Below are 109,827 nucleotides of genomic sequence, written 5' to 3'. Positions count from 1 at the left end.
CTTTTCATGACGTCGTCAGTCTAGATTCGGCCCACTGCCTCCGCATCAGCTCTGCCCCATACGGGGTCGAGCCGCGCCGACAGCGGGATAGTGGGGGTATGTGCCGTTCCATTAAGACTCTGCGCCCGCCCGCCATCCCCGAGAAGGCCACGGAGGAGGAGATCAGGGCCGCCGCCCTGCAGTACGTACGAAAGGTGTCCGGCTTCCGGGTGCCGGCCGCGCACAACCGCGAGGTGTTCGACGCAGCCGTGGACGCCGTCGCCGAGGCCACCGCGGCGCTGCTCGACGGCGTGCACGTACGGGGACAGGCCGCCGCCCCGGCCTGACGCGGCCGGGGCCCGCCCTGCCGGCCTGTGCCGCCTACGCCGCCCCGGTCCCCGCAGCGCGACGCCGCAGCACCCAGATCCCGGCGCCGAGCGCCCCCGCGGCGAGCGCGCCGCCCACGGCTACCTGCCCCAGGCTCATCGAGCCGAAGCTGCCGCCCGTACCGCCGCGGGCCGCGCCCGAGGCGACCTGCAGCGAGACGGTGACGCGCTCGCCGCCGGCGCCGCCGCACTCGAAGGTGACGCGGTGCGTGCCCGGGTTGGCGTCGCGGAAGACGGTCGCGCTGCCGAAGAGGTTCGTGGCCTCCGAATTGCCGGGGGTCAGCCGGACCTCGCTGAACGCGGTTGACGTGGCCCGGCCGGTCCTGGTCCCGCAGCCGTCGAGGGTGAGGGCCACGCGGCCGCCGGGGGCGACGGTCGTGGGGGAGACGCCGGCGGAGGGAGCGGCGTACGCGAACGTGGCGGGAGCAGCGGCGGCGATGAGGGCCGCGGCCGCGACGGCCATCAGGCGTCGGGACGTGACGGTTGACGTGGCAGGCGGCTTGGCGGGCATGGAGAGAACTCCTCGGCTCCTCGAAACGGCGCGGCCAGGGCACGGATGTGACGCGGATTCGGTTGCGCACCGTGCTGTGGACGCTAGGAGCCCGGGCCGGGGGCGGCGATCGGGGCCGGGTGAACGGGTGAGCCACTGCTCCGTCCGAGGGACCCGGCAGACGTCCGAGGGAGCCGGTAGACGTCCGAGGGAGCCGGCAGGCGTCTGATCGAGCCGGTAGACGTCCGAGGGACCCGGCAGGCGTCCGAGCGAGCCGGTAGCGTCCGGGAGCCGGTGGGCCTTCGGGGAGCCGGCGACCGTCGTGCCCGCGGACGGCCCGCTCGGGGGTGCCGCGGCCGGGGAACGCCGGTCTGCCGGGCGTGTTGCGCGCGGGCGTCGTGCCCCCGGAGGGCGTGCCTGCTGGTGTACTGCCCGTCGGCGTCCTGCCCGCGGGTGTTGCGTCGCGCGGACGTCGCCTCCGTCGGCGGGCCGCGCCCGAGGACCGCGCCTACGCCGCGGGAGCCGCCGTCGTGGGCGGGCGGCGGACGAGGAAGGCCGCCAAGGCTCCCGCGGCGAAGAGGGCGACGAGGGAGAGCGCGGTGCCGAGCCACTGGGTGCCCAGCCACTGGGTGCCGAAGTAGCCGAGGGCGACGCTGTAGCCGGCCCAGGCCATGCCCGCCAGGACCGACCAGGGCAGGAACTCCGCCACCTTGCGCTGCGTCTTGCCCGCGCCCAGCGACACCACGGAACGCCCGGCCGGTGCGAACCGTGCGATCACCACCAGGGCGCCACCGCCCCGTGCCAGGGCCGTGCCGAGGCGCTCGTGGGCCCGGGTCAGCCGGCGGGAGCGGGCGATGGCCCGGTCCAGGCGGGCTCCGCCGCGCCGGCCCAGCCGGTACGCGGCCATGTCACCCAGCACCGAGGCCGTCGTCGCGATGACCAGCAGCAGTAGGATGTCCGGCACCTGCGCGGGCACCGGCACCGGTCCCGCCGCACCGGCGGCCGCGGCGGCCGCCGCCGCGGTGATCACCAGCACCCCGCTCGGCAGCACCGGAAGGAAGACGTCGAGCACGACGGACACCGCCACCAGGGCGTAGATCCATGGGCTCGCGGTCAGCGACCCCAGCGTCTCAAGCAAAACGGGACTCCCCAGTCCGGTTGACGTGCTGCGGCATGAAGCGCCGCGACGTCGCGGGGGAGCGGCAGGAGCGGCTTGACAGCCATACAGCGTACGCCCGACCCCCGTCCCCCGGGAGCCCGGGGCGGTAGCCACACCGCCGCCGCGTCAACTCCGCCACCACCGCGCTCCGCTGCCCGAACAGCCCCCACTCCGGCTGCACCGGTACGCGGCTCCACCGGTACTCGCTCCACCGGTACTCGGCCACTTCGGTGTTCGGGCTACTCCGCCGCCGTGAGGTCCCGGTCCAGGACCGTCACCAGCCGGGCCCCTTCCCGTTTCTTCCGCGCCTGGTCCAGCCGCAGCCGCGCCGACCGCCCCGACAGCGCCAGCGTCATCAGCTGGTTCCCGAACCACGGCCCACCCGTACGCCGCCAGTTCAGCGGCGGCCGTCCCGTCCGCCCGTGCAGCGAGAAACCGCGCCCCAGCCACCGGCCCGTCCGCGACCAGCCCAGCCGGAAACCCCACTTCACCGCCGTATGGATGGAATTGTGAACCGGCGAGCACGTCAGCTGGAACACCCGCGCGGTACTCGGTATTCGAGGCTCGGCCACATACGCGTGATGCACGTCCCCCGAGAGCACGCACACCGTCGCCGGGGCCCGAGGCCCCGTGCCCACCTCCTCGATCAGATCGGTCAGCGCCGCGAACGAGGCCGGGAACGCCGCCCAGTGCTCCAGATCGCTGCGCCGACGCAGATCCTCCCCGATGCGCGCCCACCGCGGCCCCCGCTCCCCACGGCACAGCGCGGCGTTCCACGTCTCGGCATCGTGGATCAGCGGCGGCATCAGCCAGGGCAGCGAGGACCCGATCAGCAGATGGTCATAACCCCCGTGCCCGGCGAGGGCGTTCTCCCGGAGCCACTGCTGCTCGGCCGGATCGAGCATCGCCCGGCCGTCCTCGGCCAGCACCCGCGCGGCCCGGGTGTCCACCATCAGCAGCCTGGTCCGGCCGAAGTCGCGCCGGTAGCTCCAGCGCACCGTGCTCGGATCGGCGTCCGCCGCGGACGCGAAGGCCCGTAGCGCGTCCGTACCGTCGGGGGTGGCCCGGACCGCCCCGTACAGCTCGTCCGCCGCCAGCTCGGCCGGCGAGAGATTCCCCAGGTGCTGGTACACCCAGTACGACATCAGCCCGCTGAGCACGCGCTCCCGCCACCACGGGGTCGCCCGCATCTCCGCCAGCCACGCCGCACTCGTGTTCCAGTCGTCGATCACGTCGTGGTCGTCGAATATGTGCAGGCTCGGCACGGTCGACAGCAGCCAGCGGATCTCCGGATCGAGCCACGACTCGTAGTAGAGCCGCGTGTACTCCTCGTAGTCCGCGACCTGGGCGCCGGGCGCCTCCCGAAGATCGCGCCGGGCCGCGAGCCACTGCCGGGTCTCCTTGGACAGCGCATCGGCGTACACCTGGTCCCCGAGCAGCAGCAGGACGTCCGGACGCACCGCCTCCGGGTCCGCCGCCAGCCGGCCCGCGAGGGTGTCGAGGGCGTCCGCGCCATGCGGCCCGTGCCGGCCGGCGGGCGGCGCGGCCTGCCGGCAGGAACCGAAGGTGACGCGCAGCCCGGGGGACGCACGGCCGGGGCCGGCCACCGCGGGCGAGGTGATCGTGCTCGGCGGAAAGCCGCTGTCGGGCAGGGGCCAGACCGGCCGATCGTCGAGCAGCACCTCATACGCCGTGGTCGCGCCCGGGGTCAGACCGGTCACCGGCACCAGCGCGTAGTGGTGACCGGCTATCTGGAAGGTCCGCGCGCTGCCGCCCGCCCCGTCGGCGCACCGCACCTCGGCCGTGCACGGGCGGTCCGCCTCGACCCATATGGTGGCCGATCCGCCCGTCTCCCAGTCGACGTGGCGCAGCAGCGGTCCCAGACGCAGTCCGGCCATGCAACTCCCCCTCCTCCGTAGCCCCTTCGATCACGGTACGACGAGGAGGGGGAGCCACGCCTCCCCCTGACGGGGGAGAGATCGGCGAACTCGGGTCAGCAGCCGTTGAGGATGTTGACCAGGGCCGTCTTCTCACCCGAGTCCATGCTCAGGCCCCAGTACTGCTTCACCTGGACCCACATCCGCGCGTACGTACAGCGGTAGGCCGTCCGCGGGGGCAGCCACTTGCCGGGGTCGAGGTCGCCCTTGGCCTGGTTGACGTTGTCGGTGACCGCGATGAGCTGCGGGCGGGTGCGGTCGTTGGCGAACTGCTGGCGCGTGCTGGTGGTCCAGGAGTTGGCACCGGAACGCCAGGCCTCGGCGAGCGGGACGACGTGGTCGATGTCGAGGTCGGCGGCGGCGGTCCAGGTGGCTCCGTCGTACTCGGAGTACCAGCTTCCGCTCACCGCGGCGCACGCCGAGTCCTGGACGACGTTCACGCCGTCCCGCTTGAGGACGGTCTCGCGGGTGTTGCAGGTGCCGGAGACGGTGCTCCAGTGCGGGAAGAGGTCGCGGCTGTAGCCGCTGGTGGATCCCTCGGCCTTCGGCGTGACCGTGGCCAGGTACGCGCGGGCGGCCGAGGCGCTGATGGGGGTGGGCGGGGCGGCCGCGGCGGTCGGGGCGTTGAGGAGGGAGGTGAGCGCGGCGAGGGCCGCCGCTGACGCGAGCACGCCAATTCGACGCGCGTAGACGTTGGGTATGAGTGCCATGAGGGGCTCCCTGGGTGCGGGGGGTGTGGCCGTGCGGCCCCGGCGGGGCGTGGCCATGCTGGCGGCGCCGGGTTTCCGGGGGATGGGCGCCAGGTGACAGCGTGGCGACATGAGCACGTCACATCAAGTCGCGCAAGGCCCCTGATTTAAATGGAAGTTGAGATTCCGCCCTCGGCGGGCGGTGCACGCGGTGGGTGAGCCGGGCCGGGGGTGGGGCAGGCCAGGGCGAGGTGGGGTGAGACGGGGCAGGGCGGGACGAGATGGGGTGGGGCGGGGCGAGACCGGGTGGGGCGGGGCGAGACCGGGTAGGGCGGGGCGGGACCGGGTGGGGCGGGCTGGTGGGCAGGGTGGGGCAGGCTGGAGCGGGACCAAAGGCCCATTCCGGCCGGCTGCGGGCATCGCGTAGTCTGTTCGGAGCAGAAGGGGAGTAGCTCTTCGCCGGACCGTCGACATACTGCTGGGTCACTCCAGCCGGCGCCCGGAGGCAGGCCACGTACGACGGCCGGCCAGCGAGACCTTCGGCCGCAGTGTCCTGTCCATGCGTGGACGCGTTCCGTACGCGCATACGCACACCAGGGCGCCGCCGAGCCGAAGCGACCCCTGAAACACCCCAGGTCTCTCGGTCCCGATGGCGTCCTGCCCGACCGATTGAGGTTCCACCCCCGTGTTCAGCTTCAGCATCACGGCGATCGCCTTCGGCGTCGTCTTCCTTGCCGAACTCCCCGACAAGACGGCCCTCGCCGGCCTGATGCTCGGCACGCGCTACCGCGCCTCCTACGTCTTCGCGGGCGTCGCCGCCGCCTTCGCCGTACACGTCGCCCTCGCGATCGCCGCCGGCAGCGTGCTCACCCTGCTCCCGCACCGCCTCGTCCAAGCCGTCGTCGGCATCCTCTTCCTCCTGGGCGCGGCCATGCTGCTCCTGAAGAAGGACGACGGGGAGGACGAGGTCAAGCCGCCCGCCGACCAGTCCTTCTGGAAGGTCTCGGGGGCCGGCTTCATGCTGATCCTGGTCGCGGAATTCGGTGACCTGACCCAGATCATGACCGCCAACCTCGCCGCACGCTACGACGACCCCGTCTCCGTCGGCATCGGCGCCGTACTGGCGCTGTGGGCGGTCGCGGGCATCGGCATCCTGGGCGGGCGCACCCTGATGAAGTACGTGCCGCTGCGACTCATCACCAAGATCGCGGCCGCGGTGATGGCAGCGCTGGCCGTCTTCTCGCTGTACGAGGCGATCGCGGGCTGACGGGGGATGGCGGGCTGACGGGGGATGGCGGGGATGGCGGGCTGACGACGGCTTGGCGGGACGGGTCCTGCATGGGATATCCCGTTGCGGGGAGTGCGTGTACCGGTCACGCTCGTGCGCGTGACCGACACCACCGCCCCCACGGGCCCCTCCGTCCCCACGGTCCTCTCCGGCCCCGCGGCCCCCTCCGGCCCCACGGTCCCCTCCGGGCGACCTGCGCCCCAAGGGGTGCCCGCGTCCTCCGCGGAGCGTCGGTTCGGATGGTCGAACATGTTCGTCCACCCCGACGAGGACACCCGCACCGACGGAGGGTTCCAGGGTGAACGGGCCGTACTCGTCGGCTACCTGCGCGATCAGCGGCTGACGCTGGAGCTCAAGTGCGCGGGCCTCGACGCGGAAGCCCTCGCGCGCCGCTCGGTGGAACCGTCCGACCTGTCCCTGCTGGGTCTCGTACGCCACCTCGCGGGGGTCGAGCAGTACTGGTTCCGGCAGGTCATGGGGGGCCAGGACGTACGCCGCCACTACCGCTCGGAGGACGAACCCGCGGGCGAGTTCACCGGCGCGGTGGCCGACCCGGCGGTGGTCGCGGACGCGTGGGCGACCTGGCGAGCCGAAGTCGCCTTCGCGGAACAGCTCGTCGCGCAGGCCCCGAGCCTGGACGTCACAGGCGACGCGGGAGGCGCGGCGGGTACGGGCCACGAGCCGATGGAGCTCCGCGAGGTCCTGGTCCACATGATCGAGGAATACGCCCGCCACAACGGCCACGCGGACTTCCTGCGGGAACGCATCGACGGGCGAGTGGGGCAGTAGAGCGGGGGCTGGGCTCCGGGGGGCGGGCTTCGGGGGGCGGGCTTGGGCCGGCCAGGGTCAGAGAGGCGCGGGTGGGGTTTCCCGTCAGTCTCATCGTCCTTCCGTGTCGGGCCGGCCCCTCAAGGGCGCTCCTCCGTCGCGTCGCTTCGCGATGGCCTGCGGCCACCCTTGACCGACCGACCCGCCACGGAAACACGAAGACAGCCGAGAAACCCCAAAAGAACGAGCCGGGTCCTCCTTCCAGGAACGGCCCCATCACAGCTACGCGGGCAAGGGTCCCGATGCGCACCAAATCGCTACGCGCTCCCCACGCCTCAGCGTCTGCCGACCGTCCGGGGCTGGACATAAGCCGCCACCGATCGCTACGCGATCCCCACGTCTTAGCGCCTGCCGGCCGTCCTGGGCCGGACATAAGCCGCCACCGATCGCTACGCCCTCCCCACGTCCCAGCGTCTGCCGGCCGTCCCGGGCTGGGCATAGGCCGCCAACGTTCACTACTCGTTCGCTGGTCTCGGCGACTGCGGGCGGTCTCGGGTGACTAATTCAATTCCGACACGTCGTTGAACATGCTGTTTCGCCAAGAATTCACTACCTCCAGAAAGCTGAAGTCAGCGCTGTCATCGTGATCGCCAGGCCGGCTGGTCGGTTCCTTTTTGGATACGGCGATCGTGGGGGTGGTGGAGGTGCTGGAGGCTAGTGAGGCGCCGCCCACGGCCAGCGCGGTCACTGCAGTGAACAGGGTGAGACGCCGGGTGCGGGCCATGGGGATCCTCCTCGACGAGGAATGGCTGGGAAACTGGTGAATGATGAGGTGGGCGGGCTAGCCCGTGTCCCCATTGAGCCGGATCGGGCGGACCGCGTCACGTCGCTGAATGTCGTGGCTTGACAGCAGCCATGAGATGGCGGGCGGCGGTGGCACGTTGGAAGCACGACGGCCGGCCTGCGCGGGCTTTGGAAGCAGACGGACTCCGACGGCATCCCCCCACCGGCGAGCCCGACTCCAATGCCTACATGTACCCCGTCACTGACGACTGGATGATCCATCCCAAGGGGCGTCGGTCCTCACATAGAGTGCGGTCGAAGAGTGTCCAACTCCGTTCTCACAGAAGGGCGTTGGATGCACTCGCCTTATGGGTGCAGCCGATCCCTTGGAGCGCGATGATCCTCCCCAAAGTCCGCGACCCTCGCTTCATCACCATCCGCCGTGGGGGGACGCTTACGGACTCCGACCATCAGCTCCTGGCCTTGTGGGCTGCCGCGTGCGCGGAACACGTTCTGCACCTCTTCGAATCGGAGCAGCCCTCTGACCCGCGGCCCCGCGAGGCGATCGAGCAGATTCGCGCATGGGCGCGCGGCGAGATCAGGATGTCTGAGTCCCGAGCGGCGGGCGGCCATGCCATGGCTGCCGCCAGAGAACTGCGCGGAGCCGCTCGGCACGCCGCATTTGCGGCCGGTCAGGCGGCGGTCGTGGCGCATGTCGCCGCGCACGAGCTCGGCGCTGCGGCTTACGCGATCAAGGCCGCGCGCGCGACCGCCATCGGACAGGAGGGTGAGAGAGCCGGCAGGCTCGAGTGCCGTTGGCAGCGCGAACAGCTCCCAGACGTGATTCGTGAACTCGTCCTCGATGACCAACGGTTGCGAAACGACATCTGCTGGTCCGTCTTCGACTGTTGACTGGGCCTGCCGTGGTCCGGGCCCCTGGCCGGAGTGCGATGGCTGCCGTCCTCGCGTCTACGTCCGCCCTCAGGACGGCCGGCAGACGCTGAGTGGTGCGGTCCGCGTAGTGATCGTTGGCGGCTTATGTCCAGGCCGGGACGGCCGGCGGGCGCTGAGGCGTGGGGAGGGCGTAGTGATGGGTGGCGGCTTATGTCCAGGCCGGGACGGCCGGCGGGCGCTGAGGCGTGGGGAGGGCGTAGTGATCGGTGGCGGCTTATGCCCAGCCCGGGACGGCCGGCGGGCGCTGAGGCGTGGGGAGGGCGTAGCGATCGGTGGCGGCTTATGCCCAGCCCGGGACGGCCGGCAGGCGCTGAGGCGTGGGGAGCGCGTAGCGATTTGGTGCGCATCGGGACCCTTGCCCGCGTATCTGTGATGGGGCCGTGCCTGGAAGTAGGACCCGGCTCGTTCTTTTGGGGGTTTCTCGGCTGTCTTCGTGTTTCCGTGGCGGGTCGGTCGGTCAAGGGTGGCCGCAGGCCATCGCGTAGCGACGCGACGGAGGAGCGCCCTTGAGGGGCCGGCCCGACACGGAAGGACGATGAGACTGACGGGAAACCCCACCCGCGCTTCTCTGACCCCGCCCCGCCGGGACCCGGCTGCCCTCCCCGGAGCCTGGCTTCAGGTCGCCGCGCCCACCGTGAGCTGGATCGAGCCGTCCTTGGTGGTCGTCACCGTGAGGGCCGTCAGGTCCGGGACGTGGGTCGTCGGGGCGTGGGCGGCCGCGCGGGGGCCGACGCCGATCACGCGCATGCCCGCCGCGTGACCGGCGGCGATGCCTGCGGCCGAGTCCTCGAAGACGATGCAGTCGGCCGGGTCCACGCCCAGCGCGGCGGCGCCCTTGAGGAAGCCCTCGGGATCGGGCTTGCTGGCCTGGACGGACTCGGCCGTGACCCGTATCGCGGGCATCGGCAGGGCGGCGGCCGTCATGCGGGCCGTGGCCAGGGCGGCGTCCGCGGAAGTGACGAGGGCGTGCGGCAGGGCGGTGATCGCCGCCATGAACGCCGGGGCGCCCGCTACCGGGACCACACCGTCGGTGTCGGCGGTCTCGCGGGCCAGCATCACGGCGTTCTCGGCGTGGTTGACCTCCATCGGGCGGTCCGGCAGGAGGACGGCCATGGTGGCGTAGCCCTGGCGGCCGTGCACCACCTTCAGGGCCTCTTCTGGGTCCAGACCGTGGGACAGCGCCCAGTCGCGCCAGCACCGTTCGACCACCGCGTCGGAGTTGACGATCGTGCCGTCCATGTCCAGGAGCAGGGCCTTGGCGGTGAGGACGACGGGTGCGGTGGTGCTGGCCGGCATCGGCGGGGCTCCAGACGGGGCGGGAAAAGAGAACAAGTGGTTCCGTCCACCGGTCAGGGAATGAGGACGGAACCACTTTGTTCCTACACGATACAAAACAAAGGGCCGTCCGCGCCACCGGCGGGGTGTGACCCCCGTCCCTACGGTGTGTTTCCCACGGCTCCGATCCCGCGACTCATATCCCGCGGCTGCGATCCTGCGGCTCCGATCCGACGGCTCCGGTCCCGCGGCTCCGATCCGACGGCTCCGATGGGCAACCGGCTGCGCCTCTGAGCCGGCTGTCCCTCCAGCGGGCCGTCCCTCGCGCGCCTATCCCTCCAGCGCCTTGCGGGTCACCGGACCGTAGATGCCCCACTCCTGGTCGTCGATGCCGTGGGAGTACTGGAACTCCGACAGCGCGTCCTCCACCCGCCAGTCGAACTTCCCGTGGAACTTGCCCCGGTACAGGCCCTGCGCCGCCAGCAGCCGCTGCAGCTTCTCCACCTCCGGACCCGAGTCGCCGTACCGCAGGATCGGTGCCTGCGACGGCGGCGGGGTGGACGAGCGGCTCGCGCTGGGCGACGGGCTCGCGGACGGGGGCGCGGACGAACGGGACGCGCTCGGTGACGGGGACGGCGACGCCGACTTCGAGGCGGACGGCGACGGGGAGGCCGAGGCGGACGGGCTGCCCGAGGCCTTGGTGTGGGTCGGGGCCGTGGACGGCGCGCCCGGGACGGCGCTGACCGCGGGCGACGGTGCCTTCGCGTCGAGCAGGGTGACCTCGTTCCCCGAATCGCTCGGGAGCACCCAGACCGCCACGGCCGTCCCGCTGAGGGCTACCACTGCCGCGGCTCCGAGGAGCAGCGCCAGCGGGCGGCGCGGACCGGAGCCGTGCCGCTTCTCCGGGCCCCCGCCCCCGCCCCCACCCCCTCCCTCTCCGCCACTGTGGGCCCCTCTGCCGTCGTCTGCGCTGCCGGACGTGTGGTCCGGGTCCGGGACGGTCCGGAGCCGGGCCGTTTCGGCCAGGTGCGGGGCGTGCCCGGGCGGCCCGTCCTGCCACGGGCCGGACGGCGGTGCCACAGGTGCCCCGTACGGCCGTGCCACGGGCGCCCCGTACGCCGGTGCCGCAGGCGTCCCGGACGCCGGTGCCACGGGTGCCCTGGACGGCGGTGCCACAGGCGCCCCGTACGGCGGCGCCGCGGGCGTCCCGTACGCCGGTGCCGCGGGTATCCCGTACGCGGGGGTGTCGTCCTGCGCCGGTACCGGGCGCGGGTCCGGGTTCACCACGCCGGACATCGGCGGCGGGGGCGCCTCGGCGTCCGGCTCGCCCCGGTCGGACAGCGTCACGTACGGACGGATGCGCAAGGGGTTGAAACCCACACCCGGCGCACACCCGCAGCCGGCGCCGACAGCGCCGCAATCTGGACAGTGCTCACCGCTCACTGGACTCCCTCCCTGGCCATTGCCTGCGATTATGCAGACCCGCCGGGGTGCTCCCAACCGGTCCGAGAGGCCATAACCGGACACACCGCTCAGGATGGAGATGTTGATCCGGCCTGAGGAGGAATCGATGGCTCAGGATGTGACCACGGACGCCGTGGGCCCCGATCAGGGCCCGCCGAAGTCCGGCCCCGCCTCCGAACACACCTCCCGCGAGGTGCTCGTCTCCATCGGCGCCCTGCTGCTGGGCCTGCTGATCGCCGCCCTCGACCAGACCATCGTCTCCACCGCCCTGCCGACCATCGTCAGCGAACTCGGTGGCATGGCGCACCTCTCCTGGGTCGTCACCGCCTACATACTCGCCTCCACAGCGGCCACCCCCCTGTGGGGGAAGCTCGGTGACCAGTACGGACGCAAGAAGCTCTTCCAGTACGCCATCGTCATCTTCCTGATCGGGTCGGCGCTGTGCGGGCTCGCCCAGGACATGCCCCAGCTCATCGGCTTCCGCGCCTTGCAGGGCCTGGGCGGCGGCGGGCTGATCGTGTTGTCGATGGCGATCGTCGGGGACATCGTCCCGCCCCGCGAGCGCGGCAAGTACCAGGGCCTCTTCGGCGCCGTCTTCGGCGCGACCAGCGTGCTGGGCCCGCTGCTGGGCGGCCTCTTCGTGGACCACCTGTCCTGGCGCTGGGTCTTCTACATCAACCTCCCCATCGGTCTCGTCGCGCTCGTCGTCATCGCCGCCGTCCTGCACATCCCGGCACGCTCCGCCAAGCACACCATCGACTACGTCGGCACCTTCCTCATCGCCTGCGTCGCCACCTGCTTCGTCCTCGTCGCCTCCTTCGGCGGCACCTGGGGCTGGGGCTCGGCCCGGATCATCGGCCTCGCCGTCCTCGGCGCCGCGCTGCTCGCCGTCTTCGTCCTCGTGGAACGCAAGGCCGCCGAACCCGTGCTCCCGCTGGGCCTCTTCCGCATCCGCACCTTCACCCTCTGCTCGGCGATCAGCTTCGTCGTCGGCTTCGCGATGTTCGGCGCGATGGTCTACCTGCCGACCTTCCTCCAGGTCGTCCAGGGCGTCTCACCGACGATGTCGGGCGTCCACATGCTGCCGATGGTCCTCGGCATGCTGATCTCCTCCACCGCCTCCGGCCAGATCGTCAGCCGCACCGGCCGCTGGAAGGTGTTCCCGATCGCCGGCACCGGCGTCACCGCCATCGGCCTGCTCCTCCTGCACCAGCTGCACCGCACCAGTTCCACCTGGGAGATGAGCATCTACTTCTTCGTCTTCGGCGCCGGTCTCGGCCTGGTCATGCAGGTACTCGTCCTGGCGGTGCAGAACGCCGTCAGCTACGCCGACCTCGGCGTCGCCACCTCCGGTGCCACCTTCTTCCGCTCCATCGGCGCCTCCTTCGGTGTCGCGATCTTCGGCACGGTCTTCACCAACGGGCTCGAGAACAAGCTCGCCGCCTCCCTCGCGGGTGTCCGGCCGCCCGCCGGAGCGGGCGTCGCGCAGCTGGAGGCCGACCCGCGGGCCATCACCGCGCTTCCGGCCGGCATCCGCCCCCGCGTGCTCGACGCCTACGCCGAGGCCATCACCGACGTCTTCCTCTACGCCGTGCCGATCGTCCTGGTCGCCTTCGTGATCGCGTGCTTCCTGAAGGAGGACAAGCTCCGTACCTCGGTCACCGCCCCCGATGTGACCGAGACGCTGGCCTCCAACCCGGTCCATCGCTCCTCGCGTGACGAGGTCGCCCGCGCACTGACGGTCCTCGGCACCCGCGAGGGCCGCCGCCACGTCTACGAGAAGATCACCGCGAAGGCCGGCTACGACCTGCTGCCCGCCGCCAGCTGGCTGCTGCTGCGGATCAAGAAGTACGGCTCCACGGAGCCCTCGCTGCTTGCCGAGCGAACGAACGTGCCGCTGAAGGCCGTCACGGACGCCGCACGGCAGGTCGAGGAGCGCGGGCTCGCCGCTCGGGACGGGCTGGCGCTGATCCTGACCGACAAGGGGCGCGCGACCGCCGAGAAGCTCGCCGAGGCCCGGGAGGAGTCCCTCGCGGAGCTGCTCGGCGACTGGTGGGGCCCGGACCGCCCGACCGACCTGGTCAAGCTGGTCCAGGAGATCAACGCGGAGCTGTGCGGATCGGATGCCGAGGAGCCCTACGAGGGCGCGCCGCGACGGGACCACGCCGCGCACTAGAAGCGGACAGACCGGACCGGCGGCCGGCATGCGTCAGAGCAGGCGCTTCTCGAACCAGTGCTCCGCATACGGGCCGGATTTGTACGCGGGTATCTCCGCGTACCCGTGACGCGCGTACAACGCGCGGGCCTCGACGAGATCGGACCGGGTGTCCAGCCGGACCCGCTCCGCGCCCAGCGCACGGCCCTGGGCCTCCAGCGCCTCGAGCAGCGCCGCCCCGCCGCCGGTACCGCGGGCGCGCGGGGCGACGTACACCTTGGTGAGCTCGGCGGTGGCGGGGTCGAGCAGGCGCAGACCGCCGCAGGCGAGGGGTTCGCCGCCGCGCCGCCCCACGACGAACCCGCCCGTCGGCGGGAGCAGCCCGTCGTCCGGGAAGTCCAGCAGTCCCTGGTCGATCTCGGCCTCGGTGACCTGCCGTTTCCAGTACCGGCCGGCGACCTCGGCGTAGTACGCGCGGCGCAGGAGGGTGGCGTCGGGCGAGGTAACGGGTTCGGGGACGACGGTCCACGAGGGGCGAGCCTCGTCCCTGCCGTCCCTGCCGGGCCCTCCGTCTCTGCTGGGCCCGCCGTCCCTGCCGGGCTCGTCGTGCCTGCCGCGCTGGTCACTGTGTGTGGTGATCGTGTTCATGGAGTCATTGTGGAGTTCGCGGCGGAATTCCCGCGTGGAATATCCACAAGGCCGGGCCGATGATAGGAAAAAGACATTTCGCCCGTATCCGGAGGGTGTGAAACGCCATGTCAGAGCATCCCGACTGTGCCTTGGTCCGCCGCGGCTACGAGGCCTTCGGCAAGGGCGACCTGGAGACGCTGGGCACACTGCTGACGGCCGACGTCATCCACCACGTGCCCGGCAGCCATCCCCTGTCCGGGCACCACAAGGGCCGCGAGAGCGTGCTCGACTTCTACCGCCGGCTCGGCGAGGAGACGAAGGGCACCTTCCAGGTCCACCTGGAATCGGTGCTCGCGGACGGGCGGGGGCACGTGATGAGTTTCCACACGGCTCGCGGTGACCGCGGCGACCGCGGCATCGAGATCCGCGAAGGGCTCTTCTTCACCATCGTCGGCCACAAGATCACCGATATCGACCAGTGCACCGCGGACATCGACGAGGAAGACGCCTTCTGGAGCTGATGTCGCCGCCGAGCGTCCGCCAGGGGTGCGGGGTGCGGGGCCCGGACCCCGCACCCCTGACGTGACGGGTCAGGCCTTCTTCGGCGCCGCCTGCTGCACGACCTCGAACGACCACACCGTCGACGCCGAGGCCGCCGGCTTCGGCCGCTCGCCGCCGCCCTCGCCACCCTCGGATCCCGCACCGCCGGCGCCGCCGCCCGCGCCGCCACCCTGGTGAGCGGCCTTCATCGGCCCCTCCATCCACGCCTGGAAGTCCTCCTCCGAACGCCAGCGCGTGTAGACGAGGTACTGGTCGGTGCCCTCCACCGGGCGCAGCAGCTCGAACCATTCGAACCCGTCCGAACCCTCCACCGTCCCGGCCCGAGAGGCGAAGCGCCGCTCCAGAACTTCCCGCTGCTCGGCGGGGACCGTCAGTGCGTTGATCTTCACGATGCTCATGGGAGCCATCCTAGGTATCCCGCGGGAGATATCGTCGTGCGGGTAATGGAGCGCGGCAGCCAGGCGAAGTCAGGGTTGCGGTCAACAGGGCGGGAGGCCGGCGAGGCGTGGCTAACGCGGCAGAGCACAGCGGTGCGAACGGACATGCCGGGGTCATAGGCGATAGCGGCAGGCTCGGGGCGGCACGCCTCCTCCTGTGGGCGCTGGCGGGCGCCCTCGCCGTCAGACAGGCGGCCACGGTGCTGCGGGTGCCACCCGGTGAGTGGCTCAGCGGACTGCACCTTCCGGCGGCCCTCCCCGGCTCGCTCTACGACTCCGGCCAGTTCGCCGGCACCCCCTTCGCCGGGCTGGTCCTGAAGCCGCTCGTCGGCTTCGCCGCGCCCTCCCTGGAGGTGGCCTGGACCTGCGTGACGCTGCTGTTCGTCGCCGCGATCGGGCTCGTCGCCGCGCGCGGCCTGCCCGACCCCGTGCCGCGGCGCACCGCGCTGCTCGCCGCGCCCGTGCTGACGGCCCTGATGATGGTCTCGCTGCCCGTCCGCGAGGCCGCCTCACCGGGCCAGACCGCCGTCCTGCCGGTGCTGCTGGTGCTCCTGGCGGTCTTCCGCGTCCCCGCAGACCGGCCCGCGGGCTTCCTCGTCGGCCTCGCGGCCGCGCTCCAGCCGGCGCTGCTGCTGTTCGCCCCGCTGCTGTGGCTGACCGGACGCCGGCCCGCCGCCCGCACCGCCGCCGTGACCTTCGCCGGAGCCACCGCGCTGTCGTGGGCGGCCATGCCGCGCGACTCCTGGACGTACTGGGTCGAGCACCTGGCCGGCACCGGCCTCGGCGGCGCCCCGGACAGCCTCTCCAACCAGTCCCTGCACGGCGCGCTGCTGCGCCTCGGCCTGAGCGGCCCCGCCGAGATCCTGCTCTACGCGGCCCTCGCCGGCGCCGTCGTCTGGTTCGGCCTGCGCCGCGCGGTGCGCTACGCCCGCGACGGTCAGCTGCTGCTGGCCGTCGCCGTCACCGGCTGCGTGGCCGTCGCCGTGGCCCCGACCGGCTGGCGCCACCAGCTGCTGTGGGTGCTGCTCGCCGTCGCCGGCAAGGTGGGCCGGCGCGCCGCCGACCGCCGCGTGTGGCCGGTGGCCGTGGTCCTCGCCATGACCCTGCCGAGCTCGGTGCTGCTGCCGAACCTGGCCGCACTGGCCCCCGTACGCGACAACGTGCTGCTGCTCGCCGCGCTCGCCGCGGCCTGCGCGGTGCCGTTCCTGCCGCGCTCGTCGCCGTACTGGCGCGAGCCCGTACCGACCGCCTACGGGCAGCCGGCCGCCGCACGCTGGCAGCGGGTGCCGCTGCTGCCGTTCTGGCGGCGCGTGCTGTCCCGCCCGAACCTGCTGCTGGAACTCCTGCTGATACGGGTCGGGTACTCGCTGTACTCGCACATCCGGGCGGCCGCGCCCACCAGCCGGACCCTCGCCGAGGGCAACGGCAGCCAGATCCACGGCATCGAGCGGGCGCTCGGCATCGACATCGAGCACGCCGTGAACCACGCCGTCGTGAACACGCCCTGGCTGGAGGCGTTCTTCAACTTCTACTACACCTCCTTCCACTTCGTGGTCCCGCTGACGATCCTGGCGGTCCTGTACTGGCGGCGCCCCGGCGACTACCGGTGGGCCCGCGCCTCCCTGGGCCTGGCCACCGTCCTCGCGCTCGTCGGCTTCTGGCTGTACCCGCTCGCGCCGCCGCGCCTGATGCCCGGCCTCGACTTCATCGACACCGTCCACGGACCGCAGGACCTGGCCAACCCCTCGTATGGGGCCATGACCGCGATCTCCAACCAGTACGCGGCGATGCCCTCGCTGCACTTCGGCTGGTCGCTGTGGTGCGGGATCGTGATCGTCGTGCTGGCGCCGAAGGGCTGGCAGAAGCTGCTCGGGGCGCTGCACCCGCTGATCACGGTGTGCGCGATCGTCGCCACCGCCAACCACTGGGTGCTGGACGCGGTGGGCGGCGCGGTCGTCGTGACCGCCGGCTTCGGGCTCGTGTACGTCCTGTCCGGGCCGCGGAAACTGCAGGTGAGCCTCCCGGGGCAGCGCCGGAGCGACGAGGAACAGCCGGTGAGGGCGGGGGCAGGGAGCGCGTAGCGCGACGGTCAGGGCGCCGGTGGGATGTTCTGGTTGAGGCGGAAGAGGTTGCCGGGGTCGTAGCGCCGTTTCAGCTCGCGCAGCCGCCGGTACTTCTGAGCCCCGTACGCCTGCTCCACGCGCTCCTCGCCCTCGTCCATCAGGAAGTTCGAGTACACCCCGGTGTGGTGGGGGGCGAGGGCCGACCACAGGCCGCGCGCCCACGTCCGCTCCGCCTCGAAGCCGTCGGCGCCCTCCGTCGTCCCGTTGATGTTGAACGTGTGCCCGGCGCCGCGCCCGCCGAACGCCGTCTCGTCCTCCCCGACGCGGGCGATGGCCCCGCCGAGCTGGAAGATCGGGAAAGCGGTGAGCGGCGACACGATCCGCGCCGCGTGCTCTGCCGTACGGTCGATGACCTCGTCCGTGAGCCGGTCGACGTCGCAGGACTTGAAGTAGTACCACCGGCCGTGCGGGAACGACGGGTCGAACATCGCCTGGTGCTCGGTGAACGGCTTCGGCGCGCACAGGTCCAGAACGGGCGCGGCACCGTTGCCGGACTCGCGCAGCGGCCGCAGCACCTCCTGCCCCTCCTCGACGGGCCCGGCGTAGCAGCAGACCACCATGACGACGGGCTTCCCCCGCAGTTCGGGCGGCACGTAGTCGACGGAGGGCGCCTTGCGGTGGACGACCGCCGTGGTCAGCTCGTCCGGTACGTCGGTGATCCACTCGCGGTAGAAGCGCAGCAGCCGCGCCGACTCGGCCATCGGCCAGACGACGGGCCCGGCCAGCACCACCGGCCCCAGCGGATTGAGGCGGAACTCGAACTCCGTGACGATCCCGAAGTTCCCGCCACCACCGCGCACACCCCAGAAGAGATCGGGGTTCTCGTCCCCGCTCGCCTTCAGGAACGTTCCGTCGGCGGTCACCAGGTCCACCGACAGCAGCTGGTCGACGGTGAGGCCGTACTTGCGCATCAGCCAGCCGATCCCGCCGCCGAGCGTGAGCCCCGCCAGGCCGGTGTGCGTGACGATCCCGGCCGGGACGGCCAGGCCGAACGCCTGCGTCTCGCGGTCCAGCTCGCCGAGGAGCACCCCCGCCTGCGCCCTGACGGTACGGGCGTCGGGATCCACCCGGATCCCGCGCATCGGGGAGAGGTCGATGACGATGCCGTCGTCGCACACCGACTGGCCGGGGAAGCTGTGGCCGCCGGAGCGCACGGCGAGGGGGAGACCGGAGGCGGCCGCGAAGCGCACGGCGTCGATGACGTCGGCGACGCCCGTGCAGTAGGCGATGAGGGCGGGGGAGCGGTCGACGGAGCCGTTCCAGATCCGACGGTCCTCGTCGTAGGAAGGGTCTCCGGGCCGCACCTGCCGGCCCCGGAAGGACTGGCTGAGCATGGCCATGTGTTCAGTCTGGCACCGGGGGATCGGCAGCGCCCGTGCGTGTGGCTGCGCCGGGCCGGGCTTGGTGTGGTGTGGGCCGAAGGGGCGCCGGGGCACACGTGGCCCCGGCGCCCCTTCGGCTGGATCGCCGCTGTCTGTCAGGATCGCCCGGTTCGGGGCGCGTCGCCACTCGGGCTTGCGTGCCCGCGCCTCGAGCGTCGGCTCGGCTCGAAGATCGGGGCTCCGCCCCGGACCCCGCGCCTCAAACGCCGGCGGGGCTGGGTGTGGTGCGGCTGGGTTGGGGGGCGCGGCGCCGTTGCGGGGGCGCTGCCCCCGAGCCCCCGCGCCTCAAACGCCGGCGGGGCTCAAAGATCGGGGCTCCGCCCCGGGCCCCGCGCCTCAAACGCCGGCGGGGCTGGAGTGGGTGCGGCGGGGCTGGATTGGGTGCGGCCGGGAGGGGTGGGGTGCCGGCGGGGCAGGATTGGGTGCGGTCGGGAGGGGTTGGACGGGTGGATGGCCAGGGGGCGGCAGGGGCCGGGGCGTGGGTGGAGGGGGCCCCTGCCGTCCTGGGGCCGGGTCAGCCGTGGGTGACCCGGAGTTCCTTGATGCCGTTGAGCCAGGCCGCGCGCAGGCGGCGCGGGTCCTCGCCCGTCAGGCGGAGGTCCGGCAGGGCGTCGGCCAGCGCGTTGAAGATCAGGTCGATCTCCATGACCGCGAGGGACTTGCCGAGGCAGAAGTGCGGGCCGCCGCCGCCGAAGCCCAGGTGGGGGTTGGGGTCGCGGGTGATGTCGAAGGCGTCCGGGTTCTCGAAGACCTCGGGGTCGTGGTTGGCGGAGGAGTAGAACATCCCCACCCGGTCACCCGCCTTGATCTTCTGGCCGCCGAGTTCGGTGTCCTGCGTGGCCGTGCGCTGGAAGGACACCACCGGGGTGGCCCAGCGCACGATCTCCTCCGCGGCGGTGGACGGCCGGGTCGCCTTGTAGAGCTCCCACTGGTCGGGATGGGTGAGGAAGGCGTGCATGCCGTGGCTGATGGCGTTGCGCGTGGTCTCGTTGCCCGCGACCGCCAGGAGGAGGACGAAGAAGCCGAACTCGTCCGAGCCGAGGTTGCCCTGGCCCTCCGCCGCGACGAGCTGGGTCACGATGTCCTTGGCCGGGCACTCCTTGCGCTGGGCGGAGAGGTTCATCGCGTAGCCGATGAGCTCCATCGCCGCGTTCCCGCCGACCTCCGCGGTGATCGCGTACTCCGGGTCGTCGTAGGCGATCATCTTGTTCGACCAGTCGAAGATCTTGGCGCGGTCCTTCTGCGGTACGCCGATCAGTTCGGCGATGGCCTGCAGCGGGAGCTCGCACGCCACCTGGGTGACGAAGTCGAAGCTGCCGTCGGCGGAGACGGCCAGGGCCTCCTCGACGATCTTCCGGGCGCGGTCCCGGAGCGCGTCCTCCAGGCCGCGGATGGCCCGCGGGGTGAAGCCGCGCTGAACGATCTGGCGTACGCGGGTGTGTTCCGGCGGATCCATGTTCAGCATGATCAGTCGCTGGGCATCTATCGCATCACGCTGGATGTGCTCGTTGAAGCGGATGATCGCCGTGTTGGTGGTGGAGGAGAAGAGTTCCGGGTGCGTGGAGACGTACTTGACGTCCGCGTGCCGGGTCACGACCCAGTAGCCCTCGTCGTCGAAGCCGGTGACGCCCCGCCGCTGCGGGCACCACCACACGGGTGCGGTCTGCCGCAGCTGCGCGAACTCCGGGAGGGGGACCCGGCTTTGCAGCAGGTCGGGGTCGGTGGCGTCGAAGCCTTCGGGCAGCGCGGGACAGGACATCGGGGCAACTCCAAAGTCTGACGGCCCATCAGAAGTTGGCTTGAAGGTAGTAACGAGTTCTAGAAGTGACAAGGGTCGCGGCGCCAACTGTTGCGTGTGGAATCCGTGCAGGGCGCGTGCAAGACCCTTGCGTGCCGGGGCTCCAGGTCATAAGACTGCGGGGAGAACTAGAACGCGTACTAGTTCGGGCGGGGCGCCGGGACGGCCCGCCGCGCTGGCGCTGTGCAGGAGAGGACGAGCTCATGGCCGCGGAACCCGTCATCGTCGAAGCCGTACGCACCCCCATCGGCAAGCGCGGGGGCGCGCTCGCCAACCTCCATCCCGCCTACCTGCTCGGCGAGACCTACCGGGAGCTGCTGGCCCGTACCGGAATCCAGCCCGACTGCGTCGAACAGATCGTCGGCGGCACCGTCACCCACGCCGGCGAGCAGTCGATGAACCCCGCCCGCAACGCCTGGCTCGCCATGGGCCTGCCCTACGAGACCGCCGCGACGACGGTGGACTGTCAGTGCGGCAGCTCGCAGCAGGCCAACCACATGGTCGCCAACATGATCTCCGGCGGCGTGATGGACATCGGCATCGCCTGCGGCGTCGAGGCCATGAGCCGCGTGCCCCTGGGCTCCGGCTCCAAGCACGGCCCGGGCAAGCCCTTCCCGGACGAGTGGAACGTCGACCTCCCGAACCAGTTCGAGGCCGCCGAACGCATCGCCCGCCACCGGGGCCTCGGCCGCGAGGACGTGGACCGGCTCGGCGTGCTCTCCCAGGAGCGGGCCGGCGTCGCGTGGGCCGAGGAGCGGTTCAAGCGCGAGACCTTCGCCGTGCAGGTGCCGACGACCGAGGAGGAGCAGGCCGCGGGGCAGGGCATGTGGCGGCTGGTCGACCGGGACGAGGGCCTGCGGGACACCAGCATGGAGGCGCTGGCCCGGCTCAAGCCGGTCATGCCCACCGCCGTGCACACCGCCGGGAACTCCTCGCAGATATCCGACGGGGCGGCCGCCGTGATGTGGGCCTCCCGCAAGATGGCCCGCGCGCTCAAGCTCAGGCCGCGCGCCCGGATCGTCGCCCAGACCCTCGTCGGCGCCGACCCGCACTACCACCTCGACGGACCGATCGACGCGACCCGGGCCGTGCTCGGCAAGGCTGGCATGTCCCTCAAGGACATCGACCTCGTCGAGATCAACGAGGCCTTCGCCTCCGTCGTCCTCAGCTGGGCCCGCGTCTTCGACCAGGACCTGGAGAAGGTCAACGTCAACGGCGGGTCCATCGCCCTCGGCCACCCCGTCGGCGCCACCGGCGCCCGGCTCATCACCACCGCCCTGCACGAGCTGGAGCGCCGGGACAAGGAGTTCGCGCTGATCACCATGTGCGCGGGCGGCGCGCTCGCCACCGGCACGATCATCCAGCGCCTGTGACCGCTCGCGAAGCCTGAACGCAGGCGCCTCTGAACCCTGTGGGATGGGATGCAGAAGGCCCCGGAGGCCGGACCTGGGGAGGCCGGCCACCGGGGCCTTCGTATGTCTGCCGGGTGCTGCTGCCGTGTACGGCCGTGCTGCTGCCGTGCTGCTGTCGGCTTAGTACCAGTGGTTGGCGGACCAGAAGTTCCAGGCGCCCACGGGGCTGCCGTAACGCTCGTTCATGTAGTCCAGGCCCCACTTGATCTGGGTGGCCGGGTTGGTCTTCCAGTCCGCGCCCGCGGAGGCCATCTTCGACGCGGGCAGCGCCTGCGCCAGCCCGTACGCACCCGAGGAGGCGTTGGTGGCGGTGTAGTCCCAGCCGCTCTCATGCGAAATGATCTTGTCGAAGGCGGCGAACTGGGCCGGGTCCTTGATCATCTGCCGGGCGATCGCCTTGGCGCTCATCGGGGCGGCCTGCGCGGGAACCGCGGCCAGCATGGAACCGGCGACGCCCAGGGCGAGGACGGAACCCGCGAGGGTCTTCTTCGAAGCGGCGATGCGGCGGATGACAGCGTGGGACACGGAGGAAACCTTCCGACGGGAACAAGGACGGTCGCCGCACACCCGGAGGCATGCGTGAGCCACTCACACGGAGGAGAGAGGTTCGTCGGCGGCGGGTGAACCACCCGTACCGCCCGGCGACTCACCCAGTTCTACCGACCGCCCGGCGGGCTGGCAAAGACCTCGCTTACTAGCCGGCCTCGCAGCCGGGGTCCGACGGCCCGTCGTCGTCGGGATCAAGGTCCGGGCAGGTGGGGACGGGTGTGAGGCCGGCCGGTGCGGACCTCCGGGGTCCACTACCGTCGTTCGTATGTGACGTGGGTCCTGTGGGGCGCCTCACCGCCGGGCGCCCCGAATGTCACCCTCCGATACCGTTCGTACCCCTTTCGAGGGCAGGTTCGGGGTGCGTGACGGCCGCCGATTCGAAGGACACGGGCGCGTCGAAGGCGGCTTTGCGAGTCGCGCGCCGCAACGCCCTCAGCAGCGTGGCCCCCAGCGTCAGTGTCAGTACGACCGTCAGGGCCGCCCGGCCCAGGTCCCAGCCCACCGAGGTCGCCAGGCAGTACGCGACGAACCGCGCCAGATTCGCGGACACGGGATCACCCGGGTGGAACGAGATGCCCTGGCCCATGCCCTGCAGCATCACCCACCCCTGCAGGTTCATGACCGTGCCGTACGCGAACGAACCCACGAAGCCGTACGCCGCCAACATCAGCAGCTCCGCCCGGCCGCGTAGCCTCCCCGGCCCCGGCAGCAGCCCCGCCCCCAGCGAGAACCAGCCCATCGCCAGCATCTGGAACGGCATCCACGGCCCCACCCCGCCCGTCAGCAGGGCGGAGGCGAACATCGTCACCGAGCCCAGGACGAAACCGAAACCGGGACCGAGGACGCGGCCGCTGAGCACCATCAGGAAGAACATCGGCTCCAGTCCGGCCGTACCCGCGCCCAGCGGTCGCAGTGCCGCCCCGACCGCGGCGAGCACACCGAGCATCGCGACCGCCTTGGCGTCCATGCCGTTGTCGGCGATCGTCGCGACGACCACGGCCACCAGCAGCGGGAGGAGCGCGGCGAACAGCCAGGGGGCGTCCTGGGAGTGGGCGAGCCCCGACTGCCGGTCCGCGAGGAGCGGCCAGCCGAAGGCCGCGACGCCGATGAGGGAGACGAGGACCAGGGCGGCGGCGGCCCGGGGGCCGATGCGGACGGGGCGGGCGGGGCGGTTCACGGGGCTTCCGTCGTGTCGAGGGCGGTGTCGAGGGCCGCGGCGACCTGGCTCACCGTGAGCCAGTGGCCCGGGGCCAGGACCTTCGCCACCTGCGGGGCGAACGCCGGCGAGGACACGACGACCTCGGCGGTCGGGCCGTCCGCGACGATCTCCCCGCCCGCCAGGATCACCACGCGGTGGGCCAGCTCGGCGGCGAGCTCCACGTCGTGGGTGGCCAGGACGATGGCGTGGCCGTCGGCGGCCAGGCCGCGCAGGATCTCGATCAGGCGGACCTTCGCGGCGTAGTCCAGGCCGCGGGTCGGCTCGTCGAGGAGCAGCAGGGCCGGGCGGCCGGTGAGGACCAGCGCCAGCGCGAGGGCCAGGCGCTGGCCCTCGGAGAGATCACGGGGATGGGTGTCGTCGGGGACGTCCGGGAGCAGCGCGGAGACCAGAGCGCGGCAGGTGCCGGGGGCCGCGCCGGCGTCGGAGTCGGCGGCGGCGCACTCTGCGGCGACGGTGTCGGCGTAGAGGAGGTCGCGGGGCTCCTGCGGGACGAGGCCGACGCGGCGGACCATCTCGCGCGGGGGCGTGCGGTGGGGGGTGCGGCCGCCGACGGTCACCTCGCCGGTGGTGGGGGCGAGCGTGCCGACGAGGGTGGCGAGGAGGGTGGACTTGCCGGCGCCGTTGCGGCCCATCAGGGCGATGGTCTCGCCGGGGGCCACGGTGAGGTTGATGTCGCGGAGCACGTCCGTGCGGGTGCGGCGGAGGCCCAGGCCGCGGGTGCGGGCCGGGGCCCCTGCCGGGGCGGGGGTGCGAGGGTGCGGGCTCGGCGCGCCCCGACGCAGCAGCCGCGCGAGCAGCCCGGCCGCGCCACCGCCGGGGCTCCGCCCCGCGCCCCGCGCCTCAAACGCCGGCGGGGCTGAAAGATCGGGGCTCCGCCCCGGACCCCGCTCCTCAAACGCCGGCGGGGCTGGAGGGTGGGGCCGGGCCGAAAGATCGGGGCTCTGCCCTGGACCCCGCTCCTCAAGCGCCGGAGGGGCTGGATGGTGCGGCGGGGCCGCGAGATCGGGGCTCCGCTCCGGAGCCCGCTCCTCGAACGCCGGAGGGGCTGGAGGGTGCGGCGGGGCTGGGTTGTGCGTTTGAGGCGCGGGGTTCGGGGCGGAGCCCTGGGGGACGGCGGGGGCAGTGGGGTTGGCTGCGGCCCCGGCGGGAGCCGAGAGGCGGGTCAGGAGCGGCGCGGCCAGGCGGCGGGCGTCGCGGATCGAGAGGGGGAGCGGGGTCCAGCCCGCGAGGCGGCCCAGGGAGACCACCGGGGGGTGGACCGGGGAGACGGCCATGATCTCCGCCGGGGGGCCCAGGACGGGGGCAGCGCCCGGCGAGGGCAGGAGCAGCACCTGGTCGGCGTACTGGACCACCCGCTCCAGCCGGTGCTCCGCCATCAGGACGGTGGTGCCGAGGTCGTGGACCAGGCGCTGGAGGACCGCCAGGACCTCCTCCGCCGCCGCCGGGTCCAGCGCCGACGTGGGCTCGTCCAGGACCAGGACCCGCGGGTGCGGGGTCAGGACCGAGCCGATCGCGACCCGCTGCTGCTGGCCGCCGGAGAGCGTGGCGATGGGCCGGTCACGGAGTTCGCCCAGACCGAGGAGGTCCAGGGTCTCCTCCACCCGGCGGCGCATCACCGCAGGTGGCAGGCCCAGGGACTCCATGCCGTACGCGAGCTCGTCCTCCACCGTGTCCGTCACGAAGTGGGCCAGTGGGTCCTGCCCGACCGTGCCGACCACGTCCGCCAGCTCCCGCGGCATGTGGGTACGGGTGTCCCGCCCGGCCACGGTCACGCGTCCGCTCAGCCTGCCGCCCGTGAAATGCGGCACCAGCCCGGACACGGCCCCCAGCAGGGTGGACTTGCCGACCCCCGACGGGCCGACCAGGAGGGTCAGCTCGCCTTCCGGGATCACCAGGTCGACGCCCTGGAGGGAAGGCCCGGCCGCGCCCTCGTAGGTGACCGACACCTGCTCGAAGCGGATCACTGCGACGCCTCCTTGGGCGGTACGGGTGCCACGAACGCGGGCAGCAGGCCGATCAGGATCGCCGCCGCCGGCCACAGCGGCAGCGCCGGCGCCACCAGCGGGACCACGCCCGGGTGCAGCGCGGCCGGGTCGACGGTGCCCGCGCGGATGAGGAGCGCGGCGACGGCCGCGCCCGACCCGGCCACCAGCCAGGCGCGCGGCCCCCAGCGGTCCGGCCGGTAGCGGGTGCGCACCGACCGGCGTCCGCCGAGGCGCAGGCCCGCTAGGGCCAGGGCGGCGCCGATGCCGAGCACGGGGAGCCCGTACACGGCGCCCTGCGCGGCGAGCAGCCCGTACGTGCCCGCGCACACGCCGAGCAGACCGCCGAGGGTGAGGACGTTGGTGGTGTGCCGGACGGCCGGCGGGACCTGCGCCGTGCGGCCGTAGCCGCGCGCGTCCATCGACGCGGCAATGGCGACGGAACGCTCCAGGGCGCCCTCCAGGACCGGCAGGCCGATCTGGAGGATCGCCTTCACCCCGCCGGTGGGGCGGCCGCGCAGCCGGCGGGCCGTCCGCAACCGGACCACGTCGGCGACCATGTTCGGCGCGAAGGTCATGGCGACGACGACGGCCACCCCCGCCTCGTACAGGGCGGCCGGCAGGGACTTCAGCAGTCGCGCCGGGTTCGCGAGGGCGTTCGCGGCGCCCACGCAGACGAGGAGGGCGGCCAGCTTCGCGCCGTCGTAGAAGGCGAAGACCAGCTGTTCGGCGGTGACCTTCCCGCCGAACCGGATGCCCTGCGCCCAGGCCGGCAGCGGGATCTCCGGGAGCGTGAACAGGGTGTGCGCGCCGGGCACGGGCGAACCGAGCAGCGCGGAGAACAGCAGGCGCAGGCCGATGACGACGAGACCGAGCTTGAGGAACGCCCCGTAGGACCGCGCCCAGGGCGCGTCCGTGCGGCGGGCCGCCACCACGTACCCGGCGACGCCGACGATCAGCCCGAGGAGCAGGGGGTTGGTGGTGCGGGAGGCGGCGGTGGCGAGCCCGAGGGCCCAGAGCCACCAGGCCCCGGCGTGCAGGGCGGTGGCCCGGCCGGCGAGCGGGGCCCGCCACTTCTTCTCGTACGTCGACCAGCGCGGCGAGTTTCGCGCCGCGGGGTGGCTCCGGCGGGCCGGGGTCACGTCGCCGGGTGCGGCGCCGTTCCTGGGGGCGGAGCCCTGGGAAGCGGCGGCGCGGACGGGCTCGGACAGCGGGTGCCCGGCCGCCGCGCCGCCGCCCGGCGCCGGGTCCCGTGGCGTCGGGGGCGTCATCGGGTGCGGCGGCGGGACTGCCAGACGCCGGCCGCGGCCAGGGCGGCCACGGCCGCTATGCCCGCCAGCAGGCCCGCCGACGGGCCGCCGTCGTCCTTCGTCGGCTGCGCCGACGGCTGGGCCGGGGCGTCCGCCATCGGTTCGCCGCAGCCCTGCGCCGGGTAGCCCGAGATCGCGCACAGCAGGGCCGCGCTGTTGTAGCGCAGCGGCTTCGCGACCGACGCCAGCGCCTCGGCGGTCGTGGCCTCCGGGGCCACCTGCGCGCAGACGGTGCGCGGGTCGTCCTGCGGCGGGGCCTCGCCCGACGGGGCGTCCGCGGGCACGCCGAAGTCGACGACGAGCGCGACCCGCTTGCGGCCCTGCGCCGGGGCGGTGGCACCGCAGACGGCCTCGAAGTCGGCTGCGGCGCGCGGTTTCGCCGCCCGGTCCGCCGCGTCCTTGCTCACGGAGAAGCGGAAGCCCTGCACGGAGCCGTCCTTCGGGCGGGCCGTCGAGGGGCCCTGCGTGGCGTACGACCACGTGCCGCCGCCCGAGCCGTCCCAGAACGACCAGTAGCGGTAGCCGGCCGCCAGCGCCGGAGCGGCGGCCAGCACGGCCAGGACGCTCCCGAGGGCCAGCGCCAGAGCGAGGGCCACGGCGGGCCGGCGGCGGCGCATCAGAGCTGGTTCTTCTTCCGGCGGCCGCTCAGCAGGATGCCGATGCCCACGCCGGCCGCGCCGCCCGCGCCGATGATCCACCAGAGGTTCCGCCTGTCGGACGACTCGTCCTTCACCGTCGTCGCGTCCGTGTCCGGGCCCTGCGGGGCCGGGCCGGTCGCGTTCAGTGCCGCGACGAGGTCGGTGCCGCCGAAGGACTTCGGGTCGGTGCCCGTGGCGTGCGCGGCGAGGATCAGGGTGCCGAGGGCGGCCGGCTTGTCCTTGGACCACTCGGCGGAGTTGGCCTTGAGCCACTCCAGGGCGCCCGCCGCCGACTGCTTGTGCCCGGCCGCGGCCAGGGCGATCACCGCGTCGACGGTGTTGCCGGTGTCCGGGGTCGGCTGGTCGGAGCCAGGGGTCACGGCCGTCAGGTGGCCGTCCTTCTTGAGGGCCTCGGCGAGGTAGCCCGCCCCGCCCTGGGCCGCTGCCGCCGGGTCCGCGGCGCCCGCCGCCGGGCAGGTCGGCGCCGCCGCGGGGGTGTCCGTACCGGAGGGGACGACGGCCGAGCCCGCACCGAGGCCGGCGAGCACGGCCGCGGCCGTGGCGTCGCCGTTCGCGAGCAGCTTGCCGTCGACCGGCTGGAACGCGAAGGCGCCCCGGTCGGCGGCCGGCTCGGCGGCGCAGCCCAGCTGGAAGGAGAGCAGCGCCTCGTAGGGCGTCTTGCCCGCCTTCGACCGGAACTCGGCCGGCTTCTCGCCGGCCGCGGCCAGGGCGCTGATGACGATGGCGGTCGAGTTGGCGTCGGTGCCGCCGTCCATGGCGCCGCCGGGGTTGGAGCTCCAGCCGCCGTCCTCGTTCTGTACGGACTTCAGCCAGGCGACGGCCTTCTTGACGCTGTCCCCGTGGCCGCCGAGCGCGGTCAGTGCCTGCACGGCGGCGGCGGTCGCGTTGGAGTCGATGTACGCGCTCGCGTCGCAGTCCTTGCCGGTGTCCGCGCGGAAGGCGGGGAAGGAGCCGTTCGCGCACTGCTGGCCGACCAGCCAGTCCACGGCCTGCGCGGCGGGCTTGACGCCGACGGTGTCCTGGGCGAGCAGCGCGAAGGACTGCCGCCACACGCCGTCGTACATGGGGTCGCTCTTGCCGTAGAGCCCGGAGGGGATGACCGGGGGTGCGGACGGGGAGGCGGGCGGCGCGGTGTCGGCGAGGGCTGCGGGGGCGACACCCACGCAGAGCACGGCGGAGGCGGCGAGCGCGGCTGCGCTGCGACGGACGTTCATGGGGGAGGGTGCCTCTCCTGCCGGGGAACCGGAGGCGGGCACGCACTGGCACCGGGCTCCGGCTCCGTTTACCTCGACGGTGCCGGCCGCCGGAGGATCCGGCGGCGCGAGCCGCGCACTTCCGGTACGGGGCATTCCGGCTCCCCGTCCGGGCGGTGCCGGGATGGGTCACGGTTGCGGGTCAGCGCCGGATTCGCACCGGCTTCCCCCCGTACGGAAAGGTGGACGACGGCTTCACTCTACCGGCCCGTAGCCTGCGGGCTCGGGGGGCGTCGGGGGCCCGGGCCCCTTACAGGCCGCGGCCGGGTCCTTGCCGGGCCGCGGCCGGGTCCTTGCCGGGCCGAGCCCGGGGCGTTCGCCGGGCCGAGCCCGGGGCGTTCGCCGGGCCGCGCCCGGGCCCGTACGGCACCGCGTCGCAGCCCTCACACGGCCCGGTACGTCACCGGGTCGGTGCCCGGGACGGCCTCCGCGCGGCCCTGCTTCACCAGCCGCCGCAGGTGCGCTTCCGCCTCGGAGACGGCGATGTTGCGCGAGCCGTACGGGATCTGTTCCCAGGGCCGGTTCCACTCCATGCGCTCCGCCAGCGCCCACGGGGTCAGCGGCTCGGCCAGCAGGTCCCACAGCCCGGACAGCCGCTCCTCGTGGTGGTCCAGCAGTTCCCGTACGCGGGCGGGTGCGTCGGTGAAGGCGTGCTGGTGGGCCGGGAGCACCTCGGCGGGCGCGAGCCGGCCGACGCGTTCGAGGGAGTCGAGGTAGTCGCCGAGGGGGTCGGTGACGCGGGTGTCCTCGGGGGCCTCGTACAGGCCGATGTGCGGGGAGATCCCGGGCAGCAGGTGGTCGCCGGAGAAGAGGCGGCCGTTGCCGGGCAGGTTCGCGGGGTGCGCCTCCTCCAGGTGCAGGCAGACGTGGCCGGGGGTGTGGCCGGGGGTCCAGATCGCGCGCAGCCGGCGTCCGGCGAGGGGGAGCAGCTCGGCGGGGACGATCTCCCGGTCGGGCACGGCGGCGCGCAGCCCGGGCAGGGTCCGCGTGCGGCCGCTCGCGCGGGCGGCGCGCAGCGGGGCGACGTGCTCCTCGGGGGCTCCGGCGGCGGCGAGCTTGGCGCTCATGTAGTCGAACCAGACGCCGGGCTCGGAGGAGCGGGTGCGCACGACGACCTCGGTGTCGGCGGCGTGCATGGCGATCCAGGCGCCGGACGCCTCGCGGACCCGGCCGGAGAGGCCGTGGTGGTCGGGGTGGTGGTGGGTGATGACCACGCCGTGGACGTCGGCGACGGCGGTGCCGAGCGCGGCGAGTCCGGCGACGAGGGTGTCCCAGGACTCCGGGTCGTCCCAGCCGGTGTCGACGAGGACCGGGCCGCGGTCGGTGTCGAGGACGTGGACGAGGGTGTGCCCCAGCGGGTTGTCGGGGATGGGCACCTTGATTCCCCACACGCCTCCGCCGTGATCGGTGACCTGTGACGTGTCCTCCGGCATGAGCCCTCCGCCCGTTGCCGCCCTCTGACGAGAACGTGTTTCAGTAGGAGCCCAAGTCGACCACTTTCGGGCCCTTCTGACTAGTCGTTGGATCTTCTCCGCTGTTCCATCCTGGCCGTGGACTCCTCGAACTAGAACTGGTATCAGTTCTGGAACGCCAAGCCGCAGGAGGCCTCAGCCATGACCGAGCTCGTGGAACACGGACAACTGTTCATCGGCGGGGAGTGGACGGATCCGCTGGGCACCGACACGATCCGGATCGTCTCCCCCCACACCGAGCAGGTCATCGGCTCCGTCCCGCACGCCTCGAAGGCGGACGTGGACCGCGCCGTCGCCGCCGCGCGCAAGGCGTTCGACCAGGGGCCCTGGCCGCGGATGACGCTGGACGAGCGCATCGCCGTCGTCACCCGGATCAAGGACGCCATCGCGGTCCGGCACGAGGAGATCGCCCGCTCGATCAGCTCCCAGAACGGGTCCCCGTACTCCTGGAGCGTCCTCGCCCAGGCGCTGGGCCCGATGATGGTCTACGACGCCGCGATCACCGTCGCGCGCGCCTACCCCTACGAGGAGCACCGCCAGGGCGTGCTCGGCCCGATCCTGGTGCGCCGGGAGCCGGTGGGCGTGGTCGCCGCCGTCATCCCGTGGAACGTCCCGCAGTTCGTGGCGGCGGCCAAGCTGGCGCCGGCGCTGCTCACGGGGTCGACGGTGATCCTGAAGCCGTCCCCCGAGTCGCCGCTGGACTCGTACATCCTCGCCGACATCGCGCGGGAAGCCGGGCTGCCGGAGGGCGTGCTGTCGATCCTGCCCGCCGACCGCGAGGTCAGCGAGTACCTCGTCGGCCATCCCGGCGTCGACAAGGTCGCCTTCACCGGCTCGGTCGCGGCCGGCAGGCGCGTGATGGAGGTCGCCGCCCGCAACCTCACCCGGGTCACCCTCGAACTCGGCGGCAAGTCCGCCGCGGTGATCCTGCCGGACGCCGATCTGGACTCCACCATCGCCGGGATCGTCCCGGCGGCCTGGATGAACAACGGCCAGGCGTGCGTGGCCCAGACCCGCGTCCTCGCCCCGCGCAGCCGGTACGAGGAGGTGGCCGAAGCTCTCGCGGCGGCGGCCGGCGCGCTGGTGGTCGGCGACCCGCTCGACCCGGCGACGCAGCTCGGGCCGCTCGTGGCCCGGCGGCAGCAGCAGCGCTCCCTGGACTACATCCGGATCGGCCAGGAGGAAGGCGCGAAGGTCCTGTCGGGCGGCGGCCGCCCGGCGGGCCTGGACCGCGGCTGGTACGTGGAGCCCACCCTCTTCGGTGACGTGGACAACTCCATGCGGATCGCCCGCGAGGAGATCTTCGGCCCGGTCGTCTGCCTGATCCCGTACGGGGACGAGGCGGAGGCGGTACGGGTCGCCAACGACTCGGAGTTCGGGCTCAGCGGCAGCGTGTGGACCGGCGACGTCGAGCACGGCATCGACTTCGGGCGGCAGGTGCGGACGGGCACCTTCAACGTCAACACCTTCAGCCTGGACATGCTCGGGCCGTTCGGCGGCTACAAGAACAGCGGTGTGGGACGGGAGTTCGGGCCGGAGGGGCTGAGCGAGTACCTGGAGCACAAGATGATCCACCTGCCGGCGGGCTACGAGGCGGGTGCGTGATGGGTGACCGCTGGCAGGTCGAGGTGGACCGGGGGGTCTGCATCGGCTCGGGCATGTGCGTCAACCACGCCCCGGACGGCTTCGTCCTGGACTCGGCACGCCAGTCCCACCCGCGCGCGGCCGAGTCGGACGCGAACGAGCCGATCCTGACGGCGGCGGAGGGCTGCCCGGTGGAGGCCATCCTCATCACCCTGGCCGCCACGGGCGAACCGGTCTTTCCGCCGGAGGAGTAGAGGCGCAGGAGAGCGGCCACGGCTGGGGGGCGGGGCCGTCGGCCGCGCCCCCCAGCCGCGCCGGTCACTTCCGCTCGGCGGCGCTCCGCTCGACGCAGAACTCGTTGCCCTCGGGGTCGGCGAGGGTCACCCACCCGGTGCCGTCGGGCCGACGGTGGTCGCCGACGACGGTGGCGCCCAGGGCGAGGATGCGCCGCACCTCCTCGTCGCGGGTGCGGTCCTGCGGCTGCAGGTCCACGTGCACGCGGTTCTTGACGCTTTTGGCGTCGGGAACGGTCACGAAGAGCAGCGTCGAACCGGGCGCCGTGACCAGCGCCTCGGGGTCCCCGGGGAAGTCGTCGTCGGCGAGCGAGCCGTCCAGGACGGCGGCCCAGAACTGGCCGAGCAGATAGGCGTCGGAACAGTCAACTGTGATGTGTCGTACGAGAGAAGCCATGGGGCGCACTATCGGACGCGGCGGTGACCCCTGTCCATCGAAAATGGGGTCCGGCCCCCGGGGCCGGCAAGGAATGCGGTCCGGGTCCGGCCGGCCGGGGAACGGCCTGCGTCAGGCCGCCGCCGCCAGCCCGCGGGCGGGCCGCCGCGCGGTGATCGCGTTGTGGCTGCGGCCCTCGCCGAGGTCGTCGAGGACCGGGCGCAGGTCGGCCAGGGCGAAGGAGCGGCGCAGCCAGCGGTCCGCACCGTCGTAGCGCGGGGTGAAGTCCGTCCGGCCGTGCACCGTTCGGCGGTTGTCAAGGATGATCAGCTCACCGGGCCGCAGCACGATGCCGCGCAGGGACCCGAGCACGGACTCCTCCAGCTCGGCGAGCGCGGCCCGGGCCGCCGGGGTGGTGCCGATCGTGCCGTGGAAGTCCACCCGCAGGTCGGGGTTGGCCTGCGGGCCGGAGAGCACCGGCACCGGCGGCGTCAGGACCTCCTCGTCCGTGTCGTGCACGAAGGAGGTACTGAACCTGGTCCTGAACTCCGGCCGACGCAGGGCGGCGACGGTCTCCTCGGCCAAGTGCGGCAGGACGTCCCCGATTCCGCCGGTCACGGTGGCGGCGCGACCGTCGCGGTCGCCGCGTAGGCAGATCAGGCTCAGGAAGTGCGGGGCGGCGGGGTGGAAGCCGTCCTCCGTGTGGAGTTCCAGCAGGATGGATCCGCTGTTCTCCTGGCGGTTCTCGGCGCCGCGCTTGGGGCTGACGTCCTGCACCAGGTTGCCGTTCTTCTCGTCGCTGTACGAGATCGAGCGGCCCAGGACCGACATCACCATCAGCTGGCCGAGCGTCGCCACCGAGACCTCGGTCCAGTCCGGCTCGTCCTCCACCCGGTCCGGGGTGGCCGGCAGGCTGCCGAGGGGGAGCCCCCGCAGCAGGAGGGTGCCGCCGGCGTTGCTCTCGTCGCGGAAGGAGATGAGCGCGCGCCGGACCCGGCTCGGCAGGGCGGCCGCGGCGAGTTCCACTGCGTGGAGGAGGTCGGTGCTGTGCAGTGAGTAGTCCGCGTACTGGGCGGCCACCTTCAGCGCGGCGGCCTCGATGATGTCGGACTCGGTCTCGCCCAGCACGATCCCGGACGGGCGCGCGTCGGCGTACGAGAATTCTTTTCTCATGAGGGGCTTTCCTTTCTGCGGGTCGGCTCGGCTCGGCTCGGCTAGGCGGCCGGTGCGGAACGGCGGCCGAGGCGATAGACGGCGGCGGGGCTGAAACCGCGCCAGGCCTGCTCGCGCGGGAGGTGGCCCAGGAAGCGGGCCCTCTCCCAGTGCCGGGCGACCCGGTCTACGACCCGGCGCCCCGGCTTCAGTGCGATGTGGTGGACGTCGACGGCGACGGTGCGCGGCACGTCCTCACCCGCCACCAGCTGGTTGACCATGTGCACGGCGAGCGAGCCGAACTGGGTCGCCGCCTCGGTGAGTTGCGGGACGCTGTAGTCGGGACGGCCGAGACCCCTGCGCAGCTCGCGGTACATCTCGCCCGGGATGTGCGACCTGGGGGCGATCCGGAAGATCACTTCCCAGGTGCTCAGCACGTCGGCGTCCTCGGCCAGCAGCTGGCCGTCGAAGATCCTGCGGACCAGCCGGTAGTCGAAGCACTGGGCGGCCAGCATGCCGGCCATGTCCCAGCCGGTGACCAGGGGCTTGCGCTGGCGGCACGCCTCCTGGTGCAGGGCGATCTTCGCGCGCAGCCCCGACGGGGTGGTCACGTCGACCCCGTCGATGACGACCTCGGCCCGGCGGACCAGTTCCCGGACGTTGTCCCGGGTGATGCCGACGGGCACCACCTCGGCCCGGACGTGCGGGTTGATGGCGCGCAGGGCGTCGGCGCCCACCTCGGCCTTGTTGCGGCCGAGGTCGTCGACGGTGGCGTTCTGCCGGTTGAGGTTGTTCAGCTCGTAGGTGCCGACGTCCGCGAGGACGAAGTCCCGGTACCCCATGCGGCCCAGGGGCTGCACGGTGGCGCCGCCGATGGAACCGCACCCCGCGATGAGCAGGGGTGTGTGCCGGATCTGTTCCTGGAGCGCCGCGGGGATCAGACCGCGGTTGCGCTGGGTGAGGGAGGCGTAGTACACCTCTTCGTCCAGCTCCCGCGCCTCCGAGGGGGTGCCCACGTCCGGCGGGCCGCTCATGTCCGTGCTCGTGCTCATGTCCGTGTCTCCTGCCGTGCCTCCTGGAACGCGGTCAGCCGGGCCGCGACCGATCCGGTCTCCCCGGAGGCGAGGATCGCGTCGAGGTGGTTCAGGGTGGGGCGCAGCGCGTCCCCGTGGGTGAGGACGAAGGGGTACGAGCGCTGCTGCTGGTCCCACATGGGTGCGAACAGGTCGGTGGGGTCGGTCGGCAGTGCGGGTACGTCGAGGGTCCGTGTGCGGAAGCCGAGCATCGCCAGCTGGAGGACGGCCCCGTTCGGCTTGCCGTCGCCGACGATCGCGGCGCCGTCAACGGCCAGCGCCTGCAGACAGCCCTCGGCCCAGCCCCGGTAGACCCACCAGGGGACGGACACGGCGGCCTGCGAACGGTCCATGGCGTAGTCGCGCATGAGCCGCTTGCCCTCCCAGACCCGGTCCGCCGGGGTGGCCGGGCCGAGTTCGTCGGCGAGCCGCAGGCCGTAGTCGCGCTCCACGACGAACGGCCGGTGGGCGTCGTCACCGAGGAGGGTGTGCTCGGGGCTGCGGGTGCAGGCCAGGGTGCCGTAGCCGCGCAGCCGCCAGGTGTCCTCCTCCACCACCAGGGTGTGCTGGTCCTGGAGGGCGTGGGCGTCGTACGGCTCGCCGGTGAGGTCCGCGGCGGCGGCGAGGCCTTCGTTGAGCCAGCCCCGCTTGAGGTACTGGGCCAGCCGGAACCGGTAGATGTCGTCGAGGTACGCGGGGGGCAGCTGCGCCCCGCGCACGGTGAGGGTCAGCAGGCCCTCGGGGCTGGCGGAGCGGAACAGCGGTTCGCCGTCCACGCGGCTGTCGAGGTCGGGCAGCCGGATCGCGGCGGTGTCCCGCAGGACTCGCTCCCGGTAGGAGGCGGTGGCGTACCCCGCGGGGGTGGCGGTGGTCACCGGACCTCCGGAACGCCGAACAGCTCGCCGGTGATGACCAGCGCGAGCGCTTCCGGGCTGCCTTCGTAGATGCGGGGGCCGTAGGCGTCGCGCAGGACGCGGTCCATCCCGTCCTCCCGCTGGAAGGCCGCGGCGCCGATGAGGCTCATGGCGGCGTCTGCGTTGTCGATCGCGGCGCGGTCGGCCACCAGCTTCGCGACGGCGGGTTCGTAGGCAGGGGTCGGGATGACGGTGTCGGCCTTCAGCACCGCGTCCAGGTACAGGGCGCGCGCGGCGGACACCCGCGCGGACATGTCCGCGAGCTTGCGGGCGGACATCTGGTGCTCGAAGAGCAGCCGGCCGCCCTGCCGGCGGGTGCCGGCCCACGCGACGGCGCGGTCGAGGGCGTGGCGCGCGATGCCGGTGGCGACCGCAGCGCAGGTGACGCGGGTGAGGTTGCCGATGGCGACGTTGAGGTCCCAGCCGCCGTTCTCGTCACCGATGACGTTCTCCTCGGGCACGCGGGCGTTGTCGAGGATCAGTTCGCCGGCGGGGGCGGTGCGGTAGCCCACCTTGTCGTGGATCTCGCCGCGGGTGACGCCGTCCTGTTCGAGTTCGGTGACGAAGCAGGTCAGTCCGGTCGAACCGGGGGCGCCGTCCAGGTTCGCCATGACGGTGGCGTACGTGGCGACGGGGGCGTTGGTGATGTAGCGCTTGGTGCCGGTCAGCAGGTATTCGCCGCCGGACCGGCGGGCGACCGTCATGTCCTGCGCGTGGGCCGCCTGCTGCGGCAGGACCAGGTCGGTGCCGTTGCGCTCCTCGGCGACCGCGTTGCAGGCGAGGACCGGCTCCGGGCCGAGGAAGGCGGGGAGGTACTTCTCCTGGAGGCGCGGGTTCTCGCAGATCAGCAGCGGGGTCTGGAACAGGCCGGTGGCACCGAAGACCAGGGCCATGCCCGGGTCGGCGGAGGCCAGCTCCTCCAGGGTCAGTGCGATGGCGAGCTGGCTCAGCCCGAGGCCGCCGAAGTCGCGCGGGATGGCCATCCGCAGCAGGCCGAGCGCGTGGCCCTTGCGGACGGTGTCCCAGTCGACGTGGCCCTTCTCGATGCGGTCGCGCTCGGCGGCGCCGGGGGCGATCTCCTCGCGGGCGAAGGCGACGACCTGTTCCAGGAAGGCGGCCTCGACGGAGTCGAGCAGCGGGTGGGCGGCGGGGTTGTGCGCGTACGTCATGGTGGTTCCTTGTCCGGTGGGGTCAGTGCTGGATGGCGAAGGTCGTCAGGGCCTGCCCGACGGCGAACGTCTGCATGACCGGGCCATGGGCGGCGACGCGGCGGCCGGTGACGGTCCGCAGGAAGGTGCGGCGTCCCGTGGTCAGGGCCTCAAGGTCCGCGGAGGCGATCCGGAACACATGGGTGGGATCCGCGTCGGTGAGCGCGCCCCGGGGGTCCAGCGTGAATTCGGCGGCGGGCTCGGTGACCACGAAGCGGACGGTGGCGCCGGCGGCCTGCCAGGCGGGGGCGGCCTGCGCGGCGGCGGCCAGCGCGTTCGGGATTTCTTCGGACGAGAGGGCCATGCGGAATTTCCTTCGCGTCGGGTCAAAATGACGTCGGAGTGCCGGCCGGCGGGCCGGCGGGCGCAATGCGCCGTGCATCCGTGGTTACCGCTGGAAACCTGGCCCATGGGAGAGGAAGGCGTTTCCGAATGGGATCCGGTCGGGTTCGGCTCGCGCTTTCTTCGTTCGCGGCGCCTGCCGTGCGGTGATCATCAAGCTACAGATAGGCCCGACGCCTGTCCAAGAATTCAATTGCCTCTCCATGCGAATGGAACGGCCCGTCCAGCGGGCGGTAATCGGTCGTCCATTGCAGGCTTGAAACGGCTGATGGAACGCAATTTTCCGCCCCCCGCAGGGCGCCGTGCGCACGGCTTCCGCCCAACGCGAAGTGGGCTTGCAGTCGGGGGAGGCTGCAAGCCCACGTTCGGGGGTGTGTGTGGTTGTTCGCGGCGGGGGCCGGGGTGCGTACGCCGGTTCCCGCGGGGGTGGTCAGCCCTCGGCGCTCTCGGGGGCACGGGTCAGCGACCGCAGTGCGAGTGCGATCACGATGGCGACGCCCGAGCAGACTGCGAGGGCCAGGAAGCCGTTGCCGACACCCGAGGTGGTTGCGTCCGCGAGCGAACCGCCGTCATCGAGACGGTTGTCGACAGAGGTCGCGAGGATGGTGCCGATGACGGCGATGCCGAGGGCGGCACCCGTCTCGTTGAAGGTGTTGAGCAGGCCGGAGCCCACGCCCGACTCCTCCACCTTGACGTGCGAGGTGCCGATGCCGAAGAGCGGGACGAAGCAGGCGGGCAGGCCGGCGCCGATCACGGCCAGCGCGACGATCGTGAGTGCGACGCTGTCGGTGCCGGTCGCCAGGATGCCCGTGCCGACCAGCTGGAGGGCGGCTCCGGCCGCGTACATTCCGCCCAGGCCCAGGGCGTTCGCCAGCGACGGTGCGACCAGTGCGACGACGAGGGCGGCCAGGCCCATGGGGAGCAGGGAGAGGCCGGTGGTGAAGGCGCTCATCTCGTGGACCCGCTGGAAGTACATGCTGGCCAGGAAGGAGCTGCTGATCATCACGCTGGCCACCAGGAGCAGGCCGACGCTGGACAGCCAGTAGGTGGGCTTGCGCAGCAGGTGCAGCGGGAGCAGCGGATCGGCCTGGCCGATCTCCATGAACGTGACCGCGACGAGCAGGACGGCGGCGGCGGCGATGCTGATCCAGGCCGTCGTGTCGCCGAACCCCTCGTGCAGCCGGATGAGGCCGAAGGACAGGGAGGCGAGGCCGGCGGTGGACACGATCGCGGACGGCAGCCGCAGCTTGCGGCCGCTCCTCGTGTTGAGGGCGGGCATGCTGCGCAGGGCGCCGAAGCCGGCGGCGATGCTGACCGGGATGTTGATCAGGAAGGCCCAGCGCCAGCTGATCGCCGTGACGATCAGGCCGCCGAGCACCACGCCGATGGTCGCGCCGATCACACCGAGACCGCTCCAGGCGGTCAGCGCGATCTTGCGCTGCTCCTCGTCCTGGTAGACCTCCAGGATGATCGAGAGGGCGGCCGCGGAGAGCAGTGCGGCGCCGGCGCCCTGTACGGCGCGGCCCGCGACGAGCAGTTCCTGGTTGCCGGCGATGCCGCAGAGCACGGAGGCCACGGCGAAGACGGTCAGGCCGGTGAGGAAGGTGCGACGGCGTCCGAAGACGTCGGAGACACGGCCGCCGAAGAGCAGCAGGCTGCCGAGCATCAGGACGTAGCCGCTGATCGTCCACTGGAGGGCGGTCTGGTCGGCGGGCAGCTGGGCGCCGATCGAGGGGAGGGCCACGTTCACGACCGTCGAGTCCAGCATGACCATCAGCTGGGCGACGCCGACCACCACGAGAGTGGTCCAGGGGGCCTTGCCGGGGGCCTGTGCGGGCGCTTCCGCCACGTCCCGCTCGACTGTCTGGGGTGCCAGCGTCTGCTCGGTCACCACATCTCCTTCGTGTGTGCTAACGATTTATGTGAATGCATCGATCTTGATGCCGCACGGTACATGCATGCGTATGCATCGACAAGAGGAGGTAGTGAACCTACGATGAGCAGCGTGACTGAAACAGCTCTCACCGACCGCTGGGTGGCCGTGACCCGGGCGTGTGCGCAGATCAACCAGGCCGCCGAGCGCGTCCTGTCCGAGCGCCACGGCCTGTGCGCCAGCGCCTTCGAGATCATGGACGTGATGGCGCACGCGGATGGCTGGATCCGGGCGGGGGAGCTCAGCTCCCGCGCGTCCCGCAGTCAGCCGCAGGTCTCGCGCCTGCTGGCCCAGATGGTCGGCGCGGGATATGCCGAGCGCAAGCCGTGCTCCAGTGACCGCAGGGGGTTCGACGTCCGGCTCACGCCGTCCGGCCGCGAGCTCTTCTCCCGGTCCGTCGACACCATGGAGACGGTGCTGCGAGAGGTGGCCGAAAACAGTGCAGAAGTGAGGGACGTTATGGGGCTGAGCGTTACCCGCGAGTAGGGTAATCGTCGACGTCATGGACCTGTCTGCTAACGTCCCAGGTCAATCGCAGTTCTGAGTCGTCCTTCACATTCGTTTCACGGGCGGCGCAGAAGGCTTACCGGGGGGAAGCCACGCGATCGCGTCAAACGGGCCCTGCATGTCGCCATGCTGGGCCCGTTTCGAAACTCCCCCACGCAAGGCGGAGGCGTTAGCCGTAAACGGCTGGCGATACCTGCGCCGACGGCAGCTGAATTCGGGGGAGACATGCTCAATCAGACGATGTCGCGAACACTCGGCCGCGTTCCGGCGGCCCGCGGTCCCGTGGCGCTGCAGTCCGGTTCCCGGGGCGCGCCACCGACACGTGGGAGAGCGAATGTGGCCGCCGGGGGCGGGGCCCGGCCCGCCGCCCCCGCGGACCCGGGGGTGTCCTTCCGGCTCCTCGGGCCGCTGGAGATCGCCACCGAGGCCGGACCGCTCCCGCTGCGGGGGATGAACCAGCGCGCCGTCCTGGCCTTCCTGCTGCTCCACGCCAACCAGGTGGTCGCCACCGGGGACCTCATGCAGGTCCTCTGGCCGAACGGGGACGCCCCGGCCACCGCCCGCAAGGTCCTGCAGAACACCGTCTCGGCGCTGCGCGGCGTACTCGCCCGCGCAGCCGTGCCGACCCACGTCGCCTCACTCGTCAGCCAGGCTCCCGGCTACATGCTGCGGATGGCACCCGGAACCCTCGACCTCGAACGCTTCCGGGTCCTCGCGGACCAGGGCCGCGAGGCGCTGGCCGCAGGGCAGCCGGAGAGCGCAGCCCGCCTCCTGCGTGCCGCGCTGGGACTGTGGCGGGGCCGGGCCGCGCAGGAACTCGCCGAATCCGGCGTCGAGTGGCCGCAGCTCGCCGTGGTGGACAGCGCCCGCACCGCGGCGTTCGAGGACTACTGCGACGCGGAACTGCGCAACGGGCGCCACCACGAGGTGATCGGCGGCCTGGAGGCCGGGGCGGCCGCCGAGCCCTCCCGGGAACGCTCCTGCCACCTCCTCATGCTCGCCCTCTACCGGGCCGGCCACCAGGCCGAGGCCCTGCGGGCGTACGAGCGGCTCCACCAGCAGCTGAGCAAGGACTTCGGCGTCCAGCCCAGTCGCGAGGTGCGGGACCTGCACCAGGCGATCATCAACCAGGACCCCGCCCTGCTCCCGTCCGACGGCCCGGACATCGACTTCAGCTCTCCGTCCGACCCCGAACTGGACCTGCTGTTCGCCCTGCTGGCACTGGTGCAGCGCCAACGGCGCCCGCACGTGGTCACCCTCGCCGGCGGGCCGGGGGGAGGCCAGGGCCGGCTCCTCTCCGAGCTGGCGAGCACGCTGCGCCAGGACGGCCAGGTCACCGTCTGGCACGTGCGCACCGGTCCGGACGGCGCCGCGCTCGGCGACGACCTGCGCGCCGCCCTGCGCCGCGCCACCCCCTACCGCCCGCTGGTGGTGGTCGCCGAGAACCTGCACGACGTCGGCGGCGGCGTGCCGGAATGCGTCGGCGAGGTGATCCGTACGGCGGGCCGCACGCCGCTGCTCGTGGTGCTGACCGCCCGAGCCGAACCCGAGAGCCTGTGGCCCGGCTGGAACGCGGCCGTCCCCTGGTCGACCACCATCATGGTGTGACGCCCAGCGGCTGCTTCAGGCCTTTTCCGGGGCCGTCAGGTCGATCAGACGGCACACCGTCTCGATGTCGATCTTGACTTGGGCGATCGACGCGCGGCCGGAAAGCCACGTGATCAGCGCCGAGTGCCAGGTGTGCTCGATGACCCGGACCGCCGAGAGCTGTTCCGCCGTCGGCGGGCCCTCCAGGCCCATCGCGTCCAGGATGATCGCCGTGGTCAGCCGGGACACCGTGTCGACCTCGGGGCTCACACTGCGGTCGGCGAAGGTCAGGGCCCGCACCATCGCGTCGGCCAGCTGCGGTTCCCGCTGGAGGGCGCGGAAGGCCCGCATCAGCGTCTCCGCGACCCGGGCCGCCGGATCGTCCCCGGCCGGCGGGCGCTTGCGCAGCGTGGTGTGCATGTGCTGGAGCTGGTCCTGCATGGTGGCGACCAGCAGGTGCACCTTGGACGGGAAGTAGCGGTAGAGCGTGCCCAGCGCCACCCCGGCCGCCTCGGCGACCTCGCGCATCTGGACGGCGTCGAACCCGCCCCGGCTGGCCAGCTGCGCGCTGGCGTGCAGGATGCGGCGCCGGCGCGCCTCCTGGCGCTCCGTCAGGGGAGGCGACGCCGGTGTGGTGACGGCCTTCACTTCCGCTGTCATGTGTCCCGTTCCGTGTCGTTGCGCGGGCTGATTCCGGGCTGGTCCGCAGTCAGCATGGCAGGCGCCGCGGTCGTGGCGCGAATCACCTGCTCCGCCTCTTACGGTGTAGTTTCCGGCCGGTAGATTCAATGCTCTTCGACGGATCAAGTCTGAAACTTGTTCTACATTATCCGAGCGGTTACGCTCCGGCGAAAGTTGCAGGGAGAAGGGGGCCGAGAGTGACCGCTGAGGCCATGGTGACGAGCCCTTTCGCGGGTTCCGCCGCCGACGGCGACCGCCCGCTGCGCATCGCACTCCTCACTTATAAGGGGAACCCGTTCTGCGGCGGCCAGGGCGTCTACGTCCGCCACCTCTCGCGCGAGCTCGTACAGCTGGGGCACTCCGTTGAAGTGATCGGCGCGCAGCCCTACCCGGTGCTCGACACGGGCGCCTCGCTCACCGAGCTCCCGAGCCTGGACCTGTACCGCAGTCCCGACCCCTTCCGCACGCCGAAGCGCGAGGAGTACCGGGACTGGATCGACGCCCTCGAGGTCGCCACCATGTGGACCGGCGGCTTCCCCGAGCCGCTGACCTTCTCGCTGCGCGCCCGCCGCCATCTGGCCGCGCGCGCGGGGGACTTCGACGTCATCCACGACAACCAGACCCTCGGGTACGGCCTCCTCGGCGACCTCGGCGCCCCGCTGGTCACCACGATCCACCACCCCATCACGGTGGACCGCAAGCTCGACCTGGACGCGGCGAAGGGCCGCCTGAAGCGGGCATCCGTACGCCGCTGGTACGCCTTCACGCGCATGCAGGGCCGCGTGGCCCGCAGGCTCCCGTCCGTCCTCACCGTCTCCGGCTCCTCCCAGCAGGAGATCGCCCAGCACCTGGGCGTCCGGGACGAGCGCATCCACGTCGTGCACATCGGCGCCGACACCGACCTGTGGTCGCCGGACGCCTCCGTCGCCGAGGTCCCCGGCCGCATCGTCACCACCTCCAGCGCCGACGTCCCGCTCAAGGGGCTCGTCTACCTCGTCGAGGCCCTGGCGAAGCTGCGCACCGAGCAGCCCGAGGCGCACCTCGTCGTCGTCGGCAAGCGCGCCGAAGAGGGTCCGGTCGCCCGCGCCATCGAGACGTACGGCCTCCAGGACGCCGTCCGCTTCGTCAAGGGCATCACCGACGCCGAACTCGTCGACCTCGTCCGCAGCGCCCAGATCGCCTGCGTGCCCTCCCTCTACGAGGGCTTCTCGCTCCCGGCGGCCGAGGCCATGGCCACCGGCACCCCGCTCGTCGCCACCACCGGCGGCGCGATCCCCGAGGTCGCCGGACCGGACGGCGAGACCTGCCTCGCGGTGCCCCCGGGCGACGCGGGCGCGCTGGCCGCCGCCCTGGGCCGGATGCTGGGCGACCCGCAGCTGCGGGCCCGCCTCGGCGCCGCCGGGCGCGAACGGGTCCTGACCCGCTTCACCTGGGCCAAGGCCGCCGAAGGCACCGTCGCGCACTACCGCGCCGCCATCGAGCAGGCCGCCCGTACCTGCCGCGCGCGGTGACCTGCCGCGCACGGTGACCCCCCGCCTCACCCAGACCCCCGCCCCACACCCCCGCGACCGCGAAGGCAGGACCCCGTGCTGACCGTCGATTTCTCCCGGTTCCCGCTCGCCGCAGGCGACCGCGTACTCGATCTGGGCTGCGGCGCAGGCCGGCACGCCTTCGAGTGCTACCGGAGAGGCGCCCAGGTGGTCGCCGTCGACCGCAACGGCGAGGAGATCCGCGAGGTCGCCAAGTGGTTCGCCGCCATGAAGGAGGCCGGCGAGGCCCCGGCCGGTGCCACCGCCACCGCGATGGAGGGCGACGCACTCGCCCTGCCCTTCCCCGACGACTCCTTCGACGTCGTGATCATCTCCGAGGTCATGGAGCACATCCCCGACGACAAGGGCGTGCTCGCCGAGATGGTGCGCGTGCTCAAGCCCGGCGGGCGCATCGCCATCACCGTCCCGCGCTACGGCCCCGAGAAGATCTGCTGGGCGCTCTCCGACGCCTACCACGAGGTCGAGGGCGGCCACATCCGCATCTACAAGGCGGACGAGCTCCTCGGCAAGATGCGGGCCGCCGGCCTCAAGCCCTACGGCACGCACCACGCGCACGGACTGCACTCCCCGTACTGGTGGCTCAAGTGCGCCTTCGGCGTCGACAACGACAAGGCGCTGCCCGTCAAGGCGTACCACAAGCTCCTGGTCTGGGACATCATGAAGAAGCCGCTGGCCACGCGCCTGGCCGAGCAGGCCCTGAACCCGCTCATCGGCAAGAGCTTCGTGGCGTACGCGACCAAGCCCCACCTCCCCGTCGGGGCGACGCAGTGAGCTCGCCCGGGCGCACCGAACACCTCGTCCTGGACGGCGTGCTGACCGCCGAGCAGGCCGCCGAGACGGTGGCGGGCATCCTCGCCGCCCAGCGCGCCGACGGGGCCATCCCGTGGTTCCGCGGGCACCACCTCGACCCGTGGGACCACACCGAGGCCGCGATGGCCCTGGACGCGGCCGGTGAGCACGAGGCCGCCGAGCGGGCGTACGCCTGGCTGGCGCGGCACCAGAACCAGGACGGCTCCTGGTACGCGGCCTACGCCGACCGGCCCGACGGCGTGGACACCGCCGAGCCGCAGGACGCGAGCCGCGAGAGCAACTTCACCGCCTACATAACCGTCGGCGTCTGGCACCACTACCTGTCCACCGGCGACGACACCTTCCTGGACCGCATGTGGCCGGCCGTCTACGCGGCCGTCGAGTGCGTCCTGACGCTCCAGCAGCCGGGCGGCGAGATCGGCTGGAAGCGCGAGGCCGACGGCACCGCCGTCACCGACGCCCTCCTGACCGGCTCCTCCTCCATCCACCAGGCACTGCGCTGCGCCCTGGCCATCGCCGAGCACCGCGAGGAGCCGCAGCCCGACTGGGAGCTCGCCGCGGGCGCGCTGCGGCACGCGATCCGGCGCCACCCCGAGCGGTTCCTCGACAAGAACCACTACTCGATGGACTGGTACTACCCGGTCCTCGGCGGCGCCCTGACCGGCGCCGAGGCCACGGCGCGCATCGCGGAGCGCTGGGACGAGTTCGTGGTCCCGGACCTCGGCGTGCGGTGCGTCCTGCCCAACCCGTGGGTGACGGGCGGCGAGTCCTGTGAGCTGGCGCTCGCGCTGTGGGCGACGGGCGAGTCGGACCGGGCGCTGGAGATCCTGCGGTCGATCGGCCACCTGCGCGCCGACAACGGCATGTACTGGACGGGCTACGTCTTCCAGGACGAGGCGGTCTGGCCCGTCGAGCAGACCACCTGGACCGCCGGGTCCCTGCTGCTCGCCGTGGCGGCGCTGGGCGGGGACGAGGCCACCACCGAGGTGTTCGGCGGGGCCTCGCTCCCGGCCGGGCTGGAGCCGGACTGCTGCGGGTGACGCCGCCGCCGGCCGGTCAGCGGCGGTAGAGCCAGCCGGCTATGGCGTGGCCGACGAGGAGGTAGGTCACGGCGGCTATGCCGTAGCCGATGACGACCTGGACCCATTCACGGCTGAAGGTGAACAGGTCGTAGGACCAGGTCGCGAGCCAGGATGCGACGTCGTGGATGAGGTCGACCAGGGAGTTGCCCTGGTTGGCGTCCAGGAAGTAGAGCAGGATCCAGAGTGCGATCACGAAGGCGAGCACGTCCGCCACAAGTGCGACGGCACGTCCTGCCTGACTGCTCCCTCGGGTGCGTGCTCGTGTGTGAGTGCTCATACGGCCCGTGTTGCCGTGTCGGCGTGTCGTAAACCCGAACGGGTTCCCCGGGTGGCGGGGCCGGGGGGCCGGGGTGAGGCTGCGGGGGACGCCTCAGCCCCCGGAGGAAACCGTGCCCGTACCCACGACCGTCCGATTCCGCCGTGCCGTCGCGGCGGTGGTCCTCTCCACCGCGCTGATCGCCGGCGCGACCGCATGCGGCAGCGGCGGGAGCGGCCCGCGCGAGGAACTGTCCGCCGCTTCGATGGGCGAGCTGGCCGCCCTCGCGGCGGCGGAGCCCGCCGCGGCCGAGGCCGACGAGCTGGCCGCGGTGACACCGTCGCCCAGCACGTCCGCCGAGAGGCAGAAGTTCGCCAAGACGCGGTTCGTGGCCAACGCGGGCCTCGCGGCGGGTGCGACCTACCAGTGGATCGTCAAGCCGTACCGCGCGGGCAAGTTCAAGAAGGGCGCCAAGGGCCGGACCTTCGCGCTGATCAAGGCGGGCCTCGCGGGCGCGTTCGCGTACAACCGGCTGAAGGCGGCGGCCGACAACGCCAAGGGCGACCCGCTGCTGTCGAAGGCGATGGCCCCGCTGACGGCGGGCATCGAGTCCCTCAAGGGCCTCGGCGGCAAACTCCGCAAGGGCCAGGCCGGCGACGCCGACATCAACTCCTTCGACGACGTCATCAGCAGCGTCAAGGAGGCCGGCAAGAGCGCGGGCGCCGACGTCGTCGACAAGGTCCCGAGCACGTCCCAGCTGAGCGGCGGCTGAGCCCGCCCGCCCGGCCCGGCGGCCGGCCGCGGCCTGTTTCAATGGGCGGATGATCGAGTACGTGTTCCTCGCCGCCGGGGCCGCCGGAGCCGCGTGGCTGGTGCGCCGCAAGCACCTCGCGCGGACGGCCGCCGGCCCCGTGCCCGGGATCCCCGGGATGGCGCGCCGGCCCGCCGGCGAGGGGCGCTGGCGGGCCGGGCGGCTGTACGCCGACGGGGGCGCGGCCCGCTGGGTCCCCGAGCGCGGTGAACCCCTACCGCTGCCCGGCGGCCGGGCCACCGGGGTGCGGGTGCCCTCCGTGAAGGAGGGCATCGTCATCAACCCCGGCTCGCGGATCGTGACGTGCACCTACGAGGGCGGCGGCAGCATCGAGATCGCGGTCATGCCGCTGGACGTCCGCGAACTGCTGGAGGCCGTCCCCCAGACGGACGCCCCGGACGGCACCTAGCCTTCACCCCTCTTCGTCCCTCACCTCGAGCGCTCGTTGCGCCAGGCCGACGAAGGTGAGGTAGGTGCCGCGGAAGTCCTGGTAGGCGGCGTCGTAGGCGTGGCGCCGCGCGGGGGTGTCGTCGCCGATGAGCGCCTTCAGCAGCGGCTGCAGGTGTCGTGCCATCTGGCGCACCTGCTCCGCGGCGGCGGACACCTCGGCGGGACCGTCGAGCCGGACCTCGTGGGTGGCCTTGTTCATGTTCCCGATGACCGGGCCGATGCGCTCGTACATCCGCGTCAGGAGCCGGTCCCTGCTCTCGCGGTCACGTGCCGCGTCGACGTCGTTGATCTGCCAGGTGACCTCGTTGAACGCGTGGGCGCAGTTCATCATCTCCCGGTAGGTGGACCGGCGCCGGTCGCGCTGTTCGCGGAGGGCCTGCGCCTTCGCGGTGGTCCGGGCCTGGGCCAGCGCCGCGCGGGAGGTCGCCCGGGCGGTTATCCAGCTGGCGCCGAGCGCGGTCAGCGCGGTGAGGACGCCGACCCACAGTCCGCTGTTCGCCATGACCGAGGAGTCTGCCACCGGGAGTGCCGTCGCGACAGCACGCGCCCGGCAAGATCCGAAAGAGCCGGCCTAGCCGTTGAGTTCCGCCAGGACGCGGAGGGTGTGGGGGTCCGGGGCCGTCACGAGGAGGTCGGTGACCGGGCCCTTGCGCCACAGCTCCAGGCGTTCGGCGATCCGGTCGCGGGGGCCGACCAGGGAGATCTCGTCGGCGAACGCGTCCGGGACGGCCAGGACCGCCTCCTCCTTGCGGCCGGCGAGGAACAGCTCCTGGATGCGGCGGGCCTCCTCCTCGTAGCCCATCCGGGCCATCAGGTCGGCGTGGAAGTTGCGGGCCGCGTGGCCCATGCCGCCGATGTAGAAGCCGAGCATCGCCTTGACCGGGAGCAGTCCCTCGGCGACGTCGTCGCAGACCTTGGCGCGGGCCATCGGCGCGATCATGAAGCCCTCGGGGAGGTCCGTCAGCGCGGCCTGGTAGACGTCGGTGCGGGTGGGCGACCAGTACAGGGGCAGCCAGCCGTCCGCGATCCGCGTGGTCTGGGCGATGTTCTTCGGCCCCTCGGCGCCCAGCAGGAGCGGCAGGTCGGCGCGGAGCGGGTGGGTGATGGGCTTGAGGGGCTTGCCGATGCCGGTGCCGTCCTCGCCGCGGTACGGGTGGCTGTGGAAGCGGCCGTCCAGCGCGACCGGGCCCTCGCGGCGCAGCACCTGGCGGATCACGTCGACGTACTCGCGGGTCGCGGTGAGCGGACTCGCGGGGAAGGGGCGGCCGTACCAGCCCTCGACCACCTGCGGGCCGGACAGGCCGAGGCCCAGCATCATCCGGCCGCCGGAGAGGTGGTCCAGGGTGAGGGCGTGCATGGCGGTGGCGGTCGGGGTGCGGGCGGCCATCTGCGCGATGGCCGTGCCGAGGCGGATCCGCGAGGTGTGCGCGGCGATCCAGGTCAGCGGGGTGAAGGCGTCCGAGCCCCACGCCTCGGCGGTCCACACCGAGTCGTAGCCGAGGCGCTCGGCCTCGGTGGCGAGGTCGAGGTGGGCGGGCTGGGGGCCGCGGCCCCAGTAGCCGAGTGCGAGTCCCAGGCGCATGAACGTCCCTCCGCGGTGCCGACAGCCATACCTGACGGTACGTCAGGCGCCTGGTGACTGTAAGGCAACGGCCCCCCGCCCGGAAGGGCGGGGGGCCGTCGTGTGCGCGGGAGCGGGGCTCAGCCGCGCTGGATGCCCGAGGTGTCGTTCAGGATGCCGCGACGGCCGTCCTGGGTCTGCGCGACCAGCGTGGCCGGGCCGCGCTGCTCGACGGCCAGGTACCAGGTGCCCGGGGCGAGTTCGGCGATCGGGGTGGGGGTGCCGTCCTCGGCGAAGAGGGGGCGGGCCACCGGGACCGCGAACCAGAACGGGGTGAAGTCCGCCGCCGGAGCGGGCGCCGGAGCCGCCTGGTGGGCGTCCTGCGGGCCCGGCGTCGGGGTGCCGCCGTACGGCGGGACCGGCTGCGGGGTGGAACCGTAGGGCTGCTGACCGCCCGGGTAGCCGTACCCGGCGCCCGGCTGGGGCTGACCCCCGTACGGCGCCGCGGCGGCCGGCTTCGGCTCCGGCACCAGCTGACCCGCGAGGGCCGGGATCTTCGCCCCGGCCACGGCCACGCCGGCCAGCGCCAGGGTGGCGAGGAAGGCGAGGACGGCGCCGGCGCCCAGGTCGAGCTGGCTCGGGCAGGTGATCAGGGCCCACAGCGCGGACCAGGCGGCCGAGACGGCGAGCACGGTGCCCCACGCCGTCAGCGGGAAGCCCAGCACCTTGCGGGAATCCGGCTGGAAACGGGCCGCGATGAGCAGGCCGGCGGCGATGAAGCCGAGGAGGAAGACACTGGGAAGCGCCAGACGGTAGGCGTCGGTGTCCCACGCACTCGGGAGGTCACCACCCGTCGCGGAGTAGAAATCGAGGAACGAGGCGATGAACAGCAGCACCGCTGCTCCGATCACCACGCCGTCGCCTCGAGTGAGGGAGCGGATGTTCACGTCTTAGGTGTCCTTCTCGGTCTCGGTCGTCTCGTGGTGCCGCGGTCGCAGGCCGTGTTCCTGCAGCAGGTCGGGCGGCACCATGGTACGGACGTTCCCCGCGGCCGAGAGGATCGGGGCGGCGAGCAGCCCCGGCGGGGCTGCCGAGGGGGCCTACCCGCCGAGGAAGCCGACGATGCCGTCCGCGATGCCCTGCGCCGCCTTCTGCCGCCACTCCGGACTCGTCAGCTGCGCCGCGTCCTTGGCATCACGCATGTTGCCGCATTCGATGAACACCTTGGGCCGAGTTGACAGGTTCAGTCCGCCGAGGTCGTCCCGGACGACCAAACCGGTACCGCCGCCGAGGTAGTTGGCGGGGGCCGAGCCGGTGGTGCGGGCGAAGTTCCCGGCGATCCGTTCGCCGAGCTCACGGGAGGGTCCGACGATCTTCGAGGTGTCCGCGGCGCCGCCCTTGACCTTGGCCGGGAGGATGACGTGGAAACCGCGGCTGCCCGCGGACACCCCGTCGGCGTGGACGGAGACGACGGCGTCGGCGTTCGCCTCGTTGCCGATGCGGGCCCGCTCGGTGATGCAGGGGCCCCAGGGCCGGTCCTGCTGGTGGGTGAGGACCACCTTCGCGCCCTGGGCCTCCAGGGCCGCACGCAGGCGCAGGGACACGTCGTAGGTGAACTCCGCCTCCATGTAGCCGGAGTTGGTGGTGGTGCCGGTGGTGTCGCACTCCTTGTGACCCGTGCCGATGTCGACCTGCTGGTCGATCTCGTCGGTGTGCTTGAAGTTGCCCGTGTTGTGGCCGGGGTCGACGACCACCGTCTTGCCGGAGAGGGCGCCCTTGGCGGGCGCGGGGGTGGGTACGGGGGCCGCCGCGGGCGTACTCGCGCCCGCGGTGGGGCTGCCACTCGGGGTGGACCCCGGCTTCGCGTCCCGCTGACCCGGGGACAGCGACGAGTGCGAGGCGGGCAGCGGCCGGGGCTGCTGCCCGTCGGACCCGGAGCCGGCCAGCACCTGGGTCAGCACCCAGCCCGCCAGGGCGGCCGGGGCGAGCGCGGCGACCCCGACGACGAGCGTGGAGCGTCGGGTGAACCAGGGCCGGTCCGGGCTGACCGAGAAGCCGGACTCGGGGGGCGGGGCACTGTCGTCTTTGCGCACGCGGCGATGCTAGACCGCCGCGCGGCGGCCCGGCCGGACCCTGGGCCATCCGGGGGCGTGGTGCGATTGTCGGCCCGCCGTTCGTAGGCTCAGATGCCCGGTCCCGTGCGGCGCAGCACGCGCAGCGAGTCGGTGACCGAGATCTCCTCGAAGGCGCCGGAGGCCAGGGCGCGCAGGTAGATCCGGTACGGTGCCTGCCCGCCGTCGGCCGGGTCCGGGAACACGTCGTGGATGACCAGCGTGCCGCCCTCCGCGACGTGCGGGGCCCAGCCCTCGTAGTCGCCGGTGGCGTGCTCGTCGGTGTGGCCGCCGTCGATGAAGACGAAACCGAGCCCGCCGCCCCAGGCCGCCGCGACCTGCGGGGACCGGCCCACGATCGCGATCACGTGGTCCTCCAGACCGGCCTTGTGCAGGGTCCGGCGGAAGGTGGGCAGCGTGTCCATCAGACCGATCTCCGGGTCCACGACGCTCGGGTCGTGGTACTCCCAGCCAGGCTGCTGCTCCTCGCTGCCCCGGTGGTGGTCGACGGTGATCGCCGCCACGCCGGCCTCGCGGGCGGCGTCGGCCAGCAGGATCGTGGACCGGCCGCAGTACGTCCCGACCTCCAGCAGCGGCAGCCCGAGCGACGCCGCGGCGGCGGCCGCCTCGTACAGCGCCAGCCCCTCCCGTACGGGCATGAACCCCTTGGCGGCCTCGAAGGCGGCGAGGGTCTCCGGCTTGGGGTGGGCGGCCATGGGTTCCTCCTGAGCTGCGACTGGTCGGCCCATGCTGCCCTACCGCCGGGTAGGGGTCCATGCCGGGGCCGAGGGTGGCGGGTTGCGGGAATCCGGCCACCTGTCCGCAGCCGGACGATTACGCTCGGCTACGGAACCACAACTGGCTTGGGGGTGACCGTCCATGGTCGGCGTGCGCGATCTCGATCCCAGCGCCTCACCGCTGGATTACTACGGCTACGAACTGCGTCGGCTGCGCGAGGGCGCCGGGCTGAAGCAGTCGCAGCTGGGCGACATCATCTACTGCACCGGCTCGCTGATCGGCCAGGTGGAGAACACGAAGCGGGTGCCGACGCGGGACTTCTCCGAACGGGTCGACGCTGCGCTGGGCACGGACGGGCACTTCTCCCGGCTGGTGGGCCTGGTCCTGCGGAGCGTGCTGCCTACGTGGTTCCAGGCGTACGCGGAGATGGAGGCGCGGGCGGCGTACATCTCCTCGTTCCAGGCGCAGCTCGTGGATGGGCTGTTGCAGACCGAGGCATACGCGCGGGCCGTACTGGGGGCGTGGAGCGAGGAGAACCTCGACGCGAAAGTGGCAGCCCGGATTGAGCGGCAGCGGATCCTGGACCGCGAGAACCCGCCACTGAGTTGGGCGGTCCTGAGCGAGGCAGTGCTGCATCAGGAGGTCGGTGGTCGGGAGGTCATGAGGGAGCAGCTTCTCCACTTGCTGGCCATGCAGAGGCGGCAATGGGTGCAGGTTCAGATCCTGCCGTTCGGATCGGGAGCCCATGCGGGGCAGATGGGGTCGTTCACCCTCCTGCGGCTCGAAGACGAGCACGACCTCGTCTATACCGAGGACTTCGTCCAGGGCCATATGACGGCCAATCCGCAGGCTCTCAAGGAAGGTTCGCTCCGATACGATCATTTGCAGGCCGCCGCCCTCCCCCTGGAGGACTCGGCGGCCTTGATCGCCCGCGTATTGGAGGAGCGCTATGGAGACCATCCAGAACCTGACGGGCGCGCGGTGGCGTAAGTCCTCGTACAGCGGTGACACCGGCGGGCAATGCGTCGAGTGCGCCCCGCTCAACGGCGCCGCCTGGCGGAAGGCTTCGTACAGCTCCGACACCGGCGGGCAGTGCGTCGAAGTCGCCGCTCAGCCCTGTCTCGTCGCCGTGCGGGATTCCAAGAACCCCGACGGGCCCGTCTTCACCGTTCACCCTGCGGCTTTCGCCACCTTCGTGAGGGCCCTCTCTGTATGATCCGCTCCCGACTGGGGGCAGGGGATCCGGGGGAGCAGAGGCTATGGAGCACGTAGGGCCGGGCGGCCCGACGCACGTGGGGCCGTTCGAGGTCGTCGGCGTGCTCGGGCAGGGCGGGATGGGCCGGGTGCTGTTGGGCGCCGGGCCGGACGGGCGGCTCGTCGCCGTCAAGCAGGTGCTCGCGCACTTCGCGGACGACGAGGGCTTCCGGGCCCGGTTCCGGCGTGAGGTCGCCGCTTCGCGCAAGGTGTCCGGGGCCTACACGGCCGCGGTGATCGACGCCGACCCGGACGCGCCGACGCCCTGGCTCGCCTCGGTGTTCGTGGCCGGGCCCTCGCTCGGGGCCGTGGTCAAGGCGGTCGGGGTGCTGCCGGAGGACGTCGTACGCCGCCTCGCGGCCGGACTGACCTCCGCCCTGGCGGAGATCCACCGGGCCGGGCTCGTCCACCGGGACCTCAAGCCCGACAACGTGCTCCTCGCCGAGGACGGCGTGCGCGTCATCGACCTCGGCATCGCACGGATCACCGAGGGCGAGGCCGAGGGAGACACCGGGCTGACGCGTACGGGGTGGGTGGTCGGTTCGCCCGCGTACATGTCGCCCGAGCAGGCCGAGGGCAAACCGCTCACGCCGGCCAGCGACGTCTTCTCGCTCGGTTCCGTCCTGGTCATGGCGGTGACCGGCCGCAGCCCCTTCGCCGGTACGTCCACCCTCCGGACGCTGTACGACGTGGTGCACGGCGAGCCGGACCTGAGCGGGGTCCCCGCCGGCCTGCGCGACCTCGTCGCGCGCTGCCTGGCCAAGGATCCGGAGGCCAGGCCGTCCCCGGCGCAACTGCGCGAGCTGATCGGGCCGGTGACCCCGGCGGGGCGGCAGTGGCCCTCCGCCGTGTACGGGATGCTCGCCGCGCAGCGGGCGCGGATCGACGGGCTGCTCGGAGGCGGCCCGGCGGCCGAGCCGGAGCCGTCGCCGCCCGCCCCGGAACCCACGCCCGTGCCCGTGCCGGTCCCCGTACCGGACGCGGAGGCCTCGGCGTTGACGCGGGACGCGCCGGCGCCCGTCCCGAAGGGCCCGCCCGTTCCGCCCCGTCCGACGGAACCGCCCACCGGGCCGAGCCCGGTGCGGCGGAGTCCGTGGCGCGGCCGGCGCCGGATCACGGCGCTGGCGGCGGCCGCCGTGCTGCTGGTGGCCGGCACCGGGGTGGTGGTGTACGTACGGGACCGGATGAACGCCCCCGTCGCGTATTCGGGACTGCCCACCTGCGCGAAGGCCGCCAACACCGTGCCGTTGGCGCTCCGGGACTCCTCGCTTGACACGCGATCCAAGGAGGCCTGGGGCGTGCGTACGGGCTGCACCTGGAACGGGCTCGGCCAGGCCGCCTCGCCCGGCGGCCTCGTCCGCTGGGAACTCAGCCTCGGCGGGGACGCCACGCGCAACGCGGACGCCCAGCGGGCCCGCTTCCAGGTGGACGCGGCCGACAAGATCGCCGCTCCGAATCTGACCTTCGGGACGGAGGCCTACTGGGGGAGCCCCAGCCTCGACTGGACGTGCGCCCTCGCCGTGCGCGAGGGCAACCTCTCCGTCTGGGTGGGCCTGTACGCGAGCCCGTACAAGACGGCGGAGTGCCAGGACAAGGCGAAGGCGGTCGCCCGCGCCGCGCTGAAGGCGGCCTCGCGCTGACGCGCGGGGCCGCGGCCGCGGCTCAGGAGAACAGCTCGCCCAGCAGCTCGGGGCCGAGGGCGATGGGGGCGGGGCGGTAGGCGGGCGGCTGCGAGCCCATCAGCTCGCGCACCAGGAAGTCCCAGGAGCGCTTGCGGACGTAGGCCAGGCAGTCGAGCAGCGTGTGCTCGGCGCCGGGCACGATGAGCAGTTCGAAGTCCTTGTCGGCGGCGATGAGCCGGTCGGCGAACCGCAGGGTCTGCTCCGGGTGGACCTGGTCGTCCATGGCGCCGTGGACGAGCAGCAGTTTGCCCGCGAGCCGGTCCGCGAGGTCCAGGTTGGAGGTACGGGACCAGGCCTCGGGACTGTCCGCGCCGTCGTAGGTCTCCACGAAGCCCAGGTTGAAGGTGGGGGCGTCGTGCGAGCCGGACAGGGCGACCCCGGCCTTGTACACCTCGGGGAAGTCCAGCATCGCGCGGGCCGCGGCGAACCCGCCGCCGGAGTGGCCGAACACGCCCACCCGGCCCAGGTCCATCCACGGCCGGGTCCCGGCCAGCTGCCGCAGCGCCGCCGCGTGGTCGGCGAGGCAGCCGGCGTCGGCCAGGCGGCCGTAGGAGGCGTCGTGGAAGGCCTTGTCGCGGCCGGGCGTGCCCCGCCCGTCCAGGGCCACCACCACGAAGCCCAGCGCGGCGAGGGGTTCCGCGTCGAGGCCCATGCCGCCGGGGTCGAAGCACGGGGCGACCCGGTTGACCTGCGGGCCCGGGTAGAGGTTGTCCACCACCGGGTACTGCCGGTAGGGGTCGAAGCCGTGGGGCCGGTACAGCACCCCGTAGATGTCCGTCACGCCGTCGGCGGCCTTGACGCGGAAGCGTTCCGGCGGCGTCCAGCCGGTGGCGGTGAGCCCGGTGATGTCGGCGCGCTCCAGCTCGACCAGCACCCGTCCCGTCTTCCAGTCGCGGACGGAGGTCACCGGCGGGGTGTCGACGGTCGACGCCGAGTCGATGAAGTACTCCCGGCCGTCGGCGGGCAGGGTGACGACGTGGTCCAACCCGTCGTCGGTGACCTTGGTAAAGCCCGAGCCGTCGAGGGCGGCCCGGCACACCGTGCGCCGGTACGGGTCCTCCTCGACCAGCCCGGAGGCGGTGAAGTACACCACCCGCTCGGCCTCGTCGACGCGCAGGATCTGCCGCACCGCCCACGGTCCGGAGGTGACCCGGCCGAGCAGGGCGCCGGTGCGCAGGTCGTACCGGTACAGGTGGCCCCAGCCGTCGCGCTGCGAGTACCACAGGACCTCGTCGGCGAGCACGCGCACGATCGGCGGCTCGAACGCCCACTGGTTGGGCTCGACCCGGGTGTCCCCGCTCTCGCTGAGGACGGTGGTGACCTCGCCGGTGGCCGGGTCCAGCCGGTGCAGGGTGAGCGTGCGCAGGTCACGGGGCCGGTCGAGGTAGTAGACGGCCGAGCCGTCCGGAGCCCACCACGCCCACTTGGCGGTGACCGGTGACAGCTGCGGCATGAGCAGCGGCTCGGCCTGGGCGCGGACCGCCGTGCCCGCGGCGACGTCCAGGACGACCAGCTCGGCCAGCGGCAGGTGCTCGTCGCCGGCGTAGGCGTACCGCTGGGTGTGGACGACGGGCGCGCCGCCGTCGGCGGGTCGGGCCTCCACGAGCTGGGTCCGGCGGACGGCGCGCTCGTCGGTGCGGTGCGTCAGGACCTTCGTCGAGTCGGGGGACCAGGCCACCGCGGGCGGCAGGTGCGGCAGGCCGATCTTGCGCAGCAGGGTGGCGTTGGCCGTGCAGTCCGGGCCGGTGCCGTACTGGTGGCCGGCCTCGCCGTCGGTGGTGAGCGCCCACTCGCGGCCGTCGGTCAGCGAGCGCGCCCACAGGTCGTGCCCGCGCCGGGACACGGCGAACTTGCCGTCGGGGGAGGGCACTTCCAGCGGGCTGCCGGGGGGCGTGAACTCGGCCGGCTCGCAGACGTAGCCGTCCAGGTCGCAGCGCCAGTACGCGCCGAGCGCGTAGAACTCCACGGCGTTCCCGGTCAGTGCTATCCCCATGAAGGGCAGGGCCTCGGGGTCGACCTGCTGCCCGGAGGCGACGGTCAGGGCGGCGGCGAGCCGGGCGTGGTCGAAGGCCGGCTCGCGGGTGCCGGCCGCCGGGTCGGCCAGCACGAACCGCTTGCCGTCGCCGTGGCTCACCGCGTACCAGAAGCGGGCGCCTCCGTCGATCCACTGCGGCCTGACCTTGTCACCGACGACGAGCTCGCCGGGGCGGGCGGGGCGGCGGAGGAGCTGTTCGGCGGCCTGGTAGTTCTGCGTGGTGCTCAACTGTCTTCGTGCCCTTCGTCGGTGGCGATGCTGATCACGCGATGTTGATCATGAGCGGTACTGGTCAGAGGCTGCGGGCGGTGATGTCGCCGTAGGCGGTGGTGGCGTGGATGGTGAGGCCGGCGGCGGCGCCGTCGGTGTTGTTGAGGGCGTTGTGGACGCGGCCGTAGGAGGTGCCGGCGTCGAGGGTGGCGCTGACTCCGCGGGCGGCGCCGACGGTGACGTCGCCGGCCTGGGTGCTCAGCTCGACGGCGCCGTGGACGGCTTCGGCGACGCGGATGTCGCCCTTCTGGGTGCTGATCCGGGCGGGGCCGCCGAGGCGGCCGACGCTCACGTCGCCGGCCATCAGGGTCAGCTGGGCGGCGGCGGTCTCGTCGAGCTTGACGGTGCCCTCGGCGCCCTCGAAGGCGACGTCGCCGAGGCGTCCGACGCCGCGGAGTTCGGCGCTGGCCGCCTTCGCCTGGACGCGGGAGCCGGCCGGCAGCTGGACGGTGACCTCGACGGATCCGGACGCGCCGAGGATCTGGTGCCTGGCGTCGGGGGTCTCGATCCGCAGGACCCCGTCGGCGTACTCGACGGTGGTCTGCTGCGCGGCCTTCACGTCACGGCTCTTGGCGGCGTTCGCGGGAAGGACCTCGACGGTGGTGTCGGCGCGGTCGGCGGCGATGAGGCGGATGCGGCCGGCGGGGATGTCCAGGACGGCCGAGACGGGGGTGGCGGTGGCGAACTTCTGCATCGTTCTTCTCTTTCTCCAGTGGCGGGCACTCGGCCGGCCCGCCGTTTCTGATGAACGAAAAGCTACGTTGCATTCACAGATCTAGCAACGAGTTCGTTGCGTAGTGACGGCATTAATAAAGGTCAGAGCAGGTATTTCATTGCAATGATTGTCTTTTCAATGCAACATTCCCCCTCTGTGGCGTTGCAATGAATGGGAGTGAACGCCACGTGGGGAGGTGCAGTGTGTCATCTGACCTTCCGTCAGATTGCAACGTGTTCTAGTCTGCCGCGCATGGGCATCGGAATCACGCAAGAGCAGCGCGAGCTGGCCGGGGCGGTGCGCGGATGGGTCGCGCGCGCCGTGCCTCCCGAAGAGGTGCGCAAGCTGCTCGACACCCCGCCGCAGACCGGGGCGCGGCCCGCCTACTGGGACGCGATGGCCGCCCAGGGCCTGCTGGAACCGCACCTGGACGGCGGGACCCTGCTCGACCTGGCCGTCGTCGTCGAGGAGGCGGCCCGGGCCGCGCTGCCCGGGGCGTACCTGCCGAGCGCGCTGGCCTCCGTACTGCTGGCGCGGGCCGGGGCCGAGCCCCTTGCCGGGCGGGTCGGGGCGGTCGCGCTGGGGCCCGGGACCCTGACCGCCGTGGCCGTCGAGGGCGGCGCGTACCTGCTCGACGGACTCGCGCCGCCCGTGCTCGGCGCCGGCGAGGCCGACCTCGTCCTGCTCGCGGCCGAAGCCGCGCACGGTACCCGCTGGTTCGCCGTCGACGCCGCCGCGCTGGACATCCGTACGCACGAGAGCGCCGACCCGACCCGCCCCACCGCCGAGGTCCGGGCGCGCGCAGTCACCACCGCCCCCGACCGGCTGCTGGAGCTGGACGCGGCCCTGGTGCGCGACCTGGCCTGCACTCTCTTCGCCGCCGACGCCTGCGGCACCGCCGCCTGGGCCCTGCACACCGCCGCCGAACACGCCAAGGTGCGCGAGCAGTTCGGCCGGCCCATCGGACGGTTCCAGGGCGTCAAGCACCTGTGCGCCGACATGCTGGTCCGGCTGGAACAGGCCCGGGCGCTGGCCTGGGACGCCGCGCAGGCCATGGACGAACCCGACGACGTCCGCTCGCTCGTGGCCGCCCTCGCCGCCGGGAGCGCCCTGGACACCGCGTACTCCTGCGCCAAGGACTGCATCCAGATCCTCGGCGGGATCGGCTTCACCTGGGAGCACGACGCCCACATCCACCTCCGGCGCTCGCTCGTCGCCCGCCAGCTGCTGGGAGCCGGCGACGGACACCGCCTGCGGGCCGTACGGCTCGCCGCGGGCGGGGCGCGGCGCGAACTGCGCCTGCAACTCCCGGCGGAGGCCGAGGTGTACCGGGCGAAGGCCCGGACCGCCATCGAGGACGCGCGCGGGCTCGACCCGGCCACCGCCCGGCGGATCCTCGCCCCCACCGGCTACGCGGCCCCCTACCTCCCGCCGCCCTACGGGCTCGGCGCCGGCCCCGTCGAACAGCTCGTCGTCCAGCAGGAACTGGCCGCGGCCGGGGTCAAGGTCGCCGACCTCGGGATCGCCACCTGGGTCGTGCCCTCCCTGCTCGCCTACGGCACGCAGGCGCAGCGGGACGCCTACGTCCTGCCGACCCTGCGCGGGGACGTCACCTGGTGCCAGCTCTTCTCGGAGCCGGAGGCGGGCTCCGACCTGGCCTCCCTGCGGACGAAGGCCGAGCGGGCCGCGGACGGCACCTGGAGGGTCAACGGACAGAAGGTGTGGACGAGTTCCGCGCACAGCGCCGACTTCGGGATCCTGCTGGCCCGCACCGACCCGGACGCACCCAAGCACAAGGGGCTCGGCTACTTCGTCGTCGACATGAAGAACACCCCGGGCATCGACATCCGGCCGCTGAAGGAGATCACCGGCGAGGCCCTCTTCAACGAGGTCTGGTTCGACGACGTGCAGCTCCCGGCGGACGCCCTGGTCGGCGCCGCCGACGGCGGCTGGAAAGTCGCCCGCAACACCCTCGGCAACGAACGGGTCCACATGGCCGACCAGATGACCTTCGACACCGGGATCGAAGCGCTCCTTGCACGCGCCGCCGACCTCGACGGCGCCCACCGGGCCCGGATCGGCGCCCTCGCCGCCGAGGCGCACGCCCTGGCCTGCATCGGCCTGCGCACCACCCTCCAGCAGGTCTCCGGACTGGAGCCGGGCGCGGGCGCGTCCGTACGCAAACTCGTCCAGACCCCGCACCAGCAGCGCATCGCCGAGCTCGCGCTCGAACTGCTGGGCCCGGCGGGCGCCGTACGGGAGGGCGCGGGGGAGTGGGCGGTGCACAGCATGCTCATGTCCCGCTGCCTGACCATCGCCGGGGGCACCACGCAGGTCCAGCTCAACGTCGTCGCCGAGCGGATCCTCGGCCTCCCCAGGGACTAAGGGACTAGGAGTCATCGGGCATGAAGTCGCGGAAGTCGTACATCGTGGGCGTCGGCATGACGAAGTTCGAGAAGCCGGAGTCGCGGGACTGGCAGTACTGGGACATGGCGAAGGAGGCCGGGACCGCGGCGCTCGCCGACGCGGGCGTGGACTACGGGCTGGTCGAACAGGTCCCGGTGGGCTATTGCTTCCAGGCCTCCACGGCCGGCCAGCGGGCCGCGTACGAGCTGGGGCTGAGCGGTGTCCCGGTTTACAACGTCAACAACAACTGCGCCACGGGCTCGACGGCGCTGATGATGGCGCGGCAGTTCGTGGAGGGCGGACTCAACGACTGCGTACTCGCGCTCGGCTTCGAGAAGATGAAGCGCGGAGCGCTGGGCGGCGGGGCGGACGGCGGAGGCGCTGATGAATCCTTCAAGACCTCGCCGGTGGCCCGCCACTACGGGATCATGGCGGCCGGCCACGGCTTCGAGATGTCCCCGCCGACCGCGCAGATCTTCGGGAACGCGGCGCGGGAACACATGGAGCGGTACGGGACCACGGCCGCGCAGCTCGCGGCGGTCGGCGCGAAGAACCACCAGCACTCGGCGAACAACCCGAACGCACAGTTCCAGGACGTGTACTCGGTGGAGGAGATCCTCGCGGCGAAGGAGATCCACGCACCGCTGACGAAGCTCCAGTGCTCGCCGACCTCGGACGGGGCCGCGGCGGCGCTGGTGGTGTCGGAACGGTTCGTGGTGGCGCACGGGCTGCACGACAAGGCGGTCGAGATCGTCGCCCAGGCGATGACCACGGACACGGAGGAGTCCTTCGCGTCGGGCTCGTGCATCGACGTGGTCGGCAAGCCGATGACCGCGGCGGCGGCGCGACGGGTCTACGAGGACTCGGGGCTCGGCATCGAGGACGTGGACGTGGTGGAACTGCACGACTGCTTCTCGATCAACGAACTGCTGACGTACGAGGCGCTGGGCATGTGCGGGGACGGCGCCGCCGGGAAGCTGGTGGAGTCGGGTGCGACCACGTACGGGGGGCGGTGGGTGGTGAACCCCTCCGGCGGGCTGATCTCCAAGGGGCATCCGCTCGGCGCGACGGGCCTGGCGCAGGCGGCGGAGCTGGTGTGGCAGCTGCGCGCCGAAGCGGGTTCGCGGCAGGTTCCCGGTGCGCGGGTCGGCCTCGCGCACAACATCGGCCTGGGCGGCGCGGCGGTGGTGACGTTGCTCCGCAGGTGACGGGCCGCGCCACTGCTGGGGCTCCGCCCCAGACCCCGCGCCTCAAACGCCGGCAAAAATCAGCTCCGCCGGCGTTTGAGGCGCTGGGGCTCGGGGGCGGAGCCCCCGCAACGGCGCCGCACCCGCGCAGCCGGGCGAGGTTCACAGCCGGAAGACGCCCCGCCAGGTCCACCCCGCCGCGAGAACCGCTGCGCGGAGGGGGCCTTCACCGCCGCCGAGCTGAAGCCGGACTCCGGGACCAGGCGGCGGCGGCCGTCCGGGCCCCTTTCGAACGTCCACTGCCTGGAGAAGGAGTCGACCGGGCCGCGGACGCGCTTCAGGTTGCCGCCGTCGAACGACCGCTCGCCCGGCTCCAGGCGTTCCCACCGCTCGTCGAGCGTGCGCACCTCGCGGGCCGGTGCGTCCAGGCGCAGCAGGGTGTGGCCCCGTACGGGGTGCGGGCCGCCCCGCGGGAGCCGCCACACCGCCACCAGCTGGGCGCCCTCCTTCGCGGTGCCCTCGCGCAGGAGGAACGGCGCGTCCGGGCCGTCGAGCGCCAGCAGCGCGGCCCGGACCTCCGCGGCGGAGCGGGGCAGCGTGCCGGGGGCGGGGCGCCGGGTGCCGGTCAACTTGTCGAAGAGGCCCATCGGGCCAGCCTACGAAGTGCCGGCTCCCGGCGGCGCGGCGCACCTCCCCGCCCGCCGTTCGGCCCCCTACCGGGCCGGCTTCAGCTCGCACCGGCCGTCCGTGCACTCCCGGCGGAGCCGGCCCCGCGAGACGGTCTCGGCCAGGCCGATCGCCCAGCACATCGGGCAGCCGCGCAGGGCGACCAGGCCGACCGGGGCGAGCAGCAGGGTGGCCGGGCCGAAGACCGGGAGCAGGGCGAAGGCTCCGATCAGCGCGCCGAAGCCCACCCCGCCGCGCGCCAGGTGCCGCGGCACGGACGCGCTCGCGAAACCGGAGCCGGAGCCGGACAGGGACGAAGGGGCGTCAGTGGAGGGCACGGGTGTCTCCCAAAGAGTGCTGAACGGCCGCGCGGGCCCGGTGGAGCCGCGACTTCATCGCGGCGGTGCTCAGACCGAGGGACTCCGCGGCCATCCGCCCGCTGTAGCCCTGGACGTCCCGCATGATCAGGACGCGCCGCTGGTCCGCGGGCAGCGCGGCGATGGCCTCCGCCACCCGCCCCGCCTCCAGCCGCTGCAGCACCTCGTCCTCCGCCGACATCACGGCCGTCTCCGGCAGCGGCGCCCGCTCCCGCGGCACCAGCCGGGCCCGGCGCAGGCACTCGTTGCGGACGATGCGGAACATCCACGAGGCCAGGGCGCCGGAAGCGCGCAGCATGCCGATCCTCCGGTAGAGGATGATCAGCGCCTCCTGGGCCGCGTCCTCGGCGTCCTCGCGCGACGCGCACAGCGAGTGCGCGAAGCGCCGTACGTTCGGGTGCGATCCGGTGACCAGGGCGGTGAGCGAGTCGAGGTCGCCGCCCTGCGCGGCGACGATCAGCGCCTCACCGGGCCAGTCGGTGCGGTCAGCCACGGGCCCGGCCCCGTCCGCGGCGACGCAGTACGAGGACGCACGTGCAGAGCAGGACGAGCGCGCCGGCACCCACGAGAACAGTGATCACGACAACCTCCGGGTCATGTGCCGACCTTGGCATCGGCACGTACACACAAGAGGCGCGACCCCCGGGAAAGGATTCACCCCAGGGCGGGGTCGACCACCGTCTCGCCCATCGAGGCGCGGCGGATCGAGTCCGCCAGGTCCTCGATCGGGCCGTCGCGCAGGATCAGGCCCGCCGCCCCGGCGGCGAGCACGGAGTCGGCCAGGCCGGGGTGCGCCGAGCCCGTCAGGACGAGGACCCGGCACTCCGGGTCCTCCGCCAGCAGGGCCGTCACGGCCGTGACCTCCTCGACCAGCGCCACCGCCGGGCGGGCCGTCAGGTCCCGCACGACCTCGATGTCCGGCACGAGGCCGAGCCGGAGCGCGAGGGCCGGGTTCTGCGGATCGAGCAGTACCCGCAGGGCGCGGGCCTGACGGTGTTCCACGGGCATTTCGTCCACCGGGAAAGCATATCTGACGCGAAGTCAGGAGTCTTTCCGGCTGGTCTTCCCAACTGTCGGGGCGTGCGTTATACATTCCCTCACCGGCCGGTCCTAGAACGCGTTCTAGAACCGGCCCCCGTATACGACCTCGGTGCGGCCGACGGTGCGGACGTGCCGCACCGAGGTCTTCCAGGGCAGCGACATTCCAACGACAGGGAGCCGCATCCTCATGCCGATCGATGCCGCCAGGGCCCTCGCCGCCGACCCCCGCCAGGGGACCATCGGCTGGGACCACAAGGACATCCAGCTCTACCATCTCGGACTCGGCGCGGGCCGGCCGGCCAACGACCCGGACGAACTGCGCTACACCCTCGAATCCAAGCTCCACGTCCTCCCCAGCTTCGCGACCGTCGCCGGCGCCGGCATGGCCATGATGGGCGGCCTCGCCGCCCCCGGGATCGACGTCAACCTCGCCCACGTCCTGCACGGCGGCCAGTCCATCGAGCTGCACCGGCCCATCCCCGTCAAGGGCGACGCCACCTCCCGCGCCAAGGTCGCCGCCCTCTACGACAAGGGCAAGGCGGCCGTGATCGTGCTGCGCACCGAGGTCGCGGACGCCGACGGACCGCTGTGGACCAGCGACGCGCAGATCTTCGTACGCGGCGAGGGCGGCTTCGGCGGCGAGCGCGGGCCCTCCGTCAAGGAGGAACTGCCGGGCCGCGCCCCCGACCGGACCGAGGAACGGCACATCCGCGAGGACCAGGCGCTCCTCTACCGCCTCTCCGGCGACTGGAACCCCCTGCACGCCGACCCAGAGTTCGCCAAGCTGGCCGGCTTCGACCAGCCCATCCTGCACGGCCTCTGCTCGTACGGGATGACCCTCAAGGCCGTCGTCGACACGGCGCTCGGCGGGGACGTCTCCCGCGTCCGCGCCTACCGCACGCGCTTCGCCGGGATCGTCTTCCCGGGCGAGACGCTCCGCATCCGGATGTGGCAGGAGCCCGGCCGCGTCCTGGTGTCGGTGACCGCCGTCGAACGGGACGACGCGCCGGTCCTCGCCGACACCGTCGTCGAACACTCGTAGTCGTACGCCCCTTAAGGAGCCGCACCGTGCGCGCAGCACTGCAGAGCGAGATCGGCCAGGACAAGCTCGAGGTCGTCGACGACATGGAAGCCGTGGGCTTCGGCCCCGGCAAGGTCAGGATCCGCGTCAAGGCCACTGGCCTCTGCCACTCCGACCTCTCCGCGATGAGCGGCGTACTGCCCCAGCCCGCCCCCTTCATCCCCGGCCACGAGGGCTCCGGCGTGATCACGGACGTCGGCGACGGGGTCACCAGCCACCAGATCGGCGACCGCGTCCTCGTCTGCTGGCTGCCGCCGTGCGGGCACTGTCCCTCCTGCAAGCGCGGCCAGGGCCACCTGTGCCTGGAGGCCTTCGGGAACGTCGCCACCCCCAACTTCAAGCGGGCGGCCAGCGACATCTTCGGCTTCGCCGGCACCGGCACCTTCTCCGAGGAGATGGTCGTACCGGCCGCCTGCGCCATCCCGATCCCCGACGACCTGCCCTTCGACATCGCGGCGCTGATCGGCTGCGGCGTCACCACCGGACTCGGCGCGGCCATCAACACCGCCAAGGTGGAGGCCGGCTCCTCGGTCGCCGTCATCGGCTGCGGCGGCGTCGGCATATCCGTCATCCAGGGCGCCAAGGTCCAGGGCGCCGCCCAGATCATCGCCGTGGACCCGGTCGCCTCGCGGCGCGAGGCGGCGCTGCGCTTCGGCGCCACCGAGGCGGTCTCCCCCGAGGAGTTCGCCGACGCCAAGAACCGGATCACGGCCGGCGAGGGCTTCGACTACGTCTTCGAGGTCGTCGGCAAGTCCGCGACCGCGCAGAAGGCGTACGAGATGACGCGCCGCGGCGGCTCCGTCGTCATCGTCGGCGCGGGCGCCCTCGACGACAACTTCCAGATCAACATGTTCTCGCTGTTCTTCGACGAGAAGAAGATCCTCCCGTCGATGTACGGCGGCGGCGACGTGCTGCGCTCCTACGAGCGCACCATCGCGCTCTGGCGGGCCGGCCGCATCGACCTGGCGAACCTGATCACCCACCGGGTGAGCCTCGCCGAGATCAACGAGGCCCTCGACCAGATGCGCACGGGCGTCGCCCTGCGCACCTGCATCGAACTCTGACCCGTTCTGCCGACTCCGAGGGGAACCGTACGGATGTCACTGCCACTTGAGGGACTCTCCGCCATCGTCACGGGCGCGGGCCGCGGGCTCGGCCGGGCCGAGGCGATCGAACTCGCCCGGCTCGGCGCGAGCGTGGTCGTCAACGACTTCGGCCAGCCCGGCCGCGACGGCTCCGGGGAGGCCTCGGCCGCCCCGGCGCAGGAGGTGGCCGAGGAGATCCGCGCGGCGGGCGGCCGGGCGGTGGCGCACCTGGGTGACGTGGCCGACTTCGAGCAGGCGCGCGAGCTGGTCGAGCTGGCCGTGAGCAGCTTCGGGAAGCTCGACATCCTGGTCAACAACGCGGGCATCCTGCGCGACCGGATGGTCTTCTCGATGTCGGAGGAGGAGTGGGACTCGGTGATCCGGGTCCACCTCAAGGGCCACTTCAACACCACCCACTTCGCCTCCGTGCACTGGCGCGAGCGCTCGAAGGCGGCGGGCGGCCCGGTCTACGGCCGGATCGTCAACACCTCCTCCGAGGCCTTCCTCGGCGGCTCGGCCGGCCAGCCCAACTACGCGGCGGCCAAGGGCGGCATCGTGGGCCTGACCACCTCGACCGCCCTGGCCCTCGCCAAGTACGGGGTGACGGCCAACGCCATCTGCCCGCGCGCCCGCACCCGGATGACCGAGGACGTCTTCGCCGGCTTCGAGGTCCCGGAGGAGGGCAAGCTGGACGCCCTCGCCCCCGAGCACGTCTCCCCGCTCGTCGGCTACCTCGCCTCGCCCGCCTCCGCCAAGGCCAACGGCCAGCTGTTCGTCGTACACGGCGGCATCGTCGTCGTCATGGAACGACCGAAGGTGGCCGCCAAGTTCGACACGGGCAAGGAGGCCTTCTCCTACGAGGAGCTCGACGAGGTCCTGACCCCGTACTACGACTCCCGCCCGGCCAACGAGACCTTCGCCGCGACGGAGGTCCTGGGCCTCAAGCACGCCTGACCGGCCTGCCGGAACCGCCGCCGCGCCCCCGCCCTACCGCCCCGACAGCGGAGCCTGCTGGAGCGGCACCGGGCGGGGCGGGGCCGGCGGCGGATCCAGCCGGACCGGCGGGGGAGGGGACACGGGCAGGCTCAGGCCGAGGATCCCGCACGGCACGTCCTGCGTCGCGTATGGCAGGTGGAGGCGACCCTGCGGGCTCCACAGCCCCGCACCGCCGAGCCAGCCGGCCGGGGCGGCCAGCCGGAACACGTGACGGTCGGCGGGACGCCACAGGGCGATGTCCCCCTCGGGCAGCCGCAACGCCACCCCGCAGGTCTCCGGCATCAGGGCCTGGCCCGGCTGCACGGCGAAGGGGAGCGCCTCCCCGAGCCGCAGGCACTCCGGGAAGCGCACCGGACGCGAACTGCCCAGTACTCCCCAGCCCAGGCGCGGTTCGCCCGGGGCGTCGGAGCGGATCAGCAGCAGCCCGCTGTCCGGATCCGCCAGCAGCAGCCGGTCGTCGCTGTCCTCGGCGATCTGCAGCAGTGGGGAGACCTCGCCCCGCCCCAGGTCCACGACGACGGCCTTGGTCGTGCCCTCCAGCTCACGGTCCAGGGCCAGCAGCCGGCCCACCCGGTCCAGCCACACCCCGCCGGAGCACCGCCCCGGGATCCGGGCGACCGGCTGCGGCCCGAAGGAGCACCCGGCCACCTGCCACACCGTGGTCACCCCGTCCGCCGAGGCCAGCGCGAAGGCGTCGGAGCCCTCCGGGCACGGCGGGAGCAGCCGCACCCGTACGCCTTCCTGCGCGTCCACCGCGCCCAGCTGGAGCTCCCCGGTGCGCGGCCCGGTGGCCGCCCCCGTCGGGTACAGCAGCGCGAAGGCGTGCCGCTCCGCGACCCGCCGGTGGATCAACACCCGCCCGTCGGTCAGCGGCAGCACCTCGCTGTCGGCCTCCTCGGGCTGCGAGAGCGGCAGCGGAACCGCGTACGGCTCGGGCCCGGCCAGGGTCCAGCGCTCCACGAAGCGCGCCTCCCCCTCCCCGGCAAGCCGGGCGGCGTACGACCCGTCCACCGCGATCGTGAACGGGGCCATGGTCGTCATCTCGATGGCACAGACAGACATCCGTGCGTCACCTCCGGAGGGGAAGCTAGTTTTCGGGCTTCCCGCCGAACAACACGTCCACGGCGGCTTCACACATACGGGTGTCCGGGTGGCGATTCGTTTGTGGTGGACGAGGCGATTGTGCTGTGCGATATCGGGGTGTTTGGGGTGGGGTCGAGTTCAGTGCCGCACCAGAGGTGTGATCAGCCCCCCGCCCCCACCTCCCGGGAGCGAGCGCCGCCGCAGGTCCTCGACGCCCTGCGCGGCTTCCCGGTCAAGCAGTACGGGCAGGTCGCGGTGACGGGGACGGTAGCCTTGGCCCGTGCCCCGTCTCTCTGAAGTCATCGCCGCGCTGGACGCTCTCTGGCCCCCCTCGCGGGCCGAGCAGTGGGATGCCGTGGGAACCGTCTGCGGCGACCCCGAAGCCGAGGTCGGCCGGGTCCTGTTCGCCGTGGACCCCGTCCAGGAGATCGCCGACGAGGCGGTGAAGCTGGGCGCCGACCTGATCGTCACCCACCACCCCCTCTACCTGCGGGGCACCACCACCGTCGAGGCCGGCACCTTCAAGGGCCGCGTCGTGCACACGCTGATCAAGAACGACATCGCGCTGCACGTCGCCCACACCAACGCCGACACCGCCGACCCGGGCGTCTCCGACGCCCTCGCCGGCGCACTCGACCTGCGGATCACCGGCCCGCTGGTGCCCGACCCGACCGACCCCGAGGGCCGCCGCGGCCTCGGCCGGCTCTGCGAACTGGACCACCCCGAGACCCTGCGCGAGTTCGCGGCCCGCGCCGCCGCCTGGCTTCCGCAGACCGCTCAGGGCATCCGCTTCGCGGGCGACCCGGACGCCCTCATCCGTACCGTCGCCGTCAGCGGAGGCTCCGGCGACAGCCTCTTCGAGCAGGTCAGAGCCGCGGGCGTGGACGCCTTCCTGACCGCCGACCTGCGCCACCACCCGGTGTCCGAGGCCCGCGAGCAGAGCCCGCTCGCCCTCGTCGACGCCGCCCACTGGGCCACCGAGTGGCCCTGGTGCGAGCAGGCCGCCGCGCAGCTCGACGCGATCTCCGAGCGCAAGGGCTGGGGTCTGCGCACCCATGTCTCGCGCACGGTCACCGACCCCTGGACGGCGCACGCGCCGTCCGTCACACACCCTTCTATCCCTGGAGCCCCCAACTGAACGCCGAGCCCGCCGACCAGATCCGACTTCTCGACGTCCAGGCGCTGGACGTCCGGCTGTCTCAGCTCACCCACAAGCGCAAGTCGCTGCCCGAGCACGCCGAGCTCGACGCGCTCACCAAGGACCTGACGCAGCAGCGCGACCTGCTCGTCGCCGCCCAGACCCAGGCGAGCGACACCGCGCGCGAGCAGACCAAGGCCGAGCAGGACGTCGACCAGGTGCGCCAGCGCGCCGCCCGCGACCAGCAGCGGCTGGACTCCGGCGTCGGCATCTCGGCCCGGGACCTGGCGAACCTGCAGAGCGAGGTCGTCTCCCTCGCCAAGCGCCAGGGCGACCTGGAGGACGTGGTCCTCGAGGTCATGGAGCGCCTGGAGGCGGCGACGGAGCGCGTCACCGAGCTCACCGAGCGCGTGTCCGCCCTGGAGGCCAAGGTGGCGGACGCCACCGCGCGCCGGGACGCGGCCACCGCCGAGATCGACGCCGAGGCCGCGAAGGTCACCAAGGACCGCGAGGTCATCGTCGCGTCCATGCCGACGGACCTGATGGCCCTGTACGAGAAGATCCGCGTCAAGCAGGGCGGGGTCGGCGCCGCGCGCCTGTACCAGCGCCGCTGCGAGGGCTGCCGGCTGGAGCTCGACATGGCCGAGGTGAACGAGATCAAGGCCGCGGCCCGCGACCAGGTCGTACGTCACGAGAACTGCGGCCGCATCCTGGTCCGTACGGCGGACTCGGGCATCTGATGCCGAGGCCTGGCGGGTTCGTCGTGGAGGCGGACGGCGGATCCCGGGGCAACCCGGGACCCGCCGGCTACGGCGCGGTCGTCCTCGACCCGGCGACCGGCGAGACGCTGGCCGAGCGCGCGGAGTACATCGGCGTCGCGACGAACAACGTGGCGGAGTACAAGGGCCTGATCGCCGGGCTCAAGGCCGCCCGCGAGCTCGCGCCGGACGCGCAGGTCCTGGTGCGGATGGACTCCAAGCTCGTCGTCGAGCAGATGTCGGGCCGCTGGAAGATCAAGCACCCGGACATGAAGCCCCTGGCGGCGGAGGCGGCGAAGATCCTTCCGCGCGCCCAGGTCACGTACGAGTGGATCCCGCGCGAGAGGAACAAGCACGCGGACCGGCTCGCCAACGAGGCGATGGACGCGGGCAAGCGCGGCAGGCCGTGGGAGCCGTCCGACTCCACGGCCGCGCTGGACGCCTCGGCGGCGCGGGCCCTTTCGGCGGTACCGCCGTCCGGGCCGCCCGGGGACGCCGCGGCGGGCGCCGCAGCCGTCCGGGCCGCGCTGGCCGCCGGAGGCGGTACGCCCGCCCGCGGTGCGGCTTCCCGCGGAGCGGGCTTCAGCGGGGGAGCGGGCTTCAGCGGTGAGGCCTCTGGCGGGGCGGCTTCTCGCGGTGCGGTCTCCGGCGTTGCGGCCTCCGGCGTTGCGGCCGAGCCGGCTCCGGCTGCCGCCGCTCCTGCGGCTGCGGCCGCGGCCGACGCGCCCGCCCGGGGGCAGGGCTGGGGTCCGGACATGGGGGCTCCGGCCACCTTCGTGCTGCTGCGGCACGGAGAGACCGCGCTCACCCCGCAGAAGCGCTTCTCCGGCAGCGGGGGGTCCGACCCCGAGCTGTCCCCGGCCGGCCGCCGTCAGGCCGCCGCCGTGGCCGAGGCACTCGCCGCCCGCGGCACCGTGCAGACGGTCATCAGCTCCCCGCTGCGCCGCTGCCGCGAGACCGCGCAGGCGGTCGCCGACCGACTGGGTCTGACCGTGACGGTCGAGGACGGTCTGCGCGAGGTGGACTTCGGTGCCTGGGAGGGCCTGACCTTCGCCGAGGTGCAGGAGCGTTTCCCGGACGACCTCCAGGCCTGGCTGGACTCCCCGAGGGCGGCCCCCACGGGCGGCGGCGAAAGCTTCGCGGCCGCCACCCGCCGGATCTCGGCCACCCGTGACCGACTGCTGGCCGCGCACGCGGGCCGCACGGTCCTCCTCGTCACCCACGTGACCCCGGTCAAGATCCTCGTCCGCCTCGCGCTGGGCGCCCCGCCGGAAGCGCTGTTCCGCATGGAACTCTCGGCTGCCTCGCTGTCGGCCGTCGCCTACTACGCCGACGGCAACGCCTCGGTCCGGCTGCTGAACGAGACGTCGCACTTGCGGTGACCCTGCGGGTTGGTTGCGCCGCTTGGGCGGGGTCGGGGTGGGGGTCGGTTGGGGTGGGGGCGGGCGCGCGCCGGGGCGTCTCCTCGGGCGCCAAACGTGTCGGGGTGTCGGAAAGCTGGGCGGCAGTGCGTTTGGCACCCTGCGGGGATCACCCCGACACACACCCACCCCCACCCCAACCGACCCGGCCCGCCGCACCATCCGGCCTGGCGGCCGCGCAAATTCAGCCTCCGCCGCGCCAATTCAGCCCCTCCGGCGTTTGAGGAGCGGGTCCGGGCGGAGCCCGGCGGGGTGTGGGGCGGAGCCCCGGGCTTTGGGCCGCACTACGGCGGCGCCCCGGACCGGCGAGCGGCGCGGGGCGAAGGGGCAGACGAGCCGGCCTGTACGCCGGGTTCTGTCGCCCGGCGACCTCGCGGTCGCCGGGGAGACGGCCATCCATCTAGGACCGGTGTTGCCACCGGCCTCGTGCGGTCTACCCGCGAACTCGGGCGGGCAGCCCTCGATCGTTCGCGCAGACCCGTCCGGAGACGGATCCTCTTGACCTTGCTCCGGGTGGGGTTTACCTAGCCGCCTGAGTCACCTCAGGCGCTGGTGGTCTCTTACACCACCGTTTCACCCTTACCGAGGACCGAGGTCCCCGGCGGTCTGTTTTCTGTGGCACTGTCCCGCGGGTCACCCCGGGTGGGCGTTACCCACCACCCTGCCCTGTGGAGCCCGGACGTTCCTCGGCGGGATCCGAGGATCCCGACGCGGCCGCCCGGCCGACTCGTCTGCCGTGGTGGACATGTTACCCGGGGCGGTGGCCAGGCTTGACCTTGACGCAACGGCAGGGTCTCTACTGGGCTCATGCGCATCGGAGAGATCGCCGCGGTCGTCGGGGTCACCACCCGGGCGATCCGGCACTACCACCATGTCGGACTGCTCCCGGAGCCGGAGCGGCGCCCCAACGGGTATCGGGCCTACAGCGTCCGCGACGCCGTCCTGCTGGCCCGCGTACGCCGCCTCACCGAGCTCGGGCTGAGCCTCGACGAGGTGCGTGACGTGCTCGCGGACGACGCCGGGCGCGAACTGGCCGACGTACTCGAAGAGCTCGACGCCGACCTGGCCCGGCAGGAGGCCGCGATCGCGGAGCGCCGCCGGCGGCTCGCGGTGCTGCTCGCCGCCGGGCCGGGGGAGGGCGAGCCCCTGTCGCCCGCGCTCGCCGAACTGCTGGCGAAGGCGCCCGCGACCGACTCCCCGACCGCGGCCAAGGACCGCGAGCACCTGATCCTCCTCGACGCGGCCGGCGCGGGCGGCCAGGAGGTCTACGCCGCCCTCGGGCCGCTCGCCGCCGACCCCGCCGTGCTCGCCCTGTACGAGCGCCTCGACGATCTCGCCGACGCGCCCGTGGACGATCCGCGGATCCCGGCGCTGGCGGCGGACCTCGTGGCGTCCGTCCCCGACGAGGTGTTCGCGGCGATCCCCGCCGACGGGGCGGTCGTGGCCGGGTTCAAGGAGGCGCTGCTCGCCGAGTACGCGCCCGCGCAGGCGGAGGTCGTCCGCCGCGTCATGGAGGCGTTCGTCGAGAGGGGGCGGGGATGACCCGCATACGGGCGGCGCGGATCGCCGTCACCGCCGTGGTCCCGGCGGAGCTGGCGCTCGTGGTGTGCCTGGCGGCCGGGATGCGGCTGCCCGGCTGGGCGCTCGCCGCCACCGAGGTGCTGCTCGTCGCCGTGCTGCTGCTGGAGGCGTGGGTGCTGCACGGCCTGTACGCCGCCGGGCGGGCCCGGGGCATGGGGCGCCGGGCGGCCGTGCGCGCGGCCGTCCGCGCCGTGGTTCCGGTGCAGGTGCGGCGGCTGCTGCGGCACGAGCTGCACGCCCTCGCCGCCCTCGGGAGGTGGACGGTTCGGGGGCGGCACGGGGTGCGCCCGGGCGATCTCGCCGTCGCGTACACGGGACCGCAGACGGCCATGATGTACGGGATGCTCTTCGTGTCGGTGGTCGAGACGGTGGCCCTGGCCCTCCTCATTCCCTGGCCGGCGGTCCACCGGGTGGTCCTCGTGCTCGACGTGTACGGGATCCTGCTCGTGCTCGCCCTGCACGCCGCCTGCGTCACCCGGCCGCACGTGGTCCGCCCGGACGGGTCCCTGCTGATCCGCTACGGCGCCCTCTTCGACCTGGCCGTCCCGGCGGACGCGGTGGCCTCGGTCCGGGTCGACCGCCGCTACCCCGAGGGCCGGCTGGTCGGCCTGTCCGAGGACGGGGTGCTCGACCTGATCGTCGGCAGCCAGACCACGGTGACCGTGGAGCTGGCCCGCCCGCTCCCTTTCACCCGCCCGCTCGGGGCCCGGGGCGAGGCGCGGACCGTCCGCTTCCACGCCGACGACCCGGCCGCGCTGGTCGCCGCGGTGCGGGCAGCCGCTACGGCAGGCTGAAGAGGATCTTGTCCTTGTCGAGGCCCGCCTCCGGGTTGGCCAGGGTGAGCTCGGCCCGGACACTCGCGCCGAGTTCGAGCGGCCCGCTCTTCCTCGTGATCCGGCCCATCACGGGGGGTTCCGCCAGATACACCAGGCCCTCTTTGGGCCGTCCCTGCTCCGCGTCGGTGTCGATGACGGCGGCGTCGAAGATCTCGTGCTCCCGGTTCTTGAGCAGTGCCGCCTCCACGACGTCCACGGACTCCCTGTCCGCGGCGTTCCCCTGGCTCCTCTTCATCGTGGCCGGCAGGCCGGTCAGCTTCGCGAGCACCCAGTCCGGCGGGTCCTGCTCCGCGCAGGCGGCCACGCACAGCGCACCGGTGTACCGGTCGACCAGACGCCGCATCGGAGCCGTGCAGTGCGCGTACGGGGCCGCGATGGAGGCGTGTTGGGGATGCGCGGGGAGGACGCCGCCGAGGAAGGCCGTGTAGTCCGCCCCCCTGAACAGGCGGGTGGCCTCGTGGAGGAAAGCAGCCTCTTTCCGCTTCTTCGGGTCGAGGGAGCGGATCAGCTCGGCGTACGACATGTGGTGCTTCCAGTCGATGCCGAGCTTCTTGGCGATCTTCCGCAGGGCCGGGACCGGGTCGGGGGTCCGCAGCTGCTGGGTCCGCAGGATGCCCGTACCGCTTTCCAGCATGATCGCGGCCGCCCGCATGCCGGTCAGGAGGGAGATCTGCTCGTTCCAGCCCTCCACGGCCAGCGGTGTCCGGTAGCTCAGCCGGAACTCCCCGTCCTGGAGGGTGACCTCCTGGTCCGGCAGCATGAGCGAGACGGCGTTGCGTTCGGCCTCGATGGTCTCGCGGAGCAGGCCGATCTCGCGGAGCAGCATGAGGGAGGGCCCGGCCGTCCCCGCGTCGATGTCCCGCTGGGCACCCGCGTAGTCGAGCTTGGTCCGGCTGCGGACCAGGGCGCGGAACACGGTGGTGGCGGTCACCTCGCCGTCGGCGTCCAGGTCGTGCTGCCACAGGAGGGCCGGGACGCTCTTGTTCGTGGGGAGCAGGCTGGCCGCGCCCTCGGAGAGCACGGCGGGGTGCAGGGGCACCTTGAGGTCGGGGAAGTACAGCGTCTCGACGCGTTTGTGCGCCTCGGTGTCGATCACGCCGCCGGGCTCGACGAAGGCGCCCATGTCGGCGATGGCGTAGTGGACGCGGTACCCGCCGCCCGCCCGCCGCTCCAGGTGCATGGCCTGGTCGAGGTCCTTCGAGTCCGGCGGGTCGATCGTGAAGAAGGGCAGGTCGGTGGCGTCCTTGTGGGACAGCACGGGCGCGGCGGCGGCCGCAGTGGCCGCCTCGACCACGGGCTCGGGGAAGTCCGGGGTGACGTGCATTTCCGTACGGAGCTTCTTCAGGGCGTTGTGCAGCGCGGCCTCGGCCGCGTCGGAGAGGTGGATCGGGCGACGGGGCATGACCCGAGCGTAGGTCGGCGGGCACGGAGCGGCACGGTGAGCGGGGCCGGGCGGGGACCGGCCGGAAGAGGGGGGAAGGGGGCCGCGCGGGAGGGCCTACGCTGGCATGTCGGGGCCGCACCCCCGCGCTCGTACGCGAAGAAGGAGAACCACCGTGCTCGTGCTGCTGCCGCCGTCCGAAGGAAAGGCCGCCGGCGGCTCCGGCGCACCGCTGAAGCCGCAGTCGCTGTCGCTGCCCGGCCTGGCCCCGGCCCGTGCGGCGGTCCTGGAGGAACTGGTCGAGCTGTGCGCGGGCGACGAGCTCAAGGCGCGCGAGGTGCTGGGGCTGAGCGAGGGCCTGCGGGGCGAGGTCGCGAAGAACGCGGAGCTGCGCTCGGCGGTGGCCCGGCCGGCGGGGGAGGTCTACACGGGCGTGCTGTACGACGCGCTGGGCCTGGCCGGCCTGCCCGCGGCGGCGCGGGCGCGTGCGGAGGACGCGCTGCTGGTGTTCTCGGGGCTGTGGGGCGCGGTGCGGATCACCGACCGCATCCCCTCGTACCGCTGCTCGATGGGCGTGAAGCTGCCGGGGCTGGGCGCGCTCGGCGCGTACTGGCGGGAGCCGATGGCCACCGTCTTGCCCGAGGCGGCGGGCGAGGGGCTGGTCCTGGACCTGCGGTCCTCGGCGTACGCGGCCGCGTGGAAGCCGAAGGGCGAGGTGGCGGGGCGGACGGCGACCGTGCGGGTACTGCACTCGCAGATGGTGGACGGGGTGGAGAAGCGGTCGGTGGTGAGCCACTTCAACAAGGCGACGAAGGGTCGCCTGGTGCGTGACCTGCTGGTCGCGGGCGCCGCCCCCGCGTCCCCGGCCGAGCTGGTCACGGCCCTGCGGGACCTGGACTACGTGGTCGAGGCCGAGGCCCCCGCGAAGCCGGGCAAGGCCTGGTCCCTCGACGTGGTGGTCACCCAGATCCACCACTGACGCGCCGTTGCCCGGGGGCTCCGCCCCCGGCCTTGCCGGCGGGCGTCAGTCGTATCCGGCCTCGCCGGCGTTTGAGGCGCGGGGTCTGGGGCGGAGCCCGGGTCAGCGGCCCAGAGGCCAGGCGACCGCGGCCGGGGTCAGGTTCGCGGTACCCGCGTAAGCCGCGCAGGCGTCCGTCAGCGTTTCCAGGAGCGTCAGCGGATCCGGCAGGGGGTGCTCCATGCCGCGCAGCCAGGTCACCGACAGGTCACCGGGGAGGGCCGCCGGCGGGAGCAGGACGTAGCTGCCGCGGCAGTGCCAGCGCAGGCCGGGGTGCTCGTCCATCGTCTCGGGGTGACAGTCCAGTTCGCACGGCCACCACTCGTCCTCGTCCTCGGGGGTGCCGCGGGTGGCGGTGAAGAAGAGCATGCGGGCCTGCTCGCCGGTGCCGCCGGACTCGGCGACGGGGCCGACCTCGATCCCGGCCTCCAGCAGACGGGCCAGGGCGGCGGCGCCGGCTTCCAGCGGGACGTCGAGCACGTCGTGGACCATGCCGGTCGCGGTGATGAAGTTGGCCTGGGGCTGGTTGCGCGCCCAGCGTTCGACCTGGGCGCGGTCGGTGGTGGACTGGGTCTGCCAGGCGAAGGAGATGGGGTGCCGCGCGGGCGTGGGACAGCCGACGCGGTCGCACGAACACCGGTAACCGACGGGATGGGCGGCGGGGGCGAGCGGCAGACCGGCGGCGGCGACGGCCAGGAGGAGCGCCTCGCGCTCGCGTGCGGGGTCCTCGGCGGTGGGTTTCTGGCGCCGGCGCAGCCACTGGGAAATCCTGCTCTGCTCGCCGCGTTTGACGCGGCCGGACTCAGACCCCATCTATCCCCTCACCTCACCGTATCCCCGGCGGACCTTCACATCGTCCCACCATCCTGCGCCCCGGGTGACCGCTCTTGACGACCGGGGGCCGGGGATGAGTGACCGACAAATCGCCGTATATCAATAGGATCAGGGCTAATCTCCTCGGGTGGCGGCCGGCCACCGGCCGCCTAGCGGGCGGTGACGTTGGCCACCCCGCCCAGCACCCGGTCCACGAGCGCGTCCGTGTAAGCGTGCGTCAGGGGCGCGGTGCGCAGCAGCCAGCGGTACGTCAGCGGCCCGAGCAGCATCTCCACGGTCAGCCGCAGGTCGGTGTCCGGTGCGAGCTGGCCGGCCTCCCGGGCCGTGTGCAACCGGGCCTCGTACAGGGCGAGCTGCGGCTCCAGCAGCTGCTCGGTGAAGCGGGCGCCGAGTTCCGGGTCGGTGGCCCCGGCCGCCGTCAGGGCGCGCGCGGGGGCCTCGTACTTCTCGTCGTTGAACTCGTCCACCGTGGCGCGCAGTACGTACTTCAGGTCGGCGGCGAGGTCCCCGGTGTCGGGGAAGCCGGTCCACTCGCCGTCCGTCTCCGCGTCGCCGGCCAGGGCCAGCGAGGCGTCGAGGAGGACGGCGGCCTTCGACGGCCACCAGCGGTAGATGGTCTGCTTGCCGACGCCCGCACGGGCGGCGATGGCCTCGATGGTCAGCTTGTTGTAGCCGACCTCCCCGACCAGGGCGAGAGCGGCGTCGAGGATGGCGCGCCGGGAGCGGTCGCTGCGGCGGGTGGCGTCAGGGGTCTTGGTCATGGCCGGAACCTATCAATGCGAGACGTCTCGTCTTCCTATGGTTGCGTAAACCACCCGGTCAGTTCACTGTGTCGTCCAGCGGGAGGAGAGACGATTCCCTTCCGTACTCGTCCCGAGTCGTGAAAGTCGTGAGGAGCCTTCTTTGCGCAGAGACGCCACACCCCGGCGCTACCTGATGTGCCCACCCGCACACTTCAAGGTCACGTACTCCATCAATCCGTGGATGGACCCCACGAAACCGGTGGACCTGCCCCTCGCACACGCCCAGTGGGAAGACCTGAGGGACCGCTACCGCGCCCTCGGCCACACCGTCGAGACCCTCGTACCCGATCCGGGGCTGCCCGACATGGTGTTCGCGGCGAACGGGGCCCTGGTCGTCGACGGCCGGGTGCTCGGCGCCCGGTTCGCGTACCCGGAACGGGCCGCCGAGGCCGAGATCCACCTCGACTGGTTCCGCGGCCACGGCTTCCAGGACGTCCACGAGCCGTCCCACGTCAACGAGGGCGAGGGCGACTTCGCGGTCACGGCCACCTACATCCTGGCCGGCCGGGGCTTCCGCTCCAGCCCGCTCTCGCACGACGAGGCCCAGGAGTTCTTCGGCCGGCCCGTCATCGGCCTCGACCTGGTGGACCCGCGCTACTACCACCTGGACACGGCGCTCAGCGTCCTCGACGGCGACGAGATCATGTACTACCCGGACGCCTTCTCGCCCGGCAGCCAGGGCGTGCTCAGGCGCCTCTTCCCGGACGCCCTGATCGCGGACGGCCGGGACGCGGCCGCCCTCGGCCTGAACGCCGTGTCCGACGGCCGGCACGTCCTGCTCCCCCAGGCGGCCACCGGCCTGCTGGCACCGCTACGGGACCGGGGGTTCGAGCCGATCCCGATGGACCTGGGCGAACTGCTCAAGGGCGGCGGCAGCGTGAAGTGCTGCACGCAGGAGCTGCGGCCCTAGGTCACTCGTCCTCATCGGAGGGGGGCGGCCAGGCCTGGCCCCAGTCGACGTCCCGCGCCGCCTTGTAGAGGTCGCCGTGGCGCTTGGTCACGTTGACCCGGGTCAGGCCCGCCCCCTCGCCGTCCTGCGGGCCGCACAGCTCCAGCTGGACCAGACCCTTGCGGATCTGCGGCTTGCGGGTGATCCGGAAGGCGGCCGGCTCCACCGGGAAGCGGGTCGCCGCGACGTAGCTGAACTTCTCGTCCTCGTACGGGAGCGAGCCGCCCTTGACCTGCCGGTGCAGGGAGGACCGGCTGACCCGCGCCGAGAAGTGGCACCAGTCCTGCCCGACCCGGATCGGGCAGGTCCCGTCGTGCGGGCACGGGGCGGCGACCCGCAGCCCGGCCGCGATCAGCTGGTCGCGGGCCTCGCGGACGCGGAGGTAGCCCTCCGGCGTGCCCGGCTCGATCAGCACCACCGCCTGCCCGGCCCGCGCCGCCTCGGCGACCACCGCCGTACGGTTCTGCGGGGTCAGCTCGCCCAGCACGTACGAGACCGTGACCAGGTCGACGTCGGGCAGGGACAGGCCGGATCCGATGACGGCCCGTCGCCAGTCCGCGGCGCGGAGCACCGGCGAGGCCGAGGCCCGCGCCAGCTCCTGGCCGAGCTTCAGCGCCGGATCCGCCCAGTCCAGCACCGTGGTCTGCCGCGGGCCGTCCCAGGTGGCGTCCACCGCCCAGGTCGCGGCGCCCGTGCCGCCGCCCACGTCCACGTGCGAGGCCGGCGCCCAGCTCGGTGCCGCCTCGGCCAGCCCGTCCAGGGCCGCCCGTACCGCCTCGAAGGTGGCGGGCATCCGGTACGCCGCGTACGCCGCCACGTCGGAGCGGTCGCGCAGGACCGGGGCGTCGGTCGGGGTCTGCCCCCGGTAGCTGGCGATGAGCCGCTCGACGGCGGCCGCGGCCTGCTTGGGCGGGAGGCCGTCGAGCAGTCCGCCGAGCGTGCGGCGGAGGGTTTCGGCGGTGGTGGGGGCGGAGGCGTTCACCTGCGAAGTTTATGTCGCAGGCCGCGGTGGCCCCGCCGGCCGGGGTGGCCCCGGCCCCGCGCCTCACACGCCGGCGGAGCCGGACTGCGCGGCGGGGCCGGAACTCCACGGGCGGCACAGGCCCAGGAAGGCGGTCAGGGAGAGGAGGGCGCACACCAGTTGGACCAGGGCCATCGGTACGGCCGTGTCCTCGCCCGCGATGCCCACCAGCGGTGAGGCGATCGCGCCGATCAGGAACGACGAGGTGCCCAGCAGCGCGGAGGCCGAGCCGGCCGCGTGCGGGGTGCGCATCAGGGCCTGGGCGTTGGTGTTCGGCAGGACCACGCCCATCGCCGACATCAGGACGAACAACGCGGCGGCGACCGGCGTCAGCCCGACCTCCCCGAACACCCCCGTCGACATGAGCAGCAGGGCCACCGCGGCGGCCGTGATGGTCGCGAGGCCGGCGGCCAGGACCTTGTCCAGGCTGACCCGGCCGACCAGCAGCTTGCCGTTGACCTGGCCGACGAGGATCAGACCGACCGAATTCAGGCCGAAGAGCAGGGCGAAGGCCTGGGGCGAGGCCCCGTAGATCTCCTGCACCACGAAGGGGGAGGCGGAGATGTAGGAGAAGAGCACGGCGAAGGCGAAGCCGCCGGTCAGGGTGTAGCCGGCGAAGACGCGGTCGCCGAGGAGCCCCCGCATGGTCCGCAGGGCGGAGCCGACGCCGCCGGTGTGCCGCCGTTCCGGCGGCAGGGTCTCGCCGAGGCCGCGCCAGACCATCAGGGTGAGGACCGTGCCGACGCCGGTGAGGACGACGAAGACGCCCCGCCAGTCGGCGAAGCGCAGCACCTGCCCCCCGATGAGTGGGGCGATGATCGGGGCGGCCCCGGATATGAGCATCAGGGTGGAGAAGAAGCGGGCCATCTCGTCCCCGTCGTACAGGTCGCGTACGACGGCCCGTGCGATGACGATCGCGGCGGCGCCCGCCAGGCCCTGGAGCAGCCGGAAGGAGATCAGCAGCTCGGCGGTCGGCGCGAGGGCGCAGATCGCGGTGGCCAGGACGTAGACGGCCATGCCGGCGAGCAGGGGCCGGCGCCGGCCCCACTTGTCGCTCATCGGGCCGATCACGAGCTGGCCCAGGGCCATGCCGGCGAGGCAGGCCGTGAGGGTGAGCTGGATGGTCGCCGCGGGGCTGTTCAGGTCATCGGTGACCTGAGGCAGGGCCGGCAGGTACATGTCCATGGACAGCGGGGGGAGGGCGGTGAGCCCCCCGAGTACGAAGGTGACGAGCAGGCTTGTGCGGCGTGCTGCCGTCAGGGGCTTGGTGGTGACGGGGGCGGAGGGCGATTCGGGCGACGAGTCGTGCGAGGGTGCCGTCGCGGGGCCTCTCTCCGACATGCGGAACTCCAGTCTTCTCATCTGCTTTACGCACCCCTGACCGACCCATGCTCTCAGCAATCGGAACGTCCCGGGACCGGGCGGCCGTGTGACGTACCCTGCGGGCCCATGGACGAAAGTACGAAGAAGATCGCCGTGGTGACCGGCGCCGGCTCCGGAATCGGCCGCTCCGTGGCGCTGACCCTGGCAGCGGCGGGCTGGTCCGTGGCCGTCGCGGGCCGTCGGACCGAGCCGCTCGAACAGACCGCCGCCGCGGCCGGCCCCGACGCCGACGTGCTGTGCGTACGGGCGGACGTGAGCGACCCGGACGACGTGACTGCGCTGTTCGAGTCAGTGCGGGCCCGCTACGGCCGCCTCGACCTGCTGTTCAACAACGCCGGCACCTACGGGCCGGGCGGGGTCCCGCTGGAGGACATCACCTACGAGGCCTGGCGCTCGGTCGTGGACGTCAACCTGACCGGCGCCTTCCTGTGCGCGCAGGCCGCCTTCCGGCAGATGATGCGGCAGGACCCGCAGGGCGGCCGCATCATCAACAACGGCTCCATCTCGGCGCACGTGCCCCGCCCGCACTCCATCGCCTACACCGCGACGAAGCACGCGATGACGGGCCTGACGAGGTCCCTGTCGCTCGACGGACGTCCGTACCGGATCGCCTGCGGCCAGATCGACATCGGCAACGCGGCGACCGAGATGACCGAACGCATGCAGACCGGCATCCTCCAGGCCAACGGGCAGCTGGCCGTCGAGCCGGTGATGGACGCCGCCGACGTGGCGCGCACGGTCCTGCACATGGCGCAGCTCCCGCTGGAGGCCAACGTGCAGTTCGCCACGGTGATGGCGACGTCGATGCCCTACATCGGGCGGGGTTAGCGCCGGCCCGCAGGAACCGAGTTCGCAGGACCCGAGTCCGTGCCCGAGTCCGAGTCCGTGCCCGTGCCCGAGTCCGAGTCCGAGTCCGAGTCCGTGCCCGGGCCCCGGTCCGGCTCCGGCGGGTCGATGCCGTGCTGTGCGCGAGCCGTGAGCCGGCCCTGCAGGAACGGGTCGGCGTCCGGGGCGTACGGGCCCCGGTGCGCGGCCAGGTGTTCCTCGATGCGCTCCCACTCGGCGACCACGGCCGGGTCGGCGGCCTCCGCGCGCGCCGCCTCCAGCGCGGCCTCCACCCGGTGGTGCCCCATCCCGACGGCTTCGGCGCGCACCCGGTCGACGGCGGCGCGTTCTCCCGGGGCCGGGTCGTGCGGTTCGTGGGCGGCCTCCACTGCGGCCTCGTCGGGATGTTCGGTCATCGTCGTACCCGTTCTCGCGGTGTGTGCCGGTCGGCCCGCTCGTACCCCGCCGGGAGCCGTCCACTCCGCCCGGCACGAAAGGCCTGGACCCCGCACGGTGCTCCGGACGATCATGGCCACATGACGGACACCGAGGTACTGCGCTACACGGCCTTCTCCCACGACCCCGCCGGCGGCAACCCCGCCGGGGTCGTGCTCGACGCTGCCGGGCTCGACGACGGGGCGATGCTGGCGATCGCCGCCCGCCTGGGGTACAGCGAGACCGCCTTCCTGACCGCACCGCCCGAGGGGTTCGGCGGCCCGGCGGGCCGGTCCTTCACCGTGCGCTACTTCAGCCCGAAGGCGGAGGTCCCCTTCTGCGGGCACGCCACCGTGGCGACGGCCGTGGCACTGGCCGAGCGGATCGGGCCGGGCGAACTGCTCTTCGCGACCCCGGCCGGTACCGTGCCGGTGTCCGTCACCGCCGAGGACGGCGGTCGCCTGCGGGCCACGCTGACCAGCGTCGAGCCGCACACCGAGGAGATCGACGCGGCCGACCTCGCCGAGGCGCTGGCCGCGCTGGACTGGCCGGCGGGCGACCTGGACCCGGCGTTCTCGCCCCGGATCGCCTACGCCGGAGCCCGCCACCTGGTGCTCGGCGCCGCCACCCGGGCCCGGCTCGCGGACCTCGCGTACGACTTCGCCCGCCTGGAGGTTCTGATGCGGCGCCTGGACCTCACCACGGTCCAGCTGGTGCACCGGGCGGGCCCCACGGAGTTCCACGTACGGGACCCCTTCCCGGTCGGCGGCGTCGTCGAGGACCCCGCCACGGGAGCCGCCGCGGCCGCCTTCGGCGCGTACGCGCGGGAGCTCGGCCTGGTCCCGGCGGACGCCGTGCTCACCCTCCACCAGGGCGAGGACATGGGTCGGCCGGGGGTCCTCACGGTGGAACTGCGCACCGGCGACCCCCGGGTCAGGGTGGGCGGCGAGGGCGTCCGCCTCCCGTGAATCCGGCCACGCCGGCGGCGGCGCCGCAGTCGAACAAGGAGGCCCGCTCATGAGGGTGGTCGGATGCGCCGAGGCGGAGCTGCCGGCAGAGCTGGCCCGGCAGGTGGCCGCGCTGGAGGACGCGGCCTGGCCGGGGGCCGAGCCGGGGCACGATCCGGCCCTGGCTCCGCGGGCCCTGCTCCTGCTGGCGGGGGACGGCACCGTGGCCGCCTCGCTGGCGCTGCTGTTCAAGGAGGTCCGGCTCGCGGGGCGGACCTACCGGGCGGCCGGGCTGAGCGCGGTCGTGACCCGGCCCGCGCTGCGCGGCCGGGGGTGCGGGGCGCGGCTGGTGGCGGCGGCCCGCGCCGAGCTCGCGGCGGACCCGGCCGTCGACCTGGCGCTGTTCAGCTGCGACCGGCCGCTGGCCCCGTTCTACGAGGCGGCCGGCTTCGCGCAGCTGCCCGGCACGGTGCTGGTGGGCGGCGCCCCCGACGACCCGGAGCCGCTGGCCACCGACGCCCCCGGCTTCGACAAGGTGGTGCTGGCGGACTTCTTCACGGACGACCCGGGCCGGGACCGCGCGGCCTTCACCGGCGTCCGCGTCCCGCTCCACCCCGGGCACACAGACCGGCTGTGGTGAGCGGTCAGCCCGCCGGCGCGGCGTCCACGGGCTGCGGCTTCGGGCTCGCCGGGCGGCTGCGGTCGAGGAAGAACAGCGTCAGCACGGGGACCAGGTACAGCACCCACACCGTGAGCTGCAGGACGGTGGGGTCCGGCTGGAAGTTGAAGACGCCCTTGAGCAGCGTCCCGTACCAGCTGTCCGGCGGGATCGCCGCAGAGATGTCGAAGGCCTTGGTGCCCAGGCCGCCCAGGAAGCGGGCCTCCTGGAGGTCGTGGACCCCGTACGCGAGCACGCCCGCGGCCACGACCACCAGCATGGCGCCGGTCCACTTGAAGAACTTCGCCAGATTGATCTTCAGGGCGCCGCGGTAGAACAGCCAGCCCAGCACGATCGCCGTGGCGATGCCCAGCAGCACGCCGATCAGCGGGGCCGAGGAGCCCTCGCCGCTGGCCCGTACCGACGCCCACACGAACAGCGCGGTCTCCAGGCCCTCGCGGCCGACGGCCAGGAATGCGGTGGCGACCAGCGCGCCGGTGCCCATGGCGAGCGCGGTGTCGAGCTTGCCCTGCAGCTCGCCCTTCAGATGCCGCGCGGTGCGCTTCATCCAGAAGACCATCCACGTCACCAGGCCCACCGAGATGATGGACAAGGTGCCGCCGAGGAGCTCCTGCGCCTCGAAGGTCAGCGCCTGGCTGCCGAAGGTGAGCAGGGCGCCGAAGGCGAGCGAGAGCGCGCAGGCGATCGCGATGCCGAGCCAGACCGGGCGCAGGGCGTCCCGGCGCTCGGTCTTGACCAGGTACGCGACGAGGATGCAGACGACCAGGCTGGCCTCCAGCCCCTCGCGCAGGCCGATCAGGTAGTTGCCGAACACGGCGGTTGTTCCTCTCCGGCGGGGACTACGCGAACAGCGTCCGGCCCCACCAGTCGTCCTTGTCGCGGACGCCCGGCGGGACGGCGAAGACGGCCGAACCCACGTGCTGGATGTATTCGTTGAGTACGTCGGACTTCGCGAGGTTCCGCTGGATCGGCACGAAGCCCTTGCGCACGTCCCGCTGGTAGGCGAGGAAGAACAGGCCCGCGTCGAGGCGGCCCAGTCCGTCCGTGCCGTCGGTGAAGGAGTAGCCGCGGCGCAGGATCGTCGCACCGTTGTTGCTGTCCGGGTGGGCCAGGCGGACGTGCGCCTCCGGCTTCATCGCCTTCAGGAACGGCTCGTCGCGCTCCTTGGACTTGCCGACGGGGGCGCCCTCGCCCTTGTCGCGGCCGAAGATGTCCTCCTGCTCCTGCAGGGGGGTGCGGTCCCAGATCTCGATGTTCATCCGGATCCGCCGGGCCACCAGGTAGGAGCCGCCGGTCAGCCAGTCGCTGCCGTCGCCCGCGCCGACCCACACGTGCTTGTCCAGGGCCGCGTTGTCGGTGCCCGAGATGTTCCGGGTGCCGTCCTTGAAGCCCATCATGTTGCGCGGGGTCTGCTCGTCCGGGGTGGTCGAGGAGGTCTTGCCGAAGCCCAGCTGGGACCAGCGCACCGCGGTCTTGCCGAAGCCGATGCGGGCGAGCTGGCGGATGGCGTGCACGGCGACCTGCGGGTCGTCGGCGCACGCCTGGACGCACAGGTCGCCGCCGGAGCGGGCCGGGTCCAGGTTGTCGCCGGGGAACAGCTCCAGGTCGATCAGCGCCTCGGGGCGCTTGCCCTCCAGGCCGAAGCGGTCCTTGGCGAACAGGCCCGGACCGAAGCCGATGGTCAGGGTGAGGCGGGAGGGCTTCAGGCCCAGCGCCTCGCCCGTGTCGTCCGGCGGGGCCTCCGGGAGACCGCCGAAGCCGCCCTCGCCGACCGGCTGACCGGCCGTCATGCGGCGGGCCGCCTCGGTCCACTCCTTGAGGAGCCGCACCAGCTCCTCGCGGCTCTTCGTCTTCACGTCGAAGGCCGCGAAGTGCAGGCGGTCCTGCACGGCGGTCGCGATACCGGCCTGGTGCTCGCCGTGGAACGGCACGGCACCCCCGGCCGCCGCGGCCGAGACCATGTCCGACCCGCCGCCGAAGGCAGCCACCGCACCGCCGGCCGCCGCGGCGCCGAGCGCGAGCCCGGCCCCGCCCCAGCCCAGGACGGCACGCCGCGAGGGCGCCGCCGCGGACCCGTCGACCGCCTGCTGCGGCTGCGCCGCGGACGCCGACTCCGACTGCGCCGCCGACTCCGACTGCGTCATGCTGCTCTCCCGCCTGCTTCGTTCTCTGCCGTTACTTCGTGACCGCGGCGGCGAGCTTGGAGAGCGGCTCACCGAGGGCGCTGACCGCGTCCGAGAGCTCCTTCTTCTCCGCGTCGCCGAGCTTGTCGTACGAGGTGAACTCGTAGGACGCCTTGTCCGTGCGGTACTTGTCCAGCAGCGTCGTCATCGCCGCGAACTGGGTGTCCAGCTGCTTGGCGAGCTCCGGGTCGTTCTTGGCGGCGAGCGGCTTCAGCAGCTCGTACGCCTTCTCCGCGCCCTCGATGTTGGCCTTGAAGTCGACCAGGTCGGTGCGGGAGTAACGCTCCTCCTCGCCGGTGACCTTGCCGGTGGCGACCTCGTCGAGGAGCTCCTTGGCGCCGTTGGCCATCGAGCTGGTGGTGATCTCCGCGGTGCCGACCTTCTTCTGCCAGTCGGCCAGGTCCGCCATCAGGGTGTCGGCGAGCTTCTTCTCGTCGTCGCCGATCTTGTTGTCGGCCCACAGCGACTTCTCCAGGCGGTGCCAGCCCGTCCAGTCCTTCGCCGGGTCCTGGCCGGCCTCCAGGCCGTCCTCGCGGACGTCGACCTTCGGGTCGATGTCGCCGAAGGACTCGGCGACCGGCTCGGTGCGCTCCCAGCCGATGCGGGAGGCGGCGTACAGCTTCTTGGCGCCCTCGATGTCGCCGGCCTTGACCGCGTCGGCGAAGGCCTGGGCCTTGGGGATGGTCTCCTCGGCCTGCGCGACCACGTAGGCGCGGTAGGCGGAGACCGCGGCGTCCGCCTCGGGGCTGCGCTTCTCCTCGGCGGCGCCCTTGCCGGTGGCCTTGACCTTCTTGGCGATGCCATCGCCCTTCATGCCGGGCTTGCAGACGATCTCGTAGTCGCCCGCCTTGATCTCGGCGGTGATGGAGGCCTTGGTGCCGGGGCCGATGTTCTCGCGCTCGGTCACGATGCGGGCGTCCGGGAAGAGGACGTAGACCTCGGTGACCTTCGAGCCCTTGTTCTCGACGTCGATCTGCACCTTGCCCGACGGGAACTCCGTCTTCGACACGTCGCAGGCGCTGTCGGAGGCCGCGACCTTGATCACGTCGTCGCCGCCCGCGTCGCTCTTCTGGGAGCAGCCGGTGACGGCGGTCAGGGCCGCCGCGACGGAGGCGGCGGCGATGACGGTGAGGCGGGCGGGGCGCATAGGGGGCTCCTGGGCGTCGGACGAGTGGGCCGTCCCAAGGGGGAGAGGCCGGTGAGGCGGACCTAACTTAACCGAGGCTTACCTGAGCCATACCCACCCGTCCAGTGATTCAGCTCTCACCTGTCCGTGTGATGCGGCGACCGGACACGGACCCGTCACGGACCTTTCACGGCAACCCCATGGCCGGGTCAAGGCAAGGTCAAGGCGGGCTGGGGCGCCGAACGGACGGGGACCACCAGCGGGGCCCCGGTGCGCGGGTGGGGCAGCACCTCCACCGGCTGCCGGTAGACCCGGCTGAGCAAGGCGTCCTCGAACACCTCGGCGGGCGGTCCGGCCGCGGCGATGCGGCCGTCGTGGAGGACGGCGGCCCGGTCCGCGTAGGCGGCGGCCAGGCCCAGGTCGTGCAGGACGACGACCACCGCGTCCCCGGCCGCGGCGCGCTCGCGGCAGATGCGCAGCACGAGCTCCTGGTGGCGCAGGTCGAGGGCGGCGGTGGGCTCGTCGAGCAGCAGCAGCGGGGCCCGCTGGGCCAGTACGCGGGCCAGCGCGACCCGGGCCCGCTCGCCGCCGGAGAGGGCGGAGAAGGGGCGCGCGGCGAAGTCCGTCACCTCGGTGGCAGCCATGGCGGTGGCCACGGCCTCCTCGTCGGCGTCCGCGAGAGGGGTGCCGGCCCAGGGGGCGCGGCCCATCCGGACGACGTCCTGCACCGGGAAGGGGAAGGACAGCGCGGCCGACTGGGGGAGGACGGAGCGGCGCAGCGCGAGATCCGGGGCGCTCCAGTCGCCCACCGGGCGGCCGTCGATCCGGACCTGGCCGGATGCGGCCGGCAGGTCGGCGGCGAGAGCGGCCAGCAGGGTGGACTTGCCGGCGCCGTTGGGGCCGACCAGCGCCAGTACCTCGCCGGAGCGGGCGGTCAGGTCGATTCCCGAGAGGATCTCGCGCGCGCCGTGGCGGACGTGCAGGTCCTCGGTCTCGGCGAGGGGCGTGCCGGGGGTGGGGCGGGACGGGAGGGTGCGCTTGTTCCGGGCGAGCAGCCCGGCCACTCTGCCGGCCACTCTGCCGGCCACTTTGCCGGCCAGGTTGGCGGGCCGGCTGCCGGTGCCGGTGCTCCTGCCGCTGATCACGCCCAGCCTCCTTGCTTGCGGCGGGTGCGGCGCAGCAGCCAGAAGAAGAAGGGGCTGCCGATCAGGGCGGTCAGCACACCGAGCGGCAGCTCTGCGGGCTGGGCGAGGGTCCGGGCGGCGAGGTCGCCCGCGACGAGGACCACGGCTCCGGCGAGCGCGCTGCCGGGGACCAGGAAGCGGTGGCCGGGCCCGTTGGCCATGCGCAGCAGGTGCGGGACGAGCAGGCCGACGAAGGTGATGACCCCCGCGACGGCCACGGCGGCGGCGGTCAGCAGGGCCACGACCAGGATGAGGGACAGGCGCAGCCGCTCGACGTCGATGCCGAGGTGGCGGGCCGGGCGTTCGCCGAGGGAGAGCAGGTCGAGGCGGCGGGCGTAGCAGGGGGCGATCAGCAGACCGGCGAGGGCACAGGGCAGGACGGCGAGCACCTTGGGCCAGGTGGCCTGGGCGAGCGAGCCGAGCTGCCAGAAGGTGATCTGGTTGACCTGGCCGCTGTCCGCGAAGAAGACGAACAGGCCGATGAGTGCGCCGGCGAAGGCGTTGACGGCGATGCCGGTCAGGATGAGCGTGACGACCTCGGTCTTCCCGCCGTTGCGGGAGAGGAGGTAGACGGAGCTGACGGTGACCAGGCCCGCGACGAACGCGCAGGCGGGGATCGTCCAGTTGCCGAGGAAGCCGAGCCCGAGGCCGATGGCGGCGACCGCGCCGACGGCGGCGCCGGCCGAGATCCCGATCACGCCGGGCTCGGCGAGGGGGTTGCCGAAGACGCCCTGCATGAGCGCGCCCGCGCAGCCGAGGCCGGCGCCGACGAGCAGCGCGAGGACGACGCGGGGGAGGCGTACGTTCCACAGCACGCTCTCCCCGACCCGGTCGAGGGGGGCCCCGCCGAGGGCCAGGCGGTGCTGGACGGAGGCGAGTACGTCGGGGGTGGGGATGCGGTAGGCGCCGGTGCCGGCGGAGACGAGGGCGAGGAGGAGCAGGGCGGCGACGAGCGCGGCGGTGAGCCAAAGGCTCCTGCGGTCACGCGGCTTGGCGGGGGCCGCCGCGTGCGGGGTGGTTCGGCCGCGGCCGGGCGCGGGTTGGCTGCGCCGCTTGGCGGGGTCTGGTTGGGCGGGGGCCGCCGCGTGCGGGGTGGTTCCGCCGGGGCCGGGCGCGCGCCGGGACGTCTCCTCGGACGCCGAACGTGACGAGGGGTCGGAGAGCTCGGCGGCAGTGCGTTCGGCGCCCTGCGGGGATCGTCCCGGCACACGCCCGGCCCCGGCGGAACCGGTGCCCGGGCTGGGTGCCGTGTTCTGGCCGGCCAGGCCAGTGGCGCCCTGCGGGGATCGTCCCGGCATACACCCGGCCCCGGCGGAACCGGTGTGGGGTGCCGTGTTCTGGCCGGCCAGGCCACTGGTGGGGTCGGGGAGGGGCACTTCAGGTGGCCTTGCCGTAGAGCTGGGTGACCAGGGAGGTCAGTACCTGGTCGGTGCGGGGGCCGTAGTTGAGGAGGACGCCGTCGTCGACGGTGACCACGCGGCGGTCCATGCCGGCCGGGGTCTGGGCGACGCCCGGGATCTTGACCAGGCCGTCGATGCCGCCGACCGATGCGAGGCCCTTGGACATGACGAGGATCGCGTCGGGGGCGGCGGCCGCGAGGGCCTCGCTCGTGATCGGGGTGAAGTCCTTGCCGAGCCCCGACTCCTTGCCGGTGTCGACCGCGCCGGCCGCCTCCAGCAGGGAGGCCGCGCCGGAGTCCGAGCCGCCCAGCAGGTAGACGGAGGCGGTGCCGCGCAGGTAGAGGAAGGCGACGCGGGGCTTCTTGCCGTAGGTGGCCGGAATCTCCTTGCGGGCCGCGGTGATCCGGTCCGCGGTGCGCTGGTTCAGCCGGGTGCCGGCGTCCTTGACGCCCAGGGCGGTGGCGACCGTGTCGATGCGCTTCGGTACGTCGTCCAGGGACTTGGCCGGGGCCACGACGAGGACGGGGATCCCCGCGTCGCGGATCTGCTGGATCGCCTCCGCGGGGCCGCTGGTGGTCTCCGCCATGACGAGGGTCGGGCGCAGCGACAGGACGCTCTCGGCGGAGACGTCGTGGCCACGTGTCACCACCGGTAGGGCGGCGGCCTGTTCGAAGGTGGCGGTGATGTCCCGGGCGACGACCAGCCGGCCGAGACTCAGGGTGTGGACGATCTCGTTGAGGCTGCCGGTCAGCGGGACGACGCGGTCTGCGGAGGTGATGGTGACCGGGGCGCCGTCGGCCGAGGCCACCGTGACCGGCAGTGCGGGCTGCGGCGCCGGGGCGAGTGGTTCCACCCGGTCCGGGACCGCGGCCGCCGAGGGGGCGGGTGAGCCCGAAGAGGTGGCCGTACCTCCGCAGCCCGTCAGCGCGAGTGCCAGTACTGCCACGGCAACGGCGAGACGGGGGAAGCGGTGTGACGCGGCGGGCGTAGGCACGAAAGCACCGTCCTGGTCGTCCGACTGGGTGCTGAGACCGGGGGGTTACGAACCCGGCCGCACTTAGCTTAGGTTAGCCTAACCTTGCTTAGCCAGTCTCAGGAGGGGACGTTCATGTCCGCTGGACCCGTCCGCGCGCTCGCCGTCACGCTGTTGGCGGCCCTGCTGGGAGTCCTGCTCCCGGCCACCGCCGCCCGGGCGGGCACCGTGCAGGGGGGTCGCCTCGACTGGGGCATCAAGTCGTCGTTCCAGAGTTATGTCACCGGCCCGGTCGCGAAAGGCGGTTTCAAGCTGAAGGGCGGGGCGGCCACGGTCGGCGGCAGTCTGTTCCGTTTCCACTCGGCGGCCGGCTCCTACGATCCGGCGACCGGCACCTTCGAGGCCTCCTACTCGGGCGGGGTCACCTTCCAGGGACACCAGAAGTCCGACGGAACCTACGAGTTGGACATGACCGTCAGCCGCCCCACCGTCAAGATCATCGGCGGTGCCGGCACCCTGTACGTGGACGTCTCCAGCAAGGCCAAGGACACCGGCGCGGTCAGCAGCCAGTCCCAGGTGCCCTTCGCCACCCTCGGCCTCGGCGGCATCGACATGAAGGGCGGCGCCGGCCCGCTGACCCTCACGAACGTCCCGGCCACCCTCACCGCGCAGGGCGCCCAGGCCTTCGCCGGCTACTACGCGGCCGGCACGCGGCTCGACCCCGTCTCGCTCTCCGCCGACGTCAAGGCCGCCCCGGCCGCGGAGCCCTCCCCGCCGGCGACCCCGCAGCCGGGCGCCACGGAGCAGACCCCGCAGGCGAAGGGCGCCTTCGCGGACGCCGCCGTCGACTGGGGGGTGCGCCGCACCTTCCGCGAGTACGTCACCGGTTCGGTCGGCCAGGGCAAGTGGACCCTCGCCGAGGGCGCCCAGGACGGCGGCGCGCTGTTCCGCTTCCCGCAGGGCAAGGGCGCGTACGACGGGGGGAAAGGCACTCTTGACGCGGCCTTCGCCGGCACCGTCCGGTTCACCGGTGCCCATCTGGACCTCACGCTCGGCAAGGTGGGCGTCAAGGTGCAGAACGGCAAGGGCGTGCTGTCCGCTGACGTGACCACCGGCAGCGAGACGAAGAACGCCGTCCCGCTGGTGGAGTTCGACGCCAGGGGGATGAAGACCGAGGGCGGGCTGGCCACGCTGACCGAAGCCCCGGCCGTCCTCACCGAGGGCGGGTCGCAGGCCTTCGGTTCCCTGTACAAGGCCGGCACCGAGATGGACCCCGTCTCGCTCGCCGTCGCCCTCGACGCCACCGCGAAGCTGCCTGCCCTGCCCGACCTGGGCTCCACGGTCCCGCCCGCGCCCGCCCCGGCGGCCGCCGAACCCGCTCCCGCCGCGCAGGCCGCGCAGTCCTCCGGCACCGGGCTGTTCATCGCCCTGGCCGTCGCCGTAACCGTCCTGGCCGGCGGCGCCGCCTTCCTGGTGGTCCGCAAGCGCCGTACGGCCGCCACCGCCGAGTAGTACGCCCGCCCTCTCCCTCGTCCCTTTCCTCTTGTCCCCAGGAGTTCCCAGCCATGTCGTCCATCCGCCGCCCGATCTCCCTCGCGGCCGCCGTCCTCACCGCCGCCGCGCTCGGCACCACCGCCCTCGTCCTGCCCGCCCAGGCCGCCGCAGGGCCCCCGACCCAGCCGGTGGAGATCATCGGCGGCTCCCTCGACTGGGGTGTGCTCGCGAGCTACCGGGCCTACGTGACCGGCATGGCCAAGGGCACCATCACCGTGGCGGACGGCGCCAGGCAGAACGAGGACGGCTCGCTGCGCTTCGTCGAGCCGACCGGCCGGTACGACCCGGCCGGCGGCCACGTGGTGAAGGCGGCCTTCAAGGGCAGCGTCACCTTCTCCTCGCCCGCCCCGCCGACCGGCCACGGCTTCGAGGTCAAGCTCTCGGACTTCCGTATCGACACCGGCACCAAGAACCTCACCGCGGACGTCACCAAGTCCGGCACGACGGCCCAGGACGTGCCGCTGGCCAAGGTGGCCTTCGCCGGCCAGGCGATGACCGACCTGGCGACCACGCTCACCAAGGAGGCGGCCGACGCGCTCGGTTCGCCGGGCTACGAGAACAAGGCGGGCGACCCGCTCACCGCGAAGCTGGACTTCAGGCAGCCCACCCCGGACCCCGAGCCCACCTCGCCGAAGCCCACCCCCACGAAGTCCACGCCCACCGCCCCGCAGCCCACCGCTCCGGCCGACGGCGTGCAGAAGCTCCTCAGCGGCAAGCTGACGTGGGGCGTGAAGCAGTCCTTCCGCACGTACGTGCTCGGCGCCGGCTCCATCACCCCGGCCGGCGGCGCCGCCAAGAACGGCGACCTCTTCGACTTCGCCTTCGGCAAGGGCGAGCTGGACGTCAAGAAGCAGAAGCTGAACGCCTCCTTCGAGGGCAACCTCCGCTTCCAGTACGCGGCCCACGGCATCGACCTGACCTTCGCCAACCCGCGCCTCGACGCCACCGGCAAGACCGGCACCCTCTACCTGGACCTCAAGAACGCCGCCGGCAGCAAGGCGGCCGTCCCCTTCGCCACGCTCGACCTGTCGAAGACCGACTACAAGACGAAGAACGGCGTGCTCGCGCTGACCGCCGTCCCGGCCGCCTTCACCACCGAGGGCGCGGCGGCCTTCGCCAACGACACCACCGGCTCCCTGTACAAGGCGGGCGACGCGATCGACCCGCTCACCCTCTCCGTGGCCGTGGACAAGGACGCCACCCTGCCCACGACCACGACCACGGGCGGCACCGGCACCACCGGGGGCACCGGCGGCAGCGGTGGTACGGGCGGCAGCGTGGGCGGCGGCTCCGTCGGCGGCAACCTCGCCAACACCGGCGCCGAGATCCCGGCCACGGCCCTGCTCACCACCTCCGGCGCGGCGATCGCGGCCGGCGCGGGCGCGGTCTTCCTCGCCCGCAGGCGGCGTACGGCCCAGGCCTGAGCCGTGCTTGAATTCCCGGGTGAACGATCTCGACGTGCTGAAGGTCTTCTGCGCGGGTGACGGCCGGTACGGCAACCTGCTCGGAGTCGTCCGCGACGGCCGCACCTGCCCCGACGACGCGTCGAGGCAGGCGCTGGCCGCCGAACTCGGCTACAGCGAGACGGTGTTCGTCGACGACCCCGAGCGCGGGGTCGTCGACATCCGCACCCCGGGCACGCGGATGTCCTTCGCCGGGCATCCGTTGGTCGGGGTCGCGTGGCTGCTCGACATCGAGGAGCTCCAGCCGCCCGCCGGATCCGTATGGGCCCGCGACGACGGGGAGTTCACCTGGATCACGGCCCGCGCCGAGTGGGTCGAGGGCAAGCGCACCGAGCAGTACGGATCCGTCGCCGAGGTCGAGGCGCTCCCGGCCCCGCCGCCGGGCGAGGGCTGGCTCTACGCCTGGGCCTGGGAGGACGAGACCGCGGGCCGCGTGCGGGCCCGCGGCTTCCCGCGCCGCCCCGACGGGATCATCGCCGAGGACGAGGCCACCGGCTCGGCGGCGATCCTGCTGACGGCCCAGCTCAACCGCGCCCTGAACATCACCCAGGGCGCCGGCTCCCAGATCCTCACCGCACCCGGCCCCGACGGCACCATCGAGATCGGCGGCCGCGTCCGCTTCGAGCGCCACCCGGACCGGCCCGCAGCCCGGGCATCGCGCACGATCTAGGCATCCCGCACGGCGGAAGTGAGTACGCGGACGCTGCCGCGGCCGCCGGTCGGCGCGGTGCAATGGCGTCATGACGAAGATCTCGACGCTCCCGCACCCCGACGAGCGGCGGCGGTGGCTGTCGGTGGCGGCGCTCTTCACCGTGCTGGCTCCGGCCGCCGCGTGGCTCGGCCAGGCGACCTCGTACCTGCCCCGTCTCGGCGGTCCCTACGACCTGTTCTACGTCGTCCCCCTGGCGCTGGTGGCCACCGCCTGGATCCCACCGCGCACCGACGCGCAGCGCAGAAGGCGCCTCGCGCTGGGGACCACCGGCTGCGTCCTCGCCTTCTTCTACCCCCACGCGCTCCTCGTCGCCCTGCTGGGGCTCTGGGCGTTCAGCGGCTCCTGAAACGGCTCTTGAAACGGGGAGCTCCCCGCAGGGGTTACGCGCTGAGGCGGAACTCCTCGCCCAGCTCGCGGAAGACCGCGCCGTTGAAGTCGAAGGCGCGCTTGCACTCGTCGATGATGCGCTGCTTCTCCAGGTCGTCCGCGGCGATGGCGTCCAGCAGCTCGCGGTAGGTCCGCTTGAAGGCCGCCGGGTTGGAGATGTCCGCGAAGACGTAGAACCGGACGCCGTCGCCCTTGCGCTCGAAGCCCCACGTCCGCTCGGCCTTGTCGCGGATGATCTGGCCGCCGGAGAGGTCGCCCAGGTAGCGGGTGTAGTGGTGGGCGACGTATCCGCCCGGCCACTCGGCCGCGCACTCGGCGACGCGCGCGGCGTACGCCCGCGTCGCGGGCAGCGCCACCACGTTCTCCTGCCAGTCCGGGCCCAGCAGGTGTGCGAGGTCGCGCTCGATCTCGGCGACGCGCATCAGCTCGGGCCGGATGAACGGGCCGGCCACCGGGTCGTTCCTGAGGGTCCCGGCCGCGTCCTCCAGGGCCCGGTACACGAACCACAGCTGTTCGGTGTAGCGCGTGTACGCGTCCACGCCGAGCCGTCCGCCGAGCAGGTCGCTCATGAAGGTCGACGTCTCGGCCTCGGTGTGCTGCTCGTGCGACGCGACGCGGATGACCGTAGAGAAGGCGTCCAAGGCGAACCTCCAGGAAGAGGAAACGGGCGTGACGGCACGGCCGCCACGCCCGATCCTCCTGCTTAGGCTTGCCTAAGTCAATGCGTTCCCGACGAGCTGTCGGTAAAAAACCGGCACCGGGGACGCGGCTACGGCAGGGTCAGGATCTCCGCCCCCGAGTCCGTCACCACCAGCGTGTGCTCGAACTGCGCGGTCCGCTTGCGGTCCTTCGTGACGACCGTCCAGCCGTCCGCCCACATGTCGTACTCGTGGGTGCCCAGGGTCAGCATCGGCTCGATGGTGAAGGTCATCCCGGGCTCGATGACGGTGGTGGCGTGCGGGCTGTCGTAGTGCGGGATGATCAGGCCGGAGTGGAAGGAGGAGTTGATGCCGTGGCCGGTGAAGTCCCGGACCACGCCGTAGCCGAAGCGCTTCGCGTACGACTCGATGACCCGGCCGATGACGTTGATCTGGCGGCCCGGCTTGACGGCCTTGATGGCGCGGTTCAGCGCCTCGCGGGTGCGCTCCACCAGCAGCCGCGACTCCTCGTCCACCTCGCCGCACAGGTAGGTGGCGTTGTTGTCGCCGTGCACCCCGCCGATGTACGCGGTCACGTCGAGGTTCACGATGTCGCCGTCGCGCAGGACGGTGGAGTCCGGGATGCCGTGACAGATGACCTCGTTCACGGAGGAGCACAGCGACTTCGGGAAGCCGCGGTAGCCGAGCGTCGAGGGGTACGCGCCGTGGTCGCACATGTAGTCGTGGGCGACCTTGTCGAGCTCGTCGGTGGTCACCCCCGGCGCGATCAGCTTGGCGGCCTCTTCCATCGCCTGGGCGGCGATCCGGCCGGCGATGCGCATGGCCTCGATGGTCTCGGCCGTCTGCACCTCCGGTCCGGTGTACGGAGTGGGCGCGGGCCTGCCCACGTACTCGGGCCGGCGGATGTTTCCGGGAACGGAACGGACGGGAGAAAGCTCGCCTGGTACGAGCAGCGACTGGCCAGACATGCAAGCGAGTGTATCCAGCGGGGATGGGGCAGCATGGCGGCAGAGAGCGGTAACGAGAGGAGCCTGACAACGATGGCCCTGTTCAAGAAGCGCCAGGTGGGCAAGGCGGGCGAGTGGTACTACTGCCTGGTCCACAACAAGGTCGAAGAAGGCCCCGAGTGCCCGGCGAAGGACCGTTTCGGCCCGTACGAGACGCCCGAGGCGGCGGGCCACGCCATGGAGACGGCGCAGGAACGCAACCTCGAATGGCAGAACGACCCCAAGTGGAACGACAAGACCCGCGAGGAAGAAGAGGGCACGGCGCCGTAGCGGTCGCGACCCGGCCGCCACTTCAGCGGCGAGGTCCGGCTACCAGCGGCTGGGCGGCGGCGCGGTCAGCTGGTCGGCCAGCCGCGCCAGCCGGTCCCGGAAGCGGCGCGGCCCGCGCTGCGCCGGCAGGCCGTTCTCCCCGGCCGCCGCGCTGACCAGGTGCTGCACGGTGTCCAGATCCAGTTCGGCGCCGCCCTCCGGGACGGACAGCACCTCGTGCGCGAGCGTGCCCAGCTCCGGATCCCCACCGTCCAGGGACAGTACGGTCGCCCCCGCGCGCCGGACGTCGTGGACGCGCTCCAGCAGGGCCCCGCCGGGCTCCCCGGGCGCCACCACCAGCAGCGTGTGCCCGCGCCCGGCCGCCGCCAGCCTGCCCAGCCCCACCGACAGGTGCGCCGGCCCCCCGGGCCGCACCCGGTGGCGTACGAGCGTGGGCGCCAGCTCCGGCAGACCCGACCAGGCGGCCTCGTCCACCAGGTGCGCGGCCAGGTGCCAGGGCTCGTAGCCCTCGGTCCCCACCAGCAGCAGGTTTCCGCCGGCCGGTACGACGGCCCGGCGCAGCGCGCCGGCGAAGCTGCGGGCGGCGCCCGGCCACCGCGTACCGGCGAGCACCTCGCGCAGCAGGGCGACCCTCACGGCATCCATATCGGCATCCTGCCGCATCGAAGGGACGCGGGGGGCCCGTACGGGAGCGTTTCCCTCCTCTTCGGCTGTGGGCTACCCGGCAGTACTCTCGCCCCCATGACTTCCTCAGACAGCACGCAGAAGCCGCCGGTCAAGGACCCGTGGGAGCTGCCCGACGTGTCCGGCCTCGTCGTCGGCGTCCTCGGCGGCACCGGCGACCAGGGCCGCGGCCTCGCCTACCGGCTCGCCCGGGCCGGCCAGAAAGTGATCATCGGCTCGCGCGCCGCCGACCGCGCCCGGACCGCCGCCGAAGAACTCGGCCTCGGCGTGGAGGGCGCGGACAACGCCGAGTGCGCGCGCCGCAGCGACATCGTGATCATCGCGGTGCCGTGGGAGGGCCACGCCCAGACCCTCGAAGCCCTGCGCGAGGACCTCGCGGGCAAGCTCGTGGTGGACTGCGTCAACCCGCTGGGCTTCGACAAGCAGGGCGCCTACGCCCTCCGGGTCGAAGAGGGCAGCGCCGCCCAGCAGGCCGCCGCCCTGCTCCCCGACTCCCGCGTCACGGCGGCCTTCCACCACCTCTCGGCGGTCCTCCTGCAGGACGAGTCGATCGACGAGATCGACACCGACGTGATGGTCCTCGGCGAATCCCGCGCCGACACCGACCTCGTCCAGGCCCTCGCCGCCCGCATCCCCGGCATGCGCGGCGTCTTCGCCGGCCGCCTGCGCAACGCCCACCAGGTCGAGTCCCTGGTCGCCAACCTCATCTCCACCAACCGCCGCTACAAGGCCCACGCGGGCCTGCGCATCACGGACGTCTGAGCGGACGTCCGAGCGGACGTCCGAGCGGACCTCCGAGCGGACCTCCGAGCGGACGTCCGAGCCGCGGCGGCCCGGGCCGCCGTCCTTACGGCAGCACTGCGGGGCATGGGGGACACTGGAGGGGCTCGACCGCCTTCAGTGTTCCCGAGGAGCTCCTTCCATGCCCCGCCTTGCCGTCTTCGCCGTTGTCGTCTGCGTCCTTGCGGTGGCCGCGGCCGTCGTCGCCTTCGTCGAGGGCAGCTTCCTCGGGATCGTCTGGGTGCTGCTCGCGGGCCTCACGTCCAACCTGGCCTGGTACTACCTGCGCAAGGCCAAGGCCGAGAAGGCCGCGCGGACCTCGTAGCCGCCCGCGCGGGAGCCGCGCCCCGGGGTCAGCGGGCCGCGCAGAAGCCGGCGTCCTGCCAGAAGCGGTAGAGGGCGTGGCCGCAGTCCGTCTCCAGGTCCGACACGCCGAGTGCGGACAGCAGGTCGCGGACCACGCCGAAGAAGAAGAAGTTGACCTCCGGGATCCACAGCAGCGCGAACACGGCGATCAGGCCGAACGGCGCCAGCGGCTCCACCTCGCGGCGCACCCGGTACGACAGCCACGGCTCGATGACCCCGTAGCCGTCGAGGCCCGGCACCGGCAGGAAGTTCAGGATCGCCGCCGAGACCTGGAGCAGGGCCAGGAAGGCGAGCGCGTACCGGAAGGGCATCGGCACCCCGTCGAGGGCGTCCAGCCAGAACGGGGCCGTGCAGACGACGGCGAACGCCACGTTCGTCAGCGGGCCCGCCGCCGAGATCAGGCTGTGCTTCCAGCGCCCCTGGATCCGGCCCCGCTCGATGTAGACGGCGCCGCCCGGCAGGCCCAGCCCGCCCATGATCACGAACAGCACCGGCAGCACGATGCTGAGCAGTACGTGCGAGTACTTCAGCGGATTCAGCGTCAGATAACCCTTGGCGCCCACTGACAGGTCGCCGCCGTGCAGGGCGGTGCGGGCGTGCGCGTACTCGTGCAGGCACAGGGAGACGATCCACGCCGACGTCACGAAGAGGAACACCGCGAGCCCGGTGCTCGTCGAGTACCCGGTCCACACGGCCCAGCCGGTGACGGCCATGACGGCGAAGATCCCGAGGAATACCGAACTGATCCGCCGCTCGCCGCGGCCGCCCTGATGACCCATGCCGGGAAACCTATCCCGGGCGCGCGGAGGAAAACGGTTCGGGGCCGGGCCGGGGTCCGGGGACAATGGGCCGGTGCGTTACGCGATTCTCGGCACCGCCCAGGCCATACGCGACGACGGGACCCCCGTCGGCGTCGGCGGAGCGCGCCTGCGGGCGCTCCTGACGGCGCTCGCGCTGCGGCCGGGGCGGGTGGTGCCGGTCGCGCTGCTGGTCGCCGAGGTGTGGGACGGCGACCCGCCGGCCGACGCGCCGGCCGCCCTCCAGGCGCTGGTCGCCCGGCTGCGGCGGGCCCTGGGACACGCGGCCGTGCGCTCCGCCGAGGGGGGCTACCTGCTCGCCGCCGACCGCGAGGACGTCGACCTCTACCGCTTCGAGCGCCTCGCCCGGACCGCGGCCGAGACGCGGGACCCGGCCGAGGCCGCCGCCCGGTACGAGGAGGCCCTCGCCCTGTGGCGCGGACCGGCCCTCGCCGACCTGCCCGACCCGGGTGCGGAGTCCGCGCGCTGGGAGACCGTACGGATGGACGCGCGCCGGGGCCGGCTCGCGGCGGCCCTGGCCCTGGGCCGGGCGGAGCAGGCCCTGCCGGAACTGACCGCGCTGTGCGCGCGGCAGCCGCTGGACGAGCCGCTGCAGATCCTGCGCATCCGGGCACTGCGCGACGCGGGCCGCCCGTCGCAGGCCCTGGCCGCGTACGAGGACGTACGCCGGGACCTGGCGGCCCGGCTCGGCACGGACCCGGGCCCCGCCCTGCGCGCCCTGCACACCGAACTGCTGAACCCGCCGGCCGCGGGAACCCCGCACCCGGCCGCCTCCGGCGGCGATGCCCGGCACCGCGCGGCCCCGCACCCGGCGGACGCCGGAGCCGGCGCGCCCGCGCATCCGGCCCGGCCGCTCCCGGACCCGACCACCCCTCCCGGCACCGCCGGCCCGACCCCGGACGCACACCCGGCCCCGCCGGGCCACGGTGCCACCGCCCACGCCTCCGGCTCCGGCCCGGGCTCGCGAGCGGCCCAGCCGGGCGCCGCAGGGTTCGGCCCGGGGCCGTATCCGCCGTCGGCGCCCGAGGCTGCCCCGCGCGGCGGGGGCAACCTGCGGGCGCGGCTCACCACCTTCGTCGGCCGCGAGGAGGACATCCGCGTCATCGGGGACGATCTCGCGCGGTCGCGGCTCGTCACCCTCCTCGGGCCGGGCGGGGCCGGCAAGACCCGGCTCTCGCAGGAGGCCGCCGAGGCGCACGACGCACGCGGCGGATGGCCCGACGGCGTGTGGTTCGTCGAGCTGGCGCCCGTGGACGACCCGGAGGACGTCGCCGAGGCCGCGCTCGCCGCGCTCGGGGCCCGGGAGACCAAGCTGCGCGGCGCCGCCGCCGAGGAACTGCGGGCCCTGACCGACCGGGCCGGGGACGACCCGCTCGACCGGCTCGCCGAACACTGCGCGCGGCAGCGGCTCCTGCTGCTGCTCGACAACTGCGAGCACGTCATCGGCGCGGCCGCCGAGCTGGCCGAGGAGCTCCTCGCACGCTGCCCCGGCGTGCAGATCCTGGCCACGAGCCGGGAACCGCTCGGGGTGCCGGGGGAGTCGCTGCGGCCGGTGGAGCCGCTGCCCGACCCCGTCGCGCTGCGGCTGCTGGGCGACCGCGGGGCCGCGGCCCGTCCGGGGTTCCGCACGGACGACGATCCGGCGGCGGCGGCCGAGATCTGCCGGCGGCTGGACGGGCTGCCGCTGGCGATCGAGCTGGCCGCGGCCCGGCTGCGGCTGCTCACCCCGCGCCAGATCGCGGACCGGCTCGACGACCGCTTCCGCCTCCTGACCAGCGGTGCCCGTACGGTCCTGCCCCGCCAGCAGACCCTGCGCGCCGTCGTCGACTGGTCCTGGGACCTCCTCGACGAGCCCGAACGCACCGTCCTGCGCCGGCTGTCCGTCTTCGCGGGCGGCTGTGACCTGGCCGCCGCCGAGGCCGTCTGCGCCGACCCGTCCTACGACACCGCCGACGTCCTCGGCTCCCTCGTCGACAAGTCCCTCGTGGTCGCCGCCCCCGGCCCCGACGGCTCCGGCATGCGCTACCGGCTCCTGGAGACCGTCGCCGAGTACGCCGACGAGCGCCTCGCCGCCGCCGAGGGCGACCGCGCGCACACCGAGCGCCGCCACCTCGTCCACTACCGCGAACTGGCCCGCACCAACGAGCCCCTGCTCCGCGGTCACGGGCAGCGGGCCGCCACCGAGCGGCTCGTCACCGAGTACGAGAACATCCGTACCGCCCTGCGCCGCGCGGTGGCCGCCCGCGACGCCGACGAGGTGCTGTGCCTCGTCCACTCCCTCGGCTGGTACTGGCACATGCACGACCTGGCGACCGAGTCCCGGCACTGGTCCGCGGCCGCCGCCGCGCTCGGCCCCAACCCCTTCGCGGCGCCCGCCGTCCCCGCCGAGCCCGTCTACCAGCGGATCGTCGACGCGCCCCCGCCGTACACCGGCGAACTGCTCACCGAGGCCTGGCGCGGGATCCAGCTGATCCGGCTGGCCGCCCGCGACCAGAACAGCGACACCTGGGACACCCCCGAGGTCCGGGCCCAGATCGACGGCGTGCTCGCCGCCTACCGGCCGGGGCTGCCGCAGACCTGCCGGTCCCCTTCCTCCCTCTGGATCTACGCCGTCATGATCGCGGGCGACCCCCTGCTGCTGCAGCGGGTGGTGGACGACACCGTCGAGACCGCCCGTTCCTTCGGCTACCGCTGGGAGCTCGCCTCCGCCCTGCAGCTGCGGGCCAACATCCTCGCCAACCGGGCGGACTGGGCCGGCGACGCCTCCCGCGACGCCGAGGAGAGCCTGGACCTCTTCCGCGAGCTCGGCGACGACTGGGGCTGCGCCGAGGCGCTGTCCGCGCGCGCCGAGTCCCGGGAGAAGCGCGGCATGTACGCGCTGGCCACGGAGGACTTCCGGGCGGCCATCGAGCACGCCGAACGCCTGGGCGCCAAGGCCCAGGTGACGGTGTTGCGCGTACGGATGGCGGGGTCGCTGATCGAGAACGGGGAGGCCGAGGAGGCCGAGGCGATCCTCACCGAGATCACGGCGGGGTGGCAGGGGTACGGCAACGAGGCCATGCCCGCCGCCCGGATGTTCCTCGCGGGCCTCCTCGGCCGCACCGGCCGGATCGCCGAGGCCCGGGCCCAGCTCCAGGCGCTGCGCGAGGACTTCGCGCTCGGTGCGTACGCCGTCTTCGACGTGTTCCTGCTCGCCACGATGGCCTGGCTGGACAACCGGGAGGGCGAGTACGAGGAGGCGCTGGTGCGGATCCGCGAGGCCACGAACAGGGTCCGGGACCCGCTCGTGATGATGGTCGCCCCGCAACTGCCCGCGGTGTACCTGCTGACCGGGGCCGTCTCCCTCGTCGCGCTCGGCGGCCCGCGGCGCGCGTACGACGCCGTCCGGCTGCTCGGCGCCTACCGCACCCACCTGCCGCCCGGGCACTTCCCGGTCACCACGGAGCGCGAGGACGGCGCCTTCGTCGAGGAGCGGGCGCGGGCGGCGCTCGGTGACGCGGCCTTCGAGAAGGCGTACGCCGAAGGCGGCGGCCTCTCCATGGAGGAGGCCACCGCCCTCATCTGACCCGGCCCCCGGCCGGTGTCCGTCCGGGACGCGATCCGGAGTGGACCGGTCCGCGGGTCAGGTCTTCTGGCGGAACTTGCGCACCGCGAGCGGCATGGTGACCGCCGTGATGGCGAGCGACCAGACCAGCGTCATCCACACCGAGTCGCCGACCGGGGTGCCGTTGATCAGGGCACGGGCGGCGTCCGCCAGATTGGACAGCGGGTTGTAGTCCGTGAAGGCCTGCAGCCAGCCGGGCATGGTGGACGGCATCGCGAAGATCGAGCTGCCGAACTGCAGCGGCATCAGGACCAGCATCGCCATGCCCTGGACGGCCTGCGCGGTCTTCATGGTCAGACCCAGCAGAATGAAGATCCACATCAGTGAGGCGCCGAAGACGACCGACAGGCCGATGGCGGCGAACAGGTCCAGGACCGAACCGTCGATCGACAGACCGAGGATGAAGCCTACGCAGAGCAGGATCGAGATCGCGATCAGCATCCGGCCGATCTCGACGACGATCTTGGCGAGGAGGACGGACGACCGGGCGATCGGCATGGACCGGAAGCGGTCCATCACGCCCTTCTTGAAGTCGTCATTGACCCCGGTGCCCACCGCCATGGCGATGTTCATGCCCATCATGGCCATCAGGCCCGGGACCAGGTAGCTGACGTACTCGCCCTGGTTGCCCTTGCCGGAGACGGCGCCGCCGAACACGAACACGAACAGCAGCGTGAAGATGATCGGCATGAACAGGACGTCGAACATCGACTCGGGGTCCTGCTTGATCTGGAGGGCGTTGCGGCGCACCAGGGCGCCGATGTGCCGCAGATTGGCCCGCAGGCCGATCCGGCCCTCGCCCGGGTGCGCGGCCACCGAGGCCGGACCGGGCGCGGTGGGCGCGGGCTTCGTCGTGGTTACGGTGCTCATGCCGCGACCTCCTCGGTCTTCTCGGTGGGGACGGTGTCCTCGACGAGGGTGGGCTTCTGGCCGGTGATGGCCAGGAACACCTCGTCGAGGCTGGGCAGGTAGGTGCCGAGGTCGGCGATCGCGTACCCGCGGCCGGCCAGCAGGCCGACCACGGCGGTCAGCTGCTCGTCGCTCAGGATCGGGACCAGCAGCACGCCCTCGTCCGGCACGGCCTGGGAGCCGGCCACGCCGTCCAGTCCGGCCTCGGCCAGCGCGCGGGCCATGCCCGGCAGGTCGGCGGAGGCGACGGGGCGGATCTTCAGGGTGCGGCCGCCGACGCGGGCCTTCAGCTCGTCGACCTTGCCGTTGGCGATGACCCTGCCGCGGTCGATGACCGTCAGCTCACTGGCGAGCTGCTCGGCCTCCTCCATGTACTGGGTGGTGAGCAGCACGGTGGCGCCTTCGGCGACCAGCCGCTGGACCTCGTCCCACACCTCGTTGCGGGTGCGCGGGTCGAGACCGGTGGTCGGCTCGTCCAGGTAGAGCACGGCCGGGTTGCCGATGAGGGAGGCGGCGAGGTCGAGCCGGCGGCGCATGCCGCCGGAGTAGTTCATGGCGGCCTTCCTGGCCGCCTCGGTCAGGGAGAACCGCTCCAGCATCTCGTCCGCGCGGCGGCGGGCGTCCTTGCGGGAGAGGTCGAGCAGCCGCCCGATCATGTAGAGGTTCTCCCAGCCGGAGAGCTTCTCGTCGACCGAGGCGTACTGGCCGGTGAGGCCGATGGTGCGGCGCAGCTGCCGGGGCTGGCGGACCACGTCGAACCCGGCGACGACGGCGGTGCCGGCGTCGGGGACGACCAGGGTGGAGAGGCAGCGGACGAGGGTGGTCTTGCCGGCTCCGTTGGGGCCGAGGACTCCGAGGACGGTGCCTTCCCGGACGTCCAGGTCCACGCCGTCGAGTGCCTTGGTCTCGCCGTAGTGCTTGACCAGCCCCCGTACCTCCACGGCGTTGGGCTTCTTGTCGTTTCGCGTCATGCCCCCATGGGAGCAGCCGCCACTGACAAAGCACCGACAGCCGACCGACAAACGTACGACAGACATACGACAGCCCGCCGACACACGGTCGACGGGCTGTCGGTGAGCGATGAGCGGTGAGCCGGCGGTGGCGGCGGGGCGGCCGCCGGAGCGGCCGCCCAACACCGTCAGTGGAAGGCGTGCTCCGCCTGCGGGAACGTTCCACCGACCACGTCCTCGGCGAAGGCCTTCGCCGCGTCGCCCATGGTCGCGCGGAGGTTCGCGTACTGCTTCACGAACCGGGGCAGCTTCCCGCCGGTCAGGCCCATCATGTCCGTCCACACCAGCACCTGCGCGTCGCACTCCGAGCCCGCGCCGATGCCGACCGTCGGGATGTGCAGGGAGCGGGTGACCTCGGCGGCCAGCTCGGCCGGTACGAGCTCCAGCACCACCGCGAAGGCACCCGCGTCCTGCGCCGCCTTCGCGTCGCGCAGCAGCTGGTGCGCGGCCTCGTCGCCGCGGCCCTGCACCCGGTAGCCCATGGCGTTGACCGACTGCGGGGTCAGGCCCAGGTGGGACATGACCGGGATGCCGGACTGCACGATCAGCTCGGTCTGGGCCAGCGAGCGCTCGCCGCCCTCCAGCTTCACCGCTCCGACCCCGGCCTCCTTCACGAGACGGGTGGCACTGCGCAGCGCCTGCACGGCGCCTTCCTGGTACGAGCCGAACGGCATGTCGCCGATGACCAGGGCGCGGCTCGTGCCGCGTACGACGGCCGCCGAGAGCATGGTCATCTGGTCCATCGTCACCGGGACGGTGGAGTCGTAGCCGAGGTGGCAATTGCCCATGGAGTCGCCGACGAGGATGACCGGGATGCCGGACTCGTCGAAGACGGACGCGGTCATCGCGTCATAGGCGGTGAGCATGGGCCACTTCTCGCCGCGTTCCTTGGCGAGCGTCAGGTCGCGGACGGTGATGCGCCGGGTGCCCGTGCCTCCGTACAGGGTGGGGGAGGCCGACGAAGATGCGGCTGCGGGTTCGCGGGCAGGCGAAACGGCATGCGTCATTGCAACTGCTCCTTGTGTCATCTCGAGGCGCCCTCACGGCGTCCCCGGACTTACCCACCATGGTGGCATCCGCGGGGCCGAAGGCGGAAGTGGCGGGCGGCACACCCGGCCCGGGGGATCCAATGTGCGCGTTTCGTGACAAGCGGAACCCCCTGCGCACGGCCGTTCGTCCTCCCGGACGTACGACCGCGACGGAGGGTCGTGACGTACGACACGGAAGGCTCCGTACATCGCCTAGGGTCAAGGGGCGGGGACGGAGCGCGAGCACGGCAGTGAGGGCAGTGGCATGGCACAGGCGTACATGACGGAATCGGGGAACGGCGGCTCGGAGCCCGAGCCCTCCGGATCCCGCTTCCCGCGCCGGCTCGCCGAACTGCGCAAGGACCCCGGGATCTGGCGGCGCGGATGGGTGCTCGCCGCGACCTCCCTGCTGATCGCACTGGTGATGATCTTCCACGCGGAGCTGCCCAACGACGTCGGCAACCTCGGCAGCCTCACCGAGACCTTCCTGCCCTGGCTGGGCCTGGCCGTCCCGCTCCTGCTCGCCGGCGCGGTCCTGCGCAGGTCCGCGACCGCGCTCATCGCGCTCGTGCTGACCGGCGCGGTCTGGGTGAACCTCTTCGGCGGCCTGGTCACCGACAAGTCCGGCTCCGGCGGCAACCTCGTCGTCGCCACCCACAACGTCGACGCCGACAACCCCGACCCGGCCGGCACCGCCCGGTCCGTCGCCGGGTCCGGGGCCGACGTCCTGGCCCTGACCGAGCTCAAGGGGAGCGTCGTCCCCGTCTACGAGAAGGCCCTGGCGGGCACGTACAAATACCACTCGGTCGAGGGCACCGTCGGCCTGTGGAGCAAGTACCCGCTGAGTGCCAGCGCGCCCGTCGACATCAGGATGGGCTGGACCCGGGCCATGCGCGCCACCGTCGACACCCCGCAGGGGAAGGTCGCGGCCTTCGTCGCGCACCTGCCCTCGGTCCGGGTCAAGCTGAAGGCCGGCTTCACCGCGAACCAGCGTGACGACAGCGCCGACGCGCTGGGCGCCGCACTCGCCGCCGAACCGCTGGGGAAGGTCATCCTGCTCGGCGACCTCAACGGCACCATGAACGACCGCGCCCTGTCCGAGGTCACCTCGCAGATGCGCTCCACCCAGGGCGCGGCGGGCGACGGCTTCGGCTTCAGCTGGCCGGCGCAGTTCCCCATGGCCCGGATCGACCAGATCATGGTCCGCGGGATCCGGCCGGAGGCCTCCTGGACCCTGCCGCGCACGGGCAGCGACCACCTTCCGGTCGCCGCCCGGGTCACGGTCAAGCCCTGACACGCGCGGCCGCCGGGCACGGCACCCGTGCCCGGCGGCCGCGCGCGGCGGCTACGCCCGCTCGCGCCAGCCGTTCGTGATGGGCAGCCGGCGGTCCTTGCCGAAGCCCTTCGCGGAGATCTTCGTGCCCGGCGGGTACTGGCGGCGCTTGTACTCCGCCGTGTCCACCATGCGCAGGGTCCTGGCGACCAGCTCGCGGTCGAAGCCGGCCTCCACGATGGCCTCCATGCCCTGGTCGCGGTCCACGTACAGGGCGAGGATCGCGTCGAGCACCGGGTAGTCCGGCAGCGAGTCCGTGTCCACCTGACCCGGGCGCAGTTCGGCGCTCGGCGGCTTCACGATGGAGTTCTCCGGGATCGGCGGGGTCTCGCCGCGTTCGGCGGCGGCCCGGTTGCGGTACTGCGCGAGCCGGAAGACGTCCGTCTTGTAGACGTCCTTGATCGGGCCGTACGCGCCCACCGAGTCGCCGTAGAGCGTGGAGTAGCCGACGGCCAGCTCCGACTTGTTGCCCGGGGCCAGCACGATGTGGCCCTCCTGGTTGGAGAGCGCCATCAGCAGGGTGCCGCGCAGCCGGGACTGCAGGTTCTCCTCGGCCAGGCCGGTGAGGCCGAGCGAGCCCATGTACGCGTCGAACATCGGCTCGATCGGCACGGTCCGGAAGTTCAGCCCGGTCCGCTCGGCCAGGTCGGCCGCGTCCCCCTTGGAGTGGTCGGAGGAGTACTTCGACGGCATCGAGACGCCGTACACGTTCTGCGCGCCGATCGCGTCGCAGGCGATGGCGGCGACGAGCGCGGAGTCGATGCCTCCGGAGAGCCCGATCAGGACGGAGCGGAATCCGTTCTTCTTGACGTACGCGCGCAGCCCCACGACCAGCGCGTCGTAGACCTCCTCGTCGTCGTCGAGGCGCTCGGCGTAACCGCCGGTGACGACCGGCTCGTACGCCTCCACGGGCTCCTCGGAGAGGATCACGCGGTCGATGCGCAGGCCGTCGTCCACCACGCCCTCGGGGGCGTCGGCGCGCGCGGCCGGCAGGTCGAGGTCGACCAGGACGCATCCCTCGGAGAACTGCGGGGCGCGGGCGATGACCTCCCCGTCGGCGTCGACGACGATCGAGTCGCCGTCGAAGACCAGCTCGTCCTGGCCGCCGATCATCGCCAGGTAGGCGAGGGTGCAGCCGGCCTCCTGCGCCCGCTTGCGGACCAGTTCGAGGCGCAGGTCGTCCTTGTCGCGCTCGTACGGGGAGGCGTTGACCGAGATCAGCAGTCCGGCCCCGGCGGAGCGGGTGGCCGGGACCCGGCCGCCCTCCTGCCAGAGGTCCTCGCAGATGGCCAGGGCCACGTCGACGCCGCGGACCCGGATCACCGGCTGGGTGTCGCCCGGCACGAAGTACCGGAACTCGTCGAACACGCCGTAGTTGGGCAGATGGTGCTTGGCGAAGCGCAGGACGACCTGCCCGCGGTGCAGCACGGCCGCCGCGTTCTCGGGGGAGCCGGCCGGCCTGCCGAGCCGGGGGACGGCCTTCTCGGTGCGGTCGAGGTAACCGACGACGACAGGCAGCTCGCCGAGGCCCTCGTCCGCCAGCCGCCGCGCGAGCTCGCGCAGCGCGGTGCGGGAGGCCTCGACGAAGGAGCCGCGCAGGGCGAGGTCCTCGACGGGGTACCCGGTCAGCATCATCTCCGGGAACGCCACCAGGTGGGCACCCTGCTCGGCGGAGTGCCGGGTCCAGTGGACGACCGAGTCGGTGTTGGCGGCGATGTCGCCGACGTGCGAGTCGATCTGATTCAGAGCGAGGCGTAGTTGAGGCACGGCGCCCAGTCTAATCGTCTCTCTGACGCGATGTCCTGGGCACCGGCCGTTCCGTCTGCCCGGATCAGCCGATCGGGCCGCTGAACTTCGCGTGGGGGAGCAGGATTCCGGGTGAGATGTCGGCGCTGATGCGCTCGGTGCCCTCCGGGACCTCGAAGGCCACGATCCCGCTCGCGGACTCGCCCGGCAGGATGTCGCCCTTGACCATCTTCGGCACGTCGCCGTCGAAGACGAGCTTGGCGGTCATCCCGTCCTCGTCGCGGACATTGGGCATCGCGTAGATGACGTTGTGCGGAGCGGACGAGCCGTTGGTGATGGTGAGCGTCATCGCCACCGCGTTGCCGACCTTGGAGTACTTGTTCTTCGTGACGTACTTCTTCGGCGCCGAGAGGCTCACCTTGACGCCGTTCGGGTACGTGAAGGTCTCGCCGAACGGCAGCGCGCTGGTCAGGCCCGGGACCTGGGAGGGCGACGGCGACGCGGACGGCCAGGGCTCACCGCTGGGGTAGAGCCCCTCCAGGTCCAGATCCTCCTCGTCGATGTCGATGCCCTGCTCGTAGCGGGTGGAGGTGTGGTCGAGGAAGACGGCCGTGAGGAAGAAACCGCCGACGGAGGCGGCGAGGCCGAGCACGCCGAGGACGGTGCCGACGACGGACATCGCCTTGTTCGGGGCGCCCTTGCCGGCGCGGACGAGCGCGCCGATGCCGAGGCCCGTGGCGACGACGGCCAGCACGGCGCCCGCCCAGAAGAAGAGGGGCACGAGGCCGGTCATGATGGCGAAGCAGGCGACGATCACGGCGGCGACGGCCAGGCCGTTGGTGGTCGGCGGACCCTGCGGATGACCGCCGTACGGGACCCCGCCGAAGCCGGGCGGTCCCCACGCGGGCGGCGCGCCCCAGACGGGGGCCGGCCCGCCGGGGACGGTCAGCGGGCCCGGAGCCGGAGCCGGAGCCGGGGCGGGCGGGGCGAACGGCGAGGGGGCGGGGGCCGCCGGGGCCCCGTGAGCGGCGGGTGCGGACGGGGCCGCAGGTGCGGACGGGGCCGCGGGTGCCTTGGGGGCCGAGGGGTCGGGTGTGGCCCAGGGGTCTGCGGGGGCGGGCGCCGGGGCAGGGGTGGCGGGAGTGTCGGCGGGGGTCGCGGCCTCGGGGGTGCCGGCGGCGGCCTGGGCCTCGGGAGTGCCTGCGTCGGCCTGGGTCTCGGGGGCTGCCGGGCTCCGAGGGGCCTTGTCGAGCGAGAGGGGCTGGGCGTCGGCCTCCGGGGCCGGCGCAGCCGGGGTCTTGTCGAGTGAGAGCGGCTGTGCGGGCGGCGCCGGTATGGAGGCGGTCTCGGCCGTCGTGGTGCCCGCGGGCTCCTCGGGCGGGCCGGGAGGGGTGCTGGGCGGGTTCGGCGTGGTGCTCATACCGGCAGGGTCGTCCTTTTGTCGCAGATGCTGTGATCACCGCAAGGGTGCCATGACCGCGGCCCGCGCCCGCCCGAATTCCCACCGGTCCCGGGGGGGGGGGGGGGGGGGGGGGGGGGGGGAGGGGGGGGGGGGGAGGGGGAGGGGGGGGGGCAAAAAAAACAGACCTCAAACCACAACGCGTGGAAAAG

General features: G+C 72.9%; 103 protein-coding genes, 1 other RNA gene and 1 pseudogene. 44 read left to right on the top strand and 61 right to left on the bottom strand.

The window, feature by feature from the left end; translation table 11 throughout:
• The first annotated feature begins 98 nt into the window (after positions 1-98).
• Positions 99-326, top strand: coding sequence for a DUF2277 domain-containing protein (locus tag ACZ6JT_RS09335; RefSeq protein WP_469208873.1), 228 nt, complete (start codon positions 99-101; stop codon positions 324-326).
• 34 nt (positions 327-360) lie between these two features.
• Here ACZ6JT_RS09335 and ACZ6JT_RS09330 read toward each other — a convergent pair whose 3' ends face one another.
• The 4 genes from ACZ6JT_RS09330 to ACZ6JT_RS09315 form a co-directional block, all read right to left on the bottom strand.
• On the bottom strand, positions 361-876 hold the full coding sequence (locus ACZ6JT_RS09330) for a hypothetical protein (protein WP_469208872.1): 516 nt from the start codon (positions 874-876) through the stop codon (positions 361-363).
• Positions 877-1,363: 487 nt separating this feature from the next.
• Complete coding sequence (locus tag ACZ6JT_RS09325) at positions 1,364-1,993, bottom strand: DedA family protein (protein WP_365482501.1); 630 nt, start codon at positions 1,991-1,993, stop codon at positions 1,364-1,366.
• 260 nt (positions 1,994-2,253) lie between these two features.
• Positions 2,254-3,912, bottom strand: coding sequence for an alkaline phosphatase D family protein (locus tag ACZ6JT_RS09320; protein ID WP_469208870.1), 1,659 nt, complete (start codon positions 3,910-3,912; stop codon positions 2,254-2,256).
• A 95-nt stretch (positions 3,913-4,007) separates the two neighbouring features.
• Complete coding sequence (locus ACZ6JT_RS09315) at positions 4,008-4,652, bottom strand: HNH endonuclease family protein (RefSeq protein ID WP_469209606.1); 645 nt, start codon at positions 4,650-4,652, stop codon at positions 4,008-4,010.
• Positions 4,653-5,325: 673 nt separating this feature from the next.
• Here ACZ6JT_RS09315 and ACZ6JT_RS09310 point away from each other — a divergent pair.
• Together ACZ6JT_RS09310 and ACZ6JT_RS09305 are read left to right on the top strand one after the other, a co-directional pair.
• Positions 5,326-5,907 (top strand): TMEM165/GDT1 family protein, encoded by a 582-nt coding sequence (locus tag ACZ6JT_RS09310; protein WP_365482497.1) that lies wholly within the window; start codon positions 5,326-5,328, stop codon positions 5,905-5,907.
• Between the two features lie 270 nt (positions 5,908-6,177).
• The gene (locus ACZ6JT_RS09305) at positions 6,178-6,717 is read left to right on the top strand and encodes a DinB family protein (RefSeq protein WP_469209604.1); all 540 of its coding nucleotides are present in this window, start codon (positions 6,178-6,180) and stop codon (positions 6,715-6,717) included.
• A gap of 538 nt (positions 6,718-7,255) precedes the next feature.
• On the opposite strand, the gene ACZ6JT_RS09300 is transcribed toward ACZ6JT_RS09305, so the two are convergent.
• Complete coding sequence (locus ACZ6JT_RS09300; protein ID WP_469208867.1) at positions 7,256-7,480, bottom strand: hypothetical protein; 225 nt, start codon at positions 7,478-7,480, stop codon at positions 7,256-7,258.
• A gap of 395 nt (positions 7,481-7,875) precedes the next feature.
• Here ACZ6JT_RS09300 and ACZ6JT_RS09295 point away from each other — a divergent pair, with 395 nt between their 5' ends.
• Positions 7,876-8,391, top strand: a complete 516-nt coding sequence (locus ACZ6JT_RS09295) for a putative immunity protein (protein ID WP_469208866.1) — start codon at positions 7,876-7,878, stop codon at positions 8,389-8,391.
• A gap of 657 nt (positions 8,392-9,048) precedes the next feature.
• On the opposite strand, the gene ACZ6JT_RS09290 is transcribed toward ACZ6JT_RS09295, so the two are convergent.
• Together ACZ6JT_RS09290 and ACZ6JT_RS09285 are read right to left on the bottom strand one after the other, a co-directional pair.
• Positions 9,049-9,729: an HAD-IA family hydrolase gene (locus tag ACZ6JT_RS09290; RefSeq protein WP_469208864.1), complete on the bottom strand. Its 681-nt coding sequence runs from the start codon at positions 9,727-9,729 to the stop codon at positions 9,049-9,051.
• Positions 9,730-10,038: 309 nt separating this feature from the next.
• Complete coding sequence (locus tag ACZ6JT_RS09285; RefSeq protein ID WP_469208862.1) at positions 10,039-10,551, bottom strand: peptidoglycan-binding domain-containing protein; 513 nt, start codon at positions 10,549-10,551, stop codon at positions 10,039-10,041.
• Between the two features lie 727 nt (positions 10,552-11,278).
• Here ACZ6JT_RS09285 and ACZ6JT_RS09280 point away from each other — a divergent pair.
• Positions 11,279-13,348, top strand: a complete 2,070-nt coding sequence (locus ACZ6JT_RS09280; protein WP_469208860.1) for a DHA2 family efflux MFS transporter permease subunit — start codon at positions 11,279-11,281, stop codon at positions 13,346-13,348.
• Positions 13,349-13,381: 33 nt separating this feature from the next.
• Here the strand turns inward: ACZ6JT_RS09280 and ACZ6JT_RS09275 are convergent, their stop codons facing one another.
• A complete protein-coding gene (locus ACZ6JT_RS09275) occupies positions 13,382-13,975 on the bottom strand; it encodes a GNAT family N-acetyltransferase (RefSeq protein ID WP_469208858.1) in 594 nt (197 codons plus the stop codon).
• Positions 13,976-14,082: 107 nt separating this feature from the next.
• Here ACZ6JT_RS09275 and ACZ6JT_RS09270 point away from each other — a divergent pair, with 107 nt between their 5' ends.
• Positions 14,083-14,478, top strand: a complete 396-nt coding sequence (locus ACZ6JT_RS09270; protein WP_469208856.1) for a nuclear transport factor 2 family protein — start codon at positions 14,083-14,085, stop codon at positions 14,476-14,478.
• Positions 14,479-14,547: 69 nt separating this feature from the next.
• Here the strand turns inward: ACZ6JT_RS09270 and ACZ6JT_RS09265 are convergent, their stop codons facing one another.
• Entirely contained in the window at positions 14,548-14,916 is a 369-nt protein-coding gene (locus tag ACZ6JT_RS09265) for an antibiotic biosynthesis monooxygenase family protein (RefSeq protein WP_365482482.1), read from the bottom strand.
• 107 nt (positions 14,917-15,023) lie between these two features.
• Here ACZ6JT_RS09265 and ACZ6JT_RS09260 point away from each other — a divergent pair, with 107 nt between their 5' ends.
• Positions 15,024-17,036, top strand: coding sequence for a bifunctional glycosyltransferase 87/phosphatase PAP2 family protein (locus ACZ6JT_RS09260; protein WP_469208853.1), 2,013 nt, complete (start codon positions 15,024-15,026; stop codon positions 17,034-17,036).
• 8 nt (positions 17,037-17,044) lie between these two features.
• Here the strand turns inward: ACZ6JT_RS09260 and ACZ6JT_RS09255 are convergent, their stop codons facing one another.
• Positions 17,045-18,418, bottom strand: a complete 1,374-nt coding sequence (locus ACZ6JT_RS09255) for an FAD-binding oxidoreductase (protein ID WP_469208851.1) — start codon at positions 18,416-18,418, stop codon at positions 17,045-17,047.
• Positions 18,419-18,974: 556 nt separating this feature from the next.
• Entirely contained in the window at positions 18,975-20,219 is a 1,245-nt protein-coding gene (locus ACZ6JT_RS09250) for a cytochrome P450 (protein ID WP_469208849.1), read from the bottom strand.
• A 242-nt stretch (positions 20,220-20,461) separates the two neighbouring features.
• Between ACZ6JT_RS09250 and ACZ6JT_RS09245 the strand changes: the two genes are divergently transcribed.
• A complete protein-coding gene (locus tag ACZ6JT_RS09245) occupies positions 20,462-21,631 on the top strand; it encodes a steroid 3-ketoacyl-CoA thiolase (protein WP_469208847.1) in 1,170 nt (389 codons plus the stop codon).
• Between the two features lie 159 nt (positions 21,632-21,790).
• On the opposite strand, the gene ACZ6JT_RS09240 is transcribed toward ACZ6JT_RS09245, so the two are convergent.
• From ACZ6JT_RS09240 to ACZ6JT_RS09210, 7 genes are all read right to left on the bottom strand, one after another.
• Positions 21,791-22,195 (bottom strand): aggregation-promoting factor C-terminal-like domain-containing protein, encoded by a 405-nt coding sequence (locus tag ACZ6JT_RS09240; RefSeq protein WP_469208846.1) that lies wholly within the window; start codon positions 22,193-22,195, stop codon positions 21,791-21,793.
• A 337-nt stretch (positions 22,196-22,532) separates the two neighbouring features.
• Entirely contained in the window at positions 22,533-23,396 is an 864-nt protein-coding gene (locus ACZ6JT_RS09235; protein ID WP_469208844.1) for an ECF transporter S component, read from the bottom strand.
• A complete protein-coding gene (locus tag ACZ6JT_RS09230; RefSeq protein ID WP_469208842.1) occupies positions 23,393-25,402 on the bottom strand; it encodes an ATP-binding cassette domain-containing protein in 2,010 nt (669 codons plus the stop codon). Before ACZ6JT_RS09230 ends, ACZ6JT_RS09235 begins: the two co-directional genes overlap by 4 nt.
• Positions 25,399-26,691, bottom strand: a complete 1,293-nt coding sequence (locus tag ACZ6JT_RS09225) for an energy-coupling factor transporter transmembrane component T (protein ID WP_469208839.1) — start codon at positions 26,689-26,691, stop codon at positions 25,399-25,401. The genes ACZ6JT_RS09230 and ACZ6JT_RS09225 overlap by 4 nt, the downstream gene beginning before the upstream one ends.
• Entirely contained in the window at positions 26,688-27,347 is a 660-nt protein-coding gene (locus ACZ6JT_RS09220) for an SCO2322 family protein (protein WP_469208837.1), read from the bottom strand. The genes ACZ6JT_RS09225 and ACZ6JT_RS09220 overlap by 4 nt, the downstream gene beginning before the upstream one ends.
• The gene (locus ACZ6JT_RS09215) at positions 27,347-28,603 is read right to left on the bottom strand and encodes a prenyltransferase/squalene oxidase repeat-containing protein (protein WP_469208835.1); all 1,257 of its coding nucleotides are present in this window, start codon (positions 28,601-28,603) and stop codon (positions 27,347-27,349) included. Before ACZ6JT_RS09215 ends, ACZ6JT_RS09220 begins: the two co-directional genes overlap by 1 nt.
• Before the next feature lie 422 nt (positions 28,604-29,025).
• The gene (locus ACZ6JT_RS09210; RefSeq protein ID WP_469208833.1) at positions 29,026-30,075 is read right to left on the bottom strand and encodes an MBL fold metallo-hydrolase; all 1,050 of its coding nucleotides are present in this window, start codon (positions 30,073-30,075) and stop codon (positions 29,026-29,028) included.
• A gap of 180 nt (positions 30,076-30,255) precedes the next feature.
• Here ACZ6JT_RS09210 and ACZ6JT_RS09205 point away from each other — a divergent pair, with 180 nt between their 5' ends.
• Both ACZ6JT_RS09205 and ACZ6JT_RS09200 read left to right on the top strand, forming a co-directional pair.
• On the top strand, positions 30,256-31,719 hold the full coding sequence (locus tag ACZ6JT_RS09205) for an aldehyde dehydrogenase (protein ID WP_469208831.1): 1,464 nt from the start codon (positions 30,256-30,258) through the stop codon (positions 31,717-31,719).
• Positions 31,719-31,952: a ferredoxin gene (locus tag ACZ6JT_RS09200; protein WP_376619230.1), complete on the top strand. Its 234-nt coding sequence runs from the start codon at positions 31,719-31,721 to the stop codon at positions 31,950-31,952. The genes ACZ6JT_RS09205 and ACZ6JT_RS09200 overlap by 1 nt, the downstream gene beginning before the upstream one ends.
• 64 nt (positions 31,953-32,016) lie before the next feature.
• On the opposite strand, the gene ACZ6JT_RS09195 is transcribed toward ACZ6JT_RS09200, so the two are convergent.
• The 7 genes from ACZ6JT_RS09195 to ACZ6JT_RS09165 form a co-directional block, all read right to left on the bottom strand.
• Complete coding sequence (locus tag ACZ6JT_RS09195; RefSeq protein WP_469208829.1) at positions 32,017-32,388, bottom strand: VOC family protein; 372 nt, start codon at positions 32,386-32,388, stop codon at positions 32,017-32,019.
• 111 nt (positions 32,389-32,499) lie between these two features.
• Positions 32,500-33,540, bottom strand: a complete 1,041-nt coding sequence (locus ACZ6JT_RS09190; RefSeq protein ID WP_469208828.1) for a TauD/TfdA family dioxygenase — start codon at positions 33,538-33,540, stop codon at positions 32,500-32,502.
• A 41-nt stretch (positions 33,541-33,581) separates the two neighbouring features.
• The gene (locus tag ACZ6JT_RS09185; RefSeq protein ID WP_469208827.1) at positions 33,582-34,571 is read right to left on the bottom strand and encodes a HesA/MoeB/ThiF family protein; all 990 of its coding nucleotides are present in this window, start codon (positions 34,569-34,571) and stop codon (positions 33,582-33,584) included.
• Positions 34,568-35,467 (bottom strand): hypothetical protein, encoded by a 900-nt coding sequence (locus ACZ6JT_RS09180; protein ID WP_469208825.1) that lies wholly within the window; start codon positions 35,465-35,467, stop codon positions 34,568-34,570. Before ACZ6JT_RS09180 ends, ACZ6JT_RS09185 begins: the two co-directional genes overlap by 4 nt.
• On the bottom strand, positions 35,464-36,675 hold the full coding sequence (locus ACZ6JT_RS09175; RefSeq protein WP_051892551.1) for an acyl-CoA dehydrogenase family protein: 1,212 nt from the start codon (positions 36,673-36,675) through the stop codon (positions 35,464-35,466). Before ACZ6JT_RS09175 ends, ACZ6JT_RS09180 begins: the two co-directional genes overlap by 4 nt.
• Positions 36,676-36,697: 22 nt before the next feature.
• A complete protein-coding gene (locus tag ACZ6JT_RS09170; RefSeq protein ID WP_469208823.1) occupies positions 36,698-37,018 on the bottom strand; it encodes a hypothetical protein in 321 nt (106 codons plus the stop codon).
• A gap of 468 nt (positions 37,019-37,486) precedes the next feature.
• Positions 37,487-38,947 (bottom strand): MFS transporter, encoded by a 1,461-nt coding sequence (locus ACZ6JT_RS09165; protein WP_469208821.1) that lies wholly within the window; start codon positions 38,945-38,947, stop codon positions 37,487-37,489.
• 114 nt (positions 38,948-39,061) lie between these two features.
• Here ACZ6JT_RS09165 and ACZ6JT_RS09160 point away from each other — a divergent pair, with 114 nt between their 5' ends.
• Positions 39,062-39,475, top strand: coding sequence for a MarR family winged helix-turn-helix transcriptional regulator (locus tag ACZ6JT_RS09160; RefSeq protein ID WP_469208818.1), 414 nt, complete (start codon positions 39,062-39,064; stop codon positions 39,473-39,475).
• 357 nt (positions 39,476-39,832) lie between these two features.
• The gene (locus ACZ6JT_RS09155; RefSeq protein WP_469208816.1) at positions 39,833-41,104 is read left to right on the top strand and encodes an AfsR/SARP family transcriptional regulator; all 1,272 of its coding nucleotides are present in this window, start codon (positions 39,833-39,835) and stop codon (positions 41,102-41,104) included.
• 15 nt (positions 41,105-41,119) lie between these two features.
• Here the strand turns inward: ACZ6JT_RS09155 and ACZ6JT_RS09150 are convergent, their stop codons facing one another.
• Positions 41,120-41,743 (bottom strand): TetR family transcriptional regulator, encoded by a 624-nt coding sequence (locus tag ACZ6JT_RS09150; RefSeq protein WP_030722921.1) that lies wholly within the window; start codon positions 41,741-41,743, stop codon positions 41,120-41,122.
• Between the two features lie 218 nt (positions 41,744-41,961).
• Between ACZ6JT_RS09150 and ACZ6JT_RS09145 the strand changes: the two genes are divergently transcribed.
• The 3 genes from ACZ6JT_RS09145 to ACZ6JT_RS09135 all read left to right on the top strand — a co-directional run bounded on the left by ACZ6JT_RS09145 (position 41,962) and on the right by ACZ6JT_RS09135 (position 45,164).
• Positions 41,962-43,275, top strand: coding sequence for a glycosyltransferase family 4 protein (locus tag ACZ6JT_RS09145; protein WP_469208814.1), 1,314 nt, complete (start codon positions 41,962-41,964; stop codon positions 43,273-43,275).
• Positions 43,276-43,350: 75 nt separating this feature from the next.
• A complete protein-coding gene (locus ACZ6JT_RS09140) occupies positions 43,351-44,085 on the top strand; it encodes a class I SAM-dependent methyltransferase (RefSeq protein WP_327413733.1) in 735 nt (244 codons plus the stop codon).
• Positions 44,082-45,164: a prenyltransferase/squalene oxidase repeat-containing protein gene (locus tag ACZ6JT_RS09135; protein ID WP_469208811.1), complete on the top strand. Its 1,083-nt coding sequence runs from the start codon at positions 44,082-44,084 to the stop codon at positions 45,162-45,164. Before ACZ6JT_RS09140 ends, ACZ6JT_RS09135 begins: the two co-directional genes overlap by 4 nt.
• A 16-nt stretch (positions 45,165-45,180) precedes the next feature.
• On the opposite strand, the gene ACZ6JT_RS09130 is transcribed toward ACZ6JT_RS09135, so the two are convergent.
• Positions 45,181-45,420: a hypothetical protein gene (locus tag ACZ6JT_RS09130; RefSeq protein WP_365484720.1), complete on the bottom strand. Its 240-nt coding sequence runs from the start codon at positions 45,418-45,420 to the stop codon at positions 45,181-45,183.
• A 175-nt stretch (positions 45,421-45,595) separates the two neighbouring features.
• On the opposite strand from ACZ6JT_RS09130, the gene ACZ6JT_RS09125 reads away from it, so the two are divergent.
• Positions 45,596-46,234 carry a hypothetical protein gene (locus tag ACZ6JT_RS09125; protein WP_469208809.1) on the top strand — a complete coding sequence of 213 codons (639 nt, stop codon included), beginning with the start codon at positions 45,596-45,598 and terminating at the stop codon, positions 46,232-46,234.
• A gap of 49 nt (positions 46,235-46,283) precedes the next feature.
• Positions 46,284-46,682 carry a hypothetical protein gene (locus ACZ6JT_RS09120; RefSeq protein WP_469208807.1) on the top strand — a complete coding sequence of 133 codons (399 nt, stop codon included), beginning with the start codon at positions 46,284-46,286 and terminating at the stop codon, positions 46,680-46,682.
• A gap of 3 nt (positions 46,683-46,685) precedes the next feature.
• Here the strand turns inward: ACZ6JT_RS09120 and ACZ6JT_RS09115 are convergent, their stop codons facing one another.
• The 5 genes from ACZ6JT_RS09115 to ACZ6JT_RS09095 form a co-directional block, all read right to left on the bottom strand.
• A complete protein-coding gene (locus ACZ6JT_RS09115; RefSeq protein ID WP_469208805.1) occupies positions 46,686-47,225 on the bottom strand; it encodes a hypothetical protein in 540 nt (179 codons plus the stop codon).
• A 69-nt stretch (positions 47,226-47,294) separates the two neighbouring features.
• A complete protein-coding gene (locus tag ACZ6JT_RS09110) occupies positions 47,295-48,305 on the bottom strand; it encodes an LLM class F420-dependent oxidoreductase (RefSeq protein WP_469208803.1) in 1,011 nt (336 codons plus the stop codon).
• A gap of 119 nt (positions 48,306-48,424) precedes the next feature.
• Positions 48,425-49,231 (bottom strand): hypothetical protein, encoded by an 807-nt coding sequence (locus ACZ6JT_RS09105; RefSeq protein WP_469208801.1) that lies wholly within the window; start codon positions 49,229-49,231, stop codon positions 48,425-48,427.
• A 153-nt stretch (positions 49,232-49,384) separates the two neighbouring features.
• Positions 49,385-50,377, bottom strand: a complete 993-nt coding sequence (locus ACZ6JT_RS09100; protein ID WP_469208799.1) for an N-acetylmuramoyl-L-alanine amidase — start codon at positions 50,375-50,377, stop codon at positions 49,385-49,387.
• Between the two features lie 89 nt (positions 50,378-50,466).
• Positions 50,467-51,111, bottom strand: a complete 645-nt coding sequence (locus tag ACZ6JT_RS09095; protein WP_469208797.1) for a class I SAM-dependent methyltransferase — start codon at positions 51,109-51,111, stop codon at positions 50,467-50,469.
• 163 nt (positions 51,112-51,274) lie between these two features.
• Between ACZ6JT_RS09095 and ACZ6JT_RS09090 the strand changes: the two genes are divergently transcribed.
• Genes ACZ6JT_RS09090 through ACZ6JT_RS09080 form a run of 3 tightly spaced genes read left to right on the top strand, consistent with a single transcriptional unit; the run spans position 51,275 to position 54,027 of the window.
• Positions 51,275-52,123, top strand: coding sequence for a helix-turn-helix domain-containing protein (locus ACZ6JT_RS09090; RefSeq protein WP_469208795.1), 849 nt, complete (start codon positions 51,275-51,277; stop codon positions 52,121-52,123).
• Entirely contained in the window at positions 52,083-52,349 is a 267-nt protein-coding gene (locus tag ACZ6JT_RS09085) for a DUF397 domain-containing protein (RefSeq protein ID WP_469208793.1), read from the top strand. Before ACZ6JT_RS09090 ends, ACZ6JT_RS09085 begins: the two co-directional genes overlap by 41 nt.
• A gap of 43 nt (positions 52,350-52,392) precedes the next feature.
• A complete protein-coding gene (locus ACZ6JT_RS09080; RefSeq protein ID WP_469208791.1) occupies positions 52,393-54,027 on the top strand; it encodes a serine/threonine-protein kinase in 1,635 nt (544 codons plus the stop codon).
• 22 nt (positions 54,028-54,049) lie between these two features.
• On the opposite strand, the gene ACZ6JT_RS09075 is transcribed toward ACZ6JT_RS09080, so the two are convergent.
• Together ACZ6JT_RS09075 and ACZ6JT_RS09070 are read right to left on the bottom strand one after the other, a co-directional pair.
• Positions 54,050-56,332, bottom strand: coding sequence for a S9 family peptidase (locus ACZ6JT_RS09075; RefSeq protein ID WP_469208789.1), 2,283 nt, complete (start codon positions 56,330-56,332; stop codon positions 54,050-54,052).
• 64 nt (positions 56,333-56,396) lie between these two features.
• Positions 56,397-57,068, bottom strand: coding sequence for a DUF4097 family beta strand repeat-containing protein (locus ACZ6JT_RS09070; RefSeq protein WP_469208787.1), 672 nt, complete (start codon positions 57,066-57,068; stop codon positions 56,397-56,399).
• Positions 57,069-57,341: 273 nt separating this feature from the next.
• On the opposite strand from ACZ6JT_RS09070, the gene ACZ6JT_RS09065 reads away from it, so the two are divergent.
• Both ACZ6JT_RS09065 and ACZ6JT_RS09060 read left to right on the top strand, forming a co-directional pair.
• Positions 57,342-59,474: an acyl-CoA dehydrogenase gene (locus ACZ6JT_RS09065; RefSeq protein ID WP_469208785.1), complete on the top strand. Its 2,133-nt coding sequence runs from the start codon at positions 57,342-57,344 to the stop codon at positions 59,472-59,474.
• Between the two features lie 20 nt (positions 59,475-59,494).
• Positions 59,495-60,703, top strand: coding sequence for a lipid-transfer protein (locus tag ACZ6JT_RS09060; protein WP_469208783.1), 1,209 nt, complete (start codon positions 59,495-59,497; stop codon positions 60,701-60,703).
• Positions 60,704-60,762: 59 nt separating this feature from the next.
• Here the strand turns inward: ACZ6JT_RS09060 and ACZ6JT_RS09055 are convergent, their stop codons facing one another.
• The 4 genes from ACZ6JT_RS09055 to ACZ6JT_RS09040 form a co-directional block, all read right to left on the bottom strand.
• A complete protein-coding gene (locus ACZ6JT_RS09055) occupies positions 60,763-61,329 on the bottom strand; it encodes a hypothetical protein (RefSeq protein WP_469208781.1) in 567 nt (188 codons plus the stop codon).
• Positions 61,330-61,395: 66 nt separating this feature from the next.
• Positions 61,396-61,686 carry a hypothetical protein gene (locus ACZ6JT_RS09050; protein ID WP_469208780.1) on the bottom strand — a complete coding sequence of 97 codons (291 nt, stop codon included), beginning with the start codon at positions 61,684-61,686 and terminating at the stop codon, positions 61,396-61,398.
• Positions 61,673-62,218, bottom strand: coding sequence for an RNA polymerase sigma factor (locus tag ACZ6JT_RS09045; protein ID WP_376619715.1), 546 nt, complete (start codon positions 62,216-62,218; stop codon positions 61,673-61,675). The genes ACZ6JT_RS09050 and ACZ6JT_RS09045 overlap by 14 nt, the downstream gene beginning before the upstream one ends.
• A 161-nt stretch (positions 62,219-62,379) precedes the next feature.
• Positions 62,380-62,733 carry a response regulator gene (locus tag ACZ6JT_RS09040; protein WP_376619727.1) on the bottom strand — a complete coding sequence of 118 codons (354 nt, stop codon included), beginning with the start codon at positions 62,731-62,733 and terminating at the stop codon, positions 62,380-62,382.
• A gap of 220 nt (positions 62,734-62,953) precedes the next feature.
• On the opposite strand from ACZ6JT_RS09040, the gene ACZ6JT_RS09035 reads away from it, so the two are divergent.
• Genes ACZ6JT_RS09035 through ACZ6JT_RS09025 form a run of 3 tightly spaced genes read left to right on the top strand, consistent with a single transcriptional unit; the run spans position 62,954 to position 65,886 of the window.
• The gene (locus ACZ6JT_RS09035) at positions 62,954-63,808 is read left to right on the top strand and encodes a MaoC/PaaZ C-terminal domain-containing protein (RefSeq protein WP_469208777.1); all 855 of its coding nucleotides are present in this window, start codon (positions 62,954-62,956) and stop codon (positions 63,806-63,808) included.
• A gap of 26 nt (positions 63,809-63,834) precedes the next feature.
• Entirely contained in the window at positions 63,835-64,911 is a 1,077-nt protein-coding gene (locus ACZ6JT_RS09030; RefSeq protein WP_469208775.1) for a Zn-dependent alcohol dehydrogenase, read from the top strand.
• Positions 64,912-64,944: 33 nt separating this feature from the next.
• Positions 64,945-65,886, top strand: a complete 942-nt coding sequence (locus tag ACZ6JT_RS09025) for a 3-oxoacyl-ACP reductase (RefSeq protein WP_469208773.1) — start codon at positions 64,945-64,947, stop codon at positions 65,884-65,886.
• 33 nt (positions 65,887-65,919) lie between these two features.
• Here the strand turns inward: ACZ6JT_RS09025 and ACZ6JT_RS09020 are convergent, their stop codons facing one another.
• On the bottom strand, positions 65,920-66,990 hold the full coding sequence (locus ACZ6JT_RS09020) for a hypothetical protein (protein WP_469208770.1): 1,071 nt from the start codon (positions 66,988-66,990) through the stop codon (positions 65,920-65,922).
• Positions 66,991-67,291: 301 nt separating this feature from the next.
• Here ACZ6JT_RS09020 and ACZ6JT_RS09015 point away from each other — a divergent pair, with 301 nt between their 5' ends.
• Genes ACZ6JT_RS09015 through ACZ6JT_RS09005 form a run of 3 tightly spaced genes read left to right on the top strand, consistent with a single transcriptional unit; the run spans position 67,292 to position 70,289 of the window.
• Positions 67,292-68,149, top strand: coding sequence for a Nif3-like dinuclear metal center hexameric protein (locus ACZ6JT_RS09015; RefSeq protein ID WP_469208769.1), 858 nt, complete (start codon positions 67,292-67,294; stop codon positions 68,147-68,149).
• Positions 68,146-68,889: a zinc ribbon domain-containing protein gene (locus tag ACZ6JT_RS09010; protein WP_469209602.1), complete on the top strand. Its 744-nt coding sequence runs from the start codon at positions 68,146-68,148 to the stop codon at positions 68,887-68,889. The genes ACZ6JT_RS09015 and ACZ6JT_RS09010 overlap by 4 nt, the downstream gene beginning before the upstream one ends.
• Positions 68,889-70,289 (top strand): bifunctional RNase H/acid phosphatase, encoded by a 1,401-nt coding sequence (locus ACZ6JT_RS09005; protein WP_469208767.1) that lies wholly within the window; start codon positions 68,889-68,891, stop codon positions 70,287-70,289. Before ACZ6JT_RS09010 ends, ACZ6JT_RS09005 begins: the two co-directional genes overlap by 1 nt.
• 367 nt (positions 70,290-70,656) lie before the next feature.
• Here ACZ6JT_RS09005 and rnpB read toward each other — a convergent pair.
• Positions 70,657-71,058, bottom strand: an RNA gene (gene rnpB / locus ACZ6JT_RS09000) — RNase P RNA component class A.
• 77 nt (positions 71,059-71,135) lie between these two features.
• On the opposite strand from rnpB, the gene ACZ6JT_RS08995 reads away from it, so the two are divergent.
• The gene (locus tag ACZ6JT_RS08995; protein ID WP_469208765.1) at positions 71,136-71,870 is read left to right on the top strand and encodes a MerR family transcriptional regulator; all 735 of its coding nucleotides are present in this window, start codon (positions 71,136-71,138) and stop codon (positions 71,868-71,870) included.
• Entirely contained in the window at positions 71,867-72,703 is an 837-nt protein-coding gene (locus tag ACZ6JT_RS08990) for a hypothetical protein (RefSeq protein WP_469208763.1), read from the top strand. Before ACZ6JT_RS08995 ends, ACZ6JT_RS08990 begins: the two co-directional genes overlap by 4 nt.
• On the opposite strand, the gene ACZ6JT_RS08985 is transcribed toward ACZ6JT_RS08990, so the two are convergent.
• Positions 72,690-74,147, bottom strand: coding sequence for a ribonuclease catalytic domain-containing protein (locus tag ACZ6JT_RS08985; RefSeq protein ID WP_469208761.1), 1,458 nt, complete (start codon positions 74,145-74,147; stop codon positions 72,690-72,692). The genes ACZ6JT_RS08990 and ACZ6JT_RS08985 overlap by 14 nt on opposite strands.
• Positions 74,148-74,301: 154 nt before the next feature.
• On the opposite strand from ACZ6JT_RS08985, the gene yaaA reads away from it, so the two are divergent.
• Positions 74,302-75,105, top strand: a complete 804-nt coding sequence (gene yaaA / locus ACZ6JT_RS08980; protein WP_469208759.1) for a peroxide stress protein YaaA — start codon at positions 74,302-74,304, stop codon at positions 75,103-75,105.
• 102 nt (positions 75,106-75,207) lie between these two features.
• Here the strand turns inward: yaaA and ACZ6JT_RS08975 are convergent, their stop codons facing one another.
• A complete protein-coding gene (locus ACZ6JT_RS08975) occupies positions 75,208-75,957 on the bottom strand; it encodes a bifunctional DNA primase/polymerase (RefSeq protein WP_469208756.1) in 750 nt (249 codons plus the stop codon).
• A gap of 170 nt (positions 75,958-76,127) precedes the next feature.
• Positions 76,128-76,739 carry a TetR/AcrR family transcriptional regulator gene (locus ACZ6JT_RS08970; RefSeq protein WP_469208754.1) on the bottom strand — a complete coding sequence of 204 codons (612 nt, stop codon included), beginning with the start codon at positions 76,737-76,739 and terminating at the stop codon, positions 76,128-76,130.
• 106 nt (positions 76,740-76,845) lie between these two features.
• On the opposite strand from ACZ6JT_RS08970, the pseudogene ddaH reads away from it, so the two are divergent.
• Positions 76,846-77,691: pseudogene (ddaH, locus tag ACZ6JT_RS08965) on the top strand (dimethylargininase); the annotation flags it as partial.
• 1 nt (position 77,692) lies between these two features.
• Here the strand turns inward: ddaH and ACZ6JT_RS08960 are convergent.
• Both ACZ6JT_RS08960 and ACZ6JT_RS08955 read right to left on the bottom strand, forming a co-directional pair.
• Positions 77,693-78,712: a small ribosomal subunit Rsm22 family protein gene (locus ACZ6JT_RS08960; RefSeq protein WP_469208752.1), complete on the bottom strand. Its 1,020-nt coding sequence runs from the start codon at positions 78,710-78,712 to the stop codon at positions 77,693-77,695.
• A gap of 63 nt (positions 78,713-78,775) precedes the next feature.
• On the bottom strand, positions 78,776-80,092 hold the full coding sequence (locus ACZ6JT_RS08955) for a Bcr/CflA family multidrug efflux MFS transporter (protein WP_469208750.1): 1,317 nt from the start codon (positions 80,090-80,092) through the stop codon (positions 78,776-78,778).
• A 108-nt stretch (positions 80,093-80,200) separates the two neighbouring features.
• Between ACZ6JT_RS08955 and ACZ6JT_RS08950 the strand changes: the two genes are divergently transcribed.
• Positions 80,201-80,962 carry an SDR family oxidoreductase gene (locus ACZ6JT_RS08950; RefSeq protein ID WP_469208748.1) on the top strand — a complete coding sequence of 254 codons (762 nt, stop codon included), beginning with the start codon at positions 80,201-80,203 and terminating at the stop codon, positions 80,960-80,962.
• Here the strand turns inward: ACZ6JT_RS08950 and ACZ6JT_RS08945 are convergent.
• Complete coding sequence (locus ACZ6JT_RS08945; protein WP_469208746.1) at positions 80,959-81,375, bottom strand: hypothetical protein; 417 nt, start codon at positions 81,373-81,375, stop codon at positions 80,959-80,961. The genes ACZ6JT_RS08950 and ACZ6JT_RS08945 overlap by 4 nt on opposite strands.
• 120 nt (positions 81,376-81,495) lie before the next feature.
• On the opposite strand from ACZ6JT_RS08945, the gene ACZ6JT_RS08940 reads away from it, so the two are divergent.
• Entirely contained in the window at positions 81,496-82,362 is an 867-nt protein-coding gene (locus ACZ6JT_RS08940; protein WP_469208744.1) for a PhzF family phenazine biosynthesis isomerase, read from the top strand.
• 49 nt (positions 82,363-82,411) lie between these two features.
• Positions 82,412-82,981, top strand: a complete 570-nt coding sequence (locus tag ACZ6JT_RS08935) for a GNAT family N-acetyltransferase (protein WP_469208742.1) — start codon at positions 82,412-82,414, stop codon at positions 82,979-82,981.
• 4 nt (positions 82,982-82,985) lie between these two features.
• Here the strand turns inward: ACZ6JT_RS08935 and efeU are convergent, their stop codons facing one another.
• The 6 genes from efeU to ACZ6JT_RS08905 all read right to left on the bottom strand — a co-directional run bounded on the left by efeU (position 82,986) and on the right by ACZ6JT_RS08905 (position 89,907).
• Positions 82,986-83,834, bottom strand: a complete 849-nt coding sequence (gene efeU, locus ACZ6JT_RS08930) for an iron uptake transporter permease EfeU (protein ID WP_469208740.1) — start codon at positions 83,832-83,834, stop codon at positions 82,986-82,988.
• Positions 83,835-83,859: 25 nt separating this feature from the next.
• Positions 83,860-85,164, bottom strand: coding sequence for an iron uptake transporter deferrochelatase/peroxidase subunit (efeB, locus tag ACZ6JT_RS08925; RefSeq protein ID WP_469208738.1), 1,305 nt, complete (start codon positions 85,162-85,164; stop codon positions 83,860-83,862).
• Positions 85,165-85,195: 31 nt separating this feature from the next.
• Positions 85,196-86,350, bottom strand: coding sequence for an iron uptake system protein EfeO (gene efeO / locus ACZ6JT_RS08920; protein ID WP_469208736.1), 1,155 nt, complete (start codon positions 86,348-86,350; stop codon positions 85,196-85,198).
• A 188-nt stretch (positions 86,351-86,538) separates the two neighbouring features.
• On the bottom strand, positions 86,539-87,393 hold the full coding sequence (locus ACZ6JT_RS08915; RefSeq protein ID WP_469209600.1) for a heme ABC transporter ATP-binding protein: 855 nt from the start codon (positions 87,391-87,393) through the stop codon (positions 86,539-86,541).
• Between the two features lie 77 nt (positions 87,394-87,470).
• The gene (locus ACZ6JT_RS08910; protein ID WP_469208734.1) at positions 87,471-88,721 is read right to left on the bottom strand and encodes a FecCD family ABC transporter permease; all 1,251 of its coding nucleotides are present in this window, start codon (positions 88,719-88,721) and stop codon (positions 87,471-87,473) included.
• A gap of 169 nt (positions 88,722-88,890) precedes the next feature.
• Positions 88,891-89,907, bottom strand: coding sequence for a heme/hemin ABC transporter substrate-binding protein (locus tag ACZ6JT_RS08905; RefSeq protein ID WP_469208732.1), 1,017 nt, complete (start codon positions 89,905-89,907; stop codon positions 88,891-88,893).
• Positions 89,908-90,021: 114 nt separating this feature from the next.
• Here ACZ6JT_RS08905 and ACZ6JT_RS08900 point away from each other — a divergent pair, with 114 nt between their 5' ends.
• The 4 genes from ACZ6JT_RS08900 (at position 90,022) to ACZ6JT_RS08885 (ending at position 93,961) form a co-directional block, all read left to right on the top strand.
• Complete coding sequence (locus ACZ6JT_RS08900; protein ID WP_469208730.1) at positions 90,022-91,398, top strand: HtaA domain-containing protein; 1,377 nt, start codon at positions 90,022-90,024, stop codon at positions 91,396-91,398.
• A gap of 53 nt (positions 91,399-91,451) precedes the next feature.
• Positions 91,452-92,864 carry an HtaA domain-containing protein gene (locus ACZ6JT_RS08895; RefSeq protein ID WP_469208728.1) on the top strand — a complete coding sequence of 471 codons (1,413 nt, stop codon included), beginning with the start codon at positions 91,452-91,454 and terminating at the stop codon, positions 92,862-92,864.
• 19 nt (positions 92,865-92,883) lie between these two features.
• Positions 92,884-93,573: a PhzF family phenazine biosynthesis protein gene (locus ACZ6JT_RS08890; RefSeq protein ID WP_376613414.1), complete on the top strand. Its 690-nt coding sequence runs from the start codon at positions 92,884-92,886 to the stop codon at positions 93,571-93,573.
• A 70-nt stretch (positions 93,574-93,643) separates the two neighbouring features.
• Positions 93,644-93,961 (top strand): hypothetical protein, encoded by a 318-nt coding sequence (locus ACZ6JT_RS08885; protein WP_469208726.1) that lies wholly within the window; start codon positions 93,644-93,646, stop codon positions 93,959-93,961.
• Positions 93,962-93,995: 34 nt separating this feature from the next.
• On the opposite strand, the gene ACZ6JT_RS08880 is transcribed toward ACZ6JT_RS08885, so the two are convergent.
• Positions 93,996-94,643, bottom strand: coding sequence for a biliverdin-producing heme oxygenase (locus tag ACZ6JT_RS08880; protein ID WP_469208724.1), 648 nt, complete (start codon positions 94,641-94,643; stop codon positions 93,996-93,998).
• A gap of 128 nt (positions 94,644-94,771) precedes the next feature.
• Positions 94,772-95,629, bottom strand: coding sequence for a type I methionyl aminopeptidase (gene map / locus ACZ6JT_RS08875; RefSeq protein WP_469208722.1), 858 nt, complete (start codon positions 95,627-95,629; stop codon positions 94,772-94,774).
• A 72-nt stretch (positions 95,630-95,701) separates the two neighbouring features.
• Between map and ACZ6JT_RS08870 the strand changes: the two genes are divergently transcribed.
• A complete protein-coding gene (locus ACZ6JT_RS08870) occupies positions 95,702-95,938 on the top strand; it encodes a hypothetical protein (protein ID WP_376613409.1) in 237 nt (78 codons plus the stop codon).
• 39 nt (positions 95,939-95,977) lie between these two features.
• Here ACZ6JT_RS08870 and ACZ6JT_RS08865 read toward each other — a convergent pair whose 3' ends face one another.
• Positions 95,978-96,583: a hypothetical protein gene (locus ACZ6JT_RS08865; RefSeq protein ID WP_469208720.1), complete on the bottom strand. Its 606-nt coding sequence runs from the start codon at positions 96,581-96,583 to the stop codon at positions 95,978-95,980.
• A gap of 96 nt (positions 96,584-96,679) precedes the next feature.
• On the opposite strand from ACZ6JT_RS08865, the gene npdG reads away from it, so the two are divergent.
• Together npdG and ACZ6JT_RS08855 are read left to right on the top strand one after the other, a co-directional pair.
• Positions 96,680-97,384: an NADPH-dependent F420 reductase gene (gene npdG / locus ACZ6JT_RS08860; protein ID WP_469208717.1), complete on the top strand. Its 705-nt coding sequence runs from the start codon at positions 96,680-96,682 to the stop codon at positions 97,382-97,384.
• 160 nt (positions 97,385-97,544) lie between these two features.
• The gene (locus tag ACZ6JT_RS08855; RefSeq protein WP_030723453.1) at positions 97,545-97,727 is read left to right on the top strand and encodes a hypothetical protein; all 183 of its coding nucleotides are present in this window, start codon (positions 97,545-97,547) and stop codon (positions 97,725-97,727) included.
• Between the two features lie 28 nt (positions 97,728-97,755).
• On the opposite strand, the gene ACZ6JT_RS08850 is transcribed toward ACZ6JT_RS08855, so the two are convergent.
• Complete coding sequence (locus ACZ6JT_RS08850; protein WP_469208715.1) at positions 97,756-98,547, bottom strand: site-2 protease family protein; 792 nt, start codon at positions 98,545-98,547, stop codon at positions 97,756-97,758.
• A 73-nt stretch (positions 98,548-98,620) separates the two neighbouring features.
• On the opposite strand from ACZ6JT_RS08850, the gene ACZ6JT_RS08845 reads away from it, so the two are divergent.
• Positions 98,621-102,151 carry an AfsR/SARP family transcriptional regulator gene (locus ACZ6JT_RS08845; RefSeq protein WP_469208713.1) on the top strand — a complete coding sequence of 1,177 codons (3,531 nt, stop codon included), beginning with the start codon at positions 98,621-98,623 and terminating at the stop codon, positions 102,149-102,151.
• Between the two features lie 57 nt (positions 102,152-102,208).
• On the opposite strand, the gene ACZ6JT_RS08840 is transcribed toward ACZ6JT_RS08845, so the two are convergent.
• From ACZ6JT_RS08840 to panB, 3 genes are all read right to left on the bottom strand, one after another.
• Positions 102,209-103,060 (bottom strand): ABC transporter permease, encoded by an 852-nt coding sequence (locus ACZ6JT_RS08840; protein WP_365479618.1) that lies wholly within the window; start codon positions 103,058-103,060, stop codon positions 102,209-102,211.
• Positions 103,057-104,070 carry an ATP-binding cassette domain-containing protein gene (locus tag ACZ6JT_RS08835; RefSeq protein ID WP_469208710.1) on the bottom strand — a complete coding sequence of 338 codons (1,014 nt, stop codon included), beginning with the start codon at positions 104,068-104,070 and terminating at the stop codon, positions 103,057-103,059. Before ACZ6JT_RS08835 ends, ACZ6JT_RS08840 begins: the two co-directional genes overlap by 4 nt.
• A gap of 167 nt (positions 104,071-104,237) precedes the next feature.
• Entirely contained in the window at positions 104,238-105,116 is an 879-nt protein-coding gene (panB, locus tag ACZ6JT_RS08830) for a 3-methyl-2-oxobutanoate hydroxymethyltransferase (protein ID WP_469208709.1), read from the bottom strand.
• A gap of 286 nt (positions 105,117-105,402) precedes the next feature.
• On the opposite strand from panB, the gene ACZ6JT_RS08825 reads away from it, so the two are divergent.
• Positions 105,403-106,431, top strand: a complete 1,029-nt coding sequence (locus ACZ6JT_RS08825; RefSeq protein WP_469208707.1) for an endonuclease/exonuclease/phosphatase family protein — start codon at positions 105,403-105,405, stop codon at positions 106,429-106,431.
• A gap of 51 nt (positions 106,432-106,482) precedes the next feature.
• On the opposite strand, the gene ACZ6JT_RS08820 is transcribed toward ACZ6JT_RS08825, so the two are convergent.
• Entirely contained in the window at positions 106,483-108,237 is a 1,755-nt protein-coding gene (locus tag ACZ6JT_RS08820; protein ID WP_469208705.1) for an NAD+ synthase, read from the bottom strand.
• Positions 108,238-108,301: 64 nt separating this feature from the next.
• Positions 108,302-109,636 carry a DUF4352 domain-containing protein gene (locus tag ACZ6JT_RS08815; protein ID WP_469208703.1) on the bottom strand — a complete coding sequence of 445 codons (1,335 nt, stop codon included), beginning with the start codon at positions 109,634-109,636 and terminating at the stop codon, positions 108,302-108,304.
• Positions 109,637-109,827 lie beyond the last annotated feature (191 nt).

Source organism: Streptomyces sp. NPDC046308, assembly GCF_055588065.1.
The sequence above is the reverse complement of the archived record's forward strand: the minus strand, read 5'-3'. Positions and strand labels throughout refer to the sequence as shown.

What these genes read in the sequence shown, in the direction of transcription:
- ACZ6JT_RS09220 (WP_469208837.1), bottom strand. Translation starts at nt 27,347, where the DNA reads ATGCGCCGCCGCCGGCCCGCCGTGGCCCTCGCTCTGGCGCTGGCCCTC.
- ACZ6JT_RS08825 (WP_469208707.1), top strand. Translation starts at nt 105,403, where the DNA reads ATGGCACAGGCGTACATGACGGAATCGGGGAACGGCGGCTCGGAGCCC.
- ACZ6JT_RS08815 (WP_469208703.1), bottom strand. Translation starts at nt 109,636, where the DNA reads ATGAGCACCACGCCGAACCCGCCCAGCACCCCTCCCGGCCCGCCCGAG.
- ACZ6JT_RS09090 (WP_469208795.1), top strand. Translation starts at nt 51,275, where the DNA reads ATGGTCGGCGTGCGCGATCTCGATCCCAGCGCCTCACCGCTGGATTAC.
- ACZ6JT_RS09005 (WP_469208767.1), top strand. Translation starts at nt 68,889, where the DNA reads ATGCCGAGGCCTGGCGGGTTCGTCGTGGAGGCGGACGGCGGATCCCGG.
- ACZ6JT_RS09275 (WP_469208858.1), bottom strand. Translation starts at nt 13,975, where the DNA reads ATGAACACGATCACCACACACAGTGACCAGCGCGGCAGGCACGACGAG.
- ACZ6JT_RS08855 (WP_030723453.1), top strand. Translation starts at nt 97,545, where the DNA reads ATGCCCCGCCTTGCCGTCTTCGCCGTTGTCGTCTGCGTCCTTGCGGTG.
- ACZ6JT_RS08870 (WP_376613409.1), top strand. Translation starts at nt 95,702, where the DNA reads ATGGCCCTGTTCAAGAAGCGCCAGGTGGGCAAGGCGGGCGAGTGGTAC.
- ACZ6JT_RS09210 (WP_469208833.1), bottom strand. Translation starts at nt 30,075, where the DNA reads ATGCCGGAGGACACGTCACAGGTCACCGATCACGGCGGAGGCGTGTGG.
- ACZ6JT_RS09320 (WP_469208870.1), bottom strand. Translation starts at nt 3,912, where the DNA reads ATGGCCGGACTGCGTCTGGGACCGCTGCTGCGCCACGTCGACTGGGAG.
- ACZ6JT_RS09175 (WP_051892551.1), bottom strand. Translation starts at nt 36,675, where the DNA reads ATGACGTACGCGCACAACCCCGCCGCCCACCCGCTGCTCGACTCCGTC.
- ACZ6JT_RS09255 (WP_469208851.1), bottom strand. Translation starts at nt 18,418, where the DNA reads ATGGCCATGCTCAGCCAGTCCTTCCGGGGCCGGCAGGTGCGGCCCGGA.
- npdG (WP_469208717.1), top strand. Translation starts at nt 96,680, where the DNA reads ATGACTTCCTCAGACAGCACGCAGAAGCCGCCGGTCAAGGACCCGTGG.
- ACZ6JT_RS08900 (WP_469208730.1), top strand. Translation starts at nt 90,022, where the DNA reads ATGTCCGCTGGACCCGTCCGCGCGCTCGCCGTCACGCTGTTGGCGGCC.
- ACZ6JT_RS09040 (WP_376619727.1), bottom strand. Translation starts at nt 62,733, where the DNA reads ATGCCCGTGGAACACCGTCAGGCCCGCGCCCTGCGGGTACTGCTCGAT.
- ACZ6JT_RS08835 (WP_469208710.1), bottom strand. Translation starts at nt 104,070, where the DNA reads ATGACGCGAAACGACAAGAAGCCCAACGCCGTGGAGGTACGGGGGCTG.
- ACZ6JT_RS09025 (WP_469208773.1), top strand. Translation starts at nt 64,945, where the DNA reads ATGTCACTGCCACTTGAGGGACTCTCCGCCATCGTCACGGGCGCGGGC.
- ACZ6JT_RS09330 (WP_469208872.1), bottom strand. Translation starts at nt 876, where the DNA reads ATGCCCGCCAAGCCGCCTGCCACGTCAACCGTCACGTCCCGACGCCTG.
- ACZ6JT_RS09335 (WP_469208873.1), top strand. Translation starts at nt 99, where the DNA reads ATGTGCCGTTCCATTAAGACTCTGCGCCCGCCCGCCATCCCCGAGAAG.
- ACZ6JT_RS09095 (WP_469208797.1), bottom strand. Translation starts at nt 51,111, where the DNA reads ATGGCCGCCCACCCCAAGCCGGAGACCCTCGCCGCCTTCGAGGCCGCC.
- ACZ6JT_RS09080 (WP_469208791.1), top strand. Translation starts at nt 52,393, where the DNA reads ATGGAGCACGTAGGGCCGGGCGGCCCGACGCACGTGGGGCCGTTCGAG.
- ACZ6JT_RS09060 (WP_469208783.1), top strand. Translation starts at nt 59,495, where the DNA reads ATGAAGTCGCGGAAGTCGTACATCGTGGGCGTCGGCATGACGAAGTTC.
- ACZ6JT_RS09035 (WP_469208777.1), top strand. Translation starts at nt 62,954, where the DNA reads ATGCCGATCGATGCCGCCAGGGCCCTCGCCGCCGACCCCCGCCAGGGG.
- ACZ6JT_RS09185 (WP_469208827.1), bottom strand. Translation starts at nt 34,571, where the DNA reads ATGAGCACGAGCACGGACATGAGCGGCCCGCCGGACGTGGGCACCCCC.
- ACZ6JT_RS09115 (WP_469208805.1), bottom strand. Translation starts at nt 47,225, where the DNA reads ATGGCGAACAGCGGACTGTGGGTCGGCGTCCTCACCGCGCTGACCGCG.
- map (WP_469208722.1), bottom strand. Translation starts at nt 95,629, where the DNA reads ATGTCTGGCCAGTCGCTGCTCGTACCAGGCGAGCTTTCTCCCGTCCGT.
- ACZ6JT_RS09295 (WP_469208866.1), top strand. Translation starts at nt 7,876, where the DNA reads ATGATCCTCCCCAAAGTCCGCGACCCTCGCTTCATCACCATCCGCCGT.
- ACZ6JT_RS08840 (WP_365479618.1), bottom strand. Translation starts at nt 103,060, where the DNA reads ATGAGCACCGTAACCACGACGAAGCCCGCGCCCACCGCGCCCGGTCCG.
- ACZ6JT_RS09265 (WP_365482482.1), bottom strand. Translation starts at nt 14,916, where the DNA reads ATGAGCATCGTGAAGATCAACGCACTGACGGTCCCCGCCGAGCAGCGG.
- ACZ6JT_RS08865 (WP_469208720.1), bottom strand. Translation starts at nt 96,583, where the DNA reads ATGGATGCCGTGAGGGTCGCCCTGCTGCGCGAGGTGCTCGCCGGTACG.
- ACZ6JT_RS09065 (WP_469208785.1), top strand. Translation starts at nt 57,342, where the DNA reads ATGGGCATCGGAATCACGCAAGAGCAGCGCGAGCTGGCCGGGGCGGTG.
- ACZ6JT_RS09110 (WP_469208803.1), bottom strand. Translation starts at nt 48,305, where the DNA reads ATGCGCCTGGGACTCGCACTCGGCTACTGGGGCCGCGGCCCCCAGCCC.
- ACZ6JT_RS08955 (WP_469208750.1), bottom strand. Translation starts at nt 80,092, where the DNA reads ATGTCGGAGAGAGGCCCCGCGACGGCACCCTCGCACGACTCGTCGCCC.
- ACZ6JT_RS09205 (WP_469208831.1), top strand. Translation starts at nt 30,256, where the DNA reads ATGACCGAGCTCGTGGAACACGGACAACTGTTCATCGGCGGGGAGTGG.
- ACZ6JT_RS08895 (WP_469208728.1), top strand. Translation starts at nt 91,452, where the DNA reads ATGTCGTCCATCCGCCGCCCGATCTCCCTCGCGGCCGCCGTCCTCACC.
- ACZ6JT_RS09055 (WP_469208781.1), bottom strand. Translation starts at nt 61,329, where the DNA reads ATGGGCCTCTTCGACAAGTTGACCGGCACCCGGCGCCCCGCCCCCGGC.
- ACZ6JT_RS08990 (WP_469208763.1), top strand. Translation starts at nt 71,867, where the DNA reads ATGACCCGCATACGGGCGGCGCGGATCGCCGTCACCGCCGTGGTCCCG.
- panB (WP_469208709.1), bottom strand. Translation starts at nt 105,116, where the DNA reads ATGACGCATGCCGTTTCGCCTGCCCGCGAACCCGCAGCCGCATCTTCG.
- ACZ6JT_RS09280 (WP_469208860.1), top strand. Translation starts at nt 11,279, where the DNA reads ATGGCTCAGGATGTGACCACGGACGCCGTGGGCCCCGATCAGGGCCCG.
- ACZ6JT_RS08850 (WP_469208715.1), bottom strand. Translation starts at nt 98,547, where the DNA reads ATGGGTCATCAGGGCGGCCGCGGCGAGCGGCGGATCAGTTCGGTATTC.
- ACZ6JT_RS09195 (WP_469208829.1), bottom strand. Translation starts at nt 32,388, where the DNA reads ATGGCTTCTCTCGTACGACACATCACAGTTGACTGTTCCGACGCCTAT.
- ACZ6JT_RS09215 (WP_469208835.1), bottom strand. Translation starts at nt 28,603, where the DNA reads ATGAACGTCCGTCGCAGCGCAGCCGCGCTCGCCGCCTCCGCCGTGCTC.
- ACZ6JT_RS08935 (WP_469208742.1), top strand. Translation starts at nt 82,412, where the DNA reads ATGAGGGTGGTCGGATGCGCCGAGGCGGAGCTGCCGGCAGAGCTGGCC.
- ACZ6JT_RS09200 (WP_376619230.1), top strand. Translation starts at nt 31,719, where the DNA reads ATGGGTGACCGCTGGCAGGTCGAGGTGGACCGGGGGGTCTGCATCGGC.
- ACZ6JT_RS09070 (WP_469208787.1), bottom strand. Translation starts at nt 57,068, where the DNA reads ATGCAGAAGTTCGCCACCGCCACCCCCGTCTCGGCCGTCCTGGACATC.
- ACZ6JT_RS09020 (WP_469208770.1), bottom strand. Translation starts at nt 66,990, where the DNA reads ATGTCTGTCTGTGCCATCGAGATGACGACCATGGCCCCGTTCACGATC.
- ACZ6JT_RS09120 (WP_469208807.1), top strand. Translation starts at nt 46,284, where the DNA reads ATGATCGAGTACGTGTTCCTCGCCGCCGGGGCCGCCGGAGCCGCGTGG.
- ACZ6JT_RS09305 (WP_469209604.1), top strand. Translation starts at nt 6,178, where the DNA reads ATGTTCGTCCACCCCGACGAGGACACCCGCACCGACGGAGGGTTCCAG.
- ACZ6JT_RS08995 (WP_469208765.1), top strand. Translation starts at nt 71,136, where the DNA reads ATGCGCATCGGAGAGATCGCCGCGGTCGTCGGGGTCACCACCCGGGCG.
- ACZ6JT_RS09190 (WP_469208828.1), bottom strand. Translation starts at nt 33,540, where the DNA reads ATGAGAAAAGAATTCTCGTACGCCGACGCGCGCCCGTCCGGGATCGTG.
- ACZ6JT_RS08885 (WP_469208726.1), top strand. Translation starts at nt 93,644, where the DNA reads ATGACGAAGATCTCGACGCTCCCGCACCCCGACGAGCGGCGGCGGTGG.
- efeB (WP_469208738.1), bottom strand. Translation starts at nt 85,164, where the DNA reads ATGACGCAGTCGGAGTCGGCGGCGCAGTCGGAGTCGGCGTCCGCGGCG.
- ACZ6JT_RS09250 (WP_469208849.1), bottom strand. Translation starts at nt 20,219, where the DNA reads ATGTCCTGTCCCGCGCTGCCCGAAGGCTTCGACGCCACCGACCCCGAC.
- ACZ6JT_RS08950 (WP_469208748.1), top strand. Translation starts at nt 80,201, where the DNA reads ATGGACGAAAGTACGAAGAAGATCGCCGTGGTGACCGGCGCCGGCTCC.
- ACZ6JT_RS08970 (WP_469208754.1), bottom strand. Translation starts at nt 76,739, where the DNA reads ATGACCAAGACCCCTGACGCCACCCGCCGCAGCGACCGCTCCCGGCGC.
- ACZ6JT_RS09270 (WP_469208856.1), top strand. Translation starts at nt 14,083, where the DNA reads ATGTCAGAGCATCCCGACTGTGCCTTGGTCCGCCGCGGCTACGAGGCC.
- ACZ6JT_RS09245 (WP_469208847.1), top strand. Translation starts at nt 20,462, where the DNA reads ATGGCCGCGGAACCCGTCATCGTCGAAGCCGTACGCACCCCCATCGGC.
- ACZ6JT_RS08945 (WP_469208746.1), bottom strand. Translation starts at nt 81,375, where the DNA reads ATGACCGAACATCCCGACGAGGCCGCAGTGGAGGCCGCCCACGAACCG.
- ACZ6JT_RS09225 (WP_469208839.1), bottom strand. Translation starts at nt 26,691, where the DNA reads ATGACGCCCCCGACGCCACGGGACCCGGCGCCGGGCGGCGGCGCGGCG.
- ACZ6JT_RS08975 (WP_469208756.1), bottom strand. Translation starts at nt 75,957, where the DNA reads ATGGGGTCTGAGTCCGGCCGCGTCAAACGCGGCGAGCAGAGCAGGATT.
- efeO (WP_469208736.1), bottom strand. Translation starts at nt 86,350, where the DNA reads ATGCGCCCCGCCCGCCTCACCGTCATCGCCGCCGCCTCCGTCGCGGCG.
- ACZ6JT_RS08940 (WP_469208744.1), top strand. Translation starts at nt 81,496, where the DNA reads ATGACGGACACCGAGGTACTGCGCTACACGGCCTTCTCCCACGACCCC.
- ACZ6JT_RS09300 (WP_469208867.1), bottom strand. Translation starts at nt 7,480, where the DNA reads ATGGCCCGCACCCGGCGTCTCACCCTGTTCACTGCAGTGACCGCGCTG.
- ACZ6JT_RS09170 (WP_469208823.1), bottom strand. Translation starts at nt 37,018, where the DNA reads ATGGCCCTCTCGTCCGAAGAAATCCCGAACGCGCTGGCCGCCGCCGCG.
- ACZ6JT_RS09290 (WP_469208864.1), bottom strand. Translation starts at nt 9,729, where the DNA reads ATGCCGGCCAGCACCACCGCACCCGTCGTCCTCACCGCCAAGGCCCTG.
- ACZ6JT_RS08985 (WP_469208761.1), bottom strand. Translation starts at nt 74,147, where the DNA reads ATGCCCCGTCGCCCGATCCACCTCTCCGACGCGGCCGAGGCCGCGCTG.
- ACZ6JT_RS09150 (WP_030722921.1), bottom strand. Translation starts at nt 41,743, where the DNA reads ATGACAGCGGAAGTGAAGGCCGTCACCACACCGGCGTCGCCTCCCCTG.
- ACZ6JT_RS09085 (WP_469208793.1), top strand. Translation starts at nt 52,083, where the DNA reads ATGGAGACCATCCAGAACCTGACGGGCGCGCGGTGGCGTAAGTCCTCG.